General features: G+C 71.0%; 107 protein-coding genes and 2 pseudogenes (1 of these 109 cut by a window edge). 37 read left to right on the top strand and 72 right to left on the bottom strand.

What is annotated here, in order from left to right; translation table 11 throughout:
• Window positions 1–588: the 5' portion of a methionine ABC transporter ATP-binding protein gene (locus ACFY1J_RS19165; RefSeq protein ID WP_390710899.1), read on the bottom strand. The gene continues 456 nt to the left of window position 1, outside the view; 588 of the gene's 1,044 nt are visible here — the first part of the coding sequence; it begins with the start codon at window positions 586–588; its stop codon lies off the left edge, out of view.
• A 369-nt stretch (window positions 589–957) separates the two neighbouring features.
• Complete coding sequence (locus tag ACFY1J_RS19160; protein WP_390710900.1) at window positions 958–1,527, bottom strand: HAD-IA family hydrolase; 570 nt, start codon at window positions 1,525–1,527, stop codon at window positions 958–960.
• 69 nt (window positions 1,528–1,596) lie between these two features.
• Between ACFY1J_RS19160 and ACFY1J_RS19155 the strand changes: the two genes are divergently transcribed.
• Both ACFY1J_RS19155 and ACFY1J_RS19150 read left to right on the top strand, forming a co-directional pair.
• Entirely contained in the window at window positions 1,597–1,956 is a 360-nt protein-coding gene (locus ACFY1J_RS19155) for a hypothetical protein (protein ID WP_390710901.1), read from the top strand.
• Between the two features lies 1 nt (window position 1,957).
• On the top strand, window positions 1,958–2,389 hold the full coding sequence (locus ACFY1J_RS19150; RefSeq protein WP_390710902.1) for a hypothetical protein: 432 nt from the start codon (window positions 1,958–1,960) through the stop codon (window positions 2,387–2,389).
• A 67-nt stretch (window positions 2,390–2,456) separates the two neighbouring features.
• On the opposite strand, the gene ACFY1J_RS19145 is transcribed toward ACFY1J_RS19150, so the two are convergent.
• From ACFY1J_RS19145 to ACFY1J_RS19135, 3 genes are all read right to left on the bottom strand, one after another.
• Window positions 2,457–2,954, bottom strand: a complete 498-nt coding sequence (locus tag ACFY1J_RS19145; RefSeq protein WP_390710903.1) for a GNAT family N-acetyltransferase — start codon at window positions 2,952–2,954, stop codon at window positions 2,457–2,459.
• A gap of 45 nt (window positions 2,955–2,999) precedes the next feature.
• On the bottom strand, window positions 3,000–3,506 hold the full coding sequence (locus ACFY1J_RS19140) for an RNA polymerase sigma factor (protein ID WP_390710904.1): 507 nt from the start codon (window positions 3,504–3,506) through the stop codon (window positions 3,000–3,002).
• A 75-nt stretch (window positions 3,507–3,581) separates the two neighbouring features.
• A complete protein-coding gene (locus tag ACFY1J_RS19135; protein ID WP_390731556.1) occupies window positions 3,582–4,754 on the bottom strand; it encodes a glycerophosphodiester phosphodiesterase in 1,173 nt (390 codons plus the stop codon).
• Between the two features lie 368 nt (window positions 4,755–5,122).
• On the opposite strand from ACFY1J_RS19135, the gene ACFY1J_RS19130 reads away from it, so the two are divergent.
• Window positions 5,123–5,794 (top strand): lysophospholipid acyltransferase family protein, encoded by a 672-nt coding sequence (locus ACFY1J_RS19130; RefSeq protein WP_390710906.1) that lies wholly within the window; start codon window positions 5,123–5,125, stop codon window positions 5,792–5,794.
• Between the two features lie 86 nt (window positions 5,795–5,880).
• On the opposite strand, the gene ACFY1J_RS19125 is transcribed toward ACFY1J_RS19130, so the two are convergent.
• From ACFY1J_RS19125 to ACFY1J_RS19105, 5 genes are all read right to left on the bottom strand, one after another.
• The gene (locus ACFY1J_RS19125; protein ID WP_390731555.1) at window positions 5,881–7,401 is read right to left on the bottom strand and encodes an MFS transporter; all 1,521 of its coding nucleotides are present in this window, start codon (window positions 7,399–7,401) and stop codon (window positions 5,881–5,883) included.
• Window positions 7,398–7,949 carry a TetR/AcrR family transcriptional regulator gene (locus ACFY1J_RS19120; protein WP_390710908.1) on the bottom strand — a complete coding sequence of 184 codons (552 nt, stop codon included), beginning with the start codon at window positions 7,947–7,949 and terminating at the stop codon, window positions 7,398–7,400. Before ACFY1J_RS19120 ends, ACFY1J_RS19125 begins: the two co-directional genes overlap by 4 nt.
• Window positions 7,950–8,059: 110 nt before the next feature.
• Entirely contained in the window at window positions 8,060–9,031 is a 972-nt protein-coding gene (locus tag ACFY1J_RS19115; protein ID WP_390710909.1) for an aldo/keto reductase, read from the bottom strand.
• A 101-nt stretch (window positions 9,032–9,132) separates the two neighbouring features.
• Window positions 9,133–10,557 (bottom strand): argininosuccinate lyase, encoded by a 1,425-nt coding sequence (gene argH, locus ACFY1J_RS19110; RefSeq protein ID WP_390710910.1) that lies wholly within the window; start codon window positions 10,555–10,557, stop codon window positions 9,133–9,135.
• Window positions 10,558–10,681: 124 nt separating this feature from the next.
• Complete coding sequence (locus ACFY1J_RS19105) at window positions 10,682–11,878, bottom strand: argininosuccinate synthase (RefSeq protein ID WP_390710911.1); 1,197 nt, start codon at window positions 11,876–11,878, stop codon at window positions 10,682–10,684.
• Between the two features lie 187 nt (window positions 11,879–12,065).
• Here ACFY1J_RS19105 and ACFY1J_RS19100 point away from each other — a divergent pair.
• From ACFY1J_RS19100 to ACFY1J_RS19090, 3 genes and pseudogenes are all read left to right on the top strand, one after another.
• Window positions 12,066–12,506, top strand: a pseudogene (locus ACFY1J_RS19100) (hypothetical protein); the annotation flags it as partial.
• A 162-nt stretch (window positions 12,507–12,668) separates the two neighbouring features.
• Window positions 12,669–13,256, top strand: coding sequence for a pyridoxamine 5'-phosphate oxidase family protein (locus ACFY1J_RS19095; protein WP_390710912.1), 588 nt, complete (start codon window positions 12,669–12,671; stop codon window positions 13,254–13,256).
• 3 nt (window positions 13,257–13,259) lie between these two features.
• Window positions 13,260–13,961, top strand: a complete 702-nt coding sequence (locus tag ACFY1J_RS19090; RefSeq protein ID WP_390710913.1) for a L,D-transpeptidase — start codon at window positions 13,260–13,262, stop codon at window positions 13,959–13,961.
• On the opposite strand, the gene ACFY1J_RS19085 is transcribed toward ACFY1J_RS19090, so the two are convergent.
• Both ACFY1J_RS19085 and ACFY1J_RS19080 read right to left on the bottom strand, forming a co-directional pair.
• The gene (locus ACFY1J_RS19085) at window positions 13,948–15,450 is read right to left on the bottom strand and encodes a sensor histidine kinase (RefSeq protein WP_390710914.1); all 1,503 of its coding nucleotides are present in this window, start codon (window positions 15,448–15,450) and stop codon (window positions 13,948–13,950) included. The genes ACFY1J_RS19090 and ACFY1J_RS19085 overlap by 14 nt on opposite strands.
• The gene (locus ACFY1J_RS19080; RefSeq protein WP_390711031.1) at window positions 15,447–16,187 is read right to left on the bottom strand and encodes a response regulator transcription factor; all 741 of its coding nucleotides are present in this window, start codon (window positions 16,185–16,187) and stop codon (window positions 15,447–15,449) included. The genes ACFY1J_RS19085 and ACFY1J_RS19080 overlap by 4 nt, the downstream gene beginning before the upstream one ends.
• A gap of 168 nt (window positions 16,188–16,355) precedes the next feature.
• On the opposite strand from ACFY1J_RS19080, the gene ACFY1J_RS19075 reads away from it, so the two are divergent.
• From ACFY1J_RS19075 to ACFY1J_RS19055, 5 genes are read left to right on the top strand one after another with little or no spacing between them, the layout of a single operon-like run.
• The gene (locus ACFY1J_RS19075; protein ID WP_390731554.1) at window positions 16,356–17,708 is read left to right on the top strand and encodes a ferric reductase-like transmembrane domain-containing protein; all 1,353 of its coding nucleotides are present in this window, start codon (window positions 16,356–16,358) and stop codon (window positions 17,706–17,708) included.
• Between the two features lie 7 nt (window positions 17,709–17,715).
• On the top strand, window positions 17,716–18,216 hold the full coding sequence (locus ACFY1J_RS19070; RefSeq protein WP_390731553.1) for an FMN-binding protein: 501 nt from the start codon (window positions 17,716–17,718) through the stop codon (window positions 18,214–18,216).
• A 59-nt stretch (window positions 18,217–18,275) separates the two neighbouring features.
• On the top strand, window positions 18,276–19,658 hold the full coding sequence (locus tag ACFY1J_RS19065) for a ferric reductase-like transmembrane domain-containing protein (protein ID WP_390710917.1): 1,383 nt from the start codon (window positions 18,276–18,278) through the stop codon (window positions 19,656–19,658).
• 60 nt (window positions 19,659–19,718) lie between these two features.
• A complete protein-coding gene (locus ACFY1J_RS19060; protein WP_390731552.1) occupies window positions 19,719–20,537 on the top strand; it encodes an FMN-binding protein in 819 nt (272 codons plus the stop codon).
• A 52-nt stretch (window positions 20,538–20,589) separates the two neighbouring features.
• Window positions 20,590–21,330, top strand: a complete 741-nt coding sequence (locus ACFY1J_RS19055) for an FAD:protein FMN transferase (protein ID WP_390710919.1) — start codon at window positions 20,590–20,592, stop codon at window positions 21,328–21,330.
• Between the two features lie 84 nt (window positions 21,331–21,414).
• Here ACFY1J_RS19055 and ACFY1J_RS19050 read toward each other — a convergent pair whose 3' ends face one another.
• The 5 genes from ACFY1J_RS19050 to argC all read right to left on the bottom strand — a co-directional run bounded on the left by ACFY1J_RS19050 (window position 21,415) and on the right by argC (window position 26,435).
• Window positions 21,415–21,954 carry an arginine repressor gene (locus ACFY1J_RS19050; protein ID WP_363296751.1) on the bottom strand — a complete coding sequence of 180 codons (540 nt, stop codon included), beginning with the start codon at window positions 21,952–21,954 and terminating at the stop codon, window positions 21,415–21,417.
• A 7-nt stretch (window positions 21,955–21,961) separates the two neighbouring features.
• Window positions 21,962–23,158, bottom strand: a complete 1,197-nt coding sequence (locus ACFY1J_RS19045; RefSeq protein ID WP_390731551.1) for an acetylornithine transaminase — start codon at window positions 23,156–23,158, stop codon at window positions 21,962–21,964.
• Window positions 23,155–24,096: an acetylglutamate kinase gene (gene argB, locus ACFY1J_RS19040; protein ID WP_390710921.1), complete on the bottom strand. Its 942-nt coding sequence runs from the start codon at window positions 24,094–24,096 to the stop codon at window positions 23,155–23,157. The genes ACFY1J_RS19045 and argB overlap by 4 nt, the downstream gene beginning before the upstream one ends.
• Window positions 24,097–24,258: 162 nt before the next feature.
• Entirely contained in the window at window positions 24,259–25,410 is a 1,152-nt protein-coding gene (argJ, locus tag ACFY1J_RS19035; protein ID WP_390710922.1) for a bifunctional glutamate N-acetyltransferase/amino-acid acetyltransferase ArgJ, read from the bottom strand.
• Window positions 25,407–26,435: an N-acetyl-gamma-glutamyl-phosphate reductase gene (gene argC, locus ACFY1J_RS19030; protein ID WP_390710923.1), complete on the bottom strand. Its 1,029-nt coding sequence runs from the start codon at window positions 26,433–26,435 to the stop codon at window positions 25,407–25,409. The genes argJ and argC overlap by 4 nt, the downstream gene beginning before the upstream one ends.
• A 283-nt stretch (window positions 26,436–26,718) precedes the next feature.
• Here argC and ACFY1J_RS19025 point away from each other — a divergent pair, with 283 nt between their 5' ends.
• Both ACFY1J_RS19025 and ACFY1J_RS19020 read left to right on the top strand, forming a co-directional pair.
• Window positions 26,719–27,870, top strand: coding sequence for a glutathione-independent formaldehyde dehydrogenase (locus ACFY1J_RS19025; protein ID WP_390710924.1), 1,152 nt, complete (start codon window positions 26,719–26,721; stop codon window positions 27,868–27,870).
• Between the two features lie 165 nt (window positions 27,871–28,035).
• On the top strand, window positions 28,036–28,476 hold the full coding sequence (locus ACFY1J_RS19020; protein ID WP_390710925.1) for a carboxymuconolactone decarboxylase family protein: 441 nt from the start codon (window positions 28,036–28,038) through the stop codon (window positions 28,474–28,476).
• Here the strand turns inward: ACFY1J_RS19020 and ACFY1J_RS19015 are convergent.
• Window positions 28,463–28,585, bottom strand: coding sequence for a hypothetical protein (locus ACFY1J_RS19015; RefSeq protein WP_390711035.1), 123 nt, complete (start codon window positions 28,583–28,585; stop codon window positions 28,463–28,465). The two genes, ACFY1J_RS19020 and ACFY1J_RS19015, sit on opposite strands and share 14 nt — an antisense overlap.
• 104 nt (window positions 28,586–28,689) lie before the next feature.
• Between ACFY1J_RS19015 and ACFY1J_RS19010 the strand changes: the two genes are divergently transcribed.
• A complete protein-coding gene (locus ACFY1J_RS19010; protein WP_390711032.1) occupies window positions 28,690–29,133 on the top strand; it encodes a DUF6314 family protein in 444 nt (147 codons plus the stop codon).
• On the opposite strand, the gene ACFY1J_RS19005 is transcribed toward ACFY1J_RS19010, so the two are convergent.
• The 3 genes from ACFY1J_RS19005 to ACFY1J_RS18995 all read right to left on the bottom strand — a co-directional run bounded on the left by ACFY1J_RS19005 (window position 29,115) and on the right by ACFY1J_RS18995 (window position 31,764).
• Window positions 29,115–29,708 carry a histidine phosphatase family protein gene (locus ACFY1J_RS19005; RefSeq protein WP_390710926.1) on the bottom strand — a complete coding sequence of 198 codons (594 nt, stop codon included), beginning with the start codon at window positions 29,706–29,708 and terminating at the stop codon, window positions 29,115–29,117. The two genes, ACFY1J_RS19010 and ACFY1J_RS19005, sit on opposite strands and share 19 nt — an antisense overlap.
• Window positions 29,709–29,827: 119 nt before the next feature.
• Window positions 29,828–30,283 (bottom strand): GNAT family N-acetyltransferase, encoded by a 456-nt coding sequence (locus tag ACFY1J_RS19000; RefSeq protein ID WP_390710927.1) that lies wholly within the window; start codon window positions 30,281–30,283, stop codon window positions 29,828–29,830.
• Window positions 30,280–31,764, bottom strand: coding sequence for a PLP-dependent aminotransferase family protein (locus ACFY1J_RS18995; RefSeq protein ID WP_390731550.1), 1,485 nt, complete (start codon window positions 31,762–31,764; stop codon window positions 30,280–30,282). Before ACFY1J_RS18995 ends, ACFY1J_RS19000 begins: the two co-directional genes overlap by 4 nt.
• Between ACFY1J_RS18995 and ACFY1J_RS18990 the strand changes: the two genes are divergently transcribed.
• Window positions 31,763–32,689 (top strand): DMT family transporter, encoded by a 927-nt coding sequence (locus tag ACFY1J_RS18990; protein WP_390710929.1) that lies wholly within the window; start codon window positions 31,763–31,765, stop codon window positions 32,687–32,689. The two genes, ACFY1J_RS18995 and ACFY1J_RS18990, sit on opposite strands and share 2 nt — an antisense overlap.
• Window positions 32,690–32,701: 12 nt before the next feature.
• Window positions 32,702–32,905: a DUF1918 domain-containing protein gene (locus ACFY1J_RS18985; protein WP_363296739.1), complete on the top strand. Its 204-nt coding sequence runs from the start codon at window positions 32,702–32,704 to the stop codon at window positions 32,903–32,905.
• Window position 32,906: 1 nt separating this feature from the next.
• On the opposite strand, the gene ACFY1J_RS18980 is transcribed toward ACFY1J_RS18985, so the two are convergent.
• Complete coding sequence (locus tag ACFY1J_RS18980; RefSeq protein ID WP_390710930.1) at window positions 32,907–34,130, bottom strand: glycoside hydrolase family 10 protein; 1,224 nt, start codon at window positions 34,128–34,130, stop codon at window positions 32,907–32,909.
• 171 nt (window positions 34,131–34,301) lie between these two features.
• Between ACFY1J_RS18980 and ACFY1J_RS18975 the strand changes: the two genes are divergently transcribed.
• Together ACFY1J_RS18975 and ACFY1J_RS18970 are read left to right on the top strand one after the other, a co-directional pair.
• Entirely contained in the window at window positions 34,302–35,162 is an 861-nt protein-coding gene (locus ACFY1J_RS18975; RefSeq protein ID WP_390710931.1) for a 3-hydroxybutyryl-CoA dehydrogenase, read from the top strand.
• A 191-nt stretch (window positions 35,163–35,353) separates the two neighbouring features.
• Window positions 35,354–35,611: a hypothetical protein gene (locus ACFY1J_RS18970; RefSeq protein WP_363296736.1), complete on the top strand. Its 258-nt coding sequence runs from the start codon at window positions 35,354–35,356 to the stop codon at window positions 35,609–35,611.
• On the opposite strand, the gene ACFY1J_RS18965 is transcribed toward ACFY1J_RS18970, so the two are convergent.
• From ACFY1J_RS18965 to infC, 10 genes are all read right to left on the bottom strand, one after another.
• A complete protein-coding gene (locus ACFY1J_RS18965; RefSeq protein ID WP_363296735.1) occupies window positions 35,608–36,144 on the bottom strand; it encodes an NUDIX hydrolase in 537 nt (178 codons plus the stop codon). The genes ACFY1J_RS18970 and ACFY1J_RS18965 overlap by 4 nt on opposite strands.
• Before the next feature lie 67 nt (window positions 36,145–36,211).
• On the bottom strand, window positions 36,212–37,552 hold the full coding sequence (locus ACFY1J_RS18960) for a transcriptional regulator (protein WP_363296734.1): 1,341 nt from the start codon (window positions 37,550–37,552) through the stop codon (window positions 36,212–36,214).
• Between the two features lie 221 nt (window positions 37,553–37,773).
• Window positions 37,774–38,871: a PP2C family protein-serine/threonine phosphatase gene (locus ACFY1J_RS18955; protein WP_390710932.1), complete on the bottom strand. Its 1,098-nt coding sequence runs from the start codon at window positions 38,869–38,871 to the stop codon at window positions 37,774–37,776.
• A 402-nt stretch (window positions 38,872–39,273) separates the two neighbouring features.
• A complete protein-coding gene (locus tag ACFY1J_RS18950) occupies window positions 39,274–41,826 on the bottom strand; it encodes a phenylalanine--tRNA ligase subunit beta (protein ID WP_390710933.1) in 2,553 nt (850 codons plus the stop codon).
• A complete protein-coding gene (pheS, locus tag ACFY1J_RS18945; RefSeq protein ID WP_390731549.1) occupies window positions 41,826–42,947 on the bottom strand; it encodes a phenylalanine--tRNA ligase subunit alpha in 1,122 nt (373 codons plus the stop codon). Before pheS ends, ACFY1J_RS18950 begins: the two co-directional genes overlap by 1 nt.
• Before the next feature lie 126 nt (window positions 42,948–43,073).
• On the bottom strand, window positions 43,074–44,210 hold the full coding sequence (locus ACFY1J_RS18940) for an ATP-binding protein (protein WP_390731548.1): 1,137 nt from the start codon (window positions 44,208–44,210) through the stop codon (window positions 43,074–43,076).
• A 91-nt stretch (window positions 44,211–44,301) separates the two neighbouring features.
• Complete coding sequence (locus ACFY1J_RS18935) at window positions 44,302–45,162, bottom strand: TrmH family RNA methyltransferase (RefSeq protein WP_390710936.1); 861 nt, start codon at window positions 45,160–45,162, stop codon at window positions 44,302–44,304.
• A gap of 112 nt (window positions 45,163–45,274) precedes the next feature.
• Window positions 45,275–45,658, bottom strand: a complete 384-nt coding sequence (gene rplT, locus ACFY1J_RS18930; protein ID WP_390710937.1) for a 50S ribosomal protein L20 — start codon at window positions 45,656–45,658, stop codon at window positions 45,275–45,277.
• Between the two features lie 110 nt (window positions 45,659–45,768).
• Window positions 45,769–45,963 carry a 50S ribosomal protein L35 gene (rpmI, locus tag ACFY1J_RS18925; protein ID WP_004933563.1) on the bottom strand — a complete coding sequence of 65 codons (195 nt, stop codon included), beginning with the start codon at window positions 45,961–45,963 and terminating at the stop codon, window positions 45,769–45,771.
• A gap of 111 nt (window positions 45,964–46,074) precedes the next feature.
• Window positions 46,075–46,767, bottom strand: a complete 693-nt coding sequence (infC, locus tag ACFY1J_RS18920) for a translation initiation factor IF-3 (protein ID WP_390710938.1) — start codon at window positions 46,765–46,767, stop codon at window positions 46,075–46,077.
• A 369-nt stretch (window positions 46,768–47,136) separates the two neighbouring features.
• Between infC and ACFY1J_RS18915 the strand changes: the two genes are divergently transcribed.
• Window positions 47,137–47,481, top strand: coding sequence for a DUF1844 domain-containing protein (locus ACFY1J_RS18915; RefSeq protein WP_263206808.1), 345 nt, complete (start codon window positions 47,137–47,139; stop codon window positions 47,479–47,481).
• A gap of 58 nt (window positions 47,482–47,539) precedes the next feature.
• Here ACFY1J_RS18915 and ACFY1J_RS18910 read toward each other — a convergent pair whose 3' ends face one another.
• Complete coding sequence (locus ACFY1J_RS18910; RefSeq protein ID WP_390710939.1) at window positions 47,540–48,271, bottom strand: SseB family protein; 732 nt, start codon at window positions 48,269–48,271, stop codon at window positions 47,540–47,542.
• Between the two features lie 150 nt (window positions 48,272–48,421).
• On the opposite strand from ACFY1J_RS18910, the gene ACFY1J_RS18905 reads away from it, so the two are divergent.
• On the top strand, window positions 48,422–49,444 hold the full coding sequence (locus tag ACFY1J_RS18905; RefSeq protein WP_390731547.1) for a serine hydrolase: 1,023 nt from the start codon (window positions 48,422–48,424) through the stop codon (window positions 49,442–49,444).
• Window positions 49,445–49,462: 18 nt separating this feature from the next.
• Here ACFY1J_RS18905 and mycP read toward each other — a convergent pair whose 3' ends face one another.
• Both mycP and ACFY1J_RS18895 read right to left on the bottom strand, forming a co-directional pair.
• On the bottom strand, window positions 49,463–50,653 hold the full coding sequence (gene mycP, locus ACFY1J_RS18900) for a type VII secretion-associated serine protease mycosin (RefSeq protein ID WP_390710941.1): 1,191 nt from the start codon (window positions 50,651–50,653) through the stop codon (window positions 49,463–49,465).
• Window positions 50,650–51,507 carry a hypothetical protein gene (locus tag ACFY1J_RS18895; RefSeq protein ID WP_390710942.1) on the bottom strand — a complete coding sequence of 286 codons (858 nt, stop codon included), beginning with the start codon at window positions 51,505–51,507 and terminating at the stop codon, window positions 50,650–50,652. Before ACFY1J_RS18895 ends, mycP begins: the two co-directional genes overlap by 4 nt.
• 1,344 nt (window positions 51,508–52,851) lie before the next feature.
• Here ACFY1J_RS18895 and ACFY1J_RS18890 point away from each other — a divergent pair.
• Window positions 52,852–54,054: an amino acid deaminase/aldolase gene (locus tag ACFY1J_RS18890; RefSeq protein WP_390731546.1), complete on the top strand. Its 1,203-nt coding sequence runs from the start codon at window positions 52,852–52,854 to the stop codon at window positions 54,052–54,054.
• A gap of 75 nt (window positions 54,055–54,129) precedes the next feature.
• Here the strand turns inward: ACFY1J_RS18890 and ACFY1J_RS18885 are convergent, their stop codons facing one another.
• Genes ACFY1J_RS18885 through ACFY1J_RS18870 form a run of 4 tightly spaced genes read right to left on the bottom strand, consistent with a single transcriptional unit; the run spans window position 54,130 to window position 58,899 of the window.
• Entirely contained in the window at window positions 54,130–55,347 is a 1,218-nt protein-coding gene (locus ACFY1J_RS18885; protein ID WP_390731545.1) for a haloacid dehalogenase-like hydrolase, read from the bottom strand.
• A 27-nt stretch (window positions 55,348–55,374) separates the two neighbouring features.
• Window positions 55,375–56,157, bottom strand: coding sequence for a 3-oxoacyl-ACP reductase (locus ACFY1J_RS18880; protein ID WP_390710945.1), 783 nt, complete (start codon window positions 56,155–56,157; stop codon window positions 55,375–55,377).
• A 7-nt stretch (window positions 56,158–56,164) separates the two neighbouring features.
• A complete protein-coding gene (locus tag ACFY1J_RS18875) occupies window positions 56,165–57,529 on the bottom strand; it encodes an aldehyde dehydrogenase family protein (RefSeq protein WP_390710946.1) in 1,365 nt (454 codons plus the stop codon).
• An 11-nt stretch (window positions 57,530–57,540) separates the two neighbouring features.
• Window positions 57,541–58,899: a glutamine synthetase family protein gene (locus ACFY1J_RS18870; RefSeq protein ID WP_390710947.1), complete on the bottom strand. Its 1,359-nt coding sequence runs from the start codon at window positions 58,897–58,899 to the stop codon at window positions 57,541–57,543.
• A gap of 93 nt (window positions 58,900–58,992) precedes the next feature.
• Between ACFY1J_RS18870 and ACFY1J_RS18865 the strand changes: the two genes are divergently transcribed.
• Together ACFY1J_RS18865 and ACFY1J_RS18860 are read left to right on the top strand one after the other, a co-directional pair.
• Window positions 58,993–59,730 (top strand): FCD domain-containing protein, encoded by a 738-nt coding sequence (locus ACFY1J_RS18865; RefSeq protein ID WP_363296718.1) that lies wholly within the window; start codon window positions 58,993–58,995, stop codon window positions 59,728–59,730.
• Between the two features lie 95 nt (window positions 59,731–59,825).
• Complete coding sequence (locus ACFY1J_RS18860) at window positions 59,826–60,512, top strand: gamma-glutamyl-gamma-aminobutyrate hydrolase family protein (RefSeq protein WP_390710948.1); 687 nt, start codon at window positions 59,826–59,828, stop codon at window positions 60,510–60,512.
• Window positions 60,513–60,545: 33 nt separating this feature from the next.
• Here the strand turns inward: ACFY1J_RS18860 and ACFY1J_RS18855 are convergent.
• Both ACFY1J_RS18855 and ACFY1J_RS18850 read right to left on the bottom strand, forming a co-directional pair.
• Window positions 60,546–60,635: pseudogene (locus ACFY1J_RS18855) on the bottom strand (LysR family transcriptional regulator); the annotation flags it as partial.
• 60 nt (window positions 60,636–60,695) lie between these two features.
• Window positions 60,696–61,616, bottom strand: coding sequence for a LysR family transcriptional regulator (locus ACFY1J_RS18850; RefSeq protein ID WP_390710949.1), 921 nt, complete (start codon window positions 61,614–61,616; stop codon window positions 60,696–60,698).
• Window positions 61,617–61,686: 70 nt separating this feature from the next.
• On the opposite strand from ACFY1J_RS18850, the gene ACFY1J_RS18845 reads away from it, so the two are divergent.
• Window positions 61,687–62,814, top strand: coding sequence for a TDT family transporter (locus ACFY1J_RS18845; RefSeq protein ID WP_390710950.1), 1,128 nt, complete (start codon window positions 61,687–61,689; stop codon window positions 62,812–62,814).
• Here ACFY1J_RS18845 and ACFY1J_RS18840 read toward each other — a convergent pair.
• Both ACFY1J_RS18840 and ACFY1J_RS18835 read right to left on the bottom strand, forming a co-directional pair.
• Window positions 62,726–63,445, bottom strand: coding sequence for a helical backbone metal receptor (locus ACFY1J_RS18840; protein ID WP_390710951.1), 720 nt, complete (start codon window positions 63,443–63,445; stop codon window positions 62,726–62,728). The genes ACFY1J_RS18845 and ACFY1J_RS18840 overlap by 89 nt on opposite strands.
• Window positions 63,445–64,014, bottom strand: coding sequence for an XRE family transcriptional regulator (locus ACFY1J_RS18835; protein WP_363296713.1), 570 nt, complete (start codon window positions 64,012–64,014; stop codon window positions 63,445–63,447). The genes ACFY1J_RS18840 and ACFY1J_RS18835 overlap by 1 nt, the downstream gene beginning before the upstream one ends.
• A 374-nt stretch (window positions 64,015–64,388) precedes the next feature.
• Here ACFY1J_RS18835 and ACFY1J_RS18830 point away from each other — a divergent pair, with 374 nt between their 5' ends.
• The 5 genes from ACFY1J_RS18830 to ACFY1J_RS18810 all read left to right on the top strand — a co-directional run bounded on the left by ACFY1J_RS18830 (window position 64,389) and on the right by ACFY1J_RS18810 (window position 69,404).
• Window positions 64,389–64,757: a hypothetical protein gene (locus tag ACFY1J_RS18830; RefSeq protein WP_390710952.1), complete on the top strand. Its 369-nt coding sequence runs from the start codon at window positions 64,389–64,391 to the stop codon at window positions 64,755–64,757.
• A 21-nt stretch (window positions 64,758–64,778) separates the two neighbouring features.
• Window positions 64,779–65,708, top strand: coding sequence for a 5'-3' exonuclease H3TH domain-containing protein (locus ACFY1J_RS18825; RefSeq protein ID WP_390711033.1), 930 nt, complete (start codon window positions 64,779–64,781; stop codon window positions 65,706–65,708).
• Between the two features lie 114 nt (window positions 65,709–65,822).
• A complete protein-coding gene (locus ACFY1J_RS18820) occupies window positions 65,823–66,671 on the top strand; it encodes a siderophore-interacting protein (protein ID WP_390710953.1) in 849 nt (282 codons plus the stop codon).
• Window positions 66,672–66,920: 249 nt separating this feature from the next.
• On the top strand, window positions 66,921–68,432 hold the full coding sequence (locus ACFY1J_RS18815) for an amino acid permease (protein WP_390710954.1): 1,512 nt from the start codon (window positions 66,921–66,923) through the stop codon (window positions 68,430–68,432).
• 18 nt (window positions 68,433–68,450) lie between these two features.
• Window positions 68,451–69,404, top strand: a complete 954-nt coding sequence (locus ACFY1J_RS18810; RefSeq protein ID WP_390731544.1) for an RluA family pseudouridine synthase — start codon at window positions 68,451–68,453, stop codon at window positions 69,402–69,404.
• A gap of 239 nt (window positions 69,405–69,643) precedes the next feature.
• On the opposite strand, the gene ACFY1J_RS18805 is transcribed toward ACFY1J_RS18810, so the two are convergent.
• From ACFY1J_RS18805 to ACFY1J_RS18780, 6 genes are all read right to left on the bottom strand, one after another.
• Window positions 69,644–71,128, bottom strand: a complete 1,485-nt coding sequence (locus tag ACFY1J_RS18805; RefSeq protein WP_390710956.1) for a cytochrome P450 — start codon at window positions 71,126–71,128, stop codon at window positions 69,644–69,646.
• Window positions 71,129–71,178: 50 nt separating this feature from the next.
• The gene (locus ACFY1J_RS18800; RefSeq protein ID WP_390710957.1) at window positions 71,179–71,799 is read right to left on the bottom strand and encodes an ATP/GTP-binding protein; all 621 of its coding nucleotides are present in this window, start codon (window positions 71,797–71,799) and stop codon (window positions 71,179–71,181) included.
• The gene (locus ACFY1J_RS18795; protein ID WP_390710958.1) at window positions 71,780–72,202 is read right to left on the bottom strand and encodes a DUF742 domain-containing protein; all 423 of its coding nucleotides are present in this window, start codon (window positions 72,200–72,202) and stop codon (window positions 71,780–71,782) included. Before ACFY1J_RS18795 ends, ACFY1J_RS18800 begins: the two co-directional genes overlap by 20 nt.
• Complete coding sequence (locus ACFY1J_RS18790; RefSeq protein ID WP_390710959.1) at window positions 72,199–72,606, bottom strand: roadblock/LC7 domain-containing protein; 408 nt, start codon at window positions 72,604–72,606, stop codon at window positions 72,199–72,201. Before ACFY1J_RS18790 ends, ACFY1J_RS18795 begins: the two co-directional genes overlap by 4 nt.
• The gene (locus ACFY1J_RS18785; protein WP_390710960.1) at window positions 72,603–74,240 is read right to left on the bottom strand and encodes a sensor histidine kinase; all 1,638 of its coding nucleotides are present in this window, start codon (window positions 74,238–74,240) and stop codon (window positions 72,603–72,605) included. Before ACFY1J_RS18785 ends, ACFY1J_RS18790 begins: the two co-directional genes overlap by 4 nt.
• Before the next feature lie 312 nt (window positions 74,241–74,552).
• Window positions 74,553–75,179 (bottom strand): TetR/AcrR family transcriptional regulator, encoded by a 627-nt coding sequence (locus tag ACFY1J_RS18780; protein ID WP_390710961.1) that lies wholly within the window; start codon window positions 75,177–75,179, stop codon window positions 74,553–74,555.
• Between the two features lie 178 nt (window positions 75,180–75,357).
• On the opposite strand from ACFY1J_RS18780, the gene ACFY1J_RS18775 reads away from it, so the two are divergent.
• Genes ACFY1J_RS18775 through atzF form a run of 4 tightly spaced genes read left to right on the top strand, consistent with a single transcriptional unit; the run spans window position 75,358 to window position 82,008 of the window.
• Window positions 75,358–76,182 (top strand): urea amidolyase associated protein UAAP1, encoded by an 825-nt coding sequence (locus tag ACFY1J_RS18775; protein ID WP_390710962.1) that lies wholly within the window; start codon window positions 75,358–75,360, stop codon window positions 76,180–76,182.
• Window positions 76,179–76,784 carry an urea amidolyase associated protein UAAP2 gene (locus tag ACFY1J_RS18770; protein ID WP_390710963.1) on the top strand — a complete coding sequence of 202 codons (606 nt, stop codon included), beginning with the start codon at window positions 76,179–76,181 and terminating at the stop codon, window positions 76,782–76,784. Before ACFY1J_RS18775 ends, ACFY1J_RS18770 begins: the two co-directional genes overlap by 4 nt.
• Window positions 76,781–80,341, top strand: coding sequence for a 5-oxoprolinase/urea amidolyase family protein (locus tag ACFY1J_RS18765; protein WP_390731543.1), 3,561 nt, complete (start codon window positions 76,781–76,783; stop codon window positions 80,339–80,341). Before ACFY1J_RS18770 ends, ACFY1J_RS18765 begins: the two co-directional genes overlap by 4 nt.
• Complete coding sequence (gene atzF / locus ACFY1J_RS18760; RefSeq protein ID WP_390710965.1) at window positions 80,338–82,008, top strand: allophanate hydrolase; 1,671 nt, start codon at window positions 80,338–80,340, stop codon at window positions 82,006–82,008. Before ACFY1J_RS18765 ends, atzF begins: the two co-directional genes overlap by 4 nt.
• Window positions 82,009–82,051: 43 nt before the next feature.
• Here atzF and ACFY1J_RS18755 read toward each other — a convergent pair whose 3' ends face one another.
• From ACFY1J_RS18755 to ACFY1J_RS18705, 11 genes are all read right to left on the bottom strand, one after another.
• Window positions 82,052–84,904 carry a DEAD/DEAH box helicase gene (locus ACFY1J_RS18755; protein WP_390710966.1) on the bottom strand — a complete coding sequence of 951 codons (2,853 nt, stop codon included), beginning with the start codon at window positions 84,902–84,904 and terminating at the stop codon, window positions 82,052–82,054.
• Window positions 84,905–84,989: 85 nt separating this feature from the next.
• Window positions 84,990–85,940, bottom strand: coding sequence for a twin-arginine translocase subunit TatC (gene tatC / locus ACFY1J_RS18750; protein ID WP_390710967.1), 951 nt, complete (start codon window positions 85,938–85,940; stop codon window positions 84,990–84,992).
• 47 nt (window positions 85,941–85,987) lie between these two features.
• Window positions 85,988–86,266, bottom strand: a complete 279-nt coding sequence (tatA, locus tag ACFY1J_RS18745; RefSeq protein WP_390710968.1) for a Sec-independent protein translocase subunit TatA — start codon at window positions 86,264–86,266, stop codon at window positions 85,988–85,990.
• 281 nt (window positions 86,267–86,547) lie between these two features.
• Window positions 86,548–86,742: a hypothetical protein gene (locus ACFY1J_RS18740; RefSeq protein WP_390710969.1), complete on the bottom strand. Its 195-nt coding sequence runs from the start codon at window positions 86,740–86,742 to the stop codon at window positions 86,548–86,550.
• A gap of 20 nt (window positions 86,743–86,762) precedes the next feature.
• A complete protein-coding gene (locus ACFY1J_RS18735) occupies window positions 86,763–87,056 on the bottom strand; it encodes a hypothetical protein (RefSeq protein WP_390710970.1) in 294 nt (97 codons plus the stop codon).
• 93 nt (window positions 87,057–87,149) lie between these two features.
• A complete protein-coding gene (locus ACFY1J_RS18730; RefSeq protein WP_390710971.1) occupies window positions 87,150–88,154 on the bottom strand; it encodes a helix-turn-helix transcriptional regulator in 1,005 nt (334 codons plus the stop codon).
• A 19-nt stretch (window positions 88,155–88,173) separates the two neighbouring features.
• Window positions 88,174–89,151, bottom strand: a complete 978-nt coding sequence (locus ACFY1J_RS18725) for a helix-turn-helix transcriptional regulator (protein WP_390710972.1) — start codon at window positions 89,149–89,151, stop codon at window positions 88,174–88,176.
• Window positions 89,152–89,280: 129 nt separating this feature from the next.
• On the bottom strand, window positions 89,281–89,652 hold the full coding sequence (locus ACFY1J_RS18720) for an FKBP-type peptidyl-prolyl cis-trans isomerase (protein ID WP_030835713.1): 372 nt from the start codon (window positions 89,650–89,652) through the stop codon (window positions 89,281–89,283).
• Window positions 89,653–89,745: 93 nt separating this feature from the next.
• Complete coding sequence (locus tag ACFY1J_RS18715; protein ID WP_390710973.1) at window positions 89,746–90,747, bottom strand: FKBP-type peptidyl-prolyl cis-trans isomerase; 1,002 nt, start codon at window positions 90,745–90,747, stop codon at window positions 89,746–89,748.
• Between the two features lie 144 nt (window positions 90,748–90,891).
• Window positions 90,892–92,253, bottom strand: coding sequence for a Pup--protein ligase (gene pafA / locus ACFY1J_RS18710; RefSeq protein WP_217550317.1), 1,362 nt, complete (start codon window positions 92,251–92,253; stop codon window positions 90,892–90,894).
• Window positions 92,254–92,262: 9 nt separating this feature from the next.
• Window positions 92,263–93,522, bottom strand: coding sequence for an MFS transporter (locus tag ACFY1J_RS18705; RefSeq protein ID WP_390710974.1), 1,260 nt, complete (start codon window positions 93,520–93,522; stop codon window positions 92,263–92,265).
• A 110-nt stretch (window positions 93,523–93,632) separates the two neighbouring features.
• Between ACFY1J_RS18705 and ACFY1J_RS18700 the strand changes: the two genes are divergently transcribed.
• Complete coding sequence (locus tag ACFY1J_RS18700; protein WP_390710975.1) at window positions 93,633–94,649, top strand: LacI family DNA-binding transcriptional regulator; 1,017 nt, start codon at window positions 93,633–93,635, stop codon at window positions 94,647–94,649.
• A gap of 96 nt (window positions 94,650–94,745) precedes the next feature.
• Here the strand turns inward: ACFY1J_RS18700 and prcA are convergent, their stop codons facing one another.
• The 6 genes from prcA to arc form a co-directional block, all read right to left on the bottom strand.
• Window positions 94,746–95,483, bottom strand: coding sequence for a proteasome subunit alpha (prcA, locus tag ACFY1J_RS18695; RefSeq protein WP_263206871.1), 738 nt, complete (start codon window positions 95,481–95,483; stop codon window positions 94,746–94,748).
• Window positions 95,484–95,543: 60 nt separating this feature from the next.
• Window positions 95,544–96,389 (bottom strand): proteasome subunit beta, encoded by an 846-nt coding sequence (prcB, locus tag ACFY1J_RS18690; RefSeq protein ID WP_390710976.1) that lies wholly within the window; start codon window positions 96,387–96,389, stop codon window positions 95,544–95,546.
• Complete coding sequence (locus tag ACFY1J_RS18685) at window positions 96,341–96,946, bottom strand: endonuclease VII domain-containing protein (protein ID WP_390710977.1); 606 nt, start codon at window positions 96,944–96,946, stop codon at window positions 96,341–96,343. The genes prcB and ACFY1J_RS18685 overlap by 49 nt, the downstream gene beginning before the upstream one ends.
• Before the next feature lie 50 nt (window positions 96,947–96,996).
• On the bottom strand, window positions 96,997–97,215 hold the full coding sequence (locus ACFY1J_RS18680; protein ID WP_181794039.1) for a ubiquitin-like protein Pup: 219 nt from the start codon (window positions 97,213–97,215) through the stop codon (window positions 96,997–96,999).
• Between the two features lie 189 nt (window positions 97,216–97,404).
• Window positions 97,405–98,916 carry a depupylase/deamidase Dop gene (gene dop, locus ACFY1J_RS18675; protein ID WP_390710978.1) on the bottom strand — a complete coding sequence of 504 codons (1,512 nt, stop codon included), beginning with the start codon at window positions 98,914–98,916 and terminating at the stop codon, window positions 97,405–97,407.
• Window positions 98,917–99,149: 233 nt separating this feature from the next.
• Window positions 99,150–100,916: a proteasome ATPase gene (gene arc, locus ACFY1J_RS18670; protein ID WP_390710979.1), complete on the bottom strand. Its 1,767-nt coding sequence runs from the start codon at window positions 100,914–100,916 to the stop codon at window positions 99,150–99,152.
• Between the two features lie 243 nt (window positions 100,917–101,159).
• Here arc and ACFY1J_RS18665 point away from each other — a divergent pair, with 243 nt between their 5' ends.
• Window positions 101,160–101,465, top strand: a complete 306-nt coding sequence (locus ACFY1J_RS18665) for a ferredoxin (protein ID WP_390710980.1) — start codon at window positions 101,160–101,162, stop codon at window positions 101,463–101,465.
• A 92-nt stretch (window positions 101,466–101,557) separates the two neighbouring features.
• Here the strand turns inward: ACFY1J_RS18665 and ACFY1J_RS18660 are convergent, their stop codons facing one another.
• From ACFY1J_RS18660 to ACFY1J_RS18650, 3 genes are all read right to left on the bottom strand, one after another.
• Window positions 101,558–102,139: a hypothetical protein gene (locus tag ACFY1J_RS18660; RefSeq protein WP_390710981.1), complete on the bottom strand. Its 582-nt coding sequence runs from the start codon at window positions 102,137–102,139 to the stop codon at window positions 101,558–101,560.
• Window positions 102,140–102,406: 267 nt separating this feature from the next.
• Window positions 102,407–103,309: a tRNA (adenine-N1)-methyltransferase gene (locus tag ACFY1J_RS18655; RefSeq protein ID WP_316754934.1), complete on the bottom strand. Its 903-nt coding sequence runs from the start codon at window positions 103,307–103,309 to the stop codon at window positions 102,407–102,409.
• Between the two features lie 97 nt (window positions 103,310–103,406).
• Window positions 103,407–104,930, bottom strand: a complete 1,524-nt coding sequence (locus ACFY1J_RS18650; protein ID WP_390731542.1) for a site-2 protease family protein — start codon at window positions 104,928–104,930, stop codon at window positions 103,407–103,409.
• 177 nt (window positions 104,931–105,107) lie between these two features.
• Here ACFY1J_RS18650 and ACFY1J_RS18645 point away from each other — a divergent pair, with 177 nt between their 5' ends.
• Both ACFY1J_RS18645 and ACFY1J_RS18640 read left to right on the top strand, forming a co-directional pair.
• Window positions 105,108–106,037, top strand: coding sequence for a RecB family exonuclease (locus tag ACFY1J_RS18645; protein ID WP_390710983.1), 930 nt, complete (start codon window positions 105,108–105,110; stop codon window positions 106,035–106,037).
• 80 nt (window positions 106,038–106,117) lie between these two features.
• On the top strand, window positions 106,118–106,789 hold the full coding sequence (locus ACFY1J_RS18640) for a response regulator transcription factor (RefSeq protein WP_316754929.1): 672 nt from the start codon (window positions 106,118–106,120) through the stop codon (window positions 106,787–106,789).
• A 118-nt stretch (window positions 106,790–106,907) separates the two neighbouring features.
• On the opposite strand, the gene ACFY1J_RS18635 is transcribed toward ACFY1J_RS18640, so the two are convergent.
• The 3 genes from ACFY1J_RS18635 to ACFY1J_RS18625 form a co-directional block, all read right to left on the bottom strand.
• Window positions 106,908–108,488, bottom strand: a complete 1,581-nt coding sequence (locus ACFY1J_RS18635; protein ID WP_390711034.1) for an ABC transporter substrate-binding protein — start codon at window positions 108,486–108,488, stop codon at window positions 106,908–106,910.
• A gap of 121 nt (window positions 108,489–108,609) precedes the next feature.
• Window positions 108,610–110,214 carry an ABC transporter substrate-binding protein gene (locus ACFY1J_RS18630; RefSeq protein ID WP_390731541.1) on the bottom strand — a complete coding sequence of 535 codons (1,605 nt, stop codon included), beginning with the start codon at window positions 110,212–110,214 and terminating at the stop codon, window positions 108,610–108,612.
• A 420-nt stretch (window positions 110,215–110,634) separates the two neighbouring features.
• Window positions 110,635–111,336 carry an HAD family hydrolase gene (locus ACFY1J_RS18625; RefSeq protein WP_390710985.1) on the bottom strand — a complete coding sequence of 234 codons (702 nt, stop codon included), beginning with the start codon at window positions 111,334–111,336 and terminating at the stop codon, window positions 110,635–110,637.
• Window positions 111,337–111,627: the final 291 nt, after the last annotated feature.

Here is a 111,627-nt window from a genome sequence, read left to right as displayed (position 1 = left end):
GAGTTGCCGGTTCAGGTCGCGCAGCAGCTGGAGGACGGAGCGGGTGGTCTCGGGGTCGAGGGCGCTGGTGGCCTCGTCGGAGAGCAGCACCTTGGGGTCGCCGGCGAGGGCGCGGGCGACGCCGACCCGCTGCTTCTGTCCGCCGGAGAGCTGGGCCGGGTAGGCCTTGGCCTTGTCGGCGAGGCCGACGAGGTCGAGCAGTTCGAGCGCCTTGCGGGAGCGGTCCTTGCCCGACCTGCCGAGGATCTCCAGCGGCAGTTCGACGTTGTCCTGCACGGTGCGCGAGGACAGCAGGTTGAAGTGCTGGAAGACCATGCCGATCCGGCTGCGCGCCCGGCGCAGTTCCCGGCCGGCCCGCGGACCGCGCCCGGCGAGGGCGGTGAGGTCCTGCCCCGCGACGGTCACGGTCCCGGCGGTGGGACGTTCCAGCAGGTTGACGCAGCGGATGAGCGAGGACTTGCCGGCGCCGGACTGGCCGATGACGCCGTACACCTCGCCTTCACGGACGTGGAGATCGACGCCGTCCAGGGCGGTGACCTCTCGGCCGCGCGAGCGGTAGACCTTGCTCAGGCCCGATGTGGTGATCACTGTGATTCCGTCACTGTCGAGTGCGCGGGCGTGGGTGTGCCCGGGCACAGGTGCATTCGTTCAGGGACGCGGCACGGTTCTCGCGGTGGCGATGGAACCGGGGGAGAACATGTGCGCGGGGCGGCTTACGTCGCGGACGTCGTCGGACGACACGCGGACGTGCCACGGCTCTCGCTTCGGGGCGCGAGGCTCAGGTGGTGCAGGGGCCCTCTAGAAGGCGCACATTCGACACATACAACGAGCACCGGGCGTCATGGTCGCCTCGGTCGCAAGGGTGCGGCTGCTCGTCGTGGTCATGCGATCAGTAAACCAGACGTACGGTCCTGACAGTCCGCAGCCGTCCGCATGCTGGACACTGGTGGACACCGGTCAGCGGCGTACGGAGATCTCCACTACCCCGTCGGTGACCAGGGCGGACAAGGCCGACAGGTCGTCGACGACCAGGTCGGCGACCAGTTCCTGGGCCGGGTGGGTTGTGGCCAAGGCCACGGTGGTCATCCCGGCGGCGCGGCCTGCCCGGATCCCCGCCGGAGCGTCCTCGAAGACGAGGCAGCGGGCCGGCGCGACGCCCAGCCGGCGCGCGGCGAGCAGATAGGGCTCGGGGTCGGGCTTGCCGCGCGTGACGTCATCGGCGGCGACGAGCATCTTGGGCCGGATCCCGACGGCGTCGAGCCGCGCCTCGGCCAGCCTTCGGGTCGCGGAAGTGACCACGGCCCACCGCTCGGCGGGCAGCGATTCCAGGAAGTCCCGGGTACCGGGCAGCAGCCGGACACCCCCGTTCGGCACGTCCTCCACCTCCAGCTGCTCGACCCGCGCGAAGTCCTCCGCCGTGATCCCGAACTCCCGCGCCCACCGCGCCCAGCACCGGTCCACGGAGTCGAGCGAGGAGACAAGGGTGCCGTCGTTGTCGAACAGGAGGGCCTGTGCATGGATCGTCATGGTCCAGAACCGACGGCGCACGGCGGGGGCGATCGCATCGGACCGTTTGGCCCGTAATAGGGTCTGCGCATGCTCAATGCCCTGACGCTGGTGACCAGCGTCGCCGCGCTGCTGCTCGCCGCCTGGTGCGGGTGGGCCGCCTATCGTGACCAGCCGACCAAGGACTGGCACTTCATCGGCATGGGCGTGGTGTCGCTGCTGGCCGTGGTGCAGCTGGTGATCGGGGTGGTCCTGCTGGCGCGGGGCGAGAAGCCGGAGCAGGGCACGACGATCTTCGTGGCGTATCTGCTGGGGGCGTTCGCGTGCATCCCGGCGGCGGGCTTCATGTCGCTGGCCGAGCGGACGCGGTGGGGGTCGGTGACCGTCGCCGCGGGCGGCGTGGTGCTGGCCGTGCTCGAAGTGCGGCTCTTCGACATCTGGGGAGGGTGAGATGACGGCCACGGAGACGAAGCCGGCGCGGACGCGGCTCATCAGCGGGCCGGGGATGCTGCTCGTCTGGTTCTACGGCGTGATGGTCGTCGGAGCCGTCTCACGGTCCGTCGTCCAGATCGCGACGGACTTCGAGCGGGCGCCGCTCGCCTACTCGCTGTCCGCCGTCGCGGGTGTGGTGTACGGGTTCATCACGTACTCGCTGGTGCGTGGCGGCGAGAAGGCCCGCAGGGCGGCGCGGGTTTGCTGCGCAGCCGAGCTGGCGGGTGTGGTGGTCGTCGGCACCTGGACACTGGCGGAGCCGTCGGCGTTTCCCGACGCGACCGTGTGGTCGGACTACGGCATGGGCTATGTGTTCATCCCGGTGCTGCTGCCCCTGTCCGCGATGTACTGGCTGCGGAAAGCACGTACGCACCAGGGGCGGGTGTCCTGAGGAGCGTCGGCGGCCGCGGGCTGTCGGTGGCTGGTCGCGCAGTTCCCCGCGCCCCTCGGGCACGTCGTCAAGCCGTGGTTGCGTAAGTCCCCGCCGGCTTCTCCAGGACGATCATCGGTACGCCGTCCGCGCCCTTGGACGTGCCCACCGTCTCGTAGCCCACCCGCCGGTACAGCCGCAGGTTTCCCTCGCTGCGGTGGCCGGTGTGGAGGCGGAACTTCTTGGCGCCGCGCTCCTCGGCGAGGGCCCCCTCGGCCGCGCGCAGCAGTCTCGCCCCAATGCCGTGGCCCTGCAGACGCGGGTGGACACAGAGCTTGCCGATGGCGGCCGCGCCGTCCTCGGTCACCGTGCCGCGCACCGAGCCGACCACCTCTTCGCCGAGCCGGGCGACGAAGACGCAGTCGGAGGCGACCTCCTGACGGACCGAGTCGAGACTCTGGACGAGCGGGTCGATGCGGTAGTTGCCGTACAACGCCGCCTCGCTCTGGAAGCACAGGTACTGGAGCCTGAAGATCTGCTCCGTGTCCTGCTCGGTCGCCACCGAGATGGTCACGCTCATGCCCATGTGCGCACGCCTCCCGCTCACCTGATCGTCTGTTGTCCCCCACTCCTATCCCCGCACTTCGCGGGCCGCAACCTCCGGTGCGAGCAATCGACGCAGACATCCCAGACATCGGGAACGTTCCGGTCCAAGACTGCCCTGTGAGATACCCAACTCCCCCGCGATCTCCCGGTATGTGAGGTCCTTCGGGGAGAGCAGCGCCTCCATCAGACGAGGGCAGCGGCCGGGCAGCCGGCGGACCGCGTCACGCAGGGCACGGTGCCTGGCGGCGGTGAGGGCGAGCTGCTCGGGGCCCAGGCCGCTGTCGTCGGCGGGCTCCGTGTCGTACGGCCGCTCGAGACGGTTCGTACGACGGCTGCGGCGCACCTCGGCGCGGACGGCCTTGCGCAGCCACGCCTCGGGGTCGAGCGGCGGCCCGTCGGAGTCCAGTCGCTCGAGGAGGCGCAGCCAGACCGCCTGCTCCAGGTCACCCGGTTCGGTTCCGGAGGCATATGCCTCGGCGGATGCCTCGGCGGTGAGCAGCGGGCTCAGGGCGGCAACCAGATCGTGCGTCATATGCGGAACGACGCGGCCGCCCCGACGGCAGGTTGCCGGGGCGGCCGCGGGTCTACCCGAACGGGTTCAGCGGGCTCAGCCGTTGACGAAGTCCTCGCGGGCGAGCAGACCGGTGTCCGCGTTGTCCGTGAAGACACCATCGATACCGGTCGCGAAGTATGTCTTGAATGCCCCGAAGGCGTCTCCGTAGGCGTCGGCGCCGGTGCCCTTGCGGAACTCCGCCGGGAGGAAGGGGTTCTCGTTGCGCATGGTGTAGGGGTGCAGGATCAGACCCACCTTGTGCGCGTCCGCGACCAGGGTCGTCGGCGTGGTGAGCCTGCCGTTGGCGTCCTTCGGGATGACCAGGTCGAGCGTAGGGCCGATGCCCTGCGCGTAGCCCGCGATCTCCCTGAGGCCCTTGGGCGTGATGAGGTCGGCGACCGTGCGCGGGTCGCCCGCCTCGACGAAGTCCCAGGGGCGGCTGGTCGCGCCGGAGAGCAGGACCACGAGCGGGTTGTCGACCAGCTTGTTCAGGCGCTGGATGCTGGTCGGCTCGAAGGACTGCAGGATGACGGGCGAGTTCCGCCGGTCCTTGCCGTACTTGCGCAGCAGCTTGGCGACCCGCTCCTCGAGGCCGAGGCCCAGCTTGCGGAAGTAGGTGGGGTGCTTGGTCTCCGGGTAGATCCAGACCTGCTTGCCCCGCTTACGGGTCTCCTCGTCCTGCCACTTGAGGACCTCTTCGAAGGTGGGGATCTCCCAGCGGCCGTCGTAGAGGGTGTTGTGCGGGCGGTTCGCCGGGATGCGCTCGATCGCGCGCAGCGTCTTCAGCTCGGCGAGCGTGAAGTCCTCGGTGAACCAGCCGGTGGTGGGGACGCCGTCCAGCACCTTGGTGGTCTTGCGGCCGGCGAACTCGGGATGGTCCGCGACGTTCGTGGTGCCACCGATCTCGGGCTCGTGGCGGCAGACCAGATGGCCGTCCTTGGTGGGGACCAGGTCGCCGGCCTCGACGACGTCGGCGCCGAGGTCGAGGGCCAGGTTGTACGACCCGAAGGTGTGCTCGGGACGGTAGCCGCTGGTACCCCGGTGGCCGATGATCGTCGGCTTGGGCAGGCTCTTCAGACCACCGCCGGTCCGGGCCGTTTCGGCCTCCGCGGCTCTGGCGGCACCGGCCAGCCCGAAGACCGCCCCGCCCGCGCCGAGCACCGCGGCGCCGAGAAGCGCCCGTCGTGCGGTGCCCTGCGTCTGCTCGTTCGACTCGTGGCTTTCCATGAGGGCCCTCCTGCCGTCCGCCCGTGATTGCGGCCCGATGGTAGGGGCGTGGACATGACTGCCGGGAGACCTCGGTTCGAACACGCGGGTGACGCCGGATGTCATGAGGAAAGCAAGATGTGACGGTCCGTCGGCATCGGCGCGGACGGTGCGGGTACCCGGCCCGATGGGCCACCCGCGCGATGTCCGTCACATCGTCGCACCAGCGTTACGCGCGGATTCCGGCACGCCACCGCAGGTAAACCTGCGTCAACAGTACGTAAGACCTCGGTGAAGCGGACGCACCCGATGTGCGCTTCCCCCGGAGCCGCGAGTAATGTCCTCACCTGCACAGACTCATATCGACCCCCTCGACATCGGAGGACCCGTTGTCCCGCTTCGCGCTCATCAAGGCAGTGCTCGGACCGATCATGCGCCTGATGTTCCGCCCCCAGGTGGAGGGCGCGGAGCGCATCCCGGGCGACGGACCGGTCATCCTGGCCGGCAACCACCTCACGTTCATCGACTCGATGATCCTGCCGCTGGTCTGCGACCGGCAGGTGTTCTTCATCGGCAAGGACGAGTACGTGACCGGCACGGGCTTCAAGGGCCGGCTCATGGCCTGGTTCTTCACCGGCGTCGGCATGATCCCGGTGGACCGGGACGGGGCGAGCGGTGGTGTGGCCGCGCTGATGACCGGTCGCCGGATCCTCGAAGAGGGCAAGGTGTTCGGCATCTATCCCGAGGGCACGCGGTCGCCCGACGGCCGTCTGTACCGGGGCCGCACCGGCATCGCCCGCCTCACGCTGATGACGGGCGCGCCGGTGGTTCCCTTCGCGATGATCGGCACGGACAAGTTGCAGCCGGGGGGTCGGGGTATCCCGCGGCCGGGCCGCGTGACCGTTCGGTTCGGTGAGGCGATGGAGTTCTCCCGGTACGAGGGGATGGACCGGGACCGGTATGTGCTGCGGGCGGTGACCGACTCCGTGATGGCGGAGGTCATGCGGCTGTCGGGGCAGGAGTACGTGGACATGTACGCCACGAAGGCGAAGGCGGCCTGAGCGCCGTAGGGGTTTCCGTCGTATTCCGGGTGCGGGTGCGTTGTGGCTTGTCGCGCAGTTCCCCGCGCCCCTGAAAAGCGCTTTCCTCAGCCCGTGCTTTCCAGTTTCTGGTCCTTCAGCAGGAACCATGCCGCCGCCGCTGTTGCCAGGAGGACGGCCGCTCCTGCGCCCGATGCCAGGTGCAGGCCGTGGACGAAGGAGTCCCGGGCCGCCGTCAGGAGTTCCGCCGAGGTGCGGGCGGGGAGAGTCGTCGCCGTTTCCACCGCCGCGCCCAGTGACTCATGGGCCGCTTCCGGGGTGCCCGCCGGGCCCGTGAAGTCGCGGTAGACGCCCGTCACGATCGAGCCGAGCAGGGCGATGCCCAGGGCTGCGCCGAGTTCGTACGCCGTTTCGGAGACCGCGGAGGCGGCGCCCGCCTGGTCCTTGGGGACGCTGGAGAGGATCACGTCGGCGGTGACGGTGAAGGAGAAGCCCGCGCCCACGCCGACGACCAGGAGCGCCGCGCCCAGGACCGGATAGCCCGTCGACTGCCCCAGTGTCGTGAGGACGGCGAGGGCGAGGCCCACCACGGCGAGGCCGCCGGAGACCACGGCTACCGAGAAGCGCCGGGCCGCGCGGCCCGCGACGAGACCGGCCGCCACCGCGCCGACCGCGGCGGGCAGTTCGGCCAGACCCGCCTCGAACGGGCGCCTGCCCTGGACGAGTTGCAGGTACTGGGAGAGGAAGAACACCAGGCCGGACATGCCGAGCACGGTCAGCAGGTCGGCGAGGACCGCGCCGCTGAAACCCCGCTTGCGGAACAGCCGCATGTCCAGCAGGGGCGTGGGCATGGTGAGCTGGCGGTGGACGAAGCCGTACAGCGCGGCGGCGCCCAGCAGGCCCGCGGCGAGCGTCGCCGGGGTGAAGCCGTGCGTGGCGGCCTCCTTGACGGCGTAGACGACGCCGATCATGCCGACCAGCGACAGCACAACGCTGATCAGGTCCCACGGGCCGGGATCGGGGTTCCGGGACTCGGGCAGCGTCCTGATGCCGACGAGGACGAGGACGACCATCACCGGCAGGTTGATGAGGAAGACCGAGCCCCACCAGAAGTGTCCGAGGAGGAAGCCGCCCACGATCGGCCCCACGGCCGTGCCGGCGGAGGCGGTGGCGCCCCAGATGCCGACCGCGAGGCTGCGCTCGCGCGGGTCGTGGAACAGATTGCGGATCAGGGCGAGTGTGGCGGGCATCAGGGTCGCGCCCGCGACACCGAGCAGCGCCCGCGCCAGGATCAGCAGCTCCGGCGTGGTGGCGTAGGCGTTGAGGACGGATATCGCGCCGAACACCGTGGCGCCGCCGAGCAGGATCCGCTTGCGGCCGATGCGGTCGCCGAGGCTGCCCATGGAGACCAGCAGTCCGGCGATGACGAAGGAGTAGACGTCACCGATCCACAGGAGCTGGGTGCCGGAGGGGTTGAGGTCTTCGCTGATGTAGGGGGTCGCGAGACCGAGGACGGTCGCGTCGACGGCCACCAGCAGCACGGCCAGCACGAGGACGGAGAGCGCGAGCCAACGGCCCGGACGCTTCTCCGCCTCCGTCATGGAAGCCGGCTGCAGGGTGCTGGTCATGATTCCTCTCTTCTGAGTGCGCCGCCGAGCAACAGCTCGGTGATCATGTGGGTGAAGTCCTTGGGGGCCACGCGGCCTTCCGCGACCGCCCAGGCGCCGGAGGCCATCAGGCCGTACAGCGCCTCGGTGAGCCAGGCCGGGGTGAGGTCGATGCGGAATTCGCCGCCGGCCTGGCCGCGCCGGAACAGGGCGGCGACCCGGGCGTCGAGACGGGCCCAGCCCTCGTTCTGTTCCTCGCCCTCGAACAGCTGGTTCTCGGTGTAGAGGAAGGCGAGCAGTCCGGCGGCGGGCTCGATCGCCCGCACCAGCCGGCGTACGGCCTCGCTCGCGGGTCCCTCGTCGAGCCGGGCCGTGTCGAGCGCGGCCTCGCACTCCGCGATGCCGAGCGCCTCCAGCGCCCGCACGAGCGCGTCGCGCCCGGCGAAGTGGCGGTGCAGCGTGGCGCGGCTGATCCCGGCCGCCCTGGCGACCTCGTCCATGGTGGCGGTGGATTTACGGGTCAGCAGGGCCGCGGCGCTGCGCAGCACGTGGTCACGATCGAAGGCCATGAAACAATCGTAGCCCACATGAGACATATTTGTCTCATCATGAGTATGCGTGACTCATCGCAGCTGGTCGGTGGATGTGCCCCGTCGGCCACGGGGCACGGGTGGGTCCGTCAGTGCCAGGGCAGCTGCCCGCGCCGCTCCCAGTACGCGGCCGGCTCCTCGACGAGGGCCGCGAGCCGCTCCAGCTGGTCTTCGTCGAGGTCGACGACGGCGGCGTGCAGGTTGGAGGCGAGCTGATTGGTGGTCGCGGCGCCGGAGAGGACGATCCCGGCCCACGGCCGGCGCAGGATCAGGGCGAGGGCCACGGCGTCGCAGCCGAGGGAGGTCTCCGCGGCCACGGCCTTCAACACGTCCGGTGCATGGGGCTCCGCGAGCCGCCCGTTGGCCATGCCCTCCTTGACGATCACCGTGAGCCCGGCGTCATGGGCCTCGGCGAGGGCGGGGCCGGCCGAGGTCTCCAGGGCGTTGTAGGTCGACTGGACGGTACGGAAGAGGGGCTCGCCGTCGACGGTCACGGCGAGGGCGGCCCGGACCGCGTCGGCCTGGGCGGGGCCGCTGGTGGAGAAGCCGATGGTCATGCCCTCGGCGGCGGCCTGGGCGAGCCTGCTGTGGAGTTCCTTGTCGGTGAGAGCCGGGCTGTCGGGGGTCACCGAGTGGATCTGGTAGAGGTCGAGCCGGTCGCCGAGCAGTTCGTCGGTCTCGGCGCGCTGCCGCTCGTAGGTGGCGAGGCTGTGGTCCTTGACCTCGTGCTCCTCGGCGTCGGTGGACCAGCCGGCGGTGTAGGTGTAGCCCCATTTGCTGCCGACGACGATGTCGTCGATGTCGGGGCGGGCGTTCAGCCAGTCGGCGAGGAACTCCTCGGAGCGGCCGTAGGAACGGGCGACGTCGAAGTAGCGCACGCCCTGGGCGTAGGCGGCGTCGAGGAGTTCGTGGGTGCGGGTGCGCAGCGTCCCGACGCTGCGGTCCTCGCCCAGGTCGTGGTCCCGGCCGAGGTTGATGTAGCCGGGGCGGCCGACGGCGGCGAGACCGAGTCCGATGTGGCAGGTCGGGGTCGTTGCTGAGGCCAGTCGCGCGAAGGGCATCGCGGGCTCCGTTCGGTCGGCTCCGTTACGGCTTGCGACCAACGTAACCCGCGATGACCTTCGGCTCCCGCACTGGCCCGATTCCTGCTGGGCCGTCGCTCCTACTTGGCCGTCGCCCACTCGTGCTGGGCCGCCACGTTCTGCTTCAGCTCGGCCAGCTGGACCGCGACCGCGCTCGGGGCCGTACCGCCGCGGCCGTCGCGGGACGCCAGGGCGCCCGGGACGTTCAGGACGCTCCGCACCTCCGGCGTGAGGTGGGCGGAGATCTTCGCGAACTGCTCGTCCGTGAGGCCGTCCAGTTCCTTGCCCTCGGACTCGGCGACCTTGACGCACTCCCCCGCGACCTCGTGCGCCACGCGGAACGGCACGCCCTGCTTGACCAGCCACTCCGCGATGTCGGTGGCGAGGGAGAAGCCGGCCGGGGCCAGCTCCTCCATGCGCTCGCGGTTGACCGTGAGCGTGGCGATCATGCCGGTGAAGGCCGGGAGCAGCACCTCCAGCTGGTCGCAGGAGTCGAAGACCGGCTCCTTGTCCTCCTGGAGGTCGCGGTTGTAGGCCAGCGGCAGGGCCTTCAGGGTCGCCAGCAGACCCGTCAGGTTGCCGATCAGCCGACCGGACTTGCCGCGCGCCAGCTCCGCGATGTCCGGGTTCTTCTTCTGCGGCATGATCGACGAGCCCGTGGAGAACGCGTCGTGCAGCGTGACGAAGGAGAACTCCTTCGTGTTCCAGATGATGATCTCCTCGGAGATCCGGGAGAGGTTCACCCCGATCATCGCCGTGATGAAGGCGAACTCGGCGACGAAGTCACGGGAGGCCGTGCCGTCGATGGAGTTGCCGACACTGCCGTGCTCGAAGCCGAGGTCCTTGGCGACCGCCTCCGGGTCCAGGCCCAGGGAGGAGCCGGCGAGGGCACCGGAGCCGTACGGCGAGACCGCCGTGCGCTCGTCCCACTGGCGCAGCCGCTCGGCGTCCCGGGACAGGGACTGGACGTGCGCGAGGACGTGGTGGGCGAAGAGGACCGGCTGGGCGTGCTGGAGGTGGGTGCGGCCGGGCATGGCCACGTCCGGGTGGGCTTCGGCGAGGCCGATCAGGGCGTCCTGGAGGTCGGCGATCAGACCGCCGATCGTACGGGCGTGGTCCCTCAGGTACATCCGGAAGAGGGTCGCCACCTGGTCGTTCCGCGACCGCCCCGCGCGCAGCTTGCCGCCGAGGTCGGGGCCGAGGCGCTCCAGGAGGCCGCGCTCCAGCGCCGTGTGGACGTCCTCGTCGGCGATGGTGCCGACGAAGGAGCCGTCGGTCACGTCCGCTTCGAGCTGGTCGAGCCCGGCGAGCATCCGGGTCAGCTCGTCCTCCGTGAGGAGTCCCGCCTTGTGCAGCACGCGCGCGTGGGCACGCGAACCGGCGATGTCGTAGGGCGCGAGCCGCCAGTCGAAGTGGACGGAGGCGGACAGCTTGGCCAGGGCCTCGGCGGGACCGTCGGCGAAACGGCCGCCCCAGAGCCGTACGTCACCGCTGTTGCTGCTCACTTGCGTTGCTCCTAGAGAGAGACGGATGTGCCGCCGCCTCCCTGCCGACCGGCGGTCAGGGAGGCGGCAACGGCGTTACTGCTTACGCGAGGTCGCGTTGCTGCTCACGCGAGGTCGCGTCAGGCTACGCCTGCGATTGACGCTGCGCCGCGATCTTCGAGGACATGCTGTAGATGTCGATGAAGCCCTTGGCCGCGGCCTGGTCGAAGGTGTCGCCCGTGTCGTAGGTGGCGAGGTTGAAGTCGTACAGCGACGACTCGGAGCGCCGGCCGGTGACGACCGCGCGGCCGCCGTGCAGGGTCATCCGGATGTCGCCATTGACGTGCTGGTTGGCCTCGGCGATGAAGCCGTCGAGGGCGCGCTTGAGCGGGGAGAACCACTGACCGTCGTAGACCAGTTCGCCCCAGCGCTGCTCCACCTGCCGCTTGTAGCGGGCGAGTTCGCGCTCGACGGTGACGTTCTCCAGCTCCTGGTGGGCCGTGATGAGCGCGATCGCACCCGGGGCCTCGTACACCTCGCGGGACTTGATGCCCACGAGCCGGTCCTCGACCATGTCGATCCGGCCGATGCCCTGGGCGCCGGCGCGCTCGTTGAGCTGCTGGATCGCCTGGAGGACGGTGACGGCCTTGCCGTCGATGGCGACGGGGACGCCGTGCTCGAAGGTGATGATCACCTCGTCGGCCTCGCGGGGCTCGGCCGGGTTGGAGGTGTACTCGTAGATGTCCTCGATCGGGGCGTTCCAGATGTCCTCCAGGAAGCCCGTCTCGACCGCACGCCCGAAGACGTTCTGGTCGATGGAGTACGGGGACTTCTTGGTGGTGGCGATCGGGAGCTGCTTGGCCTCGCAGAAAGCGATCGCCTTGTCGCGGGTCATCGCGTAGTCGCGGACCGGGGCGATGCACTTGAGGTCGGGGGCGAGGGCGACGATGCCGGCTTCGAAGCGGACCTGGTCGTTGCCCTTGCCGGTGCAGCCGTGGGCGACCGTGGTGGCGCCGTGCTTCCGGGCGGCGGCGACGAGGTGCTTGACGATCGCCGGCCGGGACAGGGCGGAGACCAGCGGGTAGCGGTCCATGTAGAGGGCGTTGGCCTTGATCGCCGGGAGGCAGTACTCGTCGGCGAACTCGTCCTTGGCGTCCGCGACCTCGGCCTCCACGGCGCCGCACGCGAGGGCGCGCTTGCGGATGACGTCCAGGTCCTCGCCGCCCTGACCGACGTCGACCGCGACCGCGATGACCTCGGCGCCCGTCTCCTCGGCTATCCAGCCGATGGCGACGGAGGTGTCCAGACCGCCCGAGTAGGCGAGTACGACGCGCTCGGTCACTGGTGTCTCCTCACCGTGCATTGCTGACCTGCATGAGTATGCAGTGCTCTGCATGATTCGTCAATCCGCGAGCCCGTCGAGAGAGTTTCGAAGAGACGTTGAACAAACGAAACCGCTTTCTCGTACTCACCCCCGAACACCGGCGCCGCGTTCGCCAACCCACTCCTGACCCAAGTGAGGCATCCGCATGTCCAGGGCTCTTCCGAAGTACAACAAGCGTCGCGTGGCCGTCATCGGTGGCGCTGCCGCCGTGGCGCTGTCCGGCGCGGTCATCGCCGGCTCCGCCCTCGCCGGGACGCCCGCCAAGAGCAGCAGCGCCACGAACGCCCGCACCCTCGCGAGCCCCGGCACGATCAGCTGCCCGGACGTGGCCTCGAAGCTCCCGGCGATCCCCGCCTCCGCCAAGGCCGAGGTCGACCGCAACCTCGCCCTGCTCCGGACCCAGATCCAGGAAGCCGACAAGCGCCTGGTCGACACCGTGGGCCAGGGCGGCCCCAACTTCGTCAACAACGCCATCCTCGGCCCCCTCAAGGACAAGCGCGTCTCGACGATCGACCGCATCGCCATCGCCATCGGCCGTACGTCGGCCAAGCCGACGGGCCTCGACTCCCTGGCCGCCTGCACGCTCACCAAGTGAGGTGACAGGCTGCTGTGGCCGCCCCGCATTCCCGCCGGCCGGGGCGGCCACGGTGGACCGGTCGACCGCCGGATCGCAGGATCGCGGATCGCCGGATCGCCGGTCAGGGAAATCCTTAGACGGCCGAAAGGACTCGCCCGATAATCGTTGGCCATGGGAAAGACCTATGAGCGCATCGACGGCAGGCTCCGCACGTTCATCGAGGAACAGCCCCTCTTCTTCACCGCGACCGCGCCCCTGTCCGGCGACGGCACGGTCAACCTCTCCCCCAAGGGCCTCAAGGGCTCCTTCGCGGTGCTCGACGAGCACACCGTGGCGTATTTGGACTTCGCCGGATCCAACGCGGAGACCATCGCGCATCTGCGGGAGAACGGCCGGATCACGCTGATGTGGTGCGCCTTCCAGGGCCCGCCGAACATCGTGCGGGTGCACGGGCGGGGCGAGGCCGTCTTCCGTGACGACGCCCGGTTCGGGGAACTGCTCACCCACTTCCCCGGCATCGACCCCACCCCGCACGGCCTGCGCGCGATCATCGTCGTACACGCCGAACTGGTCCGGGACACCTGCGGATACGCGGTGCCCTTCATGACGTACGACGCGGACCGCGATCTGCACGGAAAGCGCTTCGCCCGCGAGGACGACGCATCGCTGAGCGACTACTTCCGGAAGAAGGAACACGTGGCGACTAGCCTGGATGGCCTACCAGGGCTGCCGCTGCCGCTCCCGCCCTCTACCGTCTGAGCCATGCGCCCCGGTGTCGTGGTCACCCTCGCCTCCCTGTCCCTCCTCACGCTCGGCTTCGCACCGGCCGGTGCGTCTGCCCCGCTGCCCGCCCGTATGGCGGACACCGGGGGCGGCACCCAGCTGATCACCGCTCAGGCGGCGGGCACCGCCTCGACGTCGGGCACGCTCATCTGGTGGGACCTGCGGGGCGGGCAGTGGGTGCAGGCCGGTTCGGCACCGGCCCGCTTCGGCGCGAGGGGGCTCGCCGAGGGGGCGTCGCGCAAGCAGGGCACGTACACGACGCCGACGGGGCTGTACGACCTGCCGTTCGCCTTCGGCATCAAGGCGGCCCCGGGCGGTACGTCCGTCACCTACCGTCCGGTGCACGAGAACTCGTGGTGGTGCCAGGACAACGCGTCGCGCTCGTACAACCGCTGGACCGAACCCCTCCCGGCAGACTGCCGCGCCTCCGAGTCCGAGCACCTCGTCTCGTACGCCGGTCAGTACGCCCACGCGCTCGTCATCGGCTTCAACTACGCGCACCCGGTGCGCGGGCGGGGAGCCGGGATCTTCCTGCACGTCAACGGGAGCGGGGCCACGGCGGGCTGTGTGTCGGTGCCGGCGGACGCGATGCAACGCATCCTGAAGTGGGCGGACCCGAAGGCGCGTCCGCACATCGCGATCGGAACGGCGGCCGGGACGACGGCGATCACCCGGTACTGAGCGCCACCGGCAGCCGTACCGAGAACGTCGTCGCCCCGGGGCGGCTCTCCAGGCCCACGCTCCCTCCGTGCGCCTCCACCACCGCCGCCACGATCGACAGACCCAGCCCGGCGCCGCCGCCCGAGGCGTCCGTGCGGCGGCGGTGCTCGGCCCGGGTGAAGCGCTCGAAGACGCCGGGCTGGACGTCCTCGGGGACGCCGGGGCCGTCGTCGTGGACCTTCAGGGTCGCCGTCCTGCTGCCGTCCGTGTCGCCCCCCGTGTCCAGGGACACCGTCACCTTCGTGCCAACAGGTGTGTGCAAACGCGCGTTGGCCAACAGGTTGGCCAACACCTGTTGGAGACGATGGGCGTCGCCCGTCACCGTCACCGGCTCCTCCGGCAGCTCCAGCGTCCAGCGGTGATCGGGGCCGGCCGCGCTGGCGTCCGTGACGGCGTCCAGGACCAGGTGGGTGAGGTCGACGGGGCGGCGCTCCAGGGGGCGGCCCGCGTCCAGGCGGGCGAGCAGCAGCAGGTCGTCGACCATCTCGCCCATCCGGGAGGACTCGGCGGCGATCCGCTCCAGCGCCCGGGTGACCTCCGGCGGGACGGGTCCGGGGTGGAGCAGGGCGAGCTCCGCGTGGCCGCGGACCGAGGCGACCGGGGTGCGCAGTTCATGGCTGGCGTCGGCGGCGAAGGTGCGCAGCCGCTCCTCACTGGCATGCCGCTTGGTCAGGGCGTCCTCGACATGGCCCAGCATGCGGTTGAAGGCGGCGGCGACCCGGCCCACCTCGCCGCGCGGGTCGGCCTCGGGGGCCCGGGGCGGCAGCACCACCTCGCCGCTGGCCAGCGGGAGTTCGCTGACCCGGGTGGCGGTCGCCGCGACCCGGCTGAGCGGACGCAGCGACCAGCGGACCCACAGCGCCCCGGTGACGCCCGCAACGGCCAGGGCCAGGCCGAAGACGATCGCGGCGACCAGTTCCAGCCGGTGCACGGTGGCCTCCACCGGCTCCAGCGGCAGGCCGACGATCAGCACATCGCGGTCGAGGCCCCGGGACGCCACGACCCGGTAGTCGTCCAGGGAGGAGAGGTGGACGGTGTGGGCCCTGCCGTCGACCGGTACCGCGGCCAGCCGCTGCTGGTCCACGTCGGTCAGGTCGACGTTCAGCTCCACGGCCAGGTTCCCGGAGCGGACCAGCCCCTTGTTGGTGACCGTGCCGTTCACCAGGCGGGCGCCGAAGGTGCCCGTGGCCTGTCTGCGGGTGTCGCCGTGCTCGTCCCCGTCGTGATCGTTCGGCAGCCGGCCGCTGTGCTCCAGACTCGCCGGGAACCGGGTGCCGACCTGGGCGAGCTGTTCGTCGAGGCGCTGCGTGAGGAAGCCGCTGAGCCCGAGCACCGCGGCGAGCCCGACGGCCGCGCAGCTCACCGCCAGCAGCACCACCAGGCCCACGGTGAGCCGGGCCCGCAGGGTACGCGGCCGGGGCAGGCGCCGTAGCCACCGAGGGAGTCTCACCTGCTCACCGGCTTCAGCACGTACCCGGCCCCGCGCACGGTGTGGATCATGGGCTCGCGGCCCGCGTCCACCTTCTTGCGCAGATACGAGATGTACAGCTCGACGACATGGGCGCGGCCGCCGAAGTCGTACGACCACACCCGGTCGAGGATCTGCGCCTTGCTGAGCACCCGGCGCGGATTGCGCATGAGGAACCGCAGGAGCTCGAACTCGGTCGGGGACAGTTCGATCAGTTCGCCGGCCCGGGTCACCTCACGGGCCTCCTCGTCCATGACCAGGTCGCCGACGGCCAGCCGCGGGCCCTCCTCCTGCTGCCGGGCCATGCCCGCCCGCCGCAGCAGTCCGCGCAGCCGCGCGACGACCTCCTCCAGGCTGAACGGCTTGGTGACATAGTCGTCGCCACCCGCGGTGATCCCCGCGATCCGGTCCTCGACCGCGTCCCGGGCGGTGAGGAAGAGCACACAGACGTCCGGCTTCACCTCGTGCAGCGAACGCAGCACGGCGAAGCCGTCGGTGTCGGGGAGCATCACGTCGAGAACCACTGCGTCGGGCAGCAGTTCGCGTGCCGCGGTCACCGCGCCGGCGCCGTCGCCGGCCGCGCGCACCTCCCAGCCCTCGTAGCGCAGGGCGCCGGTGAGCACCTCGGCGAGGTCCGGGTCGTCGTCGACGACGAGGACACGCAACGGGGTGCCGTCGGGCCGGGTGAGGGCGGGCCGGCCGGAGCGGGTCGTGTTCATCGCGTTCATCGCGTCTACAGCATCGCTCCTTCCGGCGGCCACGGGTGACCCCGGTGGCTCTGAGTTTCCTGTGAGTGGGCCCACAGGGCGCCGTCTCAGAGCTCCCTCAGAGGTTCACGCAGCACAGTGGCACGGCGGACGGGAGCATCCGGGAGAAAGGGCCCACACATGACCACCCTGTACGAGCGGCGGGCGGCGCCGGCCGTGACGCCGGTTCCCCGCAGCTCCCCCGCGGGCCCCCTGCTCGCCCTGCTGTGGGCCGGAGCGGCGGCCGTGGTGGCGCTGTGGTGGACGGACACCGGTTCGGTCGTCGGTACGGCCGGCTGGCTGACCGGCGGCGGGCGGATCGCCGGGCTGCTGTGCGGGTACTCCTGCGCGGTGCTCGTCGGGCTCATGGCCCGGGTGCCGCTCCTGGAGCGGCGGATCGGCTCGGACCGGGTGGCGCGCTGGCACGCGATGGCGGGCCGCTACACGGTCTGCCTGCTGGTCGCGCACATCGTGCTGATCCTCGCCGGGTACGCCGCCCAGGACGGCGCCTCGATCGTCCACGAGACGGTCACGGTGATCCTCGACTATCCGGAGATGCTCAAGGCCACCGCGGGCACGGTGATCCTCTTCGCCGTCGGTATCACCTCGGCGCGGGCGGTGCGCCGGCGGACCAGCCACGAGTTCTGGTACTACGTCCATCTGCTCACCTACGCCGCCGTCTTCCTGGCCTTCGGCCACCAGTTGGCGCTCGGCAACGACTTCAACGGGAAGCCGGTGGCCACGGCGGCCTGGTACGCCCTGTACCTGGGCGTCGCGGCCCTGGTGGTCTGGTTCCGGGTCCTTGTGCCGGTGCGGCTCAATCTGCGTCACCGGCTGCGGGTGGAGTCCGTGCACCGGGAGGCGCCGGGCGTGTACTCGGTCGTGGTGCGCGGGCGGCGGCTGGCGGAGCTGGGGGCGCGGCCGGGGCACTTCTTCCGCTGGCGCTTCTTCGGGCAGGGCATGGGCTGGACGTCGACGCCGTACTCGCTGTCGGCGCCGCCCCGCCCCGATCTGCTGCGCATCACGGTCAAGGCGCTCGGCGACCACAGCGCGGCGGTGTCCCTGCTGCGGCCTGGCACCCGGGTGTGGGCGGAGGGGCCGTACGGCTCCCTGACCGCTGACCGGCAGACCGCGCACAGGTCCCTGCTGATCGCGGGCGGCGTCGGGATCACCCCGCTGCGGGCGCTGTTCGAGACGCTGCCCGGCGAGGTGACACTGCTCTACCGGGCCCGCACGGCCGAGGACCTGGCCCTGGGCGGGGAGCTGGAGGCCATCGCGCGCTGGCGCGGGGCGAAGGTGCTGTACGCCCTCAACGGCGCGCACGGGGAGCGCCCGAGACTCACCGCCGACGCCCTGCGCGCGACCTTCCCCGACCTGTCCGGGCACGACGTGTACATCTGCGGTCCGCACGGCTTCGCCCAGGAGCTGTACCGGGCGCTGCGCGCCGCCGGTGTGCCGGACCGCCGTATCCACCACGAGTCGTTCGAGCTGTGAGGCCCCCGTGCACGCGTTGAAGAAGACCCGCCCCCTGCGCCGCATCGTGCTGGCGAGCGCCGCCACCGTCTCCGGGATGGTGCTGCTCCTGTCGCTGAAGCCGCACACGAGCCCGGCCCTGGCGGTGGGCACGCGGTCGCCCGTGCCGTCCAGCAGCGCGAGCGCGTCCGCCGGCGGGTCCGCCCGCGGGTCCGCCGGCGGATCCAGCAGCTCCAGCAAGTCGACCACCGGTACGAAGACGGTCACCGGCGACTCGGTCCAGACCCGCTGGGGCCCGGTCCAGGTGCGGGTCACGGTGAAGAACGGCAAGCTCACAAAAGTGACCGCCGTCACCTACCCGCAGGACAATCCGCGCGACCAGGAGATCAGCAGTTACGCCATCCCCCAGCTGCGGCGCGAGGCACTGGCCGCACAGAGCGCCGAGATAGACACGGTCTCCGGGGCGACGTACACGAGCGACGGCTACCGCCAGTCGCTCCAGTCCGCCTTGGACTCGGCCGGAGTCTGAACGCACAGGAGTCGAGGGACGTATCAGTGGGCCAAGGGTCAAGTCCCCACGGAGGAACCGTGACCACCACGCTCGCAGGCGGACGTGCCGCCCGCCGCCAGACGATGCGCCGCATCCGCCCGCGCCGCTCCCCGGCCGTCCCGCTGCTGATCGCCGTATGGGCGGGCGCAGCGGCCGTGCTGTGGCTGTGGTGGCACAACACGCCGTCCATCGCCGACAACAACGGCAAGATCCTGAACGCGGGCCGGATCACCGGTCTGCTCGCCGGCTACCTCATGGCGCTGGTCGTGCTGCAGATGGCCCGGGTGCCCGCCCTGGAGCGGCGCGTCGGCTCGGACCGGGTGGCCCGCTGGCACGCCATGAGCGGCCGCTACACGCTCTGTCTGGTCTTCGCGCACATCTTCCTGACCATGTGGGGCTATGCGCTCCAGGCGGGCAAGTCGCTGGGCGACATCGTCCAGCAGACCATCGACTCCATCACCCAGCTGCCGGACATGGGCAAGGCCGCCATCGGCACGGGTCTGTTCGTGGTCATCGGGCTGACCTCGATCGGTGTGGTCCGGCGCAGGCTGCCGTACGACGCCTGGTACCACGTGCACCTGTTCACCTACGCGGCGGTGTTCCTGACGTTCTGGCACCAGATCACCACCGGCAACGACTTCGCCCTGGAACCCGCCGCGAAGACGTTCTGGTACGGGCTGTACGGCTCGGTCACCGCGCTGGTGCTCTGGTACCGGATCCTCACCCCGATCCGGCTGAACCTGCGTCACCGCCTGCGCGTCGAGGCGGTCATCGAGGAGACGCCGGGCATCGTGTCGGTGCTCATCGGCGGCCGCAAGCTGCACCGGATGGGCGCGGAGGCCGGGCAGTTCTTCCGGTGGCGGTTCCTGGCGCCGGGCATGCGGTTCAGCTCGCACCCGTACTCGCTGTCGGCGGCGCCGCGTCCGGACATGCTGCGGATCACGGTGAAGGCGATCGGCGATCACAGCGCCCGGCTGCGCGAGCTGCGCCCCGGCACCAAGGTGTGGGCGGAGGGCCCGTACGGCGCCATGACGGCCTCCCGCCGCAGCCGCGGCAAGGTGCTGCTGGTCGCGGGCGGCGTCGGCATCACGCCGATGCGTGCCCTGTTCGAGACGCTGCCCGGCGCGGCCGGCGACCTGACCCTGCTCTACCGGGCCAACACCACCCAGGACCTGGCCCTGTGGGACGAGCTGGCGGTCATCGCCAATGAGCGCGGCGCCCGGCTGATGTACGCCGTGAACAGCCCGGAGGGCGAGCGGCCGGACATCTCCGCGGACAGCCTCCAGCGGAAGATCCCGGACATCGACCGGCACGACGTCTTCATGTGCGGCCCGCCCGGGTTCGCGCAGCAGGTGTACGAAGCACTGCGCGGCGCGGGGGTGCCCGCCCGCCGCATCCATCACGAGTCGTTCGAGATGTGAGCGACGGGAAACCACGGAACCTCCACGGGAACTCGACGGGAAATCAGGAGCTCAGAAGAGATGCGGAAGAGCCACCCCATTCGGCGCGTCGTGCTGGCCACCGCGGCCACCGTCTCCGGTGTCGTACTGCTGCTGTCGCTGAAGCCGTCGACGGACCCCGCCTCGGCGTCGGCGGCGGGTGCGGCGTCGCAGCAGACGGCGGCCGGGCAGGAGTCGCCCCAGGGCGGGGCACAGGCGGCCGGGACGGGCACGGTGACCGGTGACGCGGCCCAGACCCAGTACGGGGTCGTGCAGGTACGGCTGACCGTCGCCAACGGCAAGATCACCAAGGCCGAGGCGGTGCAGGCGCCGAAGGGCGGCACGAGCGACCAGAAGACCGCGCTGTCCGTGCCCAAGCTCAACCAGGAGGCGGTCGCGGCCGGGAACGCGAACATCGACTCCGTCTCCGGCGCCACCTACACGAGCACCGGCTACAAGCAGTCGTTGCAGTCGGCGCTGGACAAGATGAAGGCGGCGGCCGGCTCGTCGGGGTCGTCCGGCACAGCCGGCTCCGGTTCGTCCGCCGGCTCCGGTTCGTCCGCCGGCTCCGGTGGTGCCACGCAGGCCACGAAGACCGTGACCGGGCAGGTCGCGCAGACCCAGTACGGGCCGGTCCAGGTCCGTATCACCGTCGCCAACGGCAAGATCACCAAGGCGGAGGCGGTGCAGGCGCCCAAGGGCGGCACGAGCGACCAGAAGACCGCGCTGTCCGTGCCCAAGCTCAACCAGGAGGCGGTCGCGGCCGGGAACGCGAACATCGACTCCGTCTCCGGCGCCACCTACACGAGCACCGGCTACAAGCAGTCGCTGCAGTCCGCGCTGGACCAGGCCGGTGGCTGAGGCCGTGGCCGAGTCAGAAGCTCCCGCCGCGGTGCGTCGGGCGGAGGAGGTCATGGGGACTGTCTTCTCCTTCGACGTCCGCGGCGGGGAACCGCATGCCGTACAGGCGGCCCTCGACGAGGCGGTCGCCCAGCTGCACCGGGTCGACGAGGTGTTCAGCACCTACCGCGAGGACAGTCAGGTGTCCCGGCTGGCCCGCGGCGAGCTGACCGTGGCCGCATGCGATCCCGAGGTCGCGGAGGTGCTGGAACTGGGCGCCGAGGCGGAGCGGCTGAGCGACGGCTGGTTCAGCATGCGCTACCGGGGCCGGTTCGATCCGACCGGGATCGTCAAGGGCTGGGCCGCGGAGCGCTGCGCGCGGCGGATCGCGGAGACGGCCGGGGTGAGCGGCGTGAGCGTGAACGGCGGCGGGGACGTCCAGATGTTCGGCGCGCCGGAGCCGCAGCGGCCGTGGCGGGTGGGGGTGTCGGATCCCCTGCGGCCCGGTGGGCTGGCGGCGGTGATCTCGTCCGCCGGGGTGTCCGAGCTGGCGGTCGCCACGTCCGGTACGGCGGAACGCGGGGCGCACATCGTGGATCCGCGGACGGGGAAGTCGGCGGTCACGGATCTGGTCGCGGTCACGGTTGTCGGCCCGAGCCTGACATGGGTGGACTGCTGGGCCACCGCGGCGTTCGCGATGGGTTCGCGGGAGGGCCTGGCGTGGCTGGAGTCCCTCCCCGACGTGGAGGCCCTCCTGATCACAGCGGGCGACGAGGTGCGCTGCACAGGGGGCTTGGCCGCTCGACTTGGCTGAGTGGACTTACCTCAGGGGCGCGGGGAACTGCGCGACCAGCCACGAACCACCCGCGGCTGCTGGACGGCAGTTCCCCCAACGCCGCTAGTGGCCGTTCTGAGCCAACCGCAGCAGATGTTCGGCCAGCGCCTGCCCCCCGGAAGGGTCCCGGGAAATCAACAGCAACGTGTCGTCACCGGCGATCGTCCCCAGGATGTCGTGCAGCTCGGCCTGATCGATGGCCGAGGCAAGGAACTGCGCAGCCCCCGGAGGGGTCCGCAGGACCACAAGGTTGGCGGAGGCCTCCGCCGAGATCAGCAGCTCCTGGGAGAGCCGCCGCATCCGCTCCTCCTTCGCCGACTCCCCCAGCGGGGCACGCGGCGTGCGGAAGCCGCCCTCGCTCGGGACCGCGTAGATCAGCTCACCGTCGGTGTTGCGGATCTTCACCGCGTTCAGCTCGTCCAGATCCCGGGAGAGCGTCGCCTGGGTGACGGTCAGCCCGTCATCGGCGAGGAGCTTCGCCAACTGGCTCTGGGATCGCACCGGTTGCCGGTTGAGGATGTCCACGATCCGGCGGTGGCGTGCGGTGCGGGTCTGCGGCACGGCAGGCCCCGCGGTCTGCTCGTGGTCCTGCGCCTGGCTCATCGTCGTCTCATTCCCCGGCTCGTCCGTCCCCGTTCGCTGCTTCGAGGATGCCGGGCAGCGCCCGGAGAAGGGCGTCCGTCTCGTCGTCGCCGATGTTCAGCGGTGGCATCATCCGTACGACGTCGGGGGCGGGCGCGTTCACCAGGAATCCGGCCTCCTGAGCCGCGTGCTGCACCTGCGGCGCGAGCGGCTCGGTGAGCACGATACCCAGGAGCAGGCCCGCGCCCCTGACATGGTCGATCAACGGGTTGCCGAGTGACTCGATTCCGTCCCGCAGCGTCTCGCCCTGCCGCTTGACGTTCTCCAGCAGTCCCTCGTTCGCGATGGTGTCGAGGACGGCGAGTCCGGCGGCGCAGGCGACCGGGTTGCCACCGAAGGTCGTGCCGTGGTGGCCGGGCCGAAGCAGCTCGGCGGCCCGGCCGAAGGCGACGGTGGCGCCGAGCGGCAGCCCGCCGCCCAGGCCCTTGGCCAGGGTCACGACGTCCGGCAGGACGCCCTCGTGCGCCTGGTACTCGAACCAGTTGCCGGTCCGCCCGATGCCGGTCTGCACCTCGTCGAGGACGAGCAGGGACCCGGTGGCCGCCGTGATGGCGCGGGCCGCCTTCAGATAGCCGGCCGGGGGCACCACGACCCCGTTCTCGCCCTGGATGGGCTCGATGACGACGAGGGCGGTCTCCTCGGTCACCGCGGCCGCCAGCGCCTGCGCGTCGCCGTAGGGGACGTGGGTGACGTCGCCGGGCAGCGGCAGGAACGGCTCCTGTTTGCCGGGCTGGCCGGTGAGCGCGAGGGCGCCCATCGTACGGCCGTGGAAGCCGCCCTGGGTGGCGACCATGTGGGTGCGCCCGGTCAGCCGGCCGATCTTGAAGGCGCCTTCGTTGGCCTCGGCGCCGGAGTTGCAGAAGAAGACCTTGCCGTCGCGGCCGAAGTGCTCCAGGAGGCGTTCCGCGAGGGCGACGGGCGGTTCGGCGATGAAGAGGTTGGAGACATGGCCGAGGGAGGCGATCTGCCTGCTGACGGCCTCGACTACGGCCGGGTGGGCGTGGCCGAGCGCGTTGACCGCGATGCCGCCGACGAAGTCGAGGTACTCCTTGCCGTCGGCGTCCCACAGCTTCGCGCCCGCGCCGCGCACGAGAGGCAGCCGAGGAGTGCCGTAGTTGTTCATGAGCGCGCCCTGCCACCGCGCGGTCAGTTCCTGGTTGCTCATGATTCCCCCTGTTCGTCCGGCTTCTCGTCGGGCACGACCATCGTGCCGATGCCCTCGTCGGTGAAGATCTCCAGCAGGATCGAGTGCTGGACCCGGCCGTCGATGACGCGGGCGGTGTTCACGCCGTTGCGTACGGCGTGCAGACAGCCCTCCATCTTCGGCACCATGCCGGAGGACAGCTCCGGCAGGAGCTTCTCCAGCTGGGCGGCGGTGAGGCGGCTGATCACCTCGTCGGAGTTCGGCCAGTCCTCGTAGAGGCCCTCGACGTCGGTGAGGACCATGAGGGTCTCGGCACCCAGTGCCGCAGCCAGTGCCGCAGCCGCCGTATCAGCATTGACGTTGTAGACATGTCCGTCGTCCTGACTGCGGGCGATGGAGGAGACGACCGGGATACGGCCGTCGGCGAGCAGGGCCTCGAGCGCGCCCGTGTCGATCTCGGTGATCTCGCCCACCCGCCCGATGTCGACCAGTTCGCCCTCGATCTCGGGCTGGTGCTTGGTGGCGGTGATGGTGTGCGCGTCCTCGCCGGTGAGGCCGACGGCCAGCGGACCGTGCTGGTTGAGCAGCCCGACCAGCTCGCGCTGCACCTGCCCGGCCAGCACCATCCGTACGACGTCCATGGCGTCCTCGGTGGTGACCCTGAGACCCGCCTTGAACTCGCTGACGATGCCGTGTCTGTCGAGCGCCCGGCTGATCTGCGGGCCGCCGCCGTGCACGACGACCGGTCTGAGGCCGGCGTGGTGCAGGAACACCACGTCCTGCGCGAACGCGGCCTTCAGCTCCTCGTCGACCATGGCGTTGCCGCCGAACTTGATCACGACGGTCTTGCCGTTGTGCCGGACCAGCCAGGGCAGCGCCTCGATGAGGGTCTGCGCCTTGGGCAGGGCGGTGTGCTTGCGAGTCGAGGACTTTCGCTCTTCTGAGTGATTGACCGTCATAGCCGACTTTCGGAAAGATCTCGGATCAGCCGCCGGGCGGGCGGTGTTGGCCTGCGGAGGCGGCGTGAGACTCATCTCGGACACGTCCGGGGCGAGCGGCCGCTTGCGAAACAGGAACCCTCGTCAGCGACGACGAGGACCCGCGACAACCAAGCGGGCACGTCAAGACGAGTAGGCGCTGTTCTCGTGGACGTAGTCGGCCGTGAGGTCGTTGGTCCAGATGGTCGCAGACTCATTGCCTGCCGCGAGGTCCGCCACGATGTGGACCTCGCGGTAGCGCATGTCGACCAGCTCGCGGTCCTCGCCGACGCCGCCGTTCTTGCACACCCAGACGCCGTTGATGGCGACGTTGAGCTGGTCCGGCTCGAAGGCGGCCTGCGTGGTGCCGATGGCGGACAGGACGCGGCCCCAGTTGGGGTCCTCGCCGTGGATGGCGCACTTGAGGAGGTTGTTGCGGGCGATGGAGCGGCCCACCTCGACGGCGTCGTCCTCGCTCGCGGCGTTGATCACCTCCACCTTGATGTCCTTGCTGGCGCCCTCGGCGTCCCGGATGAGCTGCTGGCCGAGGTCGTCGCACACGGCCCGTACGGCCTGTGCGAACTCCTCGTACCCGGGTGTGACCCCGGCCGCGCCCGAGGCGAGCAGCAGCACGGTGTCGTTGGTGGACATGCAGCCGTCGGAGTCGACCCGGTCGAAGGTGACCTTGGTCGCGGCCCGCAGCGCCTTGTCCAGGACCTCGCTGTCGAGGTCGGCGTCGGTGGTGAGGACGACCAGCATGGTGGCGAGGCCCGGCGCGAGCATGCCCGCGCCCTTGGCCATGCCGCCGACGGTCCAGCCGTCCCTGGTCACGACCGAGGTCTTGTGGACGGTGTCGGTGGTCTTGATGGCGATGGCGGCCTTCTCGCCGCCGTGCTCGCTCAGGGCCGCCGCGGCCGTCTCGACGCCCGGGAGCAGCTTGTCCATCGGGAGCAGGACGCCGATGAGGCCGGTGGAGCAGACGGCGACCTCGATGGGGCCGCGCCCGAGCACCTCGGCGGCCTTCTCGGCGGTCGCGTGGGTGTCCTGGAAGCCCTTCGGCCCCGTACAGGCGTTGGCGCCGCCGGAGTTGAGGACGACGGCGGAGACCTGGCCGCTCTTCAGCACCTGCTCGGACCACAGCACCGGCGCGGCCTTCACACGGTTGGAGGTGAAGACACCGGCGGCGGCGCGGCGGGGCCCGTTGTTGACCACGAGGGCCAGGTCCGGGTTGCCGTTCTCCTTGATCCCGGCGGCGATGCCCGCCGCCGTGAATCCCTTGGCTGCCGTGACGCTCACGGTGCGACTCCGATCGTGGAAAGCCCGGTGGTCTCGTCGAGTCCGAGGGCGATGTTCAGGCTCTGGACGGCACCGCCGGCGGTGCCCTTGGTCAGGTTGTCGATGGCGCTGATCGCGATGATGCGGCCCGCGGCCTCGTCGTGTGCGACCTGCACCTGAACGGCGTTGGAACCGTGGACGGACGCCGTGGCGGGCCACTGGCCCTCGGGCAGCAGGTGGACGAAGGGCTCGTCGGCGAAGGCCTTCTCGTAGGCGGCGCGGACGACCTCCGCGGTGACACCGGCCCGGGCCTTCGCGCTGCACGTGGCGAGGATGCCCCGGGACATCGGCGCGAGGGTGGGCGTGAAGGAGACGGAGACCTTCTCCCCGGCGGCCGTGCTCAGGTTCTGGATCATCTCGGGGGTGTGCCGGTGCCCTCCCCCGACGCCGTACGGCGACATCGAACCCATGACCTCGCTGCCCAGCAGGTGCGGCTTGGGCGCCTTGCCCGCGCCGGAGGTGCCGGAGGCGGCCACCACCACGGCCTCGGGCTCGGCGAGCCCCGCCGCATAGGCCGGGAAGAGGGCGAGGGAGACGGCGGTGGGGTAGCAACCGGGCACCGCGATGCGCTTGGACCCCTCCAGCGCAGCGCGGCCACCCGGAAGTTCGGGGAGGCCATAGGGCCAGGTCCCGGCGTGGGGGGAGCCGTAGAACCGCTCCCAGTCCGCGGCGTCCTTGAGCCGGAAGTCGGCGCCCATGTCGATGACGATCACATCCGGGCCGAGCTGCTCGGCGACGGCGGCGGACTGCCCGTGGGGCAGGGCGAGGAAGACGACGTCATGTCCGGCGAGGGCTTCGGGGGTGGTCTGTGCCAGCACGCGGTCGGCCAGCGGAAGGAGGTGCGGCTGCAGGGTGCCGAGCCGCTGACCCGCGTTGGAGTTGCCGGTCAGGGCCCCGATCTCGACCTCGGGGTGCGCGAGGAGCAGCCGCAGGACCTCTCCGCCCGCGTACCCGCTCGCTCCGGCCACCGCCGCTCGTACCGCCATGTCACCCTCCTCTGAATGGCATGACTATACGTTTCGCTGCACGTTTATGCAATCCTGAGATCAGGCCCGAGATCACGAAGACCGCCGGAACAAGGAGGCCGCCACCCCCTCGCCGGAGGTTGCGGTCGGCACCGCAGGGGCGTTTTCTGGAAGTGTCCGGCGGTAAAGCGAGAGCGCCCGGGGCCACGGCAACAGACCGTTGGCCCGCGCCTACTTGTGCGCCCCCCCGGGTAGCGGCCCGCCGTCGCCGCCGTCATCACAGTCCGATGCGGAGGTGACCGAGGTGAAAGCGGTCGTATACGAGGAGCCTTTCCACGTGGCCGTACGGGACGTGGACGATCCACGGATCCAGCACCCCAACGACGTGCTCGTACGCGTCACGTCGACCGCGATCTGCGGCTCCGATCTGCACATGTACGAGGGCCGCACGGCGGCCGAGCCGGGCATAGTCTTCGGACACGAGAACCTCGGCGTGGTCGAGGAAGTCGGTAACGGCGTGACGTCTCTGTCCAAGGGAGACCGTGTCGTGATGCCCTTCAACGTCGCGTGCGGATTCTGCAAGAACTGCCTCGCCGGGAAGACCGGGTTCTGCCTGACGGTCAATCCGGGCTTCGCGGGCGGGGCGTACGGATACGTGGCGATGGGACCGTACAAGGGCGGCCAGGCAGAGCTGCTGCGCGTGCCCTTCGCCGACTTCAACTGCCTGAAGCTGCCGCCGGGTGAACAGTTCGAGACGGACTTCATCCTGCTCGCCGACATCTTCCCGACCGGATACCACGGATGCGAACTCGCCAAGGTCATACCCGGCGAGAGCGTGGCCGTGTACGGCGCCGGGCCCGTGGGACTGATGGCCGCCTACTCCGCGCTGCTGCGCGGTGCGTCCAAGGTGTTCTCCGTCGACCGGGTGCCGGAGCGGCTCGCCAAGGCGGCGGAGATCGGGGCCATCCCGATCGACTTCACCAAGGGCGACCCGGCCGAGCAGATCAAGGAACAGACGGGAGGAGAGGGCACCGACAAGGGCGTGGACGCCGTCGGGTACCAGGCCCAGGCGCACGACGCGAGCCACGAGGAACCGGCCTACGTCCTCAATGAACTCGTCGCGACGGTACGGGCGACCGGCATGCTCGGCGTACCGGGCCTGTACGTGCCGTCCGACCCGGGCGGACCCGACGAACACGCAAGGCACGGCCAGCTCCTGGTCTCGATCGGCAAGATGTTCGAGAAGGGCCAGCAGATGGGCACGGGCCAGTGCAACGTCAAGCAGTACAACCGCCAGCTGCGCGACCTGATCATCGCCGAGCGCGCCAAGCCCAGCTTCGTGGTCTCCCATGAGCTGCCGCTGGACCAGGCGCCGGAGGCGTACGAGAAGTTCGACAAGCGGATCGAGGGCTACACCAAGGTCGTGCTGCACCCCGAGCACGCACTCGCGGCGTAGCACCCACGCGGTAGAGAAAGGCTCCGGGCGCACGGGACATCTCCTGTCCCGTGCGCCCGCGCGTCCGGCTTGACCTGGAGTGCGCTCCAGCTCCTACCGTTCTTGTCCAAGAACCCGCATCGAACGACTGCTACGCGAGTGGCAGTCGAGGACGGATGAGCCCACATGAGCGAGAGCACCACCCGTGAAGAGCGCTTCGCCCGTGGTCTGAAGGTGCTGGACGGCGTCGACGGCGAGGCCGGCCGGCGGGTCATCGACTCGCTCGCCGACATCAACCCCGAACTCGGCCACCAGATAGTCTCCTGGGGCTTCGGAGAGATCTACGCCCGGCCCGAACTGCCGCCACGGGACCGCCAGTTGGTGACGCTGGGCATGCTCACCGCGCTCGGCGGCTGTGAGCCTCAGCTGGAGGTGCACATCAACGCGGCCCTGAACGTGGGCCTCACACCCGAGCAGATCGTCGAGGCGCTGCTGCACTCCGCCGGGTACTGCGGTTTCCCCAAGGCGCTCAACGCCACGTTCGTCGCGAAGAAGGTCCTCGCCGAGCGCGGGCTGCTGCCGCTCGGCCGGCAGCCCTCTGACGACTCCGCGGTTACTTCTGCCTGATCCGCAGGAAGGTGACGGAGTCGGCCGGGAAGGTGTACGTGAACCGGTCGGCGACTCCCGTGAAGGTGGACGTGACCGGGGCGACCGCCGTGGACGTCTCGGTGTTCACCGCGTCGGGATATGAGCACGTCAACGGGGCCTGCGCGGGGACGTAAGGTCGACGGCATGGATGCGCTGCCACGAGGAGGCGTTCCGCGCCACGCGTCACGCGGCGTGGGCGGGTTCTGGCCCGTGCCGGACGTGCTGGCTCATCTGGCCGGACGCTGGCGGGTGGAGCGGACCGTGCGGGACCTGGCGAGCGGCGACGAGGGGCGGTTCGAGGGCACCACGGCGTTCCGTCCGCTGGAGGGTGGCGGACTGCTGCACGAGGAGTCCGGCCTGTTCACCTGGCAGGGCGTGCCCCGTCCCGCCGAGCGGACCCTGCGCTTCCTGCCCGGAAGGACGCCGGGCACCGCGGACGTCCGCTTCGCCGACGGGCGGCCCTTCCACGACCTGGACCTGACCTCCGGCCGGCACATCACCGACCACCCCTGCTCCGCGGACCTCTACCGGGGCGAGTTCACCGTCCGGGACGCGGACCACTGGCGGACGGTGTGGCATGTCGCCGGCCCCACGAAGGACCTGGTGCTGACCACGGACTACGCGCGCGTGGGCTGAGTCGCCACGCCGTCGAAACGGAGGTTCCAGCGGCCCGCGCGGCCCATGACGGTGGTCGTCGACAGGGGGCGGACGTCGATGTTCCAGTAGCTCGCGGGCGGCGCCTTCAGGACGTACACGAGGGCGGCGCGGATCACGGAGGGCTCGGCGACGGCGACGATACGGCCGCCGTCGTCGGCGGGGCGGGTCTCCAGCCAGCCGCCGACCCGGGAGATGAACGCCAGCAGGGACTCGCCCCCGTGCGGCGTGGAGCGCGGGTCGGCGAGCCAGGCGTCCACCGCCTGCGGCTCGCGGGCCATCGCCTCGCCGAGCGTGAACCCGCGCCAGCGGCCCATGTCGCAGTCCCGCAGGGCCAGCTGCACCAGGGGGTGGTAGCCCAGAGCGTCACCCGTGGCGCGGCTGCGCGGGGTCGGCGAACAGTAGCGCAGGTCGGCCGCGGCCAGGGGCAGCAACTCCCCCGCGGCGTACTGCACCTCGTCCCAGCCCGCCTGGTCCAGCGGGCGGTCGTCCTGAAAGCGCTCCGCGAGCCGCGGCGAGCTGCGCGCGGCGGCGACGAACGTGACCCGAAGTTGCATGCGGAGATGGTCTGCCGCGCAAGTACACAGGTCAAGGGGCGTTGCATGCCGGTTACCCGAGGTTTGCAAATCCTTACTGCGAGGTCAGGATCTGCCGGACAAGTCAGGAGAAAACAAGGTCATTTCGCGTCACCGGATGTCTCGAAGTACAGCGCCATCCACTGGTCCGGCCGTTCGAGCGGGGCGAAGCCGAGCTTCTCGTAGACGCCGTGCGCGTCGTGGGTCGCGAGCAGCACGCGCCGCAGTCCGTACGACCGCAGGTGTTCGCGGATCCCCCCGACCAGTGCCGTGCCGATGCCCTTCCCACGCACCGACGGGTCGACGTAGACATCGGCCAGCCAGCCGAACAGCGCCCGGTCGGTCACCACGCGCGCGTACGCCACCTGCTCCCCCGAGGCCGTCTCGTACACCCCGAAATTGAGCGACGCCGCCATCGCATGATCCTGCTTCTCCCGCGAGCGCCCGACCGCCCAGTACGCGTCGGTCGACAGCCAGCGGTGAACACGGCCGACGTCGACGCGATCGGTGTCGGCGGAGAACTCATAGCCCTCGGGCAGGTCAGCTGCATCGCTCATGCGGGGGATCCTCGCAACTCGGCCGGGTCGGCGTCGAACGGATTCCGGGGAAGCACCTCGTCGCACGCCGCCCGCAAGCGCCGTACTCCCTCGGTGATCTCGCCCGTCCCCGCGACCGCCGCGAAGCTCAGCCGGATGTGGGCGGCGGGGGGTTCGGCGCTGAAGTACGGGCGGCCGGGGGTGATCGCGACGCCCGCGCGCAGGGCGGCGGCGGTCAGGGCCGGTTCCTCGGTGCCGTCGGGGAGGCGGAGCCAGAGGTGGTAGCCGCCGGACGGGATGTGTGGCAGGGCGAGTTCGGGGAGGTGGAGGCGGAGCGCGGTGGTCAGGGCGTCGCGCCGGGTCTTCAGCTCGGCGGAGACCGTGCGTAGGTGGCGTGGCCAGGCGGGTGAGCCGACGAGTTCGAGCGCGGCCTCCTGGAGGGGCCGGGGTACGAAGAAGGTGTCGACGACCTGGATGGCCCGGAGCCGTTCCAGCACGGGGCCGCGGGCGGCCAGGGCGCTGACCCGGAAGCTGGGCGAGGTCGCCTTGGTCAGCGAGCCGACATGGACGACGACACCGTCCGTGTCGTCGGCGGCCAGCGGACGCGGCAGCGGGCCCGCGTCCGCGTGCACCAGCCGTCGCACGAAGTCGTCCTCGATCACGAAGGCGCCAGCGGCACGGGCGATGCGCAGCACCTCGGCGCGCCGGGCGGGGGCGAGCACGGCGCCGGTCGGGTTCTGGAACAGGGGCTGGCAGACGAACACCCGCGCGCCGGTGGCCCGGAACGCGTCGGCGAGCAGTTCCGGCTTCACGCCGTCGGGATCCACCGGCACGGGCACGGGGCGCAGGCCGGCGGCGCGGGCGATCGCCAGCATGCCCGGGTAGGTGGGTGACTCGACGAGCACCGGGGCGCCGGGCGGGGCGAGCGCACGCAGGGCGGTGGCCAGCGCGGACTGACCGCCCGCGGCGATCAGCACCTCGGCCGCGCCGACCGCGCCGCCGATGCTCCGCGCGAACCACTCCCGCAGCTCGGGCAGCCCCTCCAGCGGCGGCCGCCCCCAGGCACCGGGGCGCCGCCCGGCGCGGGCCAGGGCCGCGGCCATCGCCCGCTCGGGCTGCAGCGAGGGGTGCAGATAGCCGCCGCTGAGCTCCAGTACTCCGGGCGGCGGGGCGGCCAGCGAGACCGTCACCCCGGAGGCGTCCACGGTGCGCGGTACGAGGTCGGCGGCGCCGTCGGCGCTGAGCGCGACCTCCTGCCAGGAGGTGTCCCCCGTGGGCGCGGCCGCGGTGTGCGGGCGGGCGCGGAACGCGCCGGCCCCGGGGCGGGTGACCACCAGGCCCTCGGCGGCCAGCTGGGCCAAGGCGCGCGAGACGGTCACCGGGCTCACCCGGAAGCGCTCGACGAGCGCCCGACTCGATGGGAGCTTTCCACCAGGTGAGTAGCGGTCAAGTTCTTGTCGCAGCTGGTTGGCCAGTTCACTGACACTGCTACTCTCTTGCATGAGAGCACAGAGTAGCGCTACTGCGCCGACGCCGGTAGCGGTCACCGTCCACCGGGAACGCCTGGAACGCCCCGGCCTGGGCACCGTCCAGGCGGCCCTGGGCGTCACCGCCTTCTCCCTCACCTTTCCCGCCACCGCATGGGGTCTGGAGAGCTTCGGCCCCTGGTCTCTGGTGTCGGTGCGCAGCGTTCTCGCGGCGGTGATCGCGGGCTCCTGTCTGCTGGCCCTGCGTGTCCCGCTGCCCGACCGCCGGCACTGGGCGGGGCTGGCGGTGGTGGCGGCCGGAGTGGTGTTCGGCTTCCCGCTGCTGACCACGCTCGCCCTGGAGACCTCCACCACCTCGCACGCCGCCGTCGTCGTGGGCCTGCTGCCGCTCACCACGGCGCTCTGCTCCGCCCTGCGCATGGGCACCCGGCCCTCCCGCACCTTCTGGACGGCGGCCCTCGCCGGCGCGGCCGCCGTCCTCGCCTTCACCGTCCGGCAGAGCGGCGGCACACTGACAGCCGCCGACGGCTACTTGTTCGCGGCGCTGCTGGTGTGCGCGGCGGGCTACACCGAGGGCGGACGGCTGGCCCGGGTCATGCCGGGCTGGCAGGTCATCGGCTGGGCGCTGGTGCTGTGTCTGCCGCTGTCCGCCGGCGCGGCCGCGCTCGCGCTGTCGTACGAGCCGGTGCGGCTGACCGCGCACGGCGTGGCCGGACTGCTGTGGGTCGCCGTGGGCTCACAGTTCCTCGGTCTCGTCGTCTGGTACCGGGGCATGGCGGCCATCGGCATTCCGAAGGCCAGCCAGTTGCAGTTGGCCCAGCCGCTGCTCACACTGGTGTGGTCGGTGCTGCTGCTGGGCGAGCACCTCACGGCGGCAGCTCCGCTGACCGCCGCCGCAGTGCTCGTGTGCATCGCCGTCACTCAACGATCGCGTTCGTGAGGAGGCCCACAGATGCGCGCAACCGTGGGCGACCATCTTGTCCAGCACGGCAGGGTGGTCGGCCAACACGACCAGGTCAGCGAAGTCGTCGAAGTGCTGGGCACGGAGGGCAACCCGCCCTACCGCGTCCGCTTCCCGGACGGACACGAGGCCGTCATGTCCCCCGGCCCCGACTGCGAGGTCCGTCACCAGCAACAGGAACACCGGGCACAGTAGCTCAGCGCGGCGGGCTCGCCGGCTGCCGATAGTGGTCGGCGATCACCCGCGCCATCGCGCCGGCCCGGTCCTTCGCGACGTCCTTGGCGGCGAAGAAGACGTGCCCGCGCACCTCGGGGTGACGGGCCGCGAGGGTGAGGTGCCGGGACAGCTCGGCCGGGTCCTGCCAGGCCGAGGGCCCGCCCTCGGCACCCGCCTTGTACAGGGCCTCGCCGATGTAGAGCCTGGTCCTGGTGCCTTTGGCCACCTGTGCCCACCACCGCACCAGTTCGGCGTAGTCGGCGGCGGCGAAGCCGATGTGCCAGTACACCTGGGGGACGACGTAGTCGATCCAGCTCTCGCGGACCCATCTGCGGGTGTCCGCGTACATGTCGTCGTACGTCTGCACACCCGCCCGGGTTCCGGAGCCCCGTGAGTCGGACGTGGCGTTGCGCCACACCCCGAACGGGCTGATCCCGAACCGGGTGCCGGGCCGGATCTCCTCGACCCTGGCGGCGATCTCCCGCACCAGCTTGTTGATGTTGTCGCGGCGCCAGGCGGCCCGGTTGGCGAACTCGCCGCCGTAGGTGTCGTACGCTGCGTCGTCGTCGAAGCTCTGGCCGGCCACCGGGTACGGGTAGAAGTAGTCGTCGAAGTGGACGGCGTCGACCGGATACTTTGCCACGGCGTCGAGCATCGCGTCCTGGACGAAGGCACGGACCTCGGGCAGGCCCGGGTTGTAGTAGAGCCTGCCGCCGTAGGGCACCACCCAGTGGGGGTGCTTGCGGGCCGGGTGGCCGGCGACGAGTTTCGTGGGGTCGTCGTGATTGGCGATCCGGTACGGGTTGAACCAGGCGTGCAGCTGGAGGCCCCGGGCATGGGCCTCCGTCACGGCGGTGCCCAGCGGGTCCCAGCCCGGCGACCTGCCCTGGGTGCCGGTGAGGACGCGGGACCACGGCTCGTACGGCGAGGGCCACAGCGCGTCCGCCGTGGGCCGCACCTGGAGGAGCACCGTGTTCAGCCGGTCGCGGGCCGCCCTGTCGAGGTGGGCGATCAGCTCGCTGCGCTGCTCGGCCGCGGACAGGCCCTTGCGCGAGGGCCAGTCGCGGTTGTCGACGGTCGCGAGCCACACGCCCCGCATCTCGGTGACCGCCCGGGGACCCCGCGGTGCCGCCGTCGAACCCTGCGCCATCGCGACGGTGGACAGCGCCGCCAGAGTGAACGCCCGGCGGGACACTCGCACCATCCGCACACCCCCATACGCTCCGGATCCGCTCCGTCACGGATCGTCTCGCGCCCAAGGATGCCCCCACCCGGACGATCGATCATCGATACTTGGGAGTAACGTGCACGATCGGAGCAGGCGCCGAACCCGGAGGTCCTGCCGGAGCAGCCGTAGATCAGCGAAGGGGACGATGTGAGCGACATCGAGCGCGTCGGAGTCGTGGGCTGCGGCCAGATGGGAGCGGGCATCGCCGAGGTGTGCGCCCGCGCCGGACTGGACGTGAAGGTCGCCGAGACCACCGGCGAGGCCCTGGAGATCGGCCGTACCCGGCTGTTCAACTCCCTGGGCAAGGCCGCCGAGCGCGGCAAGATCAGCGAGGAGGAGCGGGACGCGACGCTGGCGCGGCTGAGCTTCACCACCGACCTCGGCGAGTTCGCGGACCGCGACCTCGTGATCGAGGCCGTCGTCGAGAACGAGCAGGTGAAGACGGAGATCTTCCAGGTGCTCGACCAGGTGGTGACCCGGCCGGACGCGATCCTGGCCTCCAACACCTCCTCCATCCCGCTGGTGAAGCTGGCGGTCGCCACCTCGCGCCCGGACCACGTCGTCGGCATCCACTTCTTCAACCCGGCCCCGGTGCAGCAGCTCGTCGAGCTGATCCCGGCGCTCACCACCTCCGAGGGGACGCTCGGCCGCGCGCAGCTCTTCGCCGAGAAGGTGCTCGGCAAGCACGCGATCCGCGCCCAGGACCGCTCGGGCTTCGTGGTGAACGCGCTGCTGGTGCCGTATCTGCTGTCCGCCATCCGCATGTTCGAGTCGGGCATCGCGGGCCGCGAGGACATCGACAACGGCATGGAGATGGGCTGCGCCCACCCGATGGGCCCGCTGAAGCTGTCCGACCTGATCGGCCTGGACACGATCGTCTCGATCGCCAATTCGATGTACGAGGAGTACAAGGAGCCGCTGTACGCCGCTCCCCCGCTGCTCCAGCGCATGGTCGAGGCGGGCCGGCTGGGCCGGAAGACGGGCTCGGGCTTCTACACCTACGGCTGATTACACAAGGTAGTCCACCGGCTCACACGGGCCCGGCACCGGCTGACGGTGCCGGGCCCGCGTCTTTCACACACCGTGTGCGCGCCGGGCACGCATATGCCCGTCGCACACGCTCCCCACGCGTCCACCAGGCGAGTTGACTCTCACGCGCATGCAAGGGACGAGAGACAACTACGGAAAGGAGCGGACCCGTGGCCGCCGATCCCGAGCATCCCGTGGTCCATGGAGAACTCGCAGAGTTACGTCGCCGCCTCGATGTGGCCTACGCCCGTGTCGAGGGCGGGCTGGCGCTGCTCACTCATCGCACGAAGGAGACCGCCAAGGAGTTGGAGGAGCTGAACACCCGCATGGTCTCGCTCGAACACGCACGCTGGCCACTGCCCTCGGTCGCCGCGCTCACGGCATTGGGAGCGCTCGTCGTGACGATCTGGCAGGCGCTGGCCCACTAGACATCGGCGAGCCTGAGGTGGTGCAGCAGGAGTAACGCGGCCGCCATGTTGGCGGCCGGGACCTCCCCACGGGCGATCATGTCCGGGACGAGTTTGAGGGGTACCCACTCCCGGCGGTCCGACTCGAAGTCGTCCACGGGATGTCCTACGTACTCGCCCTCGTCGGCCCAGTAGATGTGGTGCCGGGCGTCGGTGAGGCCGTTGGACGGCTCCACGCTCATGAGGTGGTGCAGGGGCCCCGGCCGCCAGCCGGTCTCCTCCTCCAGTTCCCTGGCGGCCGCACGCGCGATGTCCTCGCCGTCCTCCACGACGCCCGCGGCCAGTTCCCACCCCCAGCTGTCCGTGATGAAGCGGTGGCGCCACAGGAGGAGGACCTCGTTGGCCTCGTTCACCACCGTGGCCACGGCAACGGGCCGCAGCCGTATCAGGAAGTGGTCGAGGTGCCGGCCGTCCGGCAGCTCGACATCCGCGAGATTGACGCTGAACCAGCGGTTTGCGTACACAGTTTGTTCGTTCTGTTTCGTCCACTGCACGGTTCTGCCACCTTCCGCCGAGTAAGTGGCAATATCGCAGCAGGGACCCCTCCGGCCCACCGTGCGCCTACAGCGGTACGCGCAGTGCCCCGTCGATGAGTTCGGCGGCTTCAGCGGTTCCGGCACAGCCGCTGCGCACCAGGTGTTCGCGTACCGCACGGAGTCTGTCGCGCAGCCGCTGGGACTCCATTCCGCGGGCCTGTTCGGCCATCTGCACCGCCGTGACCACCGCTTTGTCGGCATTGCCCTGGCGGAGTTCGATCGTGCTGAGCATGGCGAGCCGGTGCACCCGGCCCCGGTCGTGGGCGGGATTGTCCACAGCGGCCGCCGCATGCTCCCGGGCCGCCGCGAGTTCGCCGAGGCTGAGCAGCGCCTCGGCCACCTGGACGTTGACCAGGCCCGGCTGGACATAGCCGGTCTCGTCGGGTTCGTGTCCGCGCCGGATGCGTTCGGCGGCCGTCTCGGCACGCCGGATGCAGGACAGCGCGCTCGTGCCGTCGCCGAGGTGGGCGTACGCCTTGGCCTGCATCGCGTACAGGTCCGAGGCGAGAGCGGGGGTGATGTGCTTGCCGGCGGCGCGCAGCGCGGCCTCCGCGAAGGCGACCGCCTGGCGGTACTCCCTCATGAACAGCGCCTGGTTGACGAGCAGTGCGATGACATACGCCCCGAGTCCCCGGTCCCCGCTGGCCTTCGCCAGGCGCAGGGCCTGGTGGAAGTAGCGCTGGGCCAGGCCGTGCGCGTCGGAGTCGTAGGCGCAGATGCCCGCGATCGCCACCAACCCGCCCGTGGCACGGTGCAGTTGACGGCCCGTGGCGTCGGTGTAGCTGCCACGCAGCAGCGGGGCCGCCTCGGCGTTGAGGAAGCCGACTATGCGCGTGCGCGTCGCTATGCCGCCCGCCTTGCGGTACATCTGCTCGTAGTGGGCGCGGGCTGCGCGCAGCATCGCGATGTCGGACGGGGTGACCCGGTGCCGGCCGCCGCGGGAGACGTCCACGTCCTCGGGCGGGTTCTCCCACTCCCACACCGGCATCACGGCCGGGGTGCCGGTGACGGCGGGCGCGCCCAGTATGTGCGGGCGTTGCTGCTCGTCGGAGCGCCACAGGGCGGTGGCGCGCTCCACGAAGCCGGACAGCGAGGTGCCGTTCGGCGTCGAGGGCTCGCCCGGCACGCCCAGACCGATGTCGTCGAGGGTGACGGGCCGGTGCAGCCGGACGGCCAGCACCTCGCAGATCAGGTCGGGCACCTGACCGCGCGGCCGCTGTCCCTTCAACCACCGTGCCACGGCGGTGTGTTCGTAGCGAAGCGCGAGACCCCGCGTCCGGCCCGCCTGGTTGACGTGGGCGGCGAGACCGGCGTGCGAGATCCCGGCCTCGTCCAGGATCGCGTCGAGCAGAGTGTTGGGCTGCATGGATGCCCCCCGGGTGGCCTGGTGCCGCCAGACTAGTGCGGTTCCGTTCACACGGGGTGTGAACCGAGTGCGCGCATCCGGGCTGTGCGCGCACTGTTGCGGAGAGTTTCCAGTCGGTTGACTGAAATGCCTCGCAAGAGGCCGGCCGGGCCGCCGGCTCCCCCTCGTACAGTGCGGTGGCCTGGCCGTTGGCTTCGGTGGTGCGACCGAGGGGCGGGAGGCTATCGGTTCGTTGTCGGCTGCGGGTTGGTGGGGGCTGGTCGCGCAGTTCCCCGCGCCCCCAAGAGCTCGTTGCAGTGCCGCCTGCTTCGGTCGTTCCGTACGACCAGGAGAGCGATGTCGTCGGTTGGCTCCCCTCCTGTGTGCCGGAGCAGGGCGGTGAAGACCCTGCGCAGGATTGTCTGGGGTGAGGCCTGTTGGTCGCGGGTCGCCTCCGTCAGGGCTGTCGGCAGGGAGAAGAACCTGCCGTGTGTGTCCCTCGCGTCCTCCGCTCCGTCCGTGTAGAGGACCAGGGACTCGCCGGGGAGAAGGTGGCCGCAGCGTACCGGGTCCAGGTCGGGTGGCAGGGGGAACGGGCCCAGGGGCGGCAGGGGTTCGGTGTGGGCGAGTGGGTCGACTCCGTGGGCGCTGAGCAGATACGGCCAGGGGTGTCCGCAGTTGAGTGCGCGGAGTTGTCCGTCCCGGCGGATCTCCAGCAGGAGCACGGTGACGAACTCCTCGGCCGGCGGGGTGTCGGGCTCCCGGCCGGTGGAGGGGTGTTCCGCGCGGGAGAGCTCACGCAGATGACGGGCGAACGCGCGCTCCAGGCGTCGTAGCACACCGCCGAGTTCGGGCTCGTCGTGCGCGGCCTCCCGGAAGCTGCCGAGGAGGGCGGCCGCCGTGCCGATGGCGGGCAGTCCGTGGCCGCGTACGTCACCCATCACGACCCGTACGCCGTGTTCGGTGGCGATCGCCTCGTACAGATCACCGCCGATGGCCGCGCCGCAGTCGGCGGACAGTTGGACGGCGGCCACACCCAGGCCGTCGAGACGCGGGGGCAGCGGGCGCAGGAGCACGCTCTGCGCGGCGCCCGCGACCTTGCGGACCTGCGTCAGCTCGCGCAGCAGCGCCCGACGGACATGGAATATCAGCCCGGTGCCGACCGCGAAGAACACGGCGCTGGTGACGATCCGCGCGCCGAGCCCCTCCTGCTGGGCGAGCGGGCAGCCGAATTTGTACGAGATCGCCACGGCGCCCCACACCGTGGGCAGCCCCAGGGCGAACACCCGGCGCAGCGACCGGCGCTCGGGTTTGCGTACGGCAGGGCGGTCGTCCGCCAAGTCCGGGTGGTGGACGCTTCTCCTGCGCAAGGTGCGGCAGGGGTGGCGGGCCCGGGTCCGGACCCACGCCGGCAGCGCCCTGCGGGCAGGCCCCCGTGAGTGCGTGTGGGGCCGCCTCCTGCGGGAAACCCCAGCCTTGATGCGGATCATGCCGATGGCCCCCCATGTAGGCCCTGACAGAGCAGACGGACCGACCCCGAAAGGCCGGTCCGATTCTTGCGACGTCATGACCCGAAACGGCCGGATCGCCCCGGCTTCTCACCCGAATGAGTGAGCATTCTCCGGACGCCTGCATTTATGCAGGTGGGAGAGGGTGCGCCCCGCAGGGGCGCGGGGAACTGCGCGACCAGCCACGGCCGACCCGCAGCCGACGGACAACCACAGTTCCCCGCACAGAGCGACCTAGCTGCGCAACGCCGCCCCGGTCCGCTCAGCGGCCAGCGCGACGGCCGCGTCACGGGCCGTGGAGGCCTCGTCCACGGTCAGCGTGCGGTCGGCGGCGCGGAAGCGCAGCGCGTAGGCGAGCGACTTCTTGTCCTCGCCCAGCTGCTCGGCGCTCTCGTACACGTCGAACAGCCGGATGGCCTCCAGCAGTTCACCGGCGCCCTCGCGCAGCGCGGACTCGACGTCCGCGTGCGGGACCGACTTGTCGACGACCAGGGCGACGTCCTGCGTGGCGACCGGGAACGTGGAGATGCTCGGCGCCTGCGGGGCGCCGTCGCCGGCCTGCTCCAGCGCGTCCAGGTCCAGCTCCATCGCGCTGGTGCGGTCGGGCAGGCCGAGGGCCTTGAGGACGCGCGGGTGCAGCTCGCCCGCGTGGCCCACGACCCGCTCGGTGCCCTCGGTGACGACCACGAGCTCGGCGGTGCGGCCCGGGTGCCACGGCCCGTACTGACCCTTGCGGACGACCAGCTCGGCGCCGGCCTCACGGGCGACCGTGCGGGCGGCCTCGACCGCGTCGGCCCAGTCGGCCGGGCGGCCCTTGCCCCACCAGCCGGCCTGCTCGCGGGCGCCCGCGAGGACGACGGCGACATGGCGCGGCTGCTCGGGCAGCGCGGCGTTCAGCTCGGCGAGCTCCTCGTCGGTCGGACGCCGGTCCACCGGCAGGTTCGCGGCGGCCTTCTGCTCCGCGGCCGGGTGGAAGACCAGGCCGGTCTCGAACAGCGCCAGGTCGTGCGTACCGCGGCCGTCGTTGCGGCGGAGCGCGCCGAGCAGGCCCGGCAGCAGCGACGTACGGAGCGCGGGCTCCTCGTCGTTGAGCGGGTTGGTCAGCTTCACGACACGGCGGGCCGGGTCGTCGGCGTCCAGGCCCAGCTGGTCGAAGACCTGCTCGGCGATGAACGGGTAGTTCGGCGCCTCGACATAGCCCGCGCCCGCCAGGGCCCGGCCGACGCGGCGGTGCAGCCGCTGCCGGTGGGTCAGACCACGCCCCGAGGGGAGCTTGGGCAGCGTCGAGGGCAGGTTCTCGTAGCCCTCCAGCCGGATGACCTCCTCCGCCAGATCGTTCGGCTCGGTGAGGTCGGGCCGCCAGGACGGGACGGTGACGGTCAGCTCGTCCTGCCCGTACACGTCGCAGCCGATCTCCTGGAGTCGCCGTACGACGCTCTCGCGGCCGTACTCGACGCCCGCGACCTTGTCCGGGTGGTCGGCCGGGGTGGTGATGGTGCGCGGCGCCTTGGGGGCGCTCACCTCGGTGACACCCGCGTCCGCCGTACCGCCCGCGAGCAGGACCAGCAGGTCGACCGTGCGCTGGGCCGCCGCGGCGGCGGCCTGCGGGTCGACGCCGCGCTCGAAGCGCCGGGACGCCTCGGAGGACAGCTTGTGGCGGCGGGCCGTGCGGGCGATGGAGATCTGGTCGAAGTGGGCGGCCTCGATCACGACCTCGGTCGTGGCGTTCTCCACGTCCGTGGGGGTCCCCCCTGCTCGAGCGGAGTCGAGAGCTTGGGGGAGGTCGGCGATCTCGGTGTTGGCACCGCCCATGACACCGGCCAGGCCGATCGGGCCGCGCTCGTCGGTGATCACCAGGTCCTCGGCGTGCAGCTTGCGCTCGACGCCGTCGAGGGTGACGAGCTTCTCGCCCTCCGCCGCGCGGCGCACACCGATGGTGCCCTGGACCAGGTTGCGGTCGTAGGCGTGCAGCGGCTGGCCGAGCTCCATCATCACGTAGTTGGTGATGTCGACGGCGAGCGAGATCGGGCGCATGCCGACCTTCTGCAGACGGCGCTGCAGCCAGATCGGGGAGCGCGCCTCCGGGTCCAGGCCGGTGACGGTGCGGGCGGTGAAGCGGTCGCAGCCGGTGGGGTCGGAGACCTGGACCGGGTAGCCGAAGGCGTTCGGGGCGGGCACGTCGATGAGCGCCGGGTCGCGCAGCGGCCGGCCGTAGGCGATGGCGGCCTCACGGGCGACGCCGCGGATCGACAGGCAGTCGCCGCGGTTGGCGGTGACGGCGATGTCGAGGACCTCGTCGACCAGCTCAAGGAGCTCGATGGCGTCCTTGCCGACCTCGGTCTCCGGCGGCAGCACGATGATGCCGTGGGTGCCGTCGTCGCCCATGCCCAGCTCGCCGCTGGAGCAGATCATGCCGTGGGACGTCCGGCCGTACGTCTTGCGCGCGGCGATCGCGAAGCCGCCGGGCAGCACGGCGCCGGGGAGCACCACGACGACCTTGTCGCCGACCTGGAAGTTGCGGGCGCCGCAGATGAGCTCCTGGGGCTCGCCGGTGCCGTTGGCCCGGCCGACGTCGACGGTGCAGAAGCGGATCGGCTTCTTGAACTCCGTCAGCTCCTCGATGGTGAGCACCCGGCCCACGACCAGCGGACCCTTGAGGTCGGCACCCAGGTGCTCGACGGTCTCTACCTCGAGGCCTGCGGAAATGAGCTTGGCCTGGACGTCGCGCCCGGTCTCCGTCGCCGGCAGGTCGACGTACTCCCGCAGCCAAGAAAGCGGGACCCGCATCAGATCTCCATCCCGAACGGCCGGGTGAACCGGACGTCACCCTCGACCATGTCTCGCATGTCTTCGACGTTGTGGCGGAACATCAGCATCCGCTCGATGCCGAACCCGAAGGCGAATCCGCTGTACTTCCCCGGGTCGACGCCGCAGGCGGTCAGCACCTTCGGGTTGACCATGCCGCAGCCGCCCAGCTCGATCCAGCCCTCGCTGGAGCAGGTGCGGCAGGGGCGGTCGGGGTTGCCGACGGACTCGCCCTTGCAGACGTAGCAGAGCATGTCCATCTCGGCGCTCGGCTCGGTGAAGGGGAAGAAGTTCGGCCGCAGCCGCGTCTTCATGCCCTCGCCGAACAGGGACTGGACCATGCGGTCCAGGGTGCCCTTGAGATCGGCCATGGTCAGACCCTCGTCCACGGCGAGCAGCTCGACCTGGTGGAAGACCGGGGTGTGCGTGGCGTCCAGCTCGTCCGTGCGGTAGACGCGGCCGGGACAGATCACGTACACCGGCAGCTCACGATCGAGCAGCGAGCGGATCTGCACGGGCGAGGTGTGGGTGCGCAGGACGACGCCGGACTCGGTGCCGCCGCCTTGGCCCTGCACGAAGAACGTGTCGGCCTCGCCGCGGGCCGGGTGGTCCGGGCCGATGTTGAGCGCGTCGAAGTTGAACCACTCGGCCTCGACCTGCGGGCCCTCGGCGACCTCGTAGCCCATGGCCACGAAGATGTCCTCGATGCGCTCGGAGAGCGTGGTCAGCGGGTGGCGGGCGCCGGCCGGTACACGGTCGTACGGCAGCGTGACGTCCACCGCCTCCTCGACCAGCACGCGGGCGTCGCGCTCTGCCTCCAGCTCGGCCTGGCGGGCGGCCAGGCCCTTGTTCACGGCTCCGCGTGCCTGGCCGACCAGCTTGCCGGCGGCAGCCTTGGCATGCGGGGGCAGGGCGCCGATCTCGCGGTTGGCGAGGGCCAGCGGGGAGGTGCCGCCGCTGTGGGCGACCTTGGCCTCCTGGAGCGCGTCGAGGGAGTCCGCGGCGGCGAAGGCGGCGAGCGCCTCGTCCCGCATGCGCTCGATCTCTTCCGGTTTCAACGCCTCGACCTCGACAGGGTCGTACGACTTATTCGGTGCCGACATCTCTTCCCGTGCTTCCGATTGGCTGGCGGATGGTCCCCGTGACCGCTTCAGGGCCGTATGCAGGACACAAAGGTGCCAAAGGCCGAGTCTAACGGGGTGGGGGTGGACGAATGCGCCCGTGGGCCCTCAGGCGAGATACGCCGGGGCGCCCACGGGCAAGGTAAATCGGAATTCCGCGCCGCCGCCGGGGGCGCGGCCGACCGTGATGGTGCCGCCGTGGGCCTCGACGATGCCCTTGACGATATACAGCCCGAGACCCGTGCCACCGCGCTTGCTGCCCCGCCAGAAGCGGGTGAAGACGCGGTTCATCGACTCCTCCGGGATGCCGGGCCCCTCGTCGCTCACCGTGACCGACGTACCGACGTCCTCTCCCTCCCGGGGGGACGCCGACTGCGTGATCTCAATCGTGACCGTTCCCTCGCCGTGCCGCACGGCATTTTCCAGCAGGTTGCTGAGGACCTGGTCGACCTTGTCGGGGTCGGCCCACAGATCGGGCAGCGGCTGCTCGATGCGCAGCAGGAACCGGTCGGCGGTCTGTCCGGCCGCGACGTACGCCTGGATGTGCCGGCCGACGGCCGCGCCCATGTCCACGGGCTGGCGGCGCACCTCCAGCCGCCCGGAGTCGATGCGGGAGATGTCCAGGAGCTCGGCGATCAGCCGGGTGACCCGGTCGGCGTCCGCGTCGACGGTCTCCAGCATCAGCCGCTTCTGGTCGTCGGTGAAGCGTTCCCACTTGGCGAGCAGTGTGGCGGTGAAGCCCTTGACCGAGGTGAGCGGGGAGCGCAGCTCATGGGCGACGGTCGCGATCAGCTCGGCGTGGCTGCGCTCGGTGCGGCGCCGGGCCTCGGTGTCGCGCAGGGACACGACGACCCGGCGGACCGGCCCGGCGGGTTCGGTACGGACGTACCGGGCCGATACGAGCACTTCCCGCCCGCCGGGCAGCAGCAGGTTGCGCTCGGGCTGCCCGGCCCGGATGGCGAGCCCGCCGTACGGATCGGTGATCTGCCACCAGCGCCGTCCTTCCAGGTCCTCTAACGGCAGCGCCTTCTCCAGGCGGTGGCCGAGGGCGTCGGCGGCGGAAACGGCGGTGATGCGGGCGGCGGCCGCGTTGAAGCAGATGACGTACCCGTGCTCGTCGGCGACGACGAGGCCGTCGGGCAGCTCGTCGGGGTCGATGCCGAGTCCGGCGAGATCACCGTGCCGGGGCGCGGGTACCCGGTGCACGTCCCGCCCTCCCGGCGCACTGCTCGTGCCGACGCTCATCCCCGCACTCCACCTCTCAGTCGGCATGGGGGGTCCCCCTGCTCACGCGCAGCCGACGCCTCGGGGGAAGGCCCCCGAGGCGGTCACCCTACTAGCTCTCGGTGACGGAGCGGCACCCTCCGGAGGCGCGCTGTGCACGGGCCGACGCGTAGAGACATACGGCGGCGGCGGTGGCCAGGTTCAGGCTCTCGGCCTTTCCGTGGATCGGGACGCGCACGACGGCGTCCGCGAGGGCGCGCGTCTCCTCCGGGAGCCCCCAGGCCTCGTTGCCGAACACCCACGCGGTGGGCCCGCCCATGGTGCCCTTGTCGAGCTCGTCGTCGAGGTCGTCCGTACCGGCCCCGTCGGCGGCGAGGATGCGCACGCCGGCGTCCTTGAGGCCCTCGACCGCCCGCTCGACGGGGACGCCGACGGCGACGGGCAGATGGAACAGCGAGCCCACGGAGGCGCGCACGGCCTTGGGGTTGTACAGGTCGACGGAGGCGTCGGTGAGGACGACGGCCTCGGCGCCGGCGGCGTCGGCGCAGCGCAGCACGGTGCCGGCGTTGCCGGGGTCGCGCACGTGCGCGAGGACGGCGACCAGCTTGGGCCGGGCCGTGAGGATCTCCTCGAAGGGCGTGTCGAGGAACCGGCACACACCGACCAGCCCCTGCGGGGTGACGGTGGTGGAGATGTCGGCGATCACTTCCTCGGACGCGAGGTGGATCCGGGCCCCGGCGGTCCGGGCCTCGCCCACGATGTCGGCGTACCGCTCGGCGGCCTCGACGGTGGCGAACAGCTCGACGAGCGTGGCGGCACCGTCGACCCGGTGCGCCGCCGCCTCCCGCACGGCCTGCGGCCCCTCCGCGAGGAACAGCCGGTCCTTGCCCCGGAAGTTCCGCCTGGCCAGCCGGCGGGCGGCGGCCACACGCGCGGAGCGGGGGGAGATCAGCTCGGGGGTGGCGGGGGGCATGGGCGTTCACCTTCAGCAGCTCGGATGTTCAGCGTGTGTCTCCCGGCAACAGCAGGACCCGCAGGCTCCAGCCTGCGGGTCCTTCAGTCACGGCGGCTCAGGGCCGGCAGCGTCACGCCGCCTTGGGGGCGTTGACGTCCGACGGCAGCGCCTTGTGGGCGACCTCGACGAGCGCGGCGAACGCGTTCGCGTCGTTGACGGCCAGCTCGGCCAGGATCTTGCGGTCGACCTCGACGTTCGCGGCCTTCAGACCCTGGATGAAGCGGTTGTAGGTCATGCCGTTGGCGCGGGCAGCGGCGTTGATGCGCTGGATCCACAGCTGACGGAAGTCGCCCTTGCGCTTCTTGCGGTCGTTGTAGTTGTAGACCAGCGAGTGGGTGACCTGCTCCTTGGCCTTGCGGTACAGGCGCGAACGCTGACCGCGGTAGCCGGAGGCCTGCTCGAGGATCGCCCGGCGCTTCTTGTGGGCGTTGACTGCCCGCTTGACGCGTGCCACTTGTTAACTCCTTGTAGCGGGGCCGCGGTTGTCCTCACGCGGCCCGAAAACGATTGGGTCCCGGTCCTGACGTACGGCGCGGATCGATCGGACGATCAGGCGCCGCAGTGTCACTTGCCGAGAAGCTTCTTGATCTTCGCGGCGTCGCCCGGGGCCATCTCGGCGTTGCCGGTGAGGCGACGCGTCACGCGGGACGACTTGTGCTCGAGCAGGTGGCGCTTGCCGGCGCGCTCACGGAGCACCTTGCCGGAGCCGGTGACCTTGAAGCGCTTGCTGGCACCGCTGTGCGACTTGTTCTTCGGCATAGCGCCGTTCTCTCCTCGTCGGTGGCGCTCCGATGCCCGGTTGCGAAAACCGGGCACGGTGGAGCGTCGCTCTTGTATCGGTTACGTCCTGGGGACTCGCGTCCCCCGGGATCACGCCTCGGCGGATGCCTCGGCAGGGGCCTCGGCAGGATCCTCGGCGTTCTCGGCGTTCTCAAGGTCCGCGGCGTTCTGCGAGCGGCCGGGGTTGGCCTTCGCTTCTGCCTTGCGGGCTTCCTGCGCCTGGCGGGCCTCGGCCATCGCCTCGGTCTTCTTCTTGTGCGGACCGAGAACCATGATCATGTTTCGGCCGTCCTGCTTCGGGTTCGACTCCACGAAACCGAGGTCCTGGACGTCCTCCGCGAGGCGCTGCAGCAGTCGGTAGCCCAGCTCGGGCCGGGACTGCTCGCGACCACGGAACATGATCGTGATCTTGACCTTGTCGCCCTGCTTGAGGAACCGGACGACGTGACCCTTCTTGGTGTCATAGTCGTGCGGGTCGATCTTCGGCCGGAGCTTCATCTCCTTGATGACCGTGTGCGCCTGGTTCTTGCGCGCCTCACGGGCCTTCATGGCCGACTCGTACTTGAACTTCCCGTAGTCCATGAGCTTGCACACGGGCGGACGGGCGTTCGCCGCGACCTCGACCAGGTCCAGGTCGTACTCCTGCGCAAGCTCCAGTGCCTTGGCCAGGGGGACAATGCCCACCTGCTCGCCACTGGGACCGACAAGTCGCACCTCGGGAACGCGAATCCGGTCGTTGATGCGGGGCTCGGCGCTGATGGATCCTCCTCGGTAGCACCACACGGCGGTCTGGCGGACAGCCGCGTATGTCTCTGTTCGTAAGACCTAACCGCGCCGAAGCACAAAAAATGCCCCGGACGATCACAGGCGGGGCTCCAAAAACACTGCCGGAGCACCGCCGCGATGACCGCGGGGCGCGTTTCGGGCGACTCCACCGTCCGTACGGAACGGTGGTGGCCGCCTGACCGGGGTGACCCGCCGTCCCTGAGGACGGTCGGGTGGGAGATCGGAGCCTCCACTTGTGGGCCGGGCCTGCTCGCCGTGTGGCATGCCTGTCCGGCCGGTCATCACACAAGGTTAGCAGCATCGGGCGGCAAGGGCTAATCAGGGCCAAGTGGGGAGGGCGCCCATGCTGCACCTATCGTGTGGGTCATGAGTGAGACCCCCGACTTCGACTCCATGACCCGCGACATCGCCGAGGTCCCCGCGGTCGAGGTGATCGTGACGGTCGCCGTCAACCTGATGAGCGCCGCGGCCGTGAAGCTCGGTCTGACCGAGGAGGGCGAGAAGCACAAGGACCTGGACGAGGCCCGCAAGCTGGTCACCGCCCTCGCCGGTCTGCTGGACGCGAGCGCGACCGAGATCAGCTCCTTCCACGCCGCGCCGCTGCGCGACGGCCTGAAGTCGCTGCAGCTGGCGTTCCGCGAGGCGTCGATCGTCCCGGACGAGCCGGGCCAGGGCCCCGGCGAGAAGTACACCGGGGCCGTCTACGGCTAGTCGGTTCCCACCCGGTCCGTCCTCATCCGTTCATCCGCGTACGGCCGCTCGCTCACGGTCATCCGCGTACGTACAGGGGCTCGCCCGGAGGCGTGGTCCCGGCCGGCAGCAGTGCCAGGTCGAGGCCCCGCACCAGGCGGGCCCTGAGTGTTTCGTCGGCCGCGAGCCGCTGGGCGACGGCACGCGCGGCCTCGGCGGGGGCGGCCTCCGGGTCCAGCACCAGGGCGAGGGTGCCGTCCGCCTCCCCCGGACCGAGGTGGGCACTCAGCACGGCGGGCTCGGCGGCCACGGCGGCGCGGACGGCGTCGACGACGGCCGGGTCGGCGAGCGGGTCGGTCGTCGTACGGCCCTCGGCGAGCGCGAACAGCGCGGGCCCTGTCAGCTCGAACGGCACCGGACCGGACATGTCGAGGACGACCGTGTCCGCCTTCTCGTGCGCGGCGGCCCGCAGCGCCTGGTGCAGTGGTACGGCGACCGGGCGCGCGCCGGGGTCCCAGAGGGCCAGCGCGTCCGTGGAGGTGAAGGCGGGCAGCGCGGTGCGGTCGCCGGCCTTGAGGGTGGGTACGGCCATGTCGCTGGTCTTCTCGCGGCGCAGCCCGTTCTCGTCCTCCTCGACCTCGCCGAGCACGGCGACGACCGGGACGAGCAGCCGGGCGCCCTTGAGCGCCTCCAGAACGGGCCCCACGGCGGTGCGGTCCTCGGCCCAGGCGGCGAGCGCGGCGCTCAGCCGGGGATCGGCGGAGCCGTCGTCGTCGGAGTAGCCGGGGTCGGGAATGTTCTTGTTCGCCACGATCCCCGACCCTATCGGGGGGATGCTGCTGGGCTTGTGCGGCCCCCGAAACCTCACGGTCACCGGATTCACCGGAATCTCAGATTTCCCTGACGAGCTTCTAACACCGGTCTCACGGCCCGCACAGTCCACGCCCCGAGCATCGCCGGCATGGAGTCTTCCCGAGCCCGCCGTCGCCGCGCTCGTCCGTCCCGGGGCCGTGCGTTCGTCCACACCGCGCTCGCCGTGGCCGCGATAGCCGGGGTCACGGCCGGCGGCACGGCGTATGTGACGGCGCGGGCGCACTCGGGCCCCGTATCCTCGGCGAAGTCGCCGTCGCCCGCGTCATCGTCATGGTCATGGTCATCGTCATCGGCCTCGGCGAGCGGGGAGGAATCGGTGGAACCCGTGGCGGAACCGACCGTTGACCGTGTCGCGCTGCTGACCGAGTCCATGAAGTCGCTGACGGTGCCGGCCTCGGCCAAGGTGTCGGCCGCGGTGCTGAGCCTGGACTCCGGCGAGAGCGCCGGCTACGGCGACGCGGCCTTCGACACCGCGAGCATCGTCAAGGTCGACATCCTGGCCACCCTGCTGCTCCAGGCGCAGGACGCCGGCCGGCATCTCACGGCGACCGAGAAGGCGTACGCCACGAAGATGATCGAGAACAGTGACAACGCCTCCGCGACGGCGCTGTGGAACACCATCGGCCGGGCGGACGGCCTCGACGCGGCGAACAAGCGCTTCGGTCTCACGGAGACGGAGGGCGGCGACGGCGCGCTGTGGGGGCTGACCCAGACCACGGCCGCCGACCAACTCGTCCTGCTCCAGCAGGTGTTCGGGGACGACTCGAAGCTGAGCGAGGCCTCGCGGGCGTATCTCCGGCGGCTGATGAAGAACATCGAGGCCGACCAGCACTGGGGGGTCTCCGCCGTGGCGGACGACTCCGGATGGGCGCTGAAGAACGGCTGGCTGGCGCGCAGCACGACGGGCCTGTGGGACGTCAACAGCATCGGGCGCGTGACCGTTGACGGGACCGCCTATCTGGTGGCTGTCCTGTCGAACGGCAGCGCCTCGCAGGCGAAGGGCATCTCCCTGGTCGAGGCGGCGGCGAAGGCGGCCGTGTCTGCATTCACCGATGGTGACTCGGTGTCCGGGGCCGTGGCGGCTTCGGCCTCGGCGACGGAGACCGACTGACGGCTTCGGCCCGGAGCCTCAGTAGCCGCCGTACCGGCGCGACGCGCGGCGGCTCCGCCACAGGACGACGGCCGCGACGAGGAGCACTCCGCCGGCGCTGCCCGCGAGGGGGCCGGCCCAGCCGGAGGCGCCGTCGGTGGCCTCGTCGCTGTCGGGTCCCGGGCCGAAGTACTTCTCGCCGTAGGCGGCCGAGTGGAGGCCCTGTGGTTTGAGGCGGGCGGCGGCCTTGATGGCGGCGGCCGGGTCGATGAAGCCGAAGCCGCGGGAGTCGTCGCGGCCCCCGCTGGGCGCGTCCCGGGCGGTGTCCTCCAGGAGCTTCTTGATCTGGGCCGGGGTCAGCCCCGGGTGGGCCGCCTTGACCAGGGCCACCGCGCCCGAGACGAAGGCGGAGGCGGCGCTCGTCCCCCATCCCTCGTAGTACTTGTGGTCCGGGTCGGCGATGACGACGTCGACGCCGGGCGCGCTGACCGTGGCGTACCAGCGGCGGGTGGAGAAGGAGGCGCGGGTGCCGTAGCGGTCGACCGCGGCGGCGGCTATGACACCGGGGTAGGCGGCCGGGTAGGAGATGTGGTCGCCCTTCTCGCCGCCGTTGCCCGCGGAGGCGACGACGACGGCGCCCTTCTTGAGCGCGTACTGCACCGCCTCGTCCTCGCTCGGCTCCGGGTGCGCGGAGGCGGAGTCGTCGCCGAGGGACAGGTTGATGACGTCGGCACCGTGGTCGGCGGCCCAGCGGATGCCCTCGGCGAGGGCGTTGCCGCGGGTGCTGCGGGCCTTGCCGCGGGCGGTGTCGCCGTCCTCCAGGATCACCCGCACGGGCAGGATCCTGGCCTCGGGCGCGATGCCCATGACACCGTCGGCGTCACCGGTTCCATGGCCGTGTCCGGCGATGATCCCGGCCATGGCCGTTCCGTGCCGGGCCCAGGAACGGTCGCCGCGCTTCGCGCCGAAGCCGATCAGGTCCTTGCCCGGCAGGACGTTGCCGTCGAGGTCGGGGTGGTCGGCCTCGACGCCGGTGTCCAGGACCGCGACGGTGATGCCCTTGCCCTTGGTGGTCTGCCAGGCCTGCTGGGTGTGCATGGCGGACAGGGCCCACTGCTGGGCGCGGATGCCGTCGGCGTAGGCGGTGGTGGACGGCACGAGGGCCAGGGAACCGGCGAGGAGGAGGCTCAGGGCCGGGCCGGTCAGGCGGCCCACGCGACGGCGGTTCATGAGGGCGTCTCCGTGGCCGAGCTGACGGTCTGCCGCAGGCGCCGCTGGATGCGGTCGGCGAGACCCTGCGCCTCCTGGCCGAGGCCCGCCTGGGCGGGGGCGCTGGTGGCACCGGACTCCATGGCGTCGGCGGCGGGCTGGGGAGAGTCGACCGTACGTCCGTCGGCCCAGCCGGAGACCGCGTAGACGACGACCGGGGCGTCGGTGAGGACGGATATCGTCCAGGAGGCGCGCTGCTTGACGCCGAAGCCGGCGGCGACCGTGTTCTTGGCGGCGTACGGGCGGGGCATCAGGTCGGTACGGCGGTTCAGGCCCTCCTTCTTGAAGCGGCCGGCGAGGGAGGTCATGGCCGCGGAGTCGGCCTTGGTGAACAGCAGGCCGACGGTGGTGACGTAGCTCTGGGTGGCGTCGGTGTAGGTGGCCCTGAGCAGTCGCTGGCAGCCGACGGGGGCGAGGGCCTTGCGCAGCAGCGGGTCGAGGGCGTTCGCGCAGCCGCTGTCCGGGGCGACGGCGACACGGATCCAGGTGCGGTCGGCGCCGCCGGGTCCCGCGCCGCTGCCCTCCACGGTGGGCGGGAACAACTCGTCGACCGGCACGTTGTGCCACATCGCTCCGGCCGCGGCGAAACTGTTGCCGGCCCCCGGGCTCCCGGAGTCACCGGTGAGCCAACTCCCGGTCACCGCACCGCCGATGAGCCCGAGCCCGATCACGACGCAGGCGGCGGCAGCGGCGGTCCGCGGCGCCGCCCACGCCCCCAGCGGGCGCGGCCGCCCACGCTCGTCGTACCCCTCGGCCTCCCCGAACGACACCACATGCCGGGCCGCGCTCCAGGAGAGGGCCGGGTCCGGGGACACGGGGCTCGCCGGCGAGCCCGACGCTTGAGGAGCCGGGTTGCCGCCCACCCTGGCCGGACCCCACGCTTCGCCGGAGACCGGTTCACCGACGGGCCTCGGCGGCACGCCATCGGCCGAGCGGGGCGGGAAGACCGGCGCCGAGGAAGTGACGTTGCCGGACGGCCCACCACTCGCCGAAGGGGGCGCGGACGACGGAGCGGGCGGGCCGGCCAGGTGGCGCGGGTCGCCAATCACCGGGCGCGGCGGAGCCGAGGTACCGGAGGCATCGGCAGCGCGGGATGCCACACCCCCCGGGTGCCCGTCGGGCCTGGTGGTGGGCTTGGGCGGCACGGCGGCGGAATCGGTGCGCCCGACGGACTCGGCACTCCTGGAGTCCGGTTCCCGATCAGGCTGCGGTGGTATGCCCGCGGAAGCCGGGCGGGCGTCCGGCACGGGCGTCGTGGCGGGAGACGCGGAGTCCGGCCGGGTGGCCGGCCTGGGCGGTGCGGCGGGAGAGACCGGGCGCGACGGGGCCGCCGGGGCACCGGCGGACCGGCCGGTGGGCGGCTCGGGCGTCCGGGCCGGGGGCACCGGTCGCAGGCGGGCGGGCCGTTCCAGCCGAGTGGCAGGCGGGGTGCCGGGCCGCCTGGGCGGCGTCGTGGCTCCCGGTCCCGTCTGGTCGGCGCTCGTCCGGCGCGGCTCGCGACCGGCGGTGGGCGGCGCGTCGGGGAATCTTGCGGAGGCAGGCGGTGGGGGCGCGGATGCGGTGCTCGGAGTCAGGCGGAACGGACGGAGGCTGGGGAAGCGGGGGTGCCCGTCCGGGGAACCGGCAGGGGTGCGGCCCGCGTCGCCCTCGCCGCCGCTCCGGGACACCGACTCGGCCGAGGGGATGTTCGAGCCCGGCGTGCGGCTGCCGGCCGGGGCGCCCGGACCCACGCGACGGCTCCCGGACGGCCCGCCCGGCAGTGGCTTGTCCTCCGAGAGGTCACCGCTCGTCGTGGCGTCGCCGGAGGCGGAGTCGTGGGGGCGGCCGGGCGGAGGTGTCGTGGGGCGGGGCGGGATCGGGGCGTGCTGCGCTTCCCTGCTCATGCACCCCCCGTTTCCTCGTACCCGGGCCGTTTCCTCGTGCGCGGGCCACCGTCCTCGTCGCCCGGGCCCGGTGCGGGACAGTCCGCCCCCAGGCACGCATACCCGCAGCGGCGGCCCGGCATCCCGGCGCAGGGCGTCGGCCGGAGTCGTTCCGTCGTGCGTGCGCGTCACTCTACGGGGTGTCGCAGGGCGAACGGGAACCAGTCCGTGACCCCGGGGGTATCTGCCCGGAACGTCCCCCTACCCTGCGGTAATCCTGTCTGGCAGGCTTCGTGCATGACTGCGCGCGCCGCCGACCGGGCCCGTTACGACCGGGCCACCGCCCATCTCGACGCCCCTCTCGCGATCGTGGACCTGGACGCCTTCGACGCCAACGCGGAGGATCTCGCCCGCCGGGCCGGCGGGAAACCGATCCGGGTCGCCAGCAAGTCCGTACGCTGTCGTGCCCTGCTCGAACGCGTCCTCGCGAAGGACGGCTTCCGGGGCGTGATGTCCTTCACGCTCGCCGAGTCCCTGTGGCTGGCCCGCTCCGGTTTCGACGACGTCCTGCTCGCCTATCCGTCCGCCGACCGCACCGGATACGCGGAACTCACCGGCGACCCCAAGCTGGCCTCGGCCGTCACCGTCATGGTCGACGACGTCGCCCACCTCGACCTGATCGACGCCTCGCGCGCCGGCGGCCGTGAAGTCGTGCGCGTCTGCCTGGAGTTGGACACCTCGCTGAAGCTGCTCGGCGGACGGGTGCGGGTCGGGGCGCGGCGCTCGCCGCTGCACTCCCCCGCCCAGGTCGCGGAGCTGGCGCGGGCGGTGGCCCGGCGGCCCGGTTTCCGGCTCGTGGGGATCATGGCGTACGAGGGGCACATCGCCGGTGTCGGTGACGCCGTCGCCGGGCGGCCGCTGCGCTCCCGCGCGATACGGCTGATGCAGGCGACCGCCCGCCGTGAGCTGGCCGAGCGGCGCGCCGCGGTGGTGCGGGCGGTCCGGGCCGTGGCCCCGGACCTGGAGTTCGTCAACGGTGGCGGCACGGGCAGTGTGCAGCACACGGCGGCCGAGGACTGCGTCACCGAGATCGGGGCGGGTTCCGGACTGTACGTGCCGCGCCTCTTCGACAACTACACGTCCTTCAAGGGGCGTCCCGCCGCCCTCTTCGCCCTGCCCGTCGTGCGCCGGCCGGGGGTGGGCGTGGTGACCGTGCTCGGCGGCGGCTACCCGGCCTCCGGGGTGGCCGGGCCGGACCGGCTGCCGGTGCCGTATCTGCCTCAGGGGCTGCAGTACGACTCCCAGGAGGGCCCCGGCGAGGTGCAGACCCCGCTGCTCGGCTCGCCCGCCGACGACCTCCTCGTCGGCGACAAGGTGTGGTTCCGGCACGCCAAGGCCGGTGAGCTGTGCGAGCGCTTCGCCGCGCTGCACCTGATCGAGGGGGACACGGTGACCGCCACCGTGCCGACGTACCGGGGCGAGGGCCACACCTTCCTCTGATCGGTGCACGGTCGACCAGTGCACAGTCGACCAGTGCACAGTCGACCAGTGCACAGTCGACCAGTGCTCGGTTGATCAGTACACGGTGTCCGGCTCGTCCGGGACCGGCGTCCCGTCCTCCCGCCGGAGCGGCCCGTGGGTGCCGTCGGGGGCCGTATAGGCCGTGGTCGAGCACGGGTACGGCTCGGACCTGCGGGGCAGCGGGTCGATGAACATGGGGGTGACCAGCCAGCGTCCGTCGGCGTCGTCGTAGGCCCGGCACATCAGCTCGGGCTTGTTGCGGTTGACGGCCAGATGGACGCCGGTGGCGTCGCCGACGAAGGTGACGTCGGTGTCGGCGTCGCCGGCCGCGAGGGCGGGCCGCCGCTGCCGGGGCTGCCGCAGCCAGGCCGCGGCGCCCCGGACGCCGTACACCTCCTGGTTGATCCAGCAGCGCTTGCCGTCGATGTAGGGGATCACCTCGCCCCGGGTGGCCGGGATGCCGCCGCAGCCCTCGTTCCGGGGGGTGATGCGGCCCCGGCGGTCCAGGACCGGGCGGATGGCGATCGTGTGGGCCGCGTCGATGCCGACGCCCGCCGACCAGACCTCGGTGACGGGCTCGGCGCCCGCGGAGACGATGTAGACGTCGAATCCCGCCCGTTGGAGGGTGTGGATCAGGTCGCGCTGCTGGTCGTAGTAGCGGAGGTACGCGGGGAGAGTGTGCGTGCCGAGGGTGCGGGTCGCGCCGACGGGGGCGGCCAGGGCCTCGCGGCGGGCGGCCGTGGCGTAGGCGGTGAGTTCGGCGGGGGTGCGGCCGGCGAAGAGCTGGGGCACCCAGGCGTACTGCGGGACGGTGCGCCGGTGGTTCCAGGTGCCCGCGAAGGCCGGGGCGCCGGTCATGGTGGTGGCGTTCTCGCGGATCTCCAGGATCTCGTCCGCGCAGCGCGGGCCGGTAAGGACGGGGCCGGTGCCGCAGGCCCGGGTGAGGGCCTGGTCGGCGGCCGGGGTCAGCCACTTGCTGGTGTCCGTCCAGCGGTCCGGGCGGAGCAGCTTCCCGTGGCGCAGGGCCCAGGTGAGGGTCGCGTCGGTGACGTCGTTCTTGGTGACCGTGTTGTCCCAGTCGAACGCGGCCACCGCGCCCCGGTGCCCGGAACAGGTGCCGTAGGTGTCGATCACCCGCTGGAGGCGGGCGCGGCCGTCGCCGTGCCAAGTGCCGGTCAGCCGTGGGCAGTCGGGGCGTGCGGACGGTTGTGGGGTCGCGGCCGTCAGGGTGGTGGCGGCCGCGACCAGGGTCCACGCGAGAAGGTGTCGCATACGACCCGAACCGTACCGGTATGCCCCTTAGAGCGGTGTGACGTACGCGCCCGAGATTCCGCCGTCCACCAGGAAGTCGGTGGCGTTGACGAAGGCGGAGTCGTCGCTGGCCAGGAAGGCGACGGCGGCGGCGATCTCCTCGGCCTCGGCGAACCGGCCGACCGGGATGTGCACCAGCCGGCGGGCGGCCCGCTCCGGGTCCTTGGCGAACAGCTCCTGCAGGAGCGGGGTGTTGACCGGGCCCGGGCACAGGGCGTTGACGCGGATGCCCTCGCGGGCGAACTGCACGCCGAGTTCCCGGGACATGGCGAGCACGCCGCCCTTGGAGGCGGTGTACGAGATCTGGGAGGTCGCCGCGCCCATCCGGGCCACGAAGGACGCCGTGTTGATGATGGACCCCTTGCCCTGGCGGCGCATGTAGGGGATGGCGGCCTTGCAGCACAGGTAGACGGAGGTGAGGTTGACCTCCTGGACGCGCTTCCAGGCCTCCAGGCCGGTCTCCAGGATGGAGTCGTCGTCGGGCGGCGAGATGCCGGCGTTGTTGAAGGCGATGTCGACGCTGCCGTAGGTGTCGAAGGCCGCCTTGAAGAGGGCCTCGACCTGCTCGGGGTCGGTGACGTCGACCTTCACGAAGATCCCGCCGACCTCGTCGGCGGCGGCCTTGCCGCGGGCTTCGTCGACGTCGCCGCAGACGACGTGGGCGCCCTCGGAGGCGAGCCGGCGGGCGGCGGCCAGGCCGATGCCGCTGCCGGCTCCGGTGATGACGGCGGTACGGCCGACCAGGCGGCGGCAGATGGTTTCGTCGGTCATGAGCGGCTCAGGCCTCCGTGCTGATGAAGACGTTCTTGGTTTCGGTGAAGGCGGTCAGGGCGTCCGGGCCCAGTTCACGGCCGAGGCCGGACTGCTTGAACCCGCCGAACGGGGTCGAGTAACGGACGCTGGAATGGGAGTTGACGGACAGGTTGCCCGCGCGGACGGCCCGCGAGACGCGCAGGGCGCGGCCCAGGTCGCGGGTCCACAGGGAGCCGGCGAGGCCGTACGGGGTGTCGTTGGCGAGGCGTACGGCGTCCGCCTCGTCCGTGAAGGGCAGCAGGACGGCGACCGGGCCGAAGATCTCCTCGCGGGCCGCCTCGGAGTCCGGCCGCTCTCCCGTGAGCACGGTCGGCGCGAACCAGAAGCCGGGCCCGTCGGGTGCGCTGCCGCGCAGCGCACGGGCGTCGTCCGGGACGAAGGACCGTACGCGGTCGAGCTGCTGACGGGAGATCAGCGGGCCCATCTGGGTCTTCTCGTCGGCGGGGTCGCCGACCACCACGGCCGACAGGGCGTCGGCGAGGAACTCGTGGACCTCGTCGTACACGGACTCCTGGACGAGGATGCGGGTGCGGGCGCAGCAGTCCTGGCCGGAGTTGTCCAGGAAGGAGAACGGGTCGAGGGCGGACTTCAGGTCGGCGTCGGCGAAGACGATGTTCGGGCTCTTGCCGCCGAGTTCGAGGGTGACGGGCTTGACCTGCCGGGCGCAGCGCTCCATGACCTCGCGGCCGGTGCGGCTGGAGCCGGTGAACACGATCTTCGCCACATCGGGGTGGTCGACCAGGGCGCGGCCGGCGATGTGGCCGTATCCGGGGAGGACTTGGAACAGCCCCTCCGGCAGGCCCGCCTCCAGCGCGAGTTCGGCGAGGCGCAGCGCGGTGAGCGGGGTGGTCTCGGCCGGCTTGAGGACGACGGCGTTGCCCGCGGCGAGCGCCGGGAAGGAGCCCCAGGCGGCGATCGGCATCGGGAAGTTCCAGGGGGCGATCACACCCACGACCCCGAGGGGTTCCTGGAAGGTGACGTCCCAGCCGCCGGGCACGGGGATCTGCTTGCCGAGGAGGCGTTCGGCGCCGCCGGCCGCGTACAGCAGCAGGTCGCGGGCGTTTCCGGCCTCCCAGCGGGCGTTGCCGAGGAGGTGGCCGGCCTCGCGGACCTCCAGTTGCGCCAGTTCCTCCACGTGGGCGTCGACGACGTCGGCGAAGCGGCGCAGCAGGCGGGCGCGGTCGGCGGGAGCCGCGGCCGCCCACCCGCGCTGGGCGGCGGTCGCGCGGGCGACGGCGCGGTCCACCTCGGCCGCGTCGGCGGCGGGGACGGTGGCGACGACCTCCTCGGTCGCCGGGTTGAGTACCTGGAGCTCGGACTCGTTCGACACGGAAGGACCTCTCACATGCGTTCGAAGGAGCGGCGCAGCTCCCAGTCGGTCACCGCGGCGTCGAAGGCCTCCAGCTCGACGCGCGCCATGTTGCGGTAGTGCGCGACGACCTCGTCGCCGAAGGCGGCCTTGGCGATCGGGCTGTTCTCCCACAGCTCGGCAGCCTCGCGCAGGGTGGTGGGGACGTGCTCGAAGTCGGCGGTGTAGGCGTTGCCGGGGCAGGGCTCGGGCAACTCCAGCTTCTGCTCGATGCCGTACAGCCCCGCCGCGACCAGGCCGGCGACGGCGAGGTGCGGGTTGACGTCGCCGCCCGGCAGCCGGTTCTCGAAGCGCAGGGAGCGGCCGTGGCCGACGACCCGCAGGGCGCAGGTGCGGTTGTCGTGGCCCCAGGCGACGGCGGTCGGGGCGAAGGAGCCGGGCTGGAACCGCTTGTAGGAGTTGATGTGGGGGGCGTAGAGGAGGGAGAAGTCGCGCAGGGCGGCGAGCTGGCCGGCGAGGAAGTGCCGCATGACCTCGCTCATCCCGTCGGGTCCGGTCATGGCGTTGGTGCCGTCGGCGTCCGCGAGCGAGAGGTGGATGTGGCAGGAGTTGCCCTCGCGCTCGTTGTACTTGGCCATGAAGGTGATGGACACGCCCTCCTGGGCGGCGATCTCCTTGGCTCCGGTCTTGTAGATGGCGTGCTGGTCGCAGGTGACCAGGGCCTCGTCGTAGCGGAAGGCGATCTCGTGCTGGCCGGGGTTGCACTCGCCCTTGGCGGACTCGACGGTGAGGCCGGCGCCGGCCATCTCGTTGCGGATGCGGCGCAGCAGGGGCTCGATGCGGCCGGTGCCGAGCACCGAGTAGTCGATGTTGTACTGGTTGGCCGGGGTCAGATCCCGGTAGTTCGCGTCCCAGGCCTGCTCGTAGCTGTCCTTGAAGACGATGAACTCCAGCTCGGTGCCGACCTGGGCGGTGTAGCCGAGCTCGGCGAGGCGGTCCAGCTGGCGGCGCAGGATCTGGCGGGGCGCGGCGACCACCGGGGAGCCGTCCTCCCAGGCCAGGTCGGCGATGAGCATGGCCGTGCCCGCGTTCCAGGGCACGCGGCGCAGGGTGGAGAGGTCGGGGTGCATGGCGAAGTCGCCGTAGCCGCGGTCCCAGGAGGACATCGCGTAGCCGTCGACGGTGTTCATCTCGGTGTCGACGGCGAGGAGGTAGTTGCAGCCCTCGGTGCCGTGGTGGAGAACCTCGTCGAGGAAGAATCGTGCGGCGAACCGCTTGCCCTGGAGTCGCCCTTGCATGTCGGGGAAGGCCAGGACGACAGTGTCGATCTCACCGCCGGCGACGAGGGTGTGCAGTTCCTCGACGCTGAGCGGGGGTGTGCGGTCTGCCACGGGAGAACTCCTTCGGCTTCTGCGCTGTTTCGGCCGGGCCGGGAGCCATAAGGTATTGCGGAGAACCATTGCTTGGGAAGGGGGTACGGCCGGATGTCGCAGGACACTGAGCCCGGGAGGCTGGGCGACCGCCTCACGCCGGTGCTGCGGCCGGTGCGTGCGGGGAACGGCTTCGAGGAGGCTCTGGAGCAGATCCTGCAGGTCGTGCGGCTCGGTCTGGTGCCGGGAGGCGAGCGGCTGCCCGCCGAGCGGGAGCTGGCCGAGCGGCTCGGGATCAGCCGGGTGACGCTGCGCGAGGTGCTGAAGGTGCTGCAGGACCAGGGGCTGGTGGAGTCGCGGCGCGGGCGGTACGGCGGAACATTCGTGCTGCCGCGGGCCGATGCCGGCGGCGAGGACGAGTTGCGGCGGCGGATCGCCGAGGTCGACATCGAGGACATGCTGCGCTTCCGGGAGGTCCTGGAGGTGGGCGCGGCCGGGCTGTGCGCGGCGCACGGACTGACCGACGAGCAGGCGGGGCGGCTGCGCGAGGCGCTGGCCCGCACGCACGACGCTCCGCTGGCCGACTACCGGCGCCTGGACACGCTGCTCCACCTCACCCTGGCGGAGCTGTGCGGCTCGCCGACGCTGACCTCGCAGTACGCGGCGGTGCGGGCGACGGTGAACGATCTGCTCGACTGCATCCCGCTGCTGGTCCGCAATCTGGAGCATTCGCAGCGGCAGCACATCGCGCTGGTGGAGGCCGTGCTGGACGGCGACGCGGACGGGGCGCGGGAGATGATGCGGGAGCACTGCGCGGGCACGGCCGCGCTGCTGCGGGGGTTCCTGGCCTGAGGACGCGTAACTCCTCGCCCGGCGCGAGGGCTTGCCGTTCACCGGCACCTCGGCAAAGGTATGAACTCAATCCATTGCGGGGAGCGTGAGGACGTATGACGGGCAGGCCGCTGATCGGCATCAGTACCTATCTGGAGTCCGGGGTGCGGTGGAGCGCGTGGGCGATGGAGGCCGCGCTGCTGCCGGCCGGCTATCCGCGGCTGGTGCAGCGGGCCGGTGGGCTGGCCGCCATGCTGCCGCCGGACGAGCCCGAGCATGCGGCGGCGGCCGTGGCACGGCTGGACGGCCTGGTGATCGCCGGCGGTCCGGACGTCGAGCCGGTGCGCTACGGCGCGGAGCGCGACCCCCGCACGGGGCCGCCGGCCCGGGAGCGCGACGCCTGGGAACTCGCCCTGATCGACGCGGCGCTGGACGCGGGCGTACCGCTCCTCGGCATCTGCCGGGGCATGCAGCTGCTGAACGTCGCCCTCGGCGGCACGCTCACCCAGCACATCGACGGCCACGCGGAGGCGCCCGGTGTGTTCAGCAGCCATCCGGTCAAGCCGGTGCCGGGGACGCGGTACGCGCAGGCGGTCCCCGAGGAGACATCCGTGCCCACGTTCCACCACCAGGCGGTGGACCGCCTGGGCGAGGGGCTCGTCGCATCGGCGTACGCGGCCGACGGCACGGTGGAGGCGATCGAACCGGCCCTCGGCGACCGGTGGCTGCTGGGCGTGCAGTGGCATCCGGAGATGGGCGAGGACCTACGGGTGATGCGGGAGCTGGTACGGGCCGCTTCGTGAGCGGCAGCCGCGCCTGAGTGTTCACCCCCGCGCGAGGGGCAGGGCAAGGCCCCCGAGAGCGGCATCAAGCACCCGACGGGTACCGGAACCGCGCTCGCGCAGGATCAGCGGGGTGGCCGCCAAGGCGCGGGCCGCTTCGTGAGCGGCAGCCGCGGCTGAACAGCGGCGTCCGTGCCGAAGTGTTCATCCCCGCGTCAGCGACAACAGTTCCCGTGCCGGACCCGTCGGGCGGTGTCCCGTCGGCCAGACCGCGCGTAGGTCTCTGGCCAGCAGGATCCCGTCGACGGGGATGCTCACCAGGCGGCGCATGGCGAGTTCCTCGCGGACCGCGAGTTCGCTGAGGACCGCCGGGCCCGCGCCGCTGACCGCGGAGGCCTTCACCGCCGTGGTGGAGGAGAGCTCGATGAGCGGGCGGGCCAGGCCTCCGAGGGCCGCGTCGAGGACCTGGCGGGTGCCGGAGCCGCGCTCGCGCAGGATCAGCGGGGTGGTTGCCAGTTCGGTGGCCGGGAGGGGCCGTCTGCGGCGGGCCCAGGGGTGGCCGGGGGCCGTGACGACGATCAGGCGGTCATGGGCGATCACGGCGGAGTCCAGACCTGGAGGCACCGTCAGGCCCTCCACGAAGCCCACGTCGGCCTCGTCCGCCAGCAGGCGCTCCGCCACCGCCGCCGAGTTGCCGGCCAGCAGCGACACCGCCGTGTCGGGGCGATCGGCACGCAGCGCCAGCAGCCAGCCCGGGAGCAGGTACTCGGCGATCGTCATGCTGGCCGCGACCCGAAGACGCGAGTCGCGGCGGTCGCGCAGCGCCTGCGCCCCCACGTCGAAGGCCTCCGCCGCCTCCACGACCCGTCTCGCCCAGTCCGTCACCAGCGCACCGGCGTCCGTGAGCCGGGAGCCGCGCGGCGAGCGGTCCACGAGGGCCACCCCCAGCTGGCGTTCCATCGAGCGGATCCGGCTGCTGGCCGCGGGCTGGGTGATGCCGACCTCCCGCGCGGCCGCCCCGAGACTGCCCAGCCGGGCCACCGCCAGCAGCAGTTCCAGGGCCCCGAGGTCCGGCACCCGATGCGCCAGGGTTCCCGGTCCGCGCCGCTCCTCCACCTCACTCATAAGACCAGCTTATGCCCTCATAGAGACGAACTCCCTGGTCGCAGCCGTGCGCCCGCACGAAGGTGGGGCCATGGTCACCGCAGCCGTCCGCAATCTCGGCCCCAACTGGTACGCATCCGTCATGGGAACGGCGGTCGTGGGGACCGCCGGCGCCGCGCTCCCCCTGCACAGCGGCGCCCTGCGCCTCGCGTGCACCGTCGTATGGGCGGCCTCGGGCGTGCTGCTCCTGGTCCTCCTCGGCGCCCGCGCCCTGCACTGGACCCACCACCGCGACCAGGCCCGGGCCCACCTCCTCGACCCGGCGACGGCCCCGTTCTACGGCTGTCTGTCCATGGCCCTGCTGGCCGTCGGCGGCGGCGCGATGGCCGTCGGACGGGACTGGACCGGAATCCGGGCGGCGGTCGCCCTCGACGGCGTGCTGTTCGTCGCCGGTACGGTCGTCGGGCTCGCGGCGGCCGTAGCCGTGCCGTACCTCATGGCCGTACGGCACCGGATCGAGCCGGGGCAGGCCACGCCCGTGTGGCTGCTGCCGCTGGTCGCGCCCATGGTGTCCGCCGCGCTCGGTCCTGCCCTCGTGCCCCATCTCCCGGCCGGACAGCCCAGGGAGACCCTGCTGCTCGCCTGCTTCGCGATGTTCGGGCTCAGCCTGCTCGCCACGCTGCTGATGCTGCCCGTCGTCTTCGCCCGGCTGATCACCGCGGGCCCGCTGCCGCTCGCGCTCACGCCGACGCTGTTCCTGGTCCTCGGGCCGCTCGGGCAGTCCACCACCGCCGTCGGGACGTTCGCGGACGTCGCGCCCGGGGTCGTACCCGCCCCGTACGACCAGGGCTTCGGTCTGCTCGCCGTCCTCTACGGGGTGCCGGTCATGGGCTTCGCGCTGCTGTGGCTCGGGCTGGCCGCCGCCCATGTGGTGCGGGCCCGGCGGCACGGGATGGGGTTCGCGATGACCTGGTGGGCGTTCACCTTTCCGGTGGGCACCTGTGTCACCGGGGCCGCGGCGCTCGCCCGGCACACGGGGCTGGCCGTGTACGGCTGGCTGGCGGTGGGGCTGTACGCCGTGCTCGTCGCGGCCTGGGCGGCGGCGGCCTGTGGCACGGCGCGCGGGCTGGTCAGCGGTGAGCTGCTCGCAGGGCCCCGGCCAGCACCCGCGGCGCCTCGGCCAGTGACGGGCCGTACCACGTCAGGTGCCGTCCGCTGACGAGCGCGCAGGGCAGGCCGGGGAAGGCCTCCGGGCCGTCCTCGGGTGTGAAGCGGTACGGCTCGTCCGGGAGGACGACCAGGTCGGGAGCCGCCGCCCGCAGCTCGTCGAGCGGAATGCGGGGGTAGCGGTCCGCGTGCCCCGCGTAGAGGTGGTCGACGCCCAGGCGGCCGAGTACGTCGCCCGCGAAGGTGTCCCGGCCCAGGACCATCCACGGGCGCCGCCAGATCGGTACGACCGCCGTGGCACGGGCCGCGGGTACCGCAAGCGACGACCAGGCGCGCTCCGCCTCCACCAGCCAGCCGGGGCGTTCCGGCGCGCCGCACGCGGCCAGCACCCGGGTCAGCTCCCGGAAGGCCTGCGGTACGTCCCGGACCTCGGTGACCAGCACCTGAAGGCCGGCCGCGCGCAGGGCGTCGAGGTCGGGGGCGCGGTTCTCCTCCTCGTTGGCGACCACCAGGTCGGGGGCCAGGTCCACGACCCGGTCGAGCCGGGGGTTCTTGGTGCCGCCCACGCGGGTGACGTCCAGGCCCGCCGGATGGGTGCACCAGTCCGTCGCGCCGACCAGGACACCGGGCGCGGTCACGGCCACCGCCTCGGTGAGCGAGGGGACCAGGGAGACGACCCGCACTAGCGGGACCGGTCCTGGACCGCCTCGATGTGCTCGGCCACCGCCACGACGATCACGCGGGTGTCGGGCACCGTGGCCCGCCAGCGGTGCCGGACCCCGCCCGTGAGGTAGAGGGTGTCGCCGCGGCCGAGCCGGTAGGCGCGGCCCTCCGCCTCGATCTCCACGGCGCCGTCGGCGACGTACATCAACTCGTCGTTGCGGTGCTGGAATTCGCGTCCGGCGTCATGGTCGCCGGTGAACTCCGAGGCGTGCAGCTGATGGTGGCCGCGGACCAGGGAGCGCACCCGGGGCGTGAAGTCCTGTTCGGGGCTGTCGGAGCGCACGACGTCGACACTGCACGCGGGGTCGGCGGCGGCGAGGAGTTCGACGGCCGTCGTGCGCAGGGCGTCGGCGACCTTCTCCAGGGAGCCTGTGCTGGGGCGTGCCCGGTCGTTCTCGATCTGGCTCAGGAAGGGCACCGACAGTCCGCTGCGCTCGGATACGACGGCGAGGGTGAGCTCCAGCGCACGGCGTCGTCGCCGGACGGCCGCGCCCACCCGCACGGGCTGTTGTTCTTTGTGGTCGCCCATCGCTCCGGCTCCCTCCTTCGCTCGTCGCTGAGCTGTGCGGGTGCCCGGCGTCGGGCACAACGCGTCTGATGAGTTCTCTGCACCCTACGCATGTTCGGCAAACCGTTTCATGCGGCCGTCACATCCATGTCACATCGCGTGGGTGTGACCCTTACGGTTCGCGCCAGCGGACGAGCCCGTGCGCCCGCCCCGTCCTGGGGCCATGATCGTGCGTCACCCCCTCGATACGGTGTGCGGTCGGCCGCTCCCGGGTCGCGGCGACGCGAAGCTTGGGCGAGGACGTAGCGCTATGTGGTTGGCCGGATCCTTTTCGTGGGCGGTGAAGGCACCTAGGATCACTACCGGTGGTCGGCATCGCTGTCGGGGGGACAACTGTGCAACGTCCGGACGACCGTCTCGCATCCGCGCTGCGCTTCGCGACGGAGCTGGTGGCCTGGGTGGCCACGCCCTGGGCCCTGGCCGCGCACTCCTGGGCGTTGGCGGTGCTCTCGCTGGTGCTGCTGATCGGTCTGCCGACCGTCTTCGCGACGCCGGGCGACAAGTCGAACGTGATCGTCCCCGTTCCGGGCAAGGTCACCATCCTGCTCGTGCTGCTCCAGTTCGGCGCGGCCGTGACCTCGGCGTGGTACCTGTGGCCGGCCTGGGCGGCCGCCCTGGTGTCTCTCCTCGCCGCCGTCGCCCTCGTCACGGAACGCCCGCGGTGGCGGTGGCTGCGGTCCCTGCCGGTTCGTCACGGCGGATGACCGTCAGTGCCGTACGGCATGATGCGAGGCGTGACCGGACGACTGATGCTCCTCGACACCGCCTCGCTGTACTTCCGCGCCTACTTCGGCGTCCCCGACTCGGTGAAGGCGCCTGACGGCACGCCGGTGAACGCCGTGCGCGGGCTGCTGGACTTCATCGACCGGCTGGTCAAGGACCACCGTCCCGACCGCCTGGTGGCCTGCATGGACGCCGACTGGCGGCCGCGGTGGCGGGTCGACCTCATCCCCTCCTACAAGGCGCACCGGGTGGCCGAGGAGCACGAGGTGGGACCGGACGAGGAGGAGGTGCCGGACACGCTCTCCCCACAGGTGCCGGTCATCGAGGACGTGCTCGACGCGCTGGGCATCGCGCGGGTCGGAGTGGCGGAGTACGAGGCCGACGACGTGATCGGTACGTTCACCGCGCGCGCCGAAGGCCCGGTGGACATCGTCACCGGTGACCGCGACCTGTACCAACTGGTGGACGACGCGCGCGGGGTGCGGGTGCTGTACCCCCTCAAGGGCGTGGGCACCCTGCAGATGACCGACGAGGCGCTGCTGCGCGAGAAGTACGGGGTGGACGGCAGCGGGTACGCGGACCTGGCCTTGCTGCGCGGCGACCCGAGCGACGGACTGCCCGGTGTGCCCGGCATCGGCGAGAAGACGGCCGCCAAGCTGCTGGCCGAGTTCGGCAACCTGGACGGGATCATGGCCGCGGTCGACGACCCCAAGGCGAAGCTCACGCCGTCGCAGCGCAAGCGCCTCGACGAGGCCCGGCCGTACGTCGCCGTCGCACCGAAGGTCGTCCGAGTGGCCGCGGACGTGCCGCTGCCGCAGGTCGACACGGCGCTGCCGCGCACTCCGCGCGACCCTGCGGGGCTGGACGAGCTGGCGGTGCGCTGGGGCCTGGGCGGTTCCCTGCACCGGCTGCTGACGACGCTGGGGGCCTGAGCGGCCCGAGTATTTTTCCGGCAAAACACGGTCACCCGGTCCGCATGATGGAGGTGTCACCCGGACGGGGATGCTAACTTAGGTAAACCTAACCAATGGAGCAGGGAGGCCGACATGGCAGAGCGCCCGGGACGCAGGCCGCGCAAGGCCCATTCCGCCCAGGTCGTTCGCACGCAGCGGCTGACCCCGCACATGCAGCGTGTGGTGCTCGGCGGCGACGGCCTCGCGGACTTCGTGGCGGACACCTGCACCGACCACTATGTGAAGCTCCTGTTCGGCCCCGCGGGCGTGACCTACCCGGAGCCCTTCGACCTGCAGCGCATCCAGGAGGAGTTCCCGCGCGAGCAGTGGCCGGTGACCCGGACGTACACCGTGCGCGACTGGGACCCCGAGACCCATGAGTTCACCCTTGACTTCGTGGTCCACGGCGACGAGGGCCTGGCCGGCCCGTGGGCGCTGCGGGCACAACCGGGCGACGTCGTACGGTTCATGGGCCCCGGCGGCGCCTACGCACCCGACACGGACGCCGACTGGCATCTGCTCGTCGGCGACGAGAGCGCGCTGCCCGCGATCGCCCGCTCCCTGGAGACGCTGCCCAAGGGCGCCAAGGCCGTTGCCTTCGTGGAGGTTTCCGGTCCCGAGGAGGAGCAGAAGATCGACTCCGACGTGGAGATCGTCTGGCTGCACCGCGGGCACCGGCCGATCGGCGACGCCCTGGTCGAGGCCGTGCGGGCGCTGGAGTTCCCCCAGGGCCGGGTGCATGCGTTCGTGCACGGCGAGGCGAGCTTCGTGAAGGAGCTGCGCCGGCTGCTGCGGGTCGAGCGCGAGATCCCGCGCGAGGACTTGTCGATCTCCGGCTACTGGCGCCTGGGCCACAACGAGGACGGCTGGCAGGCCTCCAAGCGGGAGTGGAACGCGCGCATCGAGGCGGAGCAGGAGGGCGGCTCGGCAGCCGCCGCGTGAGACGACGGGAGCGGCGGCACCTTACGGGTGCCGCCGCTTCCGCGTTTTCGCCCACCGCGACGTTCGCCCACACCGAGCGCCGACAGCACGACGTCGGCGCGGCCCGGCCGACAGTGGCGTCAGGAGGCAGGCACGCAAGGACGTGAGCACTTGGGTCCGCACCGGACACGCCGGTGTGACGCCCGCGAAACAGGCGGTCCCTAATTTCTGTCGCCCGACAGGAATACCGTGCCGAAGGCAGGTGCCGCCGTGACGACCACCGACGACCGCTCCCTGGAGGAGTTCGGCTACCGCCAGGAACTGCACCGCAGCCTGGGCCGGTACGCCTCGTTCGCCGCCGGGTTCTCCTTCATCTCCGTACTGACGACCGTCTTCCAGTTCTTCGCCTTCGGGTACTCCTTCGGCGGACCGGTCTTCTTCTGGGCCTGGCCTGCCGTGCTGATCGGCCAGTTGACGGTCGCGGCCTGCTTCGCGGAGCTGGCAGCGCGCTATCCGATCTCGGGCGCGATCTACCAGTGGTCCTCGCGTCTGTCGAACGCCTCCTTCGGCTGGTTCGCCGGCTGGATCATGGTGATCGGGCAGATCGTGGTGGTGGCCGCGGCCGCGCTGGCGCTGCAGATGGTGCTTCCCGCGCTCTGGTCCGGCTTCCAGCTGGTGGGCGAGGACCCGGCGCCCACATCGCCCGACGGGGCGGCCAACGCCGCCGTCCTCGGAGTGATCCTGCTGGCCCTGACGACGCTGGTGAACCTCGTGGACAACCGCGTGATGTCCTTGATCAACCGGGTCGGCGTCACCGCCGAGATCACCGGCGCGGTCCTCATCGTCGTACTCCTGCTCACCCACTCGAAGCGCTCTCCCGGCATCACCTTCCACACCGGGACCGCGGCCGAGAGCGGCCTGTTCGGCGCCCTGCTGGTGGGCTCGTTCACCGCGGCGTACGTGATGATCGGCTTCGACAGCGCCGGTGAGATGAGCGAGGAGACCCGCCATCCGCGCCGCACCGCGCCCCGCACCATCCTCACCGCGCTGGGCGCGGCGGGTCTGCTCGGCGGACTCGTGGTGCTCGGCGGGCTGCTCGCCGCGCCCAGCCTCGGCGACGGGCAGCTGGCGGTCAACGGGCTCAGTTACGTCCTGACGAGCAGCCTCGGGGACGGAGTGGGCCGGGTGCTGCTCGCCGACGTGGTGGTGGCGATCGCCGTGGCGACGCTGGCGATCCAGACGGCGGCCTGCCGGATGCTGTTCTCCATGGCCCGTGACGGCCAACTCCCCTTCGCCCGCCGCCTGGCCAGGGTCGACCCGCGCACCGGCATGCCCAGCGCCCCGGCCGTGGTCGTCGGCGTCCTGGCGGCGGCGCTGCTGCTGCTCGACTTCGCCTCGCCGGACGCCTTCCTGGCCATCGGCACCACCTGCATCGTGATGCTGTACCTCGCCTACGCGATGGTCACCGGCCCCCTGCTGGTCCGCCGGCTGCGCGGTCGGTTCACCGTCGCCGGCACCGACGAGACGGGCGCCCCCTTGTTCTCCCTCGGCCGCTGGGGCGTCCCGGTCAACGCACTCGCCGTCCTCTACGGCCTGGCCATGACCGTCAACCTCGCGTGGCCGCGGGCAGCGGTGTACGACCCGACGGGCGGACACTGGTACTTCCGCTGGTTCACGGTGCTGTTCCTCGGCGCGACGGTCGTGCTGGGGGCCGCCTACCGCGTCCGCCGAGCGCGCACGGTCGTGATCGAGCCGGAGGCGGCCGAGCCGGTACCCGCGTAACGCCTACGCTTGGCACCGATGAGACGCAAGACCCGCACCCCGCCCTCCCCCCTGCCCCAGCGCGAGGGGGTGGACCCGGTGCGGGTGCGGCTGCCCATGGCCGGGTCCTGGGCCACGGTGGGCGAGCATCTGGTGGAGCGGTTGTCGGGGGCCGGGCCCGGGGTGGTCGAGGCGATGCTGGACGCGGGGCGGATCGTCGGGGCCGACGGGCTGGCGGTGGCGGCCGACGCTCCGTATGTGCCGGGGATGTTCGTGTGGTTCCACCGGGAGCTCGCCGCCGAGGTGCCGGTGCCGTTCCCGCTGACGGTGGTGTACCGCGACGCGCATGTCGTCGTGGCCGACAAGCCGCACTTCCTCGCCACCACACCGCGCGGCAGCCATGTCACCGAGACCGCGCTGGCCCGGCTGCGGCGGGAGCTGGACCTTCCGCAGCTCTCCGCGGCGCACCGGCTGGACCGGCTCACGGCCGGGCTGGTGCTGTTCACGGTGCGGCCGACGGAGCGCGGCGCGTACCAGACGCTGTTCCGCGACCGGCTGGTGCGCAAGGAGTACGAGGCCGTCGCCCCGTACGACCCGGCGCTCGCCCTGCCCCGCACCGTGCGCAGCCGGATCGTGAAGGAGCGCGGGGTCATGGCCGCGCGGGAGGTCGAGGGCGACCCCAACGCGGTGACACGGGTCGAGCTGATCGAGCACCGGGCGGGCGACGGCCTGGGCCACTACAGGCTGACCCCCGACACCGGGCAGACCCATCAACTGCGGGTGCACATGAACACCCTGGGCGTGCCCATCCTCGGCGATCCCCTGTATCCGGAGGTGACCGCCCCCGTGCCGGCCGGTGACTTCCGGCGTCCGCTCCAACTGCTGGCGCGAAAGCTGGAGTTCACCGATCCGGTCACGGGCGCGGAGCACCGGTTCACCAGCGGGCGCGTGCTGGAGGCCTGGTCCTCCTATGGGCGGTGGGCCGATCAGTGACCCCGCCACCACCGCTTGACACGCTGCCAGACACCACGCTGCCGCGGGCGGGGCGGGGCCGGGCCGGACACCGTCGATCCGGGCGGAGGCAACCGGCCCCGTGCGGCCCGTGACCTTCGGCGTCCGCCCCGACTGCTGGTGTGAGAGCCGGAGTTCACCGACCAGGTCACGGGCGCGGAGCACCGGTTCACCAGCGGGCGGGTGCTGGAGGCCTGGTCCTCCTATGGGCGGTGGGCCGGTCAGTGACCGCGCCACCACCGCTTGACTCGCTGCCAGACACCGCGCGGACGAGCCGGTGGCGCGGGAGGGGTCGGAGTCGGAGTCGGGCTCGGGGGTGTCGGCCAGGGCTCGGTGGCGGGTGCCGGCTGTGGGCGGGCGGTGCTGACCTGCCAGTTGGGGCGCTGGGGCGGGACGGGGGCGGGGCTGGGCTTGAGCATGACGTCCTGCTGGGGCTTCGGTTCGAACCGCACGGGCAGCTCCACCAGATGCCGTGAGGAGATGGACGCGCGCCAGCGCAACTCGTCCTCCTCGCAGTCCAGTTGGATGTCGGAGAGTCGCGTCAGCAGCGCGTCGACGCCGACGTCGGCGATGGCGCGGCCGATGTCCTGGCCGGGGCACTCGTGCGGGCCGCCGCCGAAGGCGAGATGGGAGCGGTTGCCCTGCATATTGGCCGACAGGTCGGGCCGTACCCGGGGGTCGATGTTGCCCGGAGCCGGGGCGAACAGCAGACCGTCGCCCCTGCTGATGTGCCGACCGCCCAGCTCGGTGTCCTGCTTGGCGAAGTAGCCGAGGACGGCGCTGAACGGCGGCTCGTCCCACAGGGACTGCTCGACCGCCTCCGGCACCGTCATCTGGCCGCCGTTGAGCTGGGCGCGGAAGCCGGGCTCGGTCAGGACCATGCGCAGCGCGTTGGCGAGGAGGTTGGTGGTGGCCTCGTAGGCGGCGATGAGCACGACTCTGAGGTGCTGGCCGATCTCGTCGTCGGACAGCCGCGTCGGGTGGTTGATGAGGTGGCTGGTGAAGTCCTCCTCGGGCCGGGCGCGGCGGCGTGCGGTGAGCCGCATCAGGCAGCCCATGATGTACTCGTTGCTGGCGATCGCGGTCTCGGTGCCCTTGAGCATGTCGCGGGCGGCCTGCACGATCCGGTCGTTGTACTCCTCCGGCATGCCGAGGATCTCGCACATCACCGCCATCGGCAGGTGCTCGGCGAACTGGGAGACCAGGTCGGCCCGGCCCTTCTCGCAGAACTCGTTGACCAGGCGCTGGGTGTAGCGGCCGATGTGGCGGCGGATGGAACGGTGGTCGATGGTCGACATGGCGCCGGTGACCGCCGCACGCAGCCGCTGGTGCTCGTCGCCCTCGGCGTGGGAGCAGATGGGCTGCCAGGCGATGTGCGGCATGAGCGGATGGTCGGGCTTGACCATGCCTTGCAGGAGCGGGTTCCAGATGCGGCTGTCCCGGGTGTACTGCGAGGGGGTACGGACCAGGTGCAGGTTCTCGGTGTGCCCGAGGACCACCCAGATCGGCACGTCGTCGTGGAGCAGCGCCGGCGCCACGGGCCCGTACTGGTCGCGCAGTTTCTCGTACAGATCGCCCAGGTCGTCCGCCTCCGGGCCGTACAGCCGATGCAGTCCCCCGGGTCCGAGGCCGTGTGCCGGGCAGCCGGGCGGCGGGCCGGACATGGGGTCGTCCGTGCCGGTCGGGGAGTGGGATTCAGGCGTCACAGTGGTCGCTCCGAAGCTGAGGTGGATCCGGGGTGAGGGGAGGTGGGGGGTCAGCTGAGCACGCCGGCCATGGCGAGCGAGTGCAGGAAGTGCATCAGGGTCATCAGGACGTCGCGGCTGGAGGCCCGGCGGCGCGCGTCGCACTCCACGATGGGGATGTCGGGAGCGAGGTCGAGTGCCGTGCGCAGTTCCTCGACGGGGTAACGGGGCGCGTCCGGGAAGGAGTTGACGGCCACGATGAAGGGCACGCCGCGCTCCTCCAGACGCCCTATGACGTCGAAGCTGACCTCGAGGCGGCGGGTGTCGGCCAGGACGACCGCGCCGAGAGCCCCTTCGAACAGCCCGTTCCACAGAAACCAGAAGCGCTCCTGGCCGGGGGTACCGAAGAGATAGAGCACCAGTCTCTCGGTGATGCTGATGCGGCCGAAGTCCATGGCGACGGTGGTGGCCGTCTTCGTGTCGGAGCCGTAGTTGTCGTCGACGCCGACACCGGCCTGGGTCATGGTCTCCTCGGTGGTCAGCGGCCTGATCTCGCTGACCGAGCCGACCATGGTGGTCTTGCCGACCCCGAAGCCGCCCACGATGACGATCTTCACCGCGGCCTGGGCCGTGTGCGGCAGATGGTCCTCCGTGCGTGGACCGGGGACGGTGTCAGAGCTTTTGAAGTCCATGCATCACCGCTTCGAGGATGGAACGGTCGGGGAGCGCCTGACGGACGATCGGGGCGCGCGCCTGCACCAGTTCGGCCGTGATCAGCTCGGTGATCAGCACCGTCATCGCGCTGAACGGCAGGTTGAGATAGGCCGAGAGTTCGGCCACGGACAGGGGGGACGTACAGAGCCGAAGCAGCGCGGCCTGCTCCGGTGCGACGGACGGCGGTGGATCGGCGCGCGCCACGATCAGCGTCACGAGGTCGAGTTCGGCCCGCCCGCCGTCGGTGCCGCCGGCGATGACATACAGCCGCTCGGGGTTCTTCTTCTCCCCCTCCTGGTCCCCGGTGGCGGGAAGCACCAGGGGTGGCGGCGGGGGCGGTTCCTGCCTGGGGTGTCGCCGCTTGCGTTGCGGAGGAGTCATACGGTCTGCCCGTTCCGCCGGGGCGGACTGGTGAGATGGGCGCCGATACGGACGACGAGGTCGCGCATCCGGCCGCTCATCCGGCCGGGCTCGCAGACCACGTCGGCGAGGACGGCGAGATAGGCGTTGGCGCCGGCCGACATGAGGTAGAAGTAGCCGGCGTCGATCTCGATGACGACCAGCTTCATGTCGCCGCTGCTGCCGGGGAGTTCCTGGGCGACGGCACCCGCGAGGCTCTGCACGCCCGCGCAGGCCGCGGCGAGGCGGTCGGCGGCGTCGGGGTCACCGCCGTGGCGGGCGATGCGCAGCCCGTCGGACGACAGCACCACGATCATCTCGATGCCCGGCACGCCGTCGGCGAGATCCTTGAGCATCCAATCGAAGTTCGCTCGCTGCTGGATCACTTGAGGTCCCCCTCGTCGTCGGCCTCGCTGGGGGCCGGCTTCTCGATCAGGTGCATGTATGCGGTGGGATTGCGCGTGAAGTCGGTCGGGTGCACGCCCGGGTTGCCCTCCTTGAGGCCCTCCCAGAACGCCTCGACCCACATGCCGGGCTCGCGGTTGCGCAGCTTTTCGCGCTCGGGGTCGACCTCGGGCTCGGGTTCGGGCTTGGGCTGCGACCAGATGGTCGGCTTTCCCTCGCGTTCGGCCTTTTCGATGGCGGCCTGTTCGGCGAATCGCTGGGCCAGCGGGATCTTCACCTTGCTCCGGCGCTGTGGCAGGCCGCCCTCCGTCCACTCGGTGACGACGGGGACGTCGTCCTCCATGGAGATCCCGGCGGGGATGCGCGGACTGGTGGGGCGGCGCTTCTTGGGCGGGCGCTTGGGGCCTTCCAGGGCGCCCAGTTCGGCCTTGGGCACGGCGGTGGCGCCGATGCCGTGCGCGAGTCCGGGGGCGGGTTCGGTGGTCATCATGTTGCTGGGCACGATGAGGACGGCGCGGACACCGCCGTACGCCGAGGAGCGCAGCGAGACCTGCATGTTGTACGCCGAGCAGAGCCGGCCCACGACGGCGAGGCCGAGGCGGGGGCTCTCGCCGAGGTCGTCGAGGTCGACCCCGGCCATGGCACGCTCCAGCATGTTCTCGACCCGGGCGCGGGACTCCTCGCTGAGGCTGACGCCGCCGTCCTCGATCTCGATGGCCACACCGGTCTGCACCTCGGTGGCGGTGACGTGCACCTTGGTCTGCGGCGGCGAGTAGCGGGTGGCGTTGTCGAGCAGCTCGGCGGCGGCGTGGATGACCGGCTCGACGCAGGTGCCCTTGATGTTGACCTTGGCGATGGAGGCCAGGTCGATGCGCCGGTACTCCAGGATCCGGGACATGGCGCCGCGCAGCACGCTGTACAGGGCCACGGGGTTGGGCCACTGACGGCCGGGGCGGCCGCCGCCGAGGACGGAGATGGAGTCGGCGAGGCGGCCGATCAGCGCGGTGCCGTGGTCCAGGCGCAGCAGGTCGTCGAAGACCTCGGGGTTGCGGCCGTGGTCCTCCTCCATCTCCCGGAGTTCATTGGCCTGTTGGTGGACGATGGCCTGGACGCGCTGGGCGATGTTGACGAAGGAGCGCTGCGCGGCGTCGCGCATGGAGATCTCGTCGTCCACGCCCTTGAGCACGGTGCGCAGCAGGCGGCGCCGCGAGTCGGGGACCTGCCGCAGTTCGGGGTCGGCGTCGAGGACCGCGAGAATCGCCTCTCGGGGGGATTCTCCGGCGCGCACCCGGTAGAGCGCGGTCGGCACGATGTCCTTGCTGAACCGGACCCACTCCTCGTCGTGGGCGGCGATGCGCCGCTCCAGATACGCGGTGTGACGGGCGTGCTCGGCCCGCAGGCGCTTCAGGTTCCGTCCGCGTCGTACCGCTTCTGCCGCCGTCGCGGTCACCAGCACCGTGGCGACGGCTCCGCACCAGCCGACGGCGGCCCGGGCCGGCCCCGCCACGAGGGCGACGGCGGCCCCGGTCGCCGCGGCCATCACTATGGCCGGCAGCAACAGCACACGCGCAAGGGGAAGTTCACGGCCACCGGGAGGCGATTGCACACTCACCATGTATGCCCTCTGAGACGAATCGGCTGGGTGTCGGGGGAGCTCGCAGGGGGAAGAGTCCTGGGGGTACTCGGGACCTTCGTCACCCTTGGGAACAAGCGCACGAATTCACCTCAACTCGGTGCGCCGCGGGCGAGCCTAGTCCGACCGGATCATCGCCGTGTCATATTCAGCAAGCACCTGAAATCGCCTGTGCGACAGGAGTACGCTCGGCTCTTTTATACGCTCGGATTGCACTCGCACACGGCGCGTGACGGCATGCGGGCGTACGACGACAACTCATCGTGACGAGTGAGCGGCTCGCGAAGAGGGGGATCAGACGCCGACGATGCGCAGGGCCGCGTCGGCGGTGGCACGGGCGAACTCGGAGACGGGCCGCTCCGGATCCGATCGGTGCACGAGGATGACGCCCTCGATCAACCCGAAGACCAGATCCGTGCGCAGGTCCAGCTCACTCTTGGCCAGCGCTCCCCCGGCGCGGGTCGCGGCGAGCAACTGCCGGTAGGCGTCCTTCAGTTCGGCGCGCACGGCGTGGAAACCGGCGAAGCGCTCGGTGCGCACCTCTGGAAGGAGGTACAGCCCGCCGAGGTTGTGCGGCCCGCCGCACAGCAGCTGCACGTCCGTCCGGCACAGCTCCCACAGCCGGTCCTCGGCGGGGCTGCCGTCATCCGCGAGCAGCTGACGGGCGCGGGTCAGCGAGGGGGTGACGGTGGACTCCAGCAGCTCGGCGAGCAGTTCCTCCTTGCCGGAGACGTAGTGGTACATCGACGCCTGCCGCATACCCGCGCGCTCCGCGACGGCCCGGGTCGTCGTGGCGGCATACCCCTGGCTGGTGAACAACTCGGCAGCGGCGACGAGCAGTTCGGCACGCGGCTCCATCCCCCGGTCCGGCCGCTGCGCAACCCGCGGCCGCCCGACCCGACGACCACCGCTCGTTCCCATGCGTTCGATCCTCGCACACGGCGGCGCCGGTGGATCTCCGACGGGGGCGGCGCCGCGCACCAGGCCCTTTGGTGAGGCCTCGGTAACCGCGCGGCAACGCGTCGGCAACGCCCGTGACCCGGCCCGCTCCTAATTTCTGTCGCACGACAGAAATGACAACGGAGCCGGAGGTCCCGCCATGGCGACAGCGACCACTTACGGAGCCCGGGCCCATGCCCGTGCCCAGGAGGGCACCCGTACCGAGGCCATGCCCGTGGTACCGGCGCGGGAGTGGCCCGCGCCGCCCTGCGCGGCCGGCCACCTGGTGTGGGCGGAGACGGTGGCGGGCGGCAACTACACACACCGCGTCCTGGCCCGCGGCACCGAACTGCGCCTGACCGACCTGCGCGGCGACGCCTGCGCCCATCTGCTGCTGTACGTCGCCGACCGCCCCTGGGAGCGGCTGAACGTGGCCGACACCGTGAAGGTCCAGTGGAACGCCTACCTGGGAGAGGGGCGGCTCCTGCTCTCCGACCAGGGACGGGTGCTCGCGTCGGTCGTCGCGGACACCTCCGGACGGCACGACGCGCTCTGCGGCACCTCCACCCTCGTACGCAACACCGAACGCTACGGCGACGGCAGCCCGCACTCGCCCTCCCCCGCCGGCCGCGAGCTGTTCAAGCTGGCCGCCGCCAAGAACGGACTGGAGCCGCGCGATGTGCCACCGTCGCTCTCGTTCTTCCAGGGCGTCGAGGTGCGCGACGACGGCGCCCTGGACTTCACCGGCTCGGCCGGCCCCGGCGGCAGCGTCACGCTCCGCGCCGAGCAGGACCTGACCGTACTGATCGCGAACGTTCCGCACCCGGCCGATCCCCGCCCCGGCTACCTCAGCACCCCGCTGGAGGTCCTGGCCTGGCGCGGGTCGCCCACCGCGCCGGGCGACCCGCTGTGGGAGGCCTCCCCCGAGAGCCGGCGTGCCTTCCTGAACACCGCCGAACTCCTTGCCGCGAGGGGGCTCGCATGACCAGGACCGTCGTTCCCGCACGCGCCGCCTGGTCGTCCGTCGTCCGCGCCGGCGAGACACTGACCATCACCGACCTGCACGGCAACCAGGCCGTCGACTTCCTCGTGTACGACGCCCACGACACCTCCGTCCGCTACAGCGCGCCCGACACGATGCACGCCCAGGGCAACATCTTCCTGACCACCGGCAGCGTGCTGCTCTCCAACGAGCACACCCCGCTGATGACCGTCGTCGACGACGAGGTCGGCCGCCACGACACCGTCGGCGGCGCCTGCTCCAAGGAGTCGAACACCCTCCGCTACGGCCACCACACCTGGTCGCAGCACGCGTGCGTGGACAACTTCCTCGCCGAGGGCGCCCGGTACGGCCTCGGCAAGCGCGACCTCGTCTCCAACGTCAACTGGTACATGAACGTGCCCGTCGAGAAGGACGGCACGCTGGGCATCGTCGACGGCATCTCCGCCCCGGGCCTCGCCCTCACCCTGCGCGCCGAGCGCGATGTGCTCGTCCTCGTCTCCAACTGCCCGCAGATCAACAACCCTTGCAACGGCTTCGAGCCGACGGCGGTGCGGATGACCATCACCGAGGCGGGCGGCGCATGACCTTCGACACCCTCCTCGTCGCCAACCGGGGCGAGATCGCCGTCCGCATCATCCGCACCGCCCGCGAACTGGGCCTTCGCACCGTCGCCGTCCACTCCGACCCCGACCGCTCGGCGCCCCACGTACGGCTCGCCGACGAGGCGTTGCGCCTCGGCCCGGCACCCGCGAAGGAGTCGTACCTCGACCCGGATCTGATCCTGAGGGCGGCCAAGGACACCGGCGCGGGCGCGATCCACCCCGGCTACGGCTTCCTGTCCGAGGACGCGGCCTTCGCACGGCGCTGCGAGGACGCAGGCATCGTGTTCGTGGGGCCGACGCCGGAGCAGTTGGAACTGTTCGGCGCCAAGCACACGGCACGGGCGGCGGCCGAGGCGGCCGGGGTGCCACTGGCGTCGGGGACCGGACTGCTGGGCTCGCTCACGGAGGCCCTCGACGCGGCCGCGCGCATCGGCTACCCCGTGATGCTCAAGGCCACCGGCGGTGGCGGCGGCATCGGCATGTCGGCATGTCGCTCCGCCGATGAACTGACCGGGGCCTGGGCGCAGGTGCAGCGCGTCGCCGCGGCCTCCTTCTCCTCCGCGGGCGTCTTCCTGGAACGGCTCGTGGAGCACGCTCGCCATGTCGAGGTGCAGGTCTTCGGCGACGGCGCCGGCCGGGTCGTCACCTTCGGCGACCGGGACTGTTCGCTGCAGCGCCGCAACCAGAAGGTGCTGGAGGAGGCCCCCGCACCGGGCCTGCCCACGCATATCCGCGCCCGACTCGGCGCAGCGGCACGGGAGTTGTGCGCGTCGGTCGGCTACCGGTCCGCGGGCACGGTGGAGTTCGTGTACGACGCGGCCCGCGCGGAGGCCTACTTCCTCGAGGTCAACACCCGTCTCCAGGTGGAGCATCCGGTCACCGAGGAGATCTACGGCGTCGACCTGGTCGCCTGGATGCTGCGCCTCGCGCGCGGCGAGAAGGACGTCGTCCGCGACCCCGGCCCGCCGCGCGGCCACGCCGTCGAGGCCCGTCTGTACGCCGAGGACCCCTCCCGTGGACACCGGCCCAGCGCGGGCCTGTTGACACGGGTCGAGTTCCCGGGCGGAGTGCGCGTCGATGGTTGGGTGGAAACGGGCACCGAGGTGACGACGTCGTACGACCCGATGCTCGCCAAGGTGATCGCCCGTGGCCCCGACCGCGAGCACGCGCTGCGCCGCCTCGACGAGGCCCTGGCCCGCACCCGCGTCGACGGCATCGAGACCAACCTGGGCCTGGTGCGGGCGGCGCTCGCCGAGCCGGATTTCCGGGCCGCCGCGCACTCCACGGCGACCCTGGCCGCCGTCACCGACCCGACCCCGCGCATCGAGGTGGCCTCGGGCGGCACGCTCACCACGGTCCAGGACTGGCCGGGCCGCACCGGCCACTGGCAGGTCGGCGTACCCCCGTGCGGCCCGATGGACGACCTGTCCTTCCGGCTCGGTAATCGCGCCCTGGGCAACCCGGAGGGCGCCCCCGGTCTCGAGTGCACGCTCCAGGGCCCGTCGCTGAGGTTCACGCACCCCACGACCGTGTGCGTCACCGGCGCTCCGGCCCCGGTCACCGTCGACGGCGCTCCCGTCGCCCAGTGGGAGCCGGTGACCGTGCCGGCCGGCGCGGTGCTGGAGATCGGCGCACCCGAGGAACACGGCCTGCGGACGTACGTGCTCTTCGCGGGCGACGGCCTGGACGTGCCGGCGTTCCTGGGCAGCGCGAGCACCTTCACACTGGGCCGGTTCGGCGGACACGGCGGCCGGGCCCTGCGCACCGGCGACGTCCTGCACGGCGGGACCGTCACCGCGGGGACACCGGTACCACCCGCGGACCGCCCGGACTTCACCGCCGTATGGCACATCGGGGCCGTCGAAGGCCCGCATGCCGCACCCGAGTTCTTCACCGAGGACGACATCCGCACCTTCTACGCGGCCGACTGGAAGGTCCACTTCAACTCGGCGCGCACCGGCGTCCGTCTGATCGGTCCCAAGCCGCACTGGGCCCGCACCGACGGCGGCGAGGCGGGCCTGCACCCGTCCAACATCCACGACACCCCGTACTCGGTCGGCGCCGTCGACTACACCGGCGACATGCCGGTGCTGCTCGGCCCGGACGGCCCCTCACTGGGCGGCTTCGTGTGCCCGGCTACCGTCCTGAGCACGGAGCGCTGGAAACTGGGACAGCTGCGGCCGGGCGACACGGTGCGGTTCGTACCGGTGGACGTGACGGGGACACCCAGGCCGGAGATCGTCGACGGGGGCGTGCTGGCGCGGGACGGGGACGTGACGTACCGCCGCAGCGGCGATGACAACCTGCTGGTCGAGTTCGGCCCGATGCAGCTCGACCTGGGGCTGCGGATGCGGGTGCACGCACTGATGGAGGCGGTGACGGCGGCCGGCCCGGACGGGGTCACGGACCTCACTCCGGGCATCCGCTCGCTCCAGATCCGGACGGACCCGCACATCCTGCCCCAGCACCGGCTCCTCGCGGCCGTACGGCGGATCACGGCGGCGCTCCCGCCCACGGACGAGCTCGTCGTCCCCTCCAGGACGGTGCACCTCCCGCTGTCCTGGGACGATCCGGCGACCCGTGAGGCGATCACCCGCTACATGGCGGGCGTCCGCGACGACGCTCCGTGGTGCCCCTGGAACATCGAGTTCATCCGCCGGATCAACGGTCTGGAGTCGGCCGAGGACGTGTACCGGACGGTCTTCGACGCGGAGTACCTGGTCCTGGGCCTGGGCGACGTGTATCTGGGCGCCCCCGTCGCCACCCCCCTGGACCCGCGCCACCGCCTGGTGACCACCAAGTACAACCCGGCACGCACCTGGACCGCCGAGAACTCCGTCGGCATCGGCGGTGCGTATCTGTGCATCTACGGCATGGAGGGACCCGGTGGCTACCAGTTCGTGGGCCGCACGACCCAGGTGTGGTCGGCGTGGCAGCAGCGCGGCGCCTTCGAAGCGGGCTCGCCCTGGCTGCTCCGGTTCTTCGACCGCATCAAGTGGTATCCGGTGGAGGCGGACGAACTGCTGGAGCTACGGGCCGACATCACGTCGGGCCGGTTCGTGCCGCGTATCGAGGAGGGGACCTTCTCGCTCGCCGCGTACCGGTCCTTCCTCGCCGAACACGCCGATTCCATCGCGGAATTCCGGTCCGGGCAGCGGGCCGCGTTCGCGGCGGAGCGGGACGCCTGGGAGGCGGCGGGCGAGTTCGCGCGGGCGGAGGCGGCGGCCGCGCCGGTGGCGGCTGCGGCCGAGGTGACGGTACCGGAGGGCGGCCGGCTGGTGGAGGCGGAGTTCGCCGCGTCGGTGTGGCAGGTGAACGTGTCCCCGGGCGACCCGGTGACCGTGGGCCGGCCGCTCCTGGCCCTGGAGGCGATGAAGATGGAGTCCTGGGTCCATGCGCCGGCCGACGGCGTGGTCGCCGAAATCCTGGCCGGTCCGGGCGACCAGGTCGAGGCGGGCACCGCCCTGGTCGTCCTGGGACCGCCCCCGGTCCACCCCGCGACGGGCGGGCGCACACTGAAAGTCGAGGAGCACGCATGACCACCACCGTGTCCCGGGTGCGCGCCGCGTACGCCCGGATCGAGGCCATGGACCGCCCCGAGATCTGGATCGACCTGTGTCCGCGCGAGGAGGTCGAGGCTCAGGCGCGGGAGCTCGACGCGCGCGCGGCCGCCGGTGAGCGCCTCCCGCTCGCCGGGCGCCTGTTCGCCGCCAAGGGCAACATCGACGTGCGCGGGCTGCCCACGACGGCGGGCTGCCCGTCGTACGCCTACGAGCCCGCGACCGACGCGCCGGTCGTCGCCCGGCTGCGCGCCGCCGGTGCGATCGTCCTCGGCACGACCAATCTCGACCAGTTCGCGACGGGCCTGGTCGGTACCCGCTCCCCCTACGGCGCGGTCCCCAGCGCCCTCGACCCGACGAGGGTCGCCGGCGGCTCCAGCTCCGGCTCGGCGGTCGCGGTCGCCCTCGGCATCGTCGACTTCGCGCTGGGCACCGACACCGCCGGGTCGGGCCGGGTCCCGGCCGCGTTCAACGGCATCGTGGGCCTCAAGCCGACCCGGGGCCTGGTCCCGGCAGCGGGTGTGGTCCCGGCCTGCGCGTCCCTCGACTGCGTGACGGTGTTCGCGCGCACGCTGCCGGAGGCCGAGCAGGCGCTGGCCGTCATGGCGTCCCCGCCCGGCCGCGAGCTTCCGGCACTTCCCCCGCGAGCGCCCGGCCCCTGGCGCGTCGCGGTCGTCCCACGCGAGCGGCTCGGCGAGCTGGACGAGGGCTGGGCGGAGGCCTACGAGGCGGCGGTGGCGCGGCTGGCCGACGCGGGCGCCTCGGTGCGCGAGATCGACCCGGCCCCCTTCACCGAGGCGGCCGCGATGCTCTACGAGGGCGCGTTCGTCGCCGAGCGCTACACCGCCGTGGGGGGCTTTGTCGACAAGTTGATCGCCGAGGGGGGTGAGGGCCTCGACCCCACCGTCGCCGGGATCATCACCCGCGCCCGGGACATCCCGGCCCACCGCCTCTTCGCCGACCAGGCCCGGCTGGCGGCCCTGCGCGTCCGCGCCCTGGCGGAACTGGGCGACGCGGACGCCCTGTTGCTCCCCACCACCCCCGGGCACCCCACCCTGGCCGAGGTGGCCGCCGACCCCCTGGGCGCCAATGCCCGGCTGGGCCGCTTCACCAACTCCACGAACCTCTTCGACCTGGCCGCCGTCGCCGTCCCGGCGGGCGAGGTCGACGGCCTGCCGTTCGGCGTGATGCTGATCGGCCCTGCGTTCACGGACGAGCGGCTGGCCGCGATCGCCCGGTCGCTGGAGCCGGAGGTGAGCCTCGCCGTGGTGGGCGCCCATCTGACGGGGCAGCCGCTGAACCCTCAGCTGCTGTCGCTGGGCGCCCGCCTGGACCGCTCGACCACGACGGCCCCGGTCTACCGCCTGCACGCCCTGCGCACCGACCCGCCCAAGCCGGGCCTGGTCCACGTCGGCGAGGGCGGGGCGGCGATCGAGACGGAGGTGTGGCGGCTACCCGCAAAGGGCCTGGGCCGCCTGTTGGCCATGCTTCCCCGCCCGATGACGCTGGGGCGGGTGGAACTGGCGGACGGCAGCCATGTCCCCGGCTTCCTGTGCGAACCGAGCGCCTTGGGGGACGCCGAGGACATCACGCGATACGGCAGCTGGCGTGAATTCGTGCAACGCGGACCAGGGCAACACCCCTAGGGGCGCGACAAGCAACAACGCACCCGGACCCGCCGACGAACAATCACCCCACCGACGAGTAGGCGACAACCCCCCGCAGCAACTGATCAACCGCCTTGCGCGCGACCTTGGCCACGGTGGAGCCCTCCACGGGAGACGCCGCCGAGATCTGCCCCAGCACATCGATCACCTGCTTGCACCACCGCACGAAGTCGCCCGCCGGCATCTCCGCCTCCCGCAGCACCTCGTCGAGCCCCTTCCCCGAGGCCCACATGTACGCGGCCCAGGCGAAGCCGAGGTCGGGCTCGCGCTGGCCGACGCCCTCGGTCTGGGTGATCCGGAACTCCTCCTCCAGCGCATCGAGCCGGCCCCAGATGCGGACCATCTCGCCGAGCGCGGCCTTCGCCTTGCCCGAGGGCAGCTTCGGCGCCATGGCGTCGTCGCCGACCCGCGCCTCGTACACCAACGCGGAGACACACGCGGCGAGTTCGGCGGGCCCCAGGCCCTCCCACACGCCCTCGCGCAGGCATTCGCTCGCCAGCAGGTCCAGCTCGCCGTACAGCCGGGCGAGCCGCTTGCCGTGCTCGGTGACCTCGTCGCTGCGCAGATAGTCGAGCTCGGTCAGCAGCGCCACGATCCGGTCAAAGGTGCGCGCGATCGTGTTCGTACGGCCCTCGATGCGCCGCTCCAGCTGCGAGGTGTCGCGCAGCAGCCGGTGGTAGCGCTCGGCCCAACGGGCGTGGTCCTCACGGTCGTTGCAGCCATGGCAGGGGTGGGCGCGCAGCGCGGTGCGCAGCCGGGCGATCTCCCGGTCGTCGGCGGCCTGGGAGCGCTTCTTGCGGGCCCGCTCCGGCGGGATGTGCCCGGCCTTGGTGCGCAGCGCGGAGGCGAGGTCCCGGCGGGACTGCGGGGAGCGCGGGTTGAAGGACTTCGGGATCCGCATCCGCTCCAGCGGCTCGACGGGCACCGGGAAGTCCATCGACGCCAGCCGCTTGACCTGCCGCTCTGCGGTCAGGACCAGCGGGCGCGGGCCGTCGTGGTGCTCGAAGCCACGGTGGCCGTTGGAACGCCCCGCGGGCAGGCCGGGGTCCAGCACCAGCGCCAGCCCCGCGTACTTGCCCGTCGGTACGTGGATGACGTCGCCCGGCTTCAGCTTCTCCAGGGCGACGGCCGCCTCGGCGCGCCGCTGGGCCACGCCCTGCCGGGCCAGTTCGGTCTCGCGGTCCTTGAGCTCGCGGCGCAGTCGCGCGTACTCCTCGAAGTCGCCGAGGTGGCAGGTCATGGAGGCCTTGTAGCCCTCCAGGCCCTCCTCGTTGCGCTGCACCTGCCGGGAGATCCCGACGACCGACTTGTCGGCCTGGAACTGTGCGAAGGAGGTCTCCAGCAGCTCGCGCGAGCGGTGCCGGCCGAACTGCTCGACGAGGTTGACCGCCATGTTGTACGACGGCTTGAAGCTGGAGCGCAGCGGGTAGGTGCGCGTACCCGCCAGACCCGCCAGGTGCTCGGGGCTCATGCCGCGCTGCCAGAGCACCACCGCGTGGCCCTCGACGTCGATGCCACGGCGGCCCGCGCGGCCGGTCAGCTGGGTGTACTCACCGGGGGTGATGTCGGCGTGCTGCTCGCCGTTCCACTTGACGAGCTTCTCCAGCACCACCGAACGGGCCGGCATGTTGATGCCGAGGGCGAGGGTCTCGGTCGCGAACACGGCCTTGACCAGTCCGCGCACGAACAGTTCCTCGACGACCTCCTTGAAGGTCGGGAGCATGCCCGCGTGGTGGGCGGCGATACCGCGTTCCAGGCCCTCCAGCCACTCGTAGTAGCCGAGGACGTGCAGATCCTCGGAGGGGATGGAGGCGGTGCGCTCCTCGACGAGGGCGCGGACCTGTTCCCGTGCCTCCTCGTCGTTGAGCCTGAGGCCCGCGTACAGACACTGCTGGACGGCGGCCTCGCAGGCCGCGCGGCTGAAGATGAAGGTGATCGCGGGCAGCAGGCCCTCGGCGTCGAGCCGCTCGATGACCTCGGGCCGGCCCGGCGTCCAGACGCGCGAGCGCTGTCTGCGCTCCCGCTCGCGGTCGGCCTCGCGCATCGCGCGGCCGCGTCTGCGGTCCTGGTAGGAGGGCCGGCTGGCCTCCATGCGGGCCAGCCGGGCGAGGTCGGGATTGACGGCCTTCTTGTGGCCCTCGCCCTCCTCGAACAGGTCGTACATCCGGCGTCCGGCCAGCACATGCTGGAACAGCGGCACCGGCCGGTGCTCGGAGACGATCACCTCGGTGTCGCCACGGACCGTGTCGAGCCAGTCGCCGAACTCCTCGGCGTTGGACACGGTCGCCGACAGGGACACCAGGGTCACCGACTCGGGCAGGTGGATGATCACCTCTTCCCACACCGCGCCCCGGAAGCGGTCGGAGAGGTAGTGCACCTCGTCCATGACCACATATCCGAGGCCGAGGAGGGTCTGGGAACCGGCGTAGAGCATGTTCCGCAGCACCTCGGTGGTCATCACGACCACCGGGGCGTCGGGGTTGACGCTGTTGTCGCCGGTGAGGAGGCCGACCATGCCCGTGCCGTAGCGGCGGCACAGGTCGGCGTACTTCTGGTTCGACAGCGCCTTGATCGGTGTCGTGTAGAAGCACTTCTTGCCCTGCATCAGGGCGAGGTGGACGGCGAACTCGCCCACGATCGTCTTGCCGGAGCCGGTGGGGGCGGCCACCAGCACGCCCTTCCCCGCTTCGAGCGCCTGGCAGGCCTCGATCTGGAAGGGGTCGAGGCCGAAGTCGTACATCTCGCGGAAGGACGCGAGCGCGGTGGCCTGCTCGGCAGCCCGCCTGCGGGCCGCCGCATACCGCTCGGCCGGTGAGAGGTCCTCTGTCATCGTGCTTTCGAGCGTACCGGGCCGCACTGACAACAGGACGATCATTATCCGGAACGAGGGACGAACGACAACAGGAGGTGCCTTTGTCCTCAGGGACGAAGGCACCTCCTGACGGTGTGGCGGCCTCGGGTCAGGTCACGTCGTCGTAGCCGTTGACCCGGTCCGGACCGGACTGCTCGGGCAGTGTCCGGCCGGCGGAGACGGTCTCGACCTCGCCGACGTCCTCGGGGGTGAGATCCAGGTCGGAGGCCTCGTCGTCGTCGGGGCCCTCTGCCTCGCGGCGGCGCTTGCGCTTGTCGTTCATCAGCGAGAAGGCGACCGCGCCGAAGTACAGCACCCAGATCGGTCCGGCGAGCGCCAGCATGGACAGCGGGTCGGTGCTCGGCGTGGCCACGGCGGCGAAGATCGTGATGCCCAGGATCATCCCGCGCCACCAGCCGAGCATCCGCCTGCCGGTGATGATGCCGGTGAGATTGAGCATCACCAGGAGCAGCGGCAGCTCGAAGGAGAGACCGAAGACGATCACCATGCGGGTGACCAGCTGCAGCAGGTCGTCGAGCGGCAGCAGGTTGTCCACCCCGTGCGGGGTGAAGGTGATGAGCACCTTCGCGGTGGTCGGCAGGACCTTGTACGCGAAGAACGCGCCGCCGAAGAAGAGCGGGACGCCGGTACCGACGAACGCGTAGGCGTACTTCTTCTCGTGCTTGTGCAGACCGGGCGCGACGAAGGCCCACAGCTGGTACAGCCAGATCGGCGAGGCGAACACCACACCGGCCATCAGGGAGACCTGCAGGGCCAGCGTGAAGGGCGCGAGCAGACCGTTGATCGTGATCTGTGCGCACGGGTGAGAGCTGGCCTTGGACTTGGCCAGCTGCTCGAAGGTCTCCCCGCACCCGACCGAGTCGAGGACCGGTCTGGTGAGGAAGTTGATGATGTCGTTGTAGAAGAAGGCGGCGACCACCGTGATGATGACGATGGCCAGCATCGCTTTCGCGAGCCGGTTGCGGAGCTCACGAAGGTGATCCGCGAGAGGCATCCGCCCCTCGGGATCCTTCTCCTGTTTGCGGGCAGACTTGGGCAACCCACGTCCTCATCTCGTGCGGCGGGCCGGGGGCTACCGGCCCTGCGTCAGCGCTGGGTGGTGTCCGTCGGCTCGTTGACCGGCCGCGAGCTGGTCACGTCGCCGGGAGCCGCCTGGATGGTGCGCTGCGCCGCGGGCTGCTCGTTGGTGGTGGGCGCCTCGGCGGAGGCGTTGCCCTCTTCCTTCATCGCCTTGGCCTCGCTCTTGAGGATGCGCGCGGACTTGCCGAGCGAGCGGGCCATGTCCGGAAGCTTCTTCGCGCCGAACAGCAGGATGATGACGACGAGGATGAGAATGATCTCGGGAGCTCCGAGCCTTCCGAACATAAGTCTTTACCTTCTCACCGAGGCGGCTGGGTGGGTGCTGTCCGATCCGTCGGACATGTGTCCGAGTGATCGTGCTGACAGCGATCGTAACGCTCAGGGGTAAACGTCAGGCAATCCCCGTGCGTACTCCCGGTCAGCGGTACGGGCCTCGTTCTCCGCGCCGCGATCAGCAGCGTACCTGCCGGGGTGGGCAGCATGACAGGGCGAAGTGACGCAAAACGCTTGCGGCTCAGTACTCACAGGCTTGCGGCGCAGTACTCACAGTGCGTCGACAGGGGCAGTCACAGTGAGTCGACGGTGCCGGCCGCGCTCACGGCCGCCCGCTCCAGGTCCTCGGCCGCCCGGCTGATACGGCGCGCCGAGTCCGCGACCTGCGCTCCCAGGCGCCGCGCCTCCAGGAAGACCCGGACGGCGAGCACGCCGAGGACGGCGAGACCCACGAAACCCACAGCTATCGCGAACATCGGCCAGAACATGAGGGCGAGCCTAACCCCCGTCACACCGTCGAGTGCAGCCGCAGCGTCTTGACCCCGCCCCCGGTCAGCAGTTCGACGATGCGTTCTCCCGCGGGCTTGCGGACCGAGACCCCGCAGTCCGGGCAGGTGAAGGAGTAGAAGGTCGTACGGCTGGTGGCGCCGATGGCGAGGCGCAGGGCGCCCGCGGAGAGTTCGAACCTGCCCCGGCAGTCCGGGCAGCCCGCCCTGAACACCACGGGGACCACTCTCTTCATCCCCGCGAAAGCGGCCGCGACCGTCATTTCCCTGGCACCGGACACCGGAGACTCGCTCAAAGCTCTCGCTCCTCTTTCTCTGGTCGTTCGCCTCTGGGACGCCACAGCCGGCGTCGGCCGCGACGGCGGTCCCGGCCGCCGCGTCGCAGCCGGTCAGCCGGCTCCGTGCGCCGCCTCCAGCCCGTCGTACGCGGCCAGCGCCTCGCGGGCCGCCTGCCGGGCGCTGTCGGCGAGCTCGGGCGGCGAGACGATCCGGCCGTCACGGCCCAGGCGCAGCGCCAGTCGTCTGAGCGACGCCGGGTCGGGGGTGCGCAGAGTAATACGCAGCCCGCCGTCGGGAAGCTCATCGGCGCTGTCGTGGGGGTAGTACTCGGCGACCCAGCGGCCGCCCGGGGCGACCTCGACGACGACCTCCGGGTCCTCGGCGGCCGGCTGGACCAGCGCCTCCGACAGATCGCGCAGCTCGATCTCCGGCGGCGCGGACGGCTCGTCCAGGATCCTGATCTCGGCGACCCGGTCGAGCCGGAAGGTGCGGCGCGCCTCGGAGCGGCGGCACCAGGCCTCCACATAGGTGTGCCCGACGCTGACCAGGCGGATGGGGTCGATCTCGCGCTCGGTGACCTCGTCACGGGCGGGCGAGTAGTAGCGGATCCACAGCCGGCGGCGCTCGGAGATCGCCCGGTCGACGTCGGCGAAGACACCGCCCTCGGACTCGAAGGTCACCGACAGGCGCGCGCTGGCGCCCGCCGCCTCACCGGCCGACGCCTCGACCTTGGCCGTCGCCCGCAGCAGGGCCTGCCGGTCGCCCTCGCGCAGACCCGGCAGGGTCGCCACCGCCCGGGCGGCCACCAGCAGCGCGGTCGCCTCGTCGGCGGCCAGTCTGAGCGGCTCGGCGGCCTCCGCCCCGAGGGCGGCGGGGTTGTGCCACCAGATGCGCTCACCGTCGGTGTCGATGTCGAGCAGGTCGCCGCCGCGGAAGCTGGTGCCGCACATGGGCAGCACGTCGAGGTCGGAGACCAGCTCGTCCTCGGTGATGCCGAAGGCGCGCGCGACGTCCGCGACCCGGGCGCCGGGGCGCTCCCGCAGATAGGTCACCAGGGAGAGCATCCGCCGGGTCTGGTCGATGGCGTTCACGGCCCTGACCGGTTTGCCTGCCACTGTCTTGCTCCGCTCCCCCTCAGCCCTTGGCCACGGCACGCAGCCGGTCCACCACGTCCGCGCGCAGCTCGGCCGGCTCCAGCACCACCACGTCCGGCCCGAACTCCACCAGCCAGGCGTCCAGCCCGTGCCCGTACGGAATCTCCAACTCGTCCCACCCGTCACCGAGTTCCCGCACCGCGGTGGCTTTCGCCCGAAGGGGGTACCCCGAACCCGAGCGCAGCCGGATCAGCGCGGAGCGGTCGGCCGTCTCGCCGGCCCAGCTCGCGACGGTCTCGCGCACCGTGACGACGTCCGGCACCGGCGCCGTGAAGCCGGTGCCCCGGGAGCGGACCCTGCCGGGGATCCGGGACAGCCTGAAGACCCGCTCGGCGCCCCGGTCGCGGTCCCAGCCCGCCAGATACCAGTGGCCGCGCCAGCACTCCAGGGCCCACGGCTCCACATGCCGGGTCTCCGGATGGGCGGCGTTGGCCTTGCGGTAGTCGAAGACCACCGGGCGGCGGTCGCGGCAGGCCAGCATCAACGGCTCGAAGGCGGCCTCGTGCACCGGGATGCGCGGCTCCAGGGCGCCATGGGCCTCGTACGGGTCGACGCCCTCGGGCAACCCGGCCGCGCGCAGCTTCTGCAGGGCGCCGCTGGCCGCACCCGCGAGCCGGGCCTGCTGCCACACCTTGGCGGCCAGCCCCAGCGCGGCGGCCTCCTCGGCGTCCAGGGTGATGGGCGGGAGGCGGTTGCTGTCGCGGCGGGCCAGATAGCCGACCTCGCCGTCCAGGTTCTCGACGGTCTCGATGACCAGGCCCAGCTCGCGCAGGTCGTCCTTGTCCCGCTCGAACATGCGGTTGAAGGAGTCGTCGCTGCCCGCCGCGCCCTTCTCCGGCCTGGAGGCCTCGACATACGCCTCGATGGAATCGCGCAGCTCACGCTTGCTGAGCGGCCGCCGCGTCCCCAGCAGACACAGCGCCAGGTTCATCAGCCGCTCGGCCTTGGCAATGGCCATCGACGCCCTTCGCCTCCCTATGGTGCTTATGATCGACGACCGTACCGCTCCACAGTGGCGCGGCAAAAGCCGAGGGCCCATGCCGAGTCAGGCATGGGCCCCAGATGATCGACTCCGATCGGACGACGATCAGACCCCGAGCAGGTCCACGACGAAGATCAGCGTCTCACCGGGCTTGATCGCCGGCGTCGGGCTCTGGTTGCCGTAGGCGAGGTGGGCCGGGATGGTCAGCTGGCGACGGCCGCCGACCTTCATGCCCTGCACGCCCTGGTCCCAGCCCTTGATGACGCGCCCCCCGCCCAGCGGGAAGCGGAACGGGGTACCCCGGTTCCAGCTGGCGTCGAACTCCTCGCCGGTGCTGAAGGCGACACCCACGTAGTGGACGGTGACGGTCTGACCCGCCTGCGCCACCTCGCCGTCGCCCTCCCAGATGTCCTTGATCTCAAGGTCCGCCGGGGGCTCGCCGCCCGGGAAGTCGATCTCGGGCTTGTCGATGCTCACGTCTCTAGCTCCTGCTTGTGTACGACACGGAACGCGAACAGTCTTTCATCTCCGCCCGGGTCCTGCCCGCGACGGCAGGCCTCGCCCGCGCCGCTACATCGCCGCGAGGATGTCCACGGAGAACACCAGGGTGGCCCCCTTCTTGACGACACCGCCGGCCGGCGGGTTGTCGCCGTACGCCAGGTCCGGCGGGACGACGATCATCACCCGGCTGCCCACCTTCTTGCCGGTCACGCCCTGTGCCAGACCGTCGACGACCTGCTTCATCTGCTCCACCGAGAACTGGCTCAGCCGTCCCGAGTCGTACGTCTGCTGGAACGTCTGGCCGCCGTCCCAGACCACGCCCTTGAACTGGCACAGGATCGTCTGGTCCGCCTTGACCTCGGCGCCGTCGCCCTCCAGGACGTAGTTCGACACCAGCTTCTTCGGCGGGTCCGTCTTGGGGATGTCGATCGAGGGAGCCTTGCCGTCGGTGTTGGTACCCACCTTCGGCAGGGCCGCGTCGCTCTGCGCGACCGGCTTGCCCTGGGACGAGCTCTTCGAGTTGAAGGAGTCCAGCACGTCGACGACGAACACCAGCGTGTCCGTGCCCTTGATGCCCGCCTGGGAATTGCCCGACTTGCCGTAGCCCCACGTCGGCGGCACCGCCATCTCGACCCGGCTGCCGACCTTCTTGCCGGTCAGCGCGTACCGCCAGCCGTCGATCACGCTGCCCTGCGCGAGCTGGATGACGATCGGCCGGTTGCGGTCGTAGGAGTTGTCGAAGACCTTCCCCGAGGACCAGATCTGGCCGAGGTAGTTCGCCTGGATGAAGTCGTTCTCCGCGACCGGCTTCCCGGAGCCCGCGATCACCGTCTTCACCGCGAGGTTCGCCGACGGCTCCCCCGGCCCCTTGGCGACCGTCGGCTTCTCGTTGAACTTGGTGCCCGCCGTGATGGCCGGCAGCGGGCCCTCCACGATCTTCGGCGGTGGTACGGATGCCGAGGGCGACGGCGACGCGCTCGCCTTGCTGGAGTCGGACTTGTCGTCACCGCATCCGGCGAGCGTGACCAGTCCTGCGGGCAGGGCGGCAAGGAGAAGTGAGCGTCGGCGCACGGTCGTGACCTCGTAATCGGTCGATCTTGTTGATGGCGTGCGCGCAACTCTACGGTGTGACAGGGGCGCCGTACGGAAACGTACGGCGCCCGTGTGGCGTTCCGGCACTCTTGTGCAGGAAACGCTCCGCTCACGTCATACCGATCACATTCCGGCGATCAGCTTCTCCACCCGGTCGTCCACCGAACGGAACGGGTCCTTGCACAACACCGTGCGCTGTGCCTGGTCGTTCAGCTTCAGATGTACCCAGTCGACCGTGAAGTCCCGGCGCTGTTCCTGCGCGCGCCGGATGAAATCGCCGCGCAGCCGCGCCCGAGTGGTCTGCGGGGGCACCGACTTGCCCTCGAAGATCTTCAAGTCATTGCAGATCCGGGCGGCTTGACCGCGTTTCTCCAGCAGGTAGTACAGGCCACGACGACGGTGGATGTCGTGGTACGCGAGGTCTATCTGCGCGACCCGCGGATGCGACATCGTCATATTGTGCTTGGCCCGGTACCGCTCGATGAGTTTGTACTTCATCACCCAGTCGATCTCGGTGCCGATCCGGTCCAGGTCCTCCGCCTCGATGGCGTCCAGTGTGCGGCCCCACAGCTCCAGGACCTGCTCGACCGTGCCGGTGCGGATCCCACGGCGCTCACAGAAGTCCACGGCCTTCTCGTAGTACTCCCGCTGCACCTCGAGCGCCGAGGCCTCCCGGCCGCTGGCCAGGCGCACCTTGCGCCGGCCCGTGATGTCGTGGCTGACCTCGCGGATCGCCCGGATCGGGTTCTCCAGGGTCAGATCCCGCATCACCGTGCCCGCCTCGATCATGCGCAGCACCAGGTCCGTCGCGCCGACCTTCAGCAGCATCGTCGTCTCGGACATGTTCGAGTCGCCCACGATGACATGCAGCCGGCGGTAGCGCTCCGCGTCCGCGTGCGGCTCGTCCCGGGTGTTGATGATGGGCCGGGAACGGGTCGTCGCCGAGGAGACGCCCTCCCAGATGTGCTCCGCCCGCTGGCTCACGCAGTACACCGCACCGCGCGGCGTCTGCAGCACCTTGCCCGCGCCGCACAGCAGCTGCCGGGTCACCAGGAACGGAATGAGGATGTCGGCGAGCCGGGAGAACTCCCCGTGCCGCGCCACCAGATAGTTCTCGTGACAACCGTAGGAGTTGCCCGCCGAGTCCGTGTTGTTCTTGAAAAGGTAGACGTCGCCCGCGATTCCCTCCTCGTGCAGGCGTCGTTCCGCGTCCACCAGAAGCCCTTCGAGAATGCGCTCTCCGGCCTTGTCGTGGGTGACCAGTTCGGTCACATTGTCACATTCGGGTGTCGCGTATTCCGGATGTGACCCCACGTCGAGATAGAGCCGGGCGCCGTTCCGCAGAAAGACATTGCTGCTACGACCCCATGACACGACACGGCGGAAGAGGTACCGCGCCACCTCGTCAGGCGACAGGCGGCGCTGTCCCCTGAACGTGCACGTGACGCCGTACTCGTTCTCCAGCCCGAAAATGCGGCGGTCCATGACTGAACATTACGCCCGATCCCCTGAGCTGAAACGGGGTTCGGCAGCACGATTTGGATCATTTTCCGATGAAGCCGCAACCACCGCACCCCCAGCGGGAGCTGCGAGGACCCGCCCGGTGGCCAGCAGAACCAGCAACGACACGGCCCCCGCCGCACCCGGCACCGCGAAGCCCCACAGCGCGCCACCCGACTGGACCACCGGGCCCGCCACGCCCGTTCCCACCGACGCGCCCACCGTGAACGTCGTCACGAGCCAGGAGAACGCCTCGGTGACCGTACCGCTCGGCGCGTGCCGGTCCACGATCACGAACGCGCAGGCGATGGCCGGCGCCAGGAAGACTCCCGCGACCACCGTGAGCAGCACCATCGCCACCGCGCCCGGCATCAGCATCAGCGGCAGGTAACACACCGCCAGAAGCCCCACCAGGACCCTGAGTCGCCGCTCCGGCGCACCGGCCCACCGCCGCGCCCCGTACACGGACCCGCCCAGCAACGCGCCCAGCCCCAGCGCCGCCATCAGCCAGCCGTACACCGCATCACCGCCGTGGTCGTCCGCGTACGGCACGGAGGCCACCGTGATGGAGCCCATCGCGATGCCCACGAACAGGAACGAGCCCAGCAGCGCCAGCAGCCCGGGCGACCTGAGCGCGCCCAGCCAGTGCGCCTCGCGCGGCGCCGAACGCCATGCGCGCGAAGGCGGCGAGACGACCACGGAGAGCGCCCCCAGCACGCCGACGACGCTCAGGACGAGCAGCGCGGCCCGCTCCGACCACAGCGACACGCACAGCGTCACGAGCAACGGCCCGACGGTGTACATCACTTCCTGGGCCACCGCGTCCATGGCGTACGCCGTGTGCACCTGCCCCTCCCGGCGCAGCACCGAGGGCCACAGGGCACGCAGCCCGCCCTCCAGGGGCGGAGTGAACAGACCCGCGGCCGCGACCGTGGCGTACGCCGCGGGCAGCGGGTCGGTGCCGGCGAAGGCGAAGGCGGTCATCGAGAGGGCCGACAGGACCGCGGCGGGAAACTGCACGCGCGGCTGCCCGTACAGGTCCACCAGACGCCCCAGCACCGGCTGTCCCACGGCGTTGGCCACTCCGTACACGGCCGCCAGGGCGCCGGCGAGGCTGTAGGTGCCGCCCTGCGCGCGGACGAACAGCACCATCGCGATCGCCGCCGTGGCGTTCGGCAGCCGGCCCACCAGCGTGCCCACCAGCAGCCGGGCCGCGTGCCTCGCCCTGAGGATCTCCAGGTATCCCGCGGCCATGCCCCACCCTCACGTTTTACGTATAACTTCCACTGTCATACGTACCATGTGCGCTGTTCGGGCGTCCAGACGACGAACAGCACGGGACCCTACGAAGGAGCACATCCACGGTGTCACGCAGCAGCACGCGCCCGACAAGCCGTGACGTGGCACAGGCCGCCGGGGTCTCCCAGGCCGCCGTCTCGCTCGTGCTCGGCGACAAATGGCGCGGCCGCGTCTCCGAAGCCACCGCCGAACGCGTCCGCGAGGCCGCACGCGAACTCGGCTACCGGCCCAACCTCGCCGCCCGCAACCTGCGCCTGGGCCGCACCCGCACCGTCCTCCTCGTCGTCCCGGCCCTCACCACCGAATTCTTCGCCGGCGTCTACACCGGCGCCGCCAGAGTCGCCGCCCAGCACGGCTTCGGCGTCGTCCTCTACCCCTCCCCCGAAGGCATCGGCCCCGCCCGCGACCCCTTCGCCTCCGCACAGGCCGCCCTCGACGGCGTCATCGCCTCCTCCATGGCTGCCGACGCCCTCACCGCCATCCGCGGCGACCAGCTCCCCCTCGTCATGCTCGACAGCGACCCGGAAGGCAGCCTCGGCGCCGCCACCGTCAACCTCGACATCACCGACGGCGTCCGCCAGGTCGCCGACCACCTCCTGGGCCTCGGCCACCGCCGCTTCCTCCACCTCGCCGCCGACATCGCCTCCTGGACCTTCGAGGTACGCGCGCGCGAACTGGCGGCACGCGTCCGCACCGTCCCCGGCACGGACGTCCGCACCATCCACGCGCCCATCTCGATCGAGGGCGCCCTCGCCGCCACGGAGGCCGCCCTGACCCGGCCCGGACCCCGGCCCACCGCCCTCGTGTGCGACGACGACAAACTGGCAGCCGGCGCCTACAAGGCACTGCGCCGCCGAGGCCTGCGCATCCCCGACGACATCTCCGTCACCGGCCTCGACGACCTCGCCCTCGCCACCGCCATCGACCCCGAGCTCACCACCGTGCGCCTCGACGCGGAAACCTTCGGCGAACGCGGCATGCAGGCCCTCCTGGCCGTCCTGGAGGGCCGCGACCCCGCCGGCGGCGACATCCCGGTGGAACTGGTCGTACGGGGCTCCACGGCGCCGCCACGGGACGCCTGAGGCCCGCCGCTCACCCCTCGGTCCCGCCCGCCATGACGACCGCGCCCCGGCCGATGACAACCGGCCGGGGCACGCGGGGCGAGGTGAGACGCGGAGCTACTCCTCCTCGGAGCTCTCCGCCTCCGTGGCCGCACCGTCCGCCTCCAGCAGGCGCGACAGCTGACGGCCGACGATGCGCTTGAACTTGCGCTGCTGCGGACGCGTCCGGTCCAGCACCGCGACCTCCAGGCGCTCCGCGGGAATCTCCCGCTCACTGCCGTTCGTGTCGCGGGACAGGGCCTGCACGGCCAGCTTCAGCGCCTCGGCCAGACTCATACCGTCCTGGTGACGCTGATCGAGAAAACTGCTGATCTGCTCGGCGTTACCGCCCACCGCGACCGAACCGTGCTCGTCCACGATCGACCCGTCGTGCGGCAGCCGGTAGATCTGGTCACCCTCCGGCGTCTCCCCGACCTCGGCCACGACCAGCTCCACCTCGTACGGCTTCTCGGCCGCACTGGAGAAGATCGTGCCCAGCGTCTGGGCGTACACATTGGCCAGACCGCGGGCGGTCACATCGTCCCGGTCGTAGGTGTAACCCCGCAGATCGGCATAGCGGACACCGCCGATGCGCAGGTTCTCGTACTCGTTGTACTTGCCGGCGGCCGCGAAGCCGATCCGGTCGTAGATCTCGCTGAACTTGTGCAGCGCGCGGGACGGGTTCTCACCGACGAAGACAATGCCGTCGGCGTACTGCAGCACGACCAGGCTGCGGCCACGGGCGATGCCCTTGCGGGCGTACTCCGCCCGGTCGGCCATGGCCTGCTGGGGTGAGACATAGAACGGCGTCGACACCGGTTATCCATCCCTTTCTGTCGAAGTCACTGGACCACCTTCACAAGACCGGGCGCCGGGCTAGAGCAGAGCGGCCCGCGGGCCGTCCGGCTCCTCCAGACGCCGCGCCAGCACCGCACGGGCGACCTCGGAGGACTCGTCCTCGGTCAGCCGGCGGAAACCGTCCTCGGTGATCACGGTGACGATCGGGTAGATCCGGCGGGCGACATCGGGACCACCGGTCGCCGAGTCGTCGTCTGCCGCGTCGTACAGGGCCTGCACCACGAGCGTAGTCGCCTGGTCCTCGGTCAGATCCTCACGGAACAGCTTCTTCATCGCACCGCGCGCGAAGATCGAGCCCGAGCCGGTGGCGGCGAAGTTGTGCTCCTCGGAGCGGCCGCCCGTCACGTCGTAGGAGAAGATCCGCCCCTTGACCCGGTCCACGTCGAACCCGGCGAACAGCGGCACCACGGCCAGGCCCTGCATCGCCATGCCGAGGTTGGACCGGATCATCGTCGACAGCCGGTTCGCCTTGCCCTCCAGCGACAGCTGCGCGCCTTCGACCTTCTCGAAGTGCTCCAGCTCCAGCTGGAAGAGCTTGACCATCTCGACGGCCAGACCGGCGGTGCCGGCGATACCGACCGCCGAGTACTCGTCGGCCGGGAACACCTTCTCGATGTCCCGCTGGGCGATGACGTTGCCCATGGTGGCCCGGCGGTCACCGGCGAGCACCACGCCCCCGGGGAACGTCACGGCCACGATGGTCGTGCCGTGCGGCGCCTCGATCACACCCTGCGTGGGCGGCAGCTGCCGCTTGCCGGGCAGCAGCTCGGGCTGGTGCTCGGAGAGAAAGTCCATGAACGAAGAGGACCCTGGCGTCAGGAAGGCAGCTGGTAGACGCCCGGTGCTACGAGTGTTGGCTTCCACGCGATTCCTTCCACGTATGCGGCAGCCCGCCTTATGACGTCGGGCCGATCCTTGAACTGCCCCAGCGCGGCGTTGCAGCTGAAGCACAGTACGCCACGGACCCTACCCGTCTCATGGCAGTGATCCACATGCACAGGCAGAGCCGACAAACATATGCAGCAGACGCTTCCTTGAGAGGTGATCAGTTCGTCGCGCTCGGCTTCGGTGATGCCGTACTGGCGCTTCAGATGGTCCTGTCGTCCACGCGCTGCCCGGCACGCCTTGCAGCGGGTGGACAGACCATCGGAAGCGGTCGCGTTGCGATGCCATTCGCTGTGCGGCTTGACCTCGCCGCATGTCCGGCAGAGTTTGTGCCCGACCGGGACATCCGCTTGCTCCCGGACAGGCTTGCCTATGGCCTCCCGACGGCGCCGGTAGTGCGCGGCGCCGTACTCTGCCACGCACTCCCGGCAGTGGACCTGAAGGCCGTCACGCCGATTCTTGTCCCGCGCAAATGCGCTGAGCGGCAGGTCTCGCTCGCATTTCCTGCAGTGCTTCGCATTCGTCTCGCCAGCCACCCCAACCCTCCGCACCCTTCAATTCGAAGGTAAAAGTGGCCCAGCGACCTTTACTGTCCACCTTTCTGCACGAAGGACCGCACGAAATCCTCGGCGTTTTCCTCGAGTACGTCGTCAATCTCGTCCAGGACGGAGTCCACGTCATCGCTCAGCTTCTCGTGCCGCTCCTTGAGGTCGTCGGAAGCCTGCGCGTCCTGCGCCTGCTCCTCGACCTCCTCCGTGGAGCGCGTCGCCTTCTGCTGGCCGCCGCCGGTGTCCTTGGTCGCCATAACCCTCACCCCGCTCAGTTCGCCCGACATGGTCGACAGGTCGGCATTCCTGCCGATCGGTGATGATCAGACCCTACAAGCCGGGTCCGACATCGGCCCCGCAGTTTCTCCAACGTACGGGGGCCACCTCGATGATTCCCGGGCGCCGGGATTTCCACCCCGCGCGCCCGATGCGGTCCGCGTGTCCGGTCAGCCGCCGGAAAGGACCCTGACCAGGTCTTCTGCGGTGCGGCAGCGGTCCAGGAGCTCCTTGACGTGATTTCGCGTTCCGCGAAGCGGTTCGAGGGTTGGGACGCGCTGGAGGCTGTCGCGGCCGGGGAGGTCGAAGATGACCGAGTCCCAGGAGGCCGCGGCGACGTCGTCCGCGTACTGCTCCAGGCAGCGGCCGCGGAAGTAGGCCCGGGTGTCCTCCGGAGGGCTCGTACGGGCCCGCTCGACGTCGGCCTCGTCCAGGAGCCGCTTGATGCGTCCACGGGCCACCAGGCGGTTGTAGAGGCCCTTCTCGGCCCGTACGTCCGCGTACTGCAGGTCGACGAGGTGCAGCCGGGCGGCGTCCCAGTCGAGGCCGTCGCGGCGGCGGTAGCCCTCCATGAGCTCCCGCTTGGCCACCCAGTCCAGCTCCCCCGCGAGGCTCATGGGGTCGTTCTCCAGGCGGTTCAGGGTGTCCTCCCAGCGGGTGAGGACGTCCTTGGTCTGTTCGTCGGCGTCGGCGCCGAAGCGGTCCTCGACGTACTTGCGCGACAGCTCGAAGTACTCCATCTGCAGCTGGACCGCGGTGAGTGTCCGGCCGCTGCGGAGCGTGACGAGACGCTTGAGGGTCGGGTCGTGGGAGACCTGGTGCAGGGTCCGTACGGGCTGGTCCACGGCGAGGTCGACCGCGATGAAGCCGTCCTCGATCATGGAGAGGACCAGGGCCGTCGTGCCGAGCTTCAGGTAGGTGGAGATCTCGGAGAGGTTCGCGTCGCCGATGATCACATGGAGGCGGCGGTACTTCTCCGCGTCGGCGTGGGGCTCGTCGCGGGTGTTGATGATCGGCCGTTTGAGGGTCGTCTCCAGGCCCACCTCGACCTCGAAGTAGTCGGCGCGCTGGCTGAGCTGGAAGCCGTGCTCGTGGCCGTCCTGGCCGATGCCGACGCGGCCCGCTCCGGCGAAGACCTGACGGGAGACGAAGAAGGGCGTGAGGTGGCGCACGATGTCCGAGAAGGGGGTCTCCCGCTTCATCAGGTAGTTCTCGTGCGTGCCGTAGGAGGCGCCCTTGTTGTCGGTGTTGTTCTTGTAGAGGTGGATGGGCTGGGCGCCGGGCAGCTGGGCGGCGCGTTCCGCGGCCTCGGCCATGATCCGCTCGCCGGCCTTGTCCCAGAGGACGGCGTCGCGGGGGTTGGTGACCTCGGGGGCGCTGTATTCGGGGTGTGCGTGGTCGACGTAGAGGCGGGCGCCGTTGGTGAGGATCACATTGGCGAGTCCGATGTCCTCGTCGGTGAGCTGGCTGGCGTCGGCGGCCTCGCGGGCGAGGTCGAAGCCTCGGGCGTCCCGCAGCGGGTTCTCCTCCTCGAAGTCCCAGCGGGCCCGGCGGGCCCGGTGCATCGCCGCCGCGTAGGCGTTGACGATCTGGGATGAGGTGAGCATGGCATTGGCGTTGGGGTGGCCGGGGACGGAGATCCCGTACTCCGTCTCGATGCCCATTACTCGCCGTACGGTCATGCGGCCCTCCTTGCCCGGCGGCACCCTCGGTCGTGGACGCCGCTCAAGTACCGCTGGCGCTCCGGTGCGTGTGCGGTGCCCGTCCCCGCACTGCGCGACTCGGCGGTAGGAAAGAGCCTAGAACGCCTTTGCGCTGGTGGGGAGATCATTTGCGTCATTGCCTGCTCCAGCCGTGGCCCGAAAAACAGTCGGCTGCGGGTACCCGGTGAGGGCACCCGCAGCCGCCCTGTCTTTTACAGGTACTGACCGGTGTTCGCCACCGTGTCGATGGAGCGTCCGGTGTCCGCGCCCTGCTTTCCGGTGATGAGGGTACGGATGTAGACGATCCGTTCGCCCTTCTTTCCGGAGATCCGGGCCCAGTCGTCGGGGTTGGTGGTGTTGGGCAGGTCCTCGTTCTCCTTGAACTCGTCCACGCAGGCCTGGAGCAGGTGGGAGACGCGGAGACCCTTCTGGTTGTGTTCGAGGAATTCCTTGATCGCCATTTTCTTGGCGCGTCCGACAATGTTTTCGATCATGGCGCCGGAGTTGAAGTCCTTGAAGTAGAGGACTTCCTTGTCACCGTTGGCGTAGGTGACCTCCAGGAAGCGGTTTTCCTCGGATTCGGCGTACATGTGCTCGACCGCGGTCTGGATCATGCTCTGGACCGTGGTGGACTTGTCGCCGCCGTGCTCACCGAGGTCGTCCGCGTGCAGCGGGAGGCGCTCGGTGAGGTACTTCCCGAAGATGTCCTTGGCCGCTTCGGCGTCCGGACGCTCGATCTTGATCTTCACGTCGAGGCGGCCGGGGCGCAGGATGGCGGGGTCGATCATGTCCTCGCGGTTGGAGGCGCCGATGACGACCACGTTCTCCAGGCCCTCGACACCGTCGATCTCGGCGAGCAGCTGGGGGACGATGGTGTTCTCCACGTCCGAGCTGACGCCGGAGCCACGGGTGCGGAACAGGGACTCCATCTCGTCGAAGAAGACGATGACGGGTGTGCCCTCGCTCGCCTTCTCGCGTGCCCGCTGGAAGACGAGGCGGATCTGCCGCTCGGTCTCGCCGACGTACTTGTTCAGGAGCTCGGGGCCCTTGATGTTGAGGAAGAAGCTCTTGCCGGCGGCCTGGCCGGTCACCTCGGCGACCTTCTTGGCCAGCGAGTTGGCCACGGCCTTGGCGATGAGTGTCTTTCCGCATCCGGGAGGCCCGTACAGGAGGACGCCCTTCGGCGGCCGCAGTTCGTGCTCCTTGAACAGGTCGGGGTAGAGGTAGGGGAGCTCGACGGCGTCGCGGATGGCCTCGATCTGGTTGCCGAGGCCGCCGATCTGCTCGTAGCCGATGTCGGGGACCTCTTCGAGGACGAGTTCCTCGACCTCGCTCTTGGGGACGACCTCGTAGACGTAGCCGGAGCGGGGTTCGAGCAGGAGGGCGTCGCCGGGGCGGATGGTGACGTCCAGCAGCGGCTCGGCGAGCCGTACCACCCGTTCCTCGTCGGTGTGCCCGAGCACCAGGGCGCGCTCGCCGTCCTCGAGGATCTCCTTGAGGGTGACGATGTCCCCGACACGCTCGTACTCCATGGCCTCGACCACGTTGAGCGCCTCGTTGAGCATGACTTCCTGGCCGCGCCTGAGGTCGTCGAGGTCGACGCTGGGGCTGACGTTCACCCGGAGCTTGCGGCCCCCGGTGAAGATGTCGGCCGTGCCGTCCTCGTTCGCCGTCAGGAAGACGCCGAAGCCGGCCGGAGGCTGCGCGAGCCTGTCGACCTCTTCCTTGAGGGCCACGATCTGGTCTCGGGCCTCGCGGAGCGTGTTGGCGAGTCGCTCGTTCTGGGCGGACACGCCGGCCAGGTTCGTCTGCAGCTCGACGATCCGCTCTTCGAGAATCCTCGTGTGTCGCGGAGAGTCGGCGAGCTTGCGTCGCAGGACGGCGATCTCCTGCTCAAGGTAGGCGATCTGCCCGGCCGGGTCGTCGGACCCTCGTCCCGGGCGGATGCCGCGGTTCATGTCGTCGTCGTGGGCTGCCACGGTCCTCACCTCCTCCAAGGGGAGCTGGACGCTTCCAGACCCTACCTGGGTGGGTGTCGATTGAAACCCCTAGATCACAAAGACTGTCAAGGAGTGTCCGATCTTCACCCTTGCGCTCTCCCTCACGCCAGGGGAATACCCACCGAACATGATTGGGAAGCCGCCGGAGGTAGGCTCCAAGGGTTCAACACCCGTCAGAGCTGGCCGGATTCCCGTCGGCTCGGCGCAGATACGTCAGGAGAGATGACCGTGCAGCAGGCGACCCGAAGCGGCGGCGAGGCGCTGGAGGTCTGGATCGACCAGGACCTGTGTACGGGCGACGGAATCTGCGCCCAGTACGCGCCGGAAGTGTTCGAGCTGGACATCGACGGGCTGGCCTATGTGAAGGGCGCGGACGACGAGCTGCTGCAGGCCAAGGGGGCAGTCACCGCGGTGCCGTTGCCGCTTTTGACGGACGTGGTGGACTCGGCGAAGGAGTGCCCCGGCGAGTGCATTCATGTGCGTCGGGTTTCGGACAAGGTGGAGATCTACGGACCCGACGCGGAGTGAGCCTGCAGCCACTCACCGTGATCATTGTCTGATTTCTCACACGCCCTGGGATCCCAGGGCGTGTTTCGTGTGTCCGGCGCGCGCGCCGGAGCTCACACGCTGTGGGCGCCGGCGGGTGTGGAGCGGACGAACGCGCCGTCCTTCCACTGCCACTTGGCTCCCGTCCTGACGTCGGGGCAGCAACTGGGCACGTCGGCCGAGGAGTAGCCGAGCAGGGTCGCGGTGACGGCTCCGGTGCGGACGGTGAAGTCCGTGACGGTGAGCCGGTCCTTGGGGTCGACGAGGGTGGCGACGACGCGGGGCCGTTGGGCGCCGGCGGCCTGGGTGAGGACGTAGACGCCGTCGGGCGGGGTGCCCATGGGGGCGTCGCAGTGGACCACCGCGACCGTTTCGGGCCGGCCGTCGCCGTCGAGGTCTCCGGCGGCCTTCTTCTGGATCTTCACTTTCACCGGACCGCATTTGAGGGGGAAGTCGACGCCCTCGGTGCTGGGCGGCGCGGCGGCCGCGGGGGCGGACTTCGTCCCGGTGCCGGGGTCGGGCTGGGCGGCCTTGGCCGAGCCGGGCTGCAGCACGGAGGAGAGGGCCACGACGCCGGCGACAGCGGCCGCGGTGGTGACCCAGTGGATGGGGCGGGCGTGAGTGTGAGCCAGTTCCGGGACGGCGGATTGCTGCACTAGGAGTGTCTCCTGTGGTGGCTGTGCCGGTGGGGGTGGGGGTGGCCAGCATGGTGCCACACGTCACACCGTGGGGGAACGGCGGGGTCCGGGATTTCGGCAGGCTGTGCGGTTTGTGGGCGGCGAAGGCCCGGGAATCCTGGTGCTCTGTCAACGCGCGGGCGCCGTGGCGGAGTTCCGAAGCGGTCCTGGGAACTCGGCCACGGCGCCCGTGCGTTGCTCTGGCGAAAGGCGACGAAGGTGGCAGGAAGGCGACAAAGCGGCGCCTCAGCGACCGGCGCCTCCGTCGGCGTTGGGGCCTGCGTAGTCCTCGCCGTAGGCGCCCTTGGCGGGGCGGCGGCGGCGCATGGGCGGCTCGACGCCGTCGGCGAGGCGGCGGGCGGTGAGGAGGAAGCCGGTGTGGCCGATCATCCGGTGGTCGGGGCGGACGGCCAGGCCCTCGATGTGCCAGTTGCGGATCATCGTCTCCCAGGAGGTCGGCTCGTTGAAGCAGCCGATCTCGCGGATGGACTCGACGGTCCGGGCGAGCTGGGTGGTGGTGGCGACGTAACAGCACAGGATGCCGCCGGGCACGAGTGCCTTGGAGACGGCCTCCAGGCACTCCCAGGGGGCGAGCATGTCGAGGATGACGCGGTCGACGTCGGTGTCGGACAGGTTGTCCTGGAGGTCGCCGACGGTGAGCTGCCAGGCCGGGTGCGGGCCGCCGAAGTAGCGCTCGACGTTCTGCCGGGCGATGTCGGCGAAGTCCTCGCGGCGCTCGTAGGAGTGCAGCATGCCCTGGTCGCCGATGGCCCGCAGCAGGAAGCTGCTGAGCGAGCCGGAGCCGACGCCGGCCTCCACGACGCGGGCGCCGGGGAAGATGTCGGCGAAGGCGAGGATCTGTCCCGCGTCCTTCGGGTAGACGACGGCTGCCCCGCGGGGCATGGACAGGACGTAGTCGGGGAGCAGGGGGCGCAGCGCGAGGTAGGCGACGTTTCCGGTGGTGCGGACAACGCTGCCCTCGGGAGCGCCGATCAGCTCGTCGTGGGGGAAGGAGCCCTTGTGGGTGTGGAAGTTCTTCCCGGCTTCGAGCGTGAACGTGTAGTGGCGGCCCTTGGGGTCGGTCAGCTGTACCTGGTCCCCGACCTTGAAGGGCCCGCGCCTGCGGGCGGCACCGGTCGGTTCGGACATGTGAACAGCCTACCGGTCCCCACGGGCGGCTCGGACCAACACAAGAGGTGGGCGGGCCGACGGTGCGGGCGAACGGTGCGGGCCGGCCGCGGCCGCGTCACGCGGGTCTTGCCATGGCCTTGACGAAGGCGCGCTCGACGTCGGCGGCGGAGAGCACTCCGTAGATCTCCCCGGTCTCCTCGACGACGAGGTACTCGGTGGCCGGGGTGGCGCGCAGGGCGTCGAGGAGTTCCTCCCCGGAGAGCTCGGCGGAGACGCGCATGCCTTCGGTGAGTTCCTGGGCGAGACCGCCGACGGAGACCCAGGGGCGGCGGTGTTCGGGTACGCCGACGATGGCGGCCTCGCGGACGAGCGAGAGGGGGTTGCCGTCGGCGTCGACGACCACGAGGGCGCGGGCACCGGCCGCGTTGGCCCGGCGCAGGGCCTCCGAGAGCGGGGTGTCGGTCTGCACGGGGACGGCCCGGCGGGTGAGGTTGCGGGCGCGCAGCTCGGGGAGGTGTTCGCGCAGGCGGGCCATGCGGAGGCTGTTGCCGGCGCCGGTCCAGATGATCGCGGCGAGGATGGCGGCGAGCAGGGCGTCGGTGACCGTGTCCATGCCGTTGATCTCCTCGTTGCCGGAGCCGAGGGCGCCGGACTGGTTGAGGAGGGGCAGGCCGATCAGGACGGAGATGGCGAGGGCGCGGCCGACCCAGGCGGCGGCGACGGTGCCGCTCATGGGCTTGCCGGTGATTTTCCAGACGACGGCGCGGAGCATACGGCCGCCGTCGAGGGGGAGGCCGGGCAGCAGGTTGAAGGCGGCGACGATGAGGTTGGAGATCATCAGGCCGGCCAGCAGGACACCGGGGACGGTGCCGGGTCGCACGGGCTGCATGGCGAGGTAGAACACCCCGGCGAGCACGAGCGAGAGCAGCGGGCCGACGAAGGCCAGCACGAACTCCCGGCCCGGTGTCTCGGCCTCCTTCTCGATCTCGGAGACGCCGCCGAAGAACTGGAGCTGGATGCGGCGGACCGGGAGCTTGAAGCGGATGGCGGCGACGGTGTGGGCGAGCTCGTGGACCAGGACGGAGGCGTAGAAGGCGACCGCGAAGAAGAGGGACACGAGGTAGCGGGCGGCGCCGAGCTCCGGCAGCACGCGGTCCAGCTGTCCGCCGAACACCCAGGTGATCAGGGCGGCGACCAGGAACCAGCTGGGTGCCACGTAGACGGGCACTCCGAAGGGCCGTCCCATGAGCAGCCCGCCGCCGGGTTCCTTGGGTCGCACCGGCGGCTGCCCCTTGGCGATCCCGGCGGCGGCGTGGGACCGGTCGGGGTGCTTGTCGAAGCCGGGGGCGGGGTCGGGTTCCGGGTGGCCGGCGGGGGTGGTGCCGGGGGCCGGGGTGTCACCCGTGTCCTGCTCGCCGCCCGGGGCCGAGGCCTTGTCCTCGGCTTCCGCGGGAGTGGTCGGCTCCGGCTTCGGCTCGGGGCGGGTGGGGCTGTCGGCGCCGTCCGCGGTGGGCGGTTGCGCGGCGGCGTCGGGCTGCGGCCCGGGGGGCTCGGTGGCCGGGGTCGTAGGAACTGTGGGGTGTTCGGTCGGCTTTTCGTTGCCGGGCCGCGGCTGCCCGCTCCCGCCGCTCACGTCCACGGTGTCCCCTCGTTCGAAGCGTCTTCCGCACCATCCGGGCGGAAGGGTCTGGGGTCGATGGTATGCGGCCGTCGTGACTCGTTCCGCCCCGGCACCCCCTGTGTTTGCCCGGCGGCAGTACGGGACCGCGGCCCGCGGGTGGGTGACTGTCAGTGGCGGGCCGTATGGTCTGTGGTCATGGACAGCAGCATCGAGGGCGCAGAGGCGGTTCCACCGGTCGTGACCGAGCCGGTGGCGGCGGAGACCGAGGCTGCGGCGGCGGCCGCTGCGCGGCCCGTGGTCATAGCGCCCGCTTCGCTGTCTCCCTCGCGGGCCAGTGACTTCATGCAGTGCCCGCTGCTGTACCGGTTCCGGGTGATCGACCGGCTGCCGGAGAAGCCGAGCGAGGCGGCGACCAGGGGCACCTTGGTGCACGCGGTCCTTGAGCGGCTCTTCGACGCACCCGCCGCCGAGCGGACCGCGCCCAGGGCGAAGTCGCTGATCCCGGGACAGTGGGACCGGCTGCGGGAGACGAAGCCCGAGGTGCTGGAGCTGTTCGCGGAGGATCCGGAGGGCGAGCGGCTCGCGCGCTGGATGGGCGAGGCCGAGCGGCTCGTGGAGCGGTGGTTCACGCTGGAGGACCCGACCCGGCTGGAGCCCGCCGAGCGCGAGCTGTTCGTGGAGGCCGAGCTGGAGTCGGGGCTGCGGCTGCGCGGGATCATCGACCGGGTCGATGTGGCGCCGACGGGTGAGGTGCGGATCGTCGACTACAAGACGGGCAAGGCGCCCCGGCCCGAATACGCCGAGGGTGCGCTGTTCCAGATGAAGTTCTACGCGCTGGTCGTGTGGCGGCTGAAGAACGTGATCCCGCGGCGGCTGCAGCTCGTCTACCTCGGCAGTGGTGATGTGCTGACGTACGACCCGGTCCTCGCCGACCTGGAGCGCGTCGAGCGGAAGCTGCTCGCGCTGTGGGAGGCGATCCGGCAGGCCACCGAGACGGGTGAGTGGCGGCCGCGTCCGACCAAGCTGTGCGGCTGGTGCGACCACCAGGCGCACTGCCCGGAGTTCGGCGGCACTCCCCCGCCGTATCCGCTGCCGGTCACCGCGGCCGGGTCCGGCGAGGTGTGAGCCTTCGGGGCCGTGCCCCGGACGCGAGCCGATGAGCCCGCGCAGGGCAGAATGGGGCCGGACTAGCGAAGGAGACTCACGTGGCCATCCGCGTCCTACTGGTCGACGACCAGCCGCTGCTGCGTACGGGCTTCCGGATGATCCTGGAGGCCGAGCAGGACATCGCGGTCGTCGGCGAGGCCGGAGACGGCCTCCAGGCGCTCGACCAGGTGCGGGCCCTGCAGCCCGATGTGGTTCTGATGGACATTCGCATGCCGCGGATGGACGGTGTGGAGGCGACCCGGCAGATCACCGGGCCGGGCCGGGACGGGCCGGCGAAGGTGCTCGTGCTGACCACCTTCGACCTGGACGAGTACGTGGTGGAGGCGCTGCGGGCCGGGGCCAGCGGGTTCCTGCTGAAGGACGCGCCCGCCAATGAGCTGGTGCAGGCGATCCGGGTGGTGGCCGACGGTGAGGCCATGCTCGCGCCGAGCATCACGCGGCGGCTGCTCGACAAGTACGCCACTCATCTGCCGTCGGGTGACGAGCCGGTGCCGGACACGCTGCACACACTCACCGACCGTGAGGTGGAGGTGCTGAAGCTGGTGGCGCGTGGGCTGTCGAACGCCGAGATCGCCGCGGACCTGTTCGTCAGCGAGACGACGGTCAAGACGCATGTCGGGCATGTGCTGACCAAGCTGGGGCTGCGGGACCGGGTGCAGGCGGCGGTGTACGCGTACGAGAGCGGTCTGGTGCGCCCCGGCGCGCAGTAGCAAGTAGCAGTAGCGGTAGGAGAAGGGCGGAGCAGCCCGTCGTGACGACGAGGGCGCCCCTTCCCCGGTGGAGAGATCCGCGGGGAAGGGGCGCCCTTCGTGCGTGTGCCGGGGGCCGTCAGCTCTTGCTGAGCTCCCAGAAGCGGAACACGGTCGAGGCGTCGAGGCAGTACTCCAGCCCGTAGACGCCGTCGCGGGTGACCGCGTACTGCTTGGCCTGCCAGACGGGGAGCACCGGGAGCTCGTCGGCGACGATGTTCTGGAGGCGGCCGAAGTCCCCGTCGGTGGCGGAGCGGTCGCTCTGGGCGGCGGTGCTCGGGATGAGGGAGCCGGTGATCGTGGGGTTGCGGTAGTTGTTGCTCAGCACGTTGCCCTTGCCGAAGAAGGGGGCCGTGAAGTTGTCGGCGTCCGGGTAGTCGGGCACCCAGCCCTTCACGTAGACGCCGTACTTGCCCTTGGCGATGTCCTTCTCGTACTGGTCGAAGGCGACGGACTTGACGTCGGCGTCGAACAGGCCGCTGGCGTTGAGCTGCCCGGCGATGGCCTTCAGCTCCTGGTCGGTGGCGGGGCCGTAGCGGGACGGGGTGGACCAGAGGGTGAGCTTCACCTTGCCGTTGATGCCGGCGGCGTGCAGGGCGGCGGCGGCCTTGGCCTGGGAGGGGCGGGCGCCGTAGGTGTCGAAGAAGGCCGTGTTGTGGCCCGCGATACCGGCCGGGATGATCGAGTAGAGCGGGGTGGCGGTGCCCTGGTAGACGTTCTTGATCAGGGCGTCGCGGTCGATCAGATGGGCGATGGCCTTGCGGACGCCGACCTTTCCGGCGACCGGGTCGTGCATGTTGAAGACCAGGTGCTGGACCTCGGCGCTGCTGCCCTCGATGACCTCGACGCCCTTGCTGTCGTCCTGCTTCTCGATGTCGGCGATGTCGCTCGCGGTCAGACCGCGGTAGGCGATGTCGACCTCGTCGTCGAGGAGGGCCTTCTTCAGGGCACTCTGGTCGCCGTGGAAGAACTTGAGGGTGACGCCGGAGTTCTTGATCTCGGCGGTGCCCTTGTAGTGGGAGTTGGGTGAGAAGACGGCTTCGTCGTCGCCGAAGGAGTCCAGCTTGTAGGGGCCGGAGCCGACGGCCTTGTCGTCCTTGCGGAGGCCGTTCGCGTCGTACTGCCGGTGGTCGACGATGGAGCCGGCACCGGAGGCGATCTTGCTGGGGAAGGTGGCGTCGGGGACGTTGAGCCGGAAGACGACGGTCTTCTCGTCCGGGGTCGCGACGCTCTCCAGCATCGGGAACATGATCGCGGGACCGGCCGAGTCGTTGATCTTCAGCATGCGGTCGAAGGAGAACTTGACGTCCTTCGAGGTGAGCGGGTCACCGTTGCTGAACTTGAGGCCGTCCTGGAGTGTGCACCGGTAGACCTTGGCCTGGCTGTCGGTGAAGGTGCACTCCTTCGCCGCTTCCGGCTGGGGCTCCACCGCGCCCTTGGGGAAGCTCAGCAGGGACTGGAAGACGTTGTTGAACAACAGCCAGGACCCGGGGTCATAACCGGAGGCGGGGTCCGTGGCGAGGACGTCGTCGGACATCCCCATCACCACGGAGGAGCCGGTTCCCCCGGAATCACCGGTCTCCGAGCCGCAGCCGGTCAACAGGCCGGAGGCCAGCCCCGCCACGATGGGAAGGACCGGCCACTGGTTGCGCTTGTTCACGTGCATGTGCCTTGTCGTCGGATCTCGTCCCCGGAGCCACCGTCCCGGACCCGGGGCACAAACCCGATTACCTTACCGCCCGTCGGCGCTATGCGTCCGACGGGCGGTAAGTGAGGGATCGTCAGCTGCCCGCTCCGCGGCTGAGCTCCCACAGCTGAAGCGTCGAGGACGAGTTGAGCGCGTAGGAGGTACCCGAGATGTCACTGCGCGCGGCGACGTACTGCTTGCCCTGCCACAGCGGCAGCACCGGAACGTCGGCGGCAACGATGTCCTGGATGTCCGTGAGGCTCTTGGAGGCGGTCAGCCGGTCGGCCTCGCGGCGGGACTCCGGGATCAGGGTGCCGCGGATCTTGTTGTTGGCGTACGGCGAGCCGAGGAAGTTGTCCTTGTCGAGGAACGGCGCCAAATAGTTGTCGGCGTCCGGGAAGTCGGGGAACCAACCCATGCCCCAGACGTCGTACGCGCCCTTGCGCGAAGCGGACTGGAACGTCGCCCACGGGGTGCCCTGGATGCGGACGTCGAACAGACCGCTGTCGTTGAGCTGCTTCTGCAGGATCTCGAACTCCTGCTTGGTGGCCGCACCGTAGTGGTCGGTGGTGTAGTGCAGGGTCAGCTTCACCGGGGTGGTGATGCCGGCCTGCGTCAGCAGGTCCTTCGCCTTGGTGACGCTGGGGTTGCCGTACTTGTTGAAGAACGAGTTGGAGTGGCCGGTCAAGGTGGCCGGGACCAGCGAGTACAGCGGCTCGGCCTGGGTGCCGTACACCTTGGAGACGAGCTCACCGCGGTTGATGACCTGGGCCATCGCCTCACGGACGGCCTTGTTCTTCACGGTGGGCGCGTTGGTGTTGAAGGCCAGGTAGCGGATCTCCAGGCCCGGCATGTCGACCAGGTCGGCATTCGCGTCGGTGCCGGCGTCGAGCTTCTTGATCTGCGACGGCGTCATCGTGCGGATCATGACGTCGATGTCACCCTTGTCGATGGCGGCGCCCATGGCGGCGGCATCCGTGAAGGAGCGCATCACGACCTCGTCGTTGCTCACCTGCAGGCTCCCCTTGTAGTTGGGGTTCTTGGCGAAGGTGGCGGTGACGATCTCATCGTTCTTGACGTCGGCCTGCAGGGTGTACGGGCCCGAGCCGTCGATGTCGAACCCGTCGCGCAGCTTGCCCTTGTCGTAGTCCGCGGGGTTGACGATGCCCGCGACCGGAGTGGACAGCTTGTAGGGGAAGGTGGCGTCGGCGGTCTTGAGGTGGAAGATCACCTCGCGGTCGCCCTGCGTCTCGATGGTGTCGATGTCGGACATCAGGGCGAACACACCACTGTCCGCCTTGATGCGCAGGGCACGCTCGATGGAGTACTTGACGTCCTCGGCCGTGATGGCGTCGCCGTTGGCGAACTTCAGGCCATCGCGGAGCTTGCAGGCATAGCGTTCGTTGCCGCTGTCGGTGAAGCCGCAGCTCTCTGCGGCCTCGGGCACCGGGTCGCCCTCGCCCTTGGGCTGGATCATCAGGGTCTGCACGGTCTGGCGCAGGATGTTCCAGGTGCCGACGTCGTACGCGTAGGCGGGGTCGAGCGGCGCCGGAGCGTCCTTGGTGGCGGTGAACCGATCCGTGGTGCCGACGACGATCGCGTCGCCGCTCTTGCTCCCGCTGTCCGATCCGCCGCACGCGGCGAGAACCGGCGTGAGCAGGCCGGCCAGGGCCGGCAGCACCAAATGCTTACGGTTCATGCTCGAAGTTCTCCAGCTCTTCGGGTCCGTGTACCCGGCATGCAGGGGTGTCGCGGCGGATCACGGGGGTAACGGCGATGTTCTCGCGATGAGATTAGTCCGCGCCCGCACGCGGGTTCACAGCCGCCGGAGTTGAGTCCCCATCACGCAGTGAAACCGGGTGCGGACACACCGAAAACCCGACAGAGGCATGATTAGTGCAGCGTTCCACCAATCGGGACACAAAGACGCGGTGATTCCCCCCGAACGGGGGTGTCCTGCACACCTCGACATCGATGTCGACCCCTGGGGACGTGGTGAACGTCACAGCTTCAACCAGGTTGAGTGCTGGCTGAATTCGGCCAAACGACTCGGTTCGAATTTCGCTGGGTCGGGGAAGGCGTCTTTTTACCCAATGGACTTTGCACGCTGGGTGAACGGCTAGCGCATTTGCGTCATCAGACCGTGCAGAAATGCCAGGTCGACCTCTTCGAGAGAGGTCACCACGGTGCGGCGGTCGGCGGGGGCGATGGGGGCCACGGACGGCACCGCGACGACCTGACAGCCGGCGGCCTCCGCCGCCGCGACGCCGGTCGCGGTGTCCTCGACGACGGCACATCTGGCCGGATCGACACCCAGCCCGGAGGCGGCGAGAAGGTACGGGTCCGGGTACGGCTTGGTGCGCGACACCTCGTCCCCGGCGATGGACAGGGCGAAGTGCTGGGCGCCGAGGGAGGCCAGCACGCGGTCGATGATGCGCCGGTGCGAGGCGGAGACCAGAGCCGTGGGGATCTCGTGCTCGTACAGCTCGGCGAGCAGCCTGGCGGCGCCCGGCATCAGGGGCAGGGCGCGGTCGATACGGTCCTCGAAGCCCTCGTTGAGCAGCACGCTCAGCTCGGCGAGGGTGATGTCGGCGCCGGTGGCCTCGATCAGGAAGCCCGCGCTGCGGGTCATGGGGCCGCCGACCACCACATGGCGCCAGGAGTCGTCGAGGGCGTGGCCGAGGCGCGCGAAGATCTCGACCTCCACGTCCCACCAGAAGCCCTCGGTGTCCACCAGGGTTCCGTCCATGTCGAGGAGCACGGCCTGGAGGGCTGAGCCTTCCGCCGTACGGGTTCCGAGCGCGGGGACCGTGCTGGTCATCCGGGCGCACCTCCTTGAGGGACGATCAGGCCGGTTCCCAGCGGGGAACCGGCCTGCGGTGGATCGACCAGTGTACGACTCCCGCAGGTGAAACGCCTGGTTTATCGCTAGGGCACGGGGGAATCCCCAGAAGCACCCCCTGGACGCCCGGGAGGCTTCAGCTATGCCCACGGGGGTGTTTTCGGCGGGGTGCACCGCCCTGCCGGGGGCACGCCCGGGTGGGCAACCACACACGGGCACCCGCCCGCCAGGGCACCACCCAGGACGCCCGAGGGCTCTTCGACGGGACAC

This window comes from Streptomyces sp. NPDC001406, assembly GCF_042895285.1.
Taxonomy (GTDB): domain Bacteria; phylum Actinomycetota; class Actinomycetes; order Streptomycetales; family Streptomycetaceae; genus Streptomyces.
The sequence above is the reverse complement of the archived record's forward strand: the minus strand, read 5'-3'. Positions and strand labels throughout refer to the sequence as shown.

Bases quoted from the DNA above. Each gene is read 5' to 3' on its own strand.
- ACFY1J_RS18625 (WP_390710985.1), bottom strand. From the start codon at position 111,336: ATGACCAGCACGGTCCCCGCGCTCGGAACCCGTACGGCGGAAGGCTCA.
- argB (WP_390710921.1), bottom strand. From the start codon at position 24,096: ATGACGGTCAATCACTCAGAAGAGCGAAAGTCCTCGACTCGCAAGCAC.
- tatA (WP_390710968.1), bottom strand. From the start codon at position 86,266: ATGTTCGGAAGGCTCGGAGCTCCCGAGATCATTCTCATCCTCGTCGTC.
- atzF (WP_390710965.1), top strand. From the start codon at position 80,338: ATGACCACCACCGTGTCCCGGGTGCGCGCCGCGTACGCCCGGATCGAG.
- ACFY1J_RS18705 (WP_390710974.1), bottom strand. From the start codon at position 93,522: ATGGCCGCGGGATACCTGGAGATCCTCAGGGCGAGGCACGCGGCCCGG.
- ACFY1J_RS19160 (WP_390710900.1), bottom strand. From the start codon at position 1,527: ATGACGATCCATGCACAGGCCCTCCTGTTCGACAACGACGGCACCCTT.
- ACFY1J_RS18880 (WP_390710945.1), bottom strand. From the start codon at position 56,157: ATGACCGACGAAACCATCTGCCGCCGCCTGGTCGGCCGTACCGCCGTC.
- ACFY1J_RS18725 (WP_390710972.1), bottom strand. From the start codon at position 89,151: ATGGCCATTGCCAAGGCCGAGCGGCTGATGAACCTGGCGCTGTGTCTG.
- ACFY1J_RS18795 (WP_390710958.1), bottom strand. From the start codon at position 72,202: ATGACTCCTCCGCAACGCAAGCGGCGACACCCCAGGCAGGAACCGCCC.
- ACFY1J_RS19005 (WP_390710926.1), bottom strand. From the start codon at position 29,708: ATGCAACTTCGGGTCACGTTCGTCGCCGCCGCGCGCAGCTCGCCGCGG.
- ACFY1J_RS18985 (WP_363296739.1), top strand. From the start codon at position 32,702: ATGCGCGCAACCGTGGGCGACCATCTTGTCCAGCACGGCAGGGTGGTC.
- ACFY1J_RS18885 (WP_390731545.1), bottom strand. From the start codon at position 55,347: ATGCGACACCTTCTCGCGTGGACCCTGGTCGCGGCCGCCACCACCCTG.
- ACFY1J_RS19000 (WP_390710927.1), bottom strand. From the start codon at position 30,283: ATGAGCGATGCAGCTGACCTGCCCGAGGGCTATGAGTTCTCCGCCGAC.
- pheS (WP_390731549.1), bottom strand. From the start codon at position 42,947: ATGTCGGCACCGAATAAGTCGTACGACCCTGTCGAGGTCGAGGCGTTG.
- ACFY1J_RS19150 (WP_390710902.1), top strand. From the start codon at position 1,958: ATGACGGCCACGGAGACGAAGCCGGCGCGGACGCGGCTCATCAGCGGG.
- ACFY1J_RS18860 (WP_390710948.1), top strand. From the start codon at position 59,826: ATGACGGGCAGGCCGCTGATCGGCATCAGTACCTATCTGGAGTCCGGG.
- ACFY1J_RS18770 (WP_390710963.1), top strand. From the start codon at position 76,179: ATGACCAGGACCGTCGTTCCCGCACGCGCCGCCTGGTCGTCCGTCGTC.
- ACFY1J_RS18665 (WP_390710980.1), top strand. From the start codon at position 101,160: ATGACCGTGCAGCAGGCGACCCGAAGCGGCGGCGAGGCGCTGGAGGTC.
- ACFY1J_RS18810 (WP_390731544.1), top strand. From the start codon at position 68,451: ATGAGACGCAAGACCCGCACCCCGCCCTCCCCCCTGCCCCAGCGCGAG.
- ACFY1J_RS19120 (WP_390710908.1), bottom strand. From the start codon at position 7,949: ATGGCCTTCGATCGTGACCACGTGCTGCGCAGCGCCGCGGCCCTGCTG.
- ACFY1J_RS18630 (WP_390731541.1), bottom strand. From the start codon at position 110,214: ATGAACCGTAAGCATTTGGTGCTGCCGGCCCTGGCCGGCCTGCTCACG.
- ACFY1J_RS18740 (WP_390710969.1), bottom strand. From the start codon at position 86,742: ATGTTCTGGCCGATGTTCGCGATAGCTGTGGGTTTCGTGGGTCTCGCC.
- ACFY1J_RS19115 (WP_390710909.1), bottom strand. From the start codon at position 9,031: ATGCCCTTCGCGCGACTGGCCTCAGCAACGACCCCGACCTGCCACATC.
- dop (WP_390710978.1), bottom strand. From the start codon at position 98,916: ATGACCGTACGGCGAGTAATGGGCATCGAGACGGAGTACGGGATCTCC.
- ACFY1J_RS18915 (WP_263206808.1), top strand. From the start codon at position 47,137: ATGAGTGAGACCCCCGACTTCGACTCCATGACCCGCGACATCGCCGAG.
- ACFY1J_RS18980 (WP_390710930.1), bottom strand. From the start codon at position 34,130: ATGGTGCGAGTGTCCCGCCGGGCGTTCACTCTGGCGGCGCTGTCCACC.
- ACFY1J_RS19080 (WP_390711031.1), bottom strand. From the start codon at position 16,187: ATGAACACGACCCGCTCCGGCCGGCCCGCCCTCACCCGGCCCGACGGC.
- ACFY1J_RS19055 (WP_390710919.1), top strand. From the start codon at position 20,590: ATGGGGACTGTCTTCTCCTTCGACGTCCGCGGCGGGGAACCGCATGCC.
- ACFY1J_RS19155 (WP_390710901.1), top strand. From the start codon at position 1,597: ATGCTCAATGCCCTGACGCTGGTGACCAGCGTCGCCGCGCTGCTGCTC.
- ACFY1J_RS18780 (WP_390710961.1), bottom strand. From the start codon at position 75,179: ATGGGAACGAGCGGTGGTCGTCGGGTCGGGCGGCCGCGGGTTGCGCAG.
- ACFY1J_RS18800 (WP_390710957.1), bottom strand. From the start codon at position 71,799: ATGGACTTCAAAAGCTCTGACACCGTCCCCGGTCCACGCACGGAGGAC.
- ACFY1J_RS18905 (WP_390731547.1), top strand. From the start codon at position 48,422: ATGGAGTCTTCCCGAGCCCGCCGTCGCCGCGCTCGTCCGTCCCGGGGC.
- rpmI (WP_004933563.1), bottom strand. From the start codon at position 45,963: ATGCCGAAGAACAAGTCGCACAGCGGTGCCAGCAAGCGCTTCAAGGTC.
- ACFY1J_RS18835 (WP_363296713.1), bottom strand. From the start codon at position 64,014: ATGGGCGACCACAAAGAACAACAGCCCGTGCGGGTGGGCGCGGCCGTC.
- ACFY1J_RS19135 (WP_390731556.1), bottom strand. From the start codon at position 4,754: ATGGAAAGCCACGAGTCGAACGAGCAGACGCAGGGCACCGCACGACGG.
- ACFY1J_RS18935 (WP_390710936.1), bottom strand. From the start codon at position 45,162: ATGCCCCCCGCCACCCCCGAGCTGATCTCCCCCCGCTCCGCGCGTGTG.
- mycP (WP_390710941.1), bottom strand. From the start codon at position 50,653: ATGAACCGCCGTCGCGTGGGCCGCCTGACCGGCCCGGCCCTGAGCCTC.
- ACFY1J_RS18755 (WP_390710966.1), bottom strand. From the start codon at position 84,904: ATGATCGTCCTGTTGTCAGTGCGGCCCGGTACGCTCGAAAGCACGATG.
- ACFY1J_RS18825 (WP_390711033.1), top strand. From the start codon at position 64,779: ATGCGAGGCGTGACCGGACGACTGATGCTCCTCGACACCGCCTCGCTG.
- ACFY1J_RS18950 (WP_390710933.1), bottom strand. From the start codon at position 41,826: ATGCGGGTCCCGCTTTCTTGGCTGCGGGAGTACGTCGACCTGCCGGCG.
- ACFY1J_RS18995 (WP_390731550.1), bottom strand. From the start codon at position 31,764: ATGCAAGAGAGTAGCAGTGTCAGTGAACTGGCCAACCAGCTGCGACAA.
- ACFY1J_RS18680 (WP_181794039.1), bottom strand. From the start codon at position 97,215: ATGGCGACCAAGGACACCGGCGGCGGCCAGCAGAAGGCGACGCGCTCC.
- ACFY1J_RS19060 (WP_390731552.1), top strand. From the start codon at position 19,719: ATGCGGAAGAGCCACCCCATTCGGCGCGTCGTGCTGGCCACCGCGGCC.
- ACFY1J_RS19145 (WP_390710903.1), bottom strand. From the start codon at position 2,954: ATGGGCATGAGCGTGACCATCTCGGTGGCGACCGAGCAGGACACGGAG.
- ACFY1J_RS18820 (WP_390710953.1), top strand. From the start codon at position 65,823: ATGGCAGAGCGCCCGGGACGCAGGCCGCGCAAGGCCCATTCCGCCCAG.
- ACFY1J_RS18775 (WP_390710962.1), top strand. From the start codon at position 75,358: ATGGCGACAGCGACCACTTACGGAGCCCGGGCCCATGCCCGTGCCCAG.
- ACFY1J_RS18990 (WP_390710929.1), top strand. From the start codon at position 31,763: ATGAGAGCACAGAGTAGCGCTACTGCGCCGACGCCGGTAGCGGTCACC.
- ACFY1J_RS18785 (WP_390710960.1), bottom strand. From the start codon at position 74,240: ATGGTGAGTGTGCAATCGCCTCCCGGTGGCCGTGAACTTCCCCTTGCG.
- ACFY1J_RS19045 (WP_390731551.1), bottom strand. From the start codon at position 23,158: ATGAGCAACCAGGAACTGACCGCGCGGTGGCAGGGCGCGCTCATGAAC.
- ACFY1J_RS19050 (WP_363296751.1), bottom strand. From the start codon at position 21,954: ATGAGCCAGGCGCAGGACCACGAGCAGACCGCGGGGCCTGCCGTGCCG.
- ACFY1J_RS18765 (WP_390731543.1), top strand. From the start codon at position 76,781: ATGACCTTCGACACCCTCCTCGTCGCCAACCGGGGCGAGATCGCCGTC.
- ACFY1J_RS19020 (WP_390710925.1), top strand. From the start codon at position 28,036: ATGAGCGAGAGCACCACCCGTGAAGAGCGCTTCGCCCGTGGTCTGAAG.
- pafA (WP_217550317.1), bottom strand. From the start codon at position 92,253: ATGGACCGCCGCATTTTCGGGCTGGAGAACGAGTACGGCGTCACGTGC.
- ACFY1J_RS19090 (WP_390710913.1), top strand. From the start codon at position 13,260: ATGCGCCCCGGTGTCGTGGTCACCCTCGCCTCCCTGTCCCTCCTCACG.
- ACFY1J_RS19125 (WP_390731555.1), bottom strand. From the start codon at position 7,401: ATGACCAGCACCCTGCAGCCGGCTTCCATGACGGAGGCGGAGAAGCGT.
- ACFY1J_RS18940 (WP_390731548.1), bottom strand. From the start codon at position 44,210: ATGAGCGTCGGCACGAGCAGTGCGCCGGGAGGGCGGGACGTGCACCGG.
- argC (WP_390710923.1), bottom strand. From the start codon at position 26,435: ATGGCGGTACGAGCGGCGGTGGCCGGAGCGAGCGGGTACGCGGGCGGA.
- ACFY1J_RS19095 (WP_390710912.1), top strand. From the start codon at position 12,669: ATGGGAAAGACCTATGAGCGCATCGACGGCAGGCTCCGCACGTTCATC.
- ACFY1J_RS19075 (WP_390731554.1), top strand. From the start codon at position 16,356: ATGACCACCCTGTACGAGCGGCGGGCGGCGCCGGCCGTGACGCCGGTT.
- ACFY1J_RS18890 (WP_390731546.1), top strand. From the start codon at position 52,852: ATGACTGCGCGCGCCGCCGACCGGGCCCGTTACGACCGGGCCACCGCC.
- ACFY1J_RS18655 (WP_316754934.1), bottom strand. From the start codon at position 103,309: ATGTCCGAACCGACCGGTGCCGCCCGCAGGCGCGGGCCCTTCAAGGTC.
- ACFY1J_RS18960 (WP_363296734.1), bottom strand. From the start codon at position 37,552: ATGCAGCCCAACACTCTGCTCGACGCGATCCTGGACGAGGCCGGGATC.
- ACFY1J_RS18845 (WP_390710950.1), top strand. From the start codon at position 61,687: ATGGTCACCGCAGCCGTCCGCAATCTCGGCCCCAACTGGTACGCATCC.
- ACFY1J_RS18850 (WP_390710949.1), bottom strand. From the start codon at position 61,616: ATGAGTGAGGTGGAGGAGCGGCGCGGACCGGGAACCCTGGCGCATCGG.
- ACFY1J_RS18865 (WP_363296718.1), top strand. From the start codon at position 58,993: ATGTCGCAGGACACTGAGCCCGGGAGGCTGGGCGACCGCCTCACGCCG.
- ACFY1J_RS19140 (WP_390710904.1), bottom strand. From the start codon at position 3,506: ATGACGCACGATCTGGTTGCCGCCCTGAGCCCGCTGCTCACCGCCGAG.
- ACFY1J_RS18645 (WP_390710983.1), top strand. From the start codon at position 105,108: ATGGACAGCAGCATCGAGGGCGCAGAGGCGGTTCCACCGGTCGTGACC.